This is a genomic window from Micromonospora sp. NPDC000121, from assembly GCF_042899165.1.
Classification (GTDB): Bacteria; Actinomycetota; Actinomycetes; order Mycobacteriales; family Micromonosporaceae; genus Micromonospora.
In genome coordinates this window covers 286,757-400,712 of sequence record NZ_JBIAZP010000005.1, presented here as the reverse complement: position 1 = coordinate 400,712, position 113,956 = coordinate 286,757, and the positions used below count along the sequence as shown (strand labels likewise).

The window sequence follows — 113,956 nt, the reverse complement described above, 5'->3', positions numbered from 1 at the left end:
TGCGGGGCGGCTGCCCGCGCCGGTCGGGTGCAGGTCCTCCCACGGTGGCTGCTGCCGTGCGGGATCCCTGGGCAGGCGGCCGGTGGCCTCGCCGGCTACCTGCGGCCGCCGCCGGTGCCGGTTTCCCGTGCGGTTGCCGGTGCCGGGCCCCTGCGAGCGGTTGCCGGTGCCGTCTTCCTGGGCGGCCCCCGCCGGGCCGTCGGCCGCCTGACACCTGGTCTCACGGTGGTCCGCGCGCCCGCCCGACCCGGTGCCGGCCCCCTCGGGGGACGCCGCTAGACTACAGCGGCACCGCTCGTAAGGGCGGTGGAAGCAGGAAAGTCTTGGCCCCGTCGTCTAGCGGCCCAGGACGCCGCCCTCTCAAGGCGGTAGCGCCGGTTCGAATCCGGTCGGGGCTACCACACGAATGGCCCGCCTCACTCCGTCGAGGCGGGCCATTCCGTTTTTAGTCCCACCCGCTCCCCGCCCCCCGGCCCTCCGCTCCGGACCCTCGTGCTGCCGGTGACCAAGAGGTTCTGGTCGGGTTTCGGGGTGGTTCGGGACGCAAACCTCTTGATCGTCCGGCTGAAGCCGCTGGATCGCGTGAGGCGAGGGCGTGGATAGCTCCGGGTTCGGCCAACCGCTCGGCGCCGGCCCCTGGCCGGCGGCCCGACTGCCGGCGGCCCGACTGCCGGCGGCCCGAGAGCCTGGCCGGCGGCCCGAGACTGCCGGGCAGCCTGGCCGGCGCCCCCAAAGCCTGGCCGGCTCCCGGCTGCCCGATGGGCTCCCGGCAGTTCGCTTGGGTCAGGGCGCCCTGAGGCTCTCGGCGCCCTGCCCTGTGCGGCTCTCGGTGCCCTCGATGGCTCCTTGGCTGGCCGCTGGGCTCCCGGCAGCCCGCTGGCTCTCGGGCAGTCCGCTGCGGTCTGAGCGGCCCGCTCGGTCTGAGCGGCCCGCTCGGTCTGGGCGGTCTGGGCGCGTCCAGGCGGCCCGGGGAGTCCGATGGAGAGCAGAACGCCCGCAGGGGATGCCCGCTCGCCGAGCTTCCCGGACCCGGGCCGGAAGGCCGTCGACGGGGTGGTCGGTCAGAGGCCGGAGAGGCGTTGGCCGGCCCGGACGACGGCCATGGCGTGGCGTTCGCCGGGGCGGCGGCCGAGGCGCTCGATCGGGCCGGAGACGCTGATCGCGGCGATGACCCGGCCGGTGCGGTCGCGGATCGGCGCTGAGATGCTGGCCACACCGGCCTCCCGCTCGGCGACGCTCTGCGCCCAGCCGCGGCGGCGTACCTCGGCGAGGGTGCGGCCGGTGAACTTCGATCGGGGCAGCAGCGGCATCACCGCCTCCGGCGGCTCCCACGCGAGCAGGATCTGGGCCGCCGAGCCGGCCGTCATCGGCAGCACCGAGCCGACCGGCACGGTGTCCCGCAGGCCGCTGGCCCGCTCGGCGGCGGCCACGCAGATCCGCTCGTCGGCGCGGCGCAGGTAGAGCTGCGCGCTCTCGCCGGTGGCGTCGCGCAGGGCGGCCAGCAGCGGCTCCGCCGCCGTCAGGAGCACGTCCGGCGCGGCGTTGGCGAGCTCACCCAGGCGCGGGCCGGGGCGCCAGCGGCCCTGGGTGTCCCGGACGAGCATCCGGTGGATCTCCAGCGCCTGCGCCAGCCGGTGCGCGGTCGCCCGGGGCAGCTTGGTGCGTTCAACGAGTTCGGCCAGGCTGGCGCCGTCGACGCAGGCGGCCAGAATGACCACCGCCTTGTCGAGAACGCCGACACCGCTCATACTGTGTCCCACAAGCCGAAATTTACCTCCCAGAATTTAGGATGTCCAGATGGTGGGAGTCACTACTAACGAGCCGAGGACCCTGGCCGAGAAGGTCTGGGACGCGCACGTCGTACGGTCCGCCGAGGGCGAGCCCGACCTGCTCTTCATCGACCTGCACCTGCTGCACGAGGTGACCAGTCCGCAGGCCTTCGACGGGCTGCGCCTCGCCGGCCGCCGGGTGCGCCGCACCGACCTCACGCTCGCGACAGAGGACCACAACACCCCGACCGGGTACGCCGACCCGTCGTTCCGGGAACGGCGTGGCGACCTGCTCACCATCGCCGACCCCACCTCGCGTACGCAGATCGAGACGCTGCGCCGCAACTGCGCGGAGTTCGGCGTCCGGCTGCACGCGCTCGGCGACGCCAACCAGGGCATCGTGCACGTCATCGGCCCGCAGCTCGGCGTCACCCAGCCCGGCATGACCATCGTCTGTGGCGATTCGCACACCTCCACCCACGGCGCGTTCGGGGCGCTCGCGTTCGGCATCGGCACGAGTGAGGTCGAACACGTGCTGGCCACCCAGACGTTGCCGCAGATCCGGCCGAAGACGATGGCGGTGAACGTGACGGGGCAGCTCGCCCCCGGGGTCACCGCCAAGGACCTGGTGCTCGCCCTGATCGCCCAGGTCGGCACCGGCGGCGGTCGCGGCCACATCGTCGAGTACCGCGGCGAGGCGATCCGGTCGCTGTCCATGGAGGGACGGATGACCATCGCCAACATGTCGATCGAGTGGGGCGCCAAGGCCGGCATGATCGCGCCCGACGAGACCACGTTCGCGTACCTGAAGGGGCGGCCGAACGCCCCGCGGGGTGCCGACTGGGACGCGGCGGTCGCCTACTGGCGGACCCTGCCCACCGACGAGGGCGCGACCTTCGACGCCGAGGTGACCCTGGACGCCAGCGTGGTCACCCCGTTCGTCACCTGGGGCACCAACCCGGGTCAGGGCGCGCCGCTGGGCGCGGCGGTGCCGGACCCGGAGGAGTTCGTCACGGACGCCGAGCGCACCGCCGCCCGCAGGGCGCTGGAGTACATGGACCTGCGGCCCGGCACCCCGCTGCGCGACCTCGCGGTCGACGTGGTCTTCGTCGGCTCCTGCACCAACGGTCGGCTGGAGGACCTGCGCGCCGCCGCCGACGTGCTGCGCGGGCACCGGGTCGCCGACGGGGTGCGGATGCTCGTCGTGCCCGGTTCCGCCACCGTCCGCGAGGCGGCCGAGGCGGAGGGGCTGGACAAGGTCTTCACCGACGCCGGGGCCGAGTGGCGTTTCGCCGGCTGCTCGATGTGCCTGGGCATGAACCCGGACACGCTCTCCCCGGGCCAGCGCTCCGCGTCCACCTCCAACCGCAACTTCGAGGGCCGCCAGGGCCGGGGTGGACGCACCCACCTGGTGTCCCCGCCGGTCGCCGCCGCCACCGCCGTGGCGGGCCGGCTGGCCGCTCCCGCCGACCTGTAGAAGGGCACACCGCTGATGGAGAGGTTCACCACCCACACCGGCACCGCTTTGCCGCTGCGCCGTTCCAATGTGGACACCGACCAGATCATCCCCGCCGTGTACCTCAAGCGGGTGACCCGGACCGGTTTCGCGGACGGCTTGTTCAGCGCCTGGCGCGAGGACCCCGAATTCGTGCTCAACGATGCGGCGTATTCCGGTTCGTCGATTCTCGTGACCGGTCCGGAGTTCGGCACCGGCTCCTCCCGGGAGCACGCCGTCTGGGCGCTGCGCGACTGGGGCTTCCGTGCCGTGATCTCCCCCCGGTTCGGCGACATCTTCCGGGGCAACGCGCTCAAGGAGGGGTTGCTCCCGGTCGAGTTGGAATTGAAAGCGGTCGAGGAGATCTGGTCTCTCGTCGAGGCCGACCCGACCACCCCGGTCACCGTCGACCTGACCGCCCGGCAGGTCCGGGTCGGTGAGGCCGCCTGGTCGTTCCCGCTCGACGACTTCAGCCGCTGGCGGCTGATGGAGGGCTTGGACGACATTGGACTCACCCTCCGGCACGAGGCCGAGATCAGTGCCTTCGAGGCCACCCGGCCGCCGTTCCTGCCCTCGGTCGCATAGCCGTACGCCCGATCCCGCAGCGGTTTCCGCCCCCACCGGTCTGACCGGTGGGGGCGAATCCGTTACGACACAAGGGCTTTTTTCCACCGAATGTTTGTGTCCCGGCAGCACAGGGCATACCGTGCGCGCAGAATGGCTCGCGTCGAGTCAGTTGCACAATCGGGAGGAAGTCGTGAACAAGGCCGAGCTCATCGAGGCGCTCGCCGTTCGCCTGGGGGACCGGAAGACGGCGACGGCCGCGCTCGACGCGGTCCTCGCTGAGGTCCAGGCGGCGGTCACCAAGGGCGAGAAGGTGGCGATCACCGGATTCGGAGCGTTCGAAAAGCGCGTCCGGGGCGCCCGAACAGCGCGCAACCCACGGACCGGCGAGGCGGTGAAGGTCAAGAAGACATCCGTCCCGACCTTCCGGCCGGGCGCCGGATTCAAGGAGATGGTGGCCAGCGGCAAGGTGCCGAAGGCCACGGCGGCGGCGAAGAAGACCGCCACGGCCGCCGCCAAGACCACCGCCGCCAAGGCCACGGGCGCCAAGGCCACGGGTGCCAAGGCCACGGGTGCCAAGGCGGCCGGCGCCAAGGCCACCACGGCGGCGGCGAAGAAGACCGCCGCGGCGAAGACCACGGCGGCCAAGAAGACCGCCGCGGCCAAGAAGACCACGGCGGCCAAGGCGGCCAAGACCACCGCGGCGAAGAAGACCACGACCGCCAAGGCCGCCCCGGCGAAGAAGACCACCGCGGCCAAGAAGACCACGGCGGCGAAGAAGACCGCGGCGGCGAAGAAGACGACCGCGGCCAAGAAGGCCCCGGCGAAGAAGGCTCCGGCCAGAAAGGCCGCGGCCACGCGCTGATGCTTAGCGGTACGAGGGCGTCCACCGGCACGGTGGGCGCCCTCGCCGCGTCCACGCGCTGGTCGTCGGGGCGTTGACCGGGCGGTGTGCCACACGCGGAACCGCTTCCGGTCGGCGAAAGGCAGCCCCGTGCGCTCCCGCCACCTCACCACCCGCACCCTCGCCCCGGGCGTCGTCCTGCTGGTCGGGGTCGGCCGGTCAGAGGCGGTCGGCGGCGAGCAGTCGGTCCCCGGTGAAGGCGAGCAGCCAGCCGCCGCCCTTCGGGGTGGTGAAGTCGCCCGCCCGCCCGCTGAGCCGCTCCAGGGCGGCCGGGATCACCTTGCCCTGGCTGCACACCCCCACCTGCTCGCCCGAGGCCGCCAGCTCGGTCAGGCGGGCGGCGACGGCCAGCGCGCACTCGTCGGGCTGCTGACCGGGCCGTGGCTCGTCCAGGTCGCCGCTCACCTCGATCGGCAGGTCGAGCAGCGCCGCCGCCGGGTCGAGGGTCTGCACGCACCGGCGGGCCGAGGCCGACAGCAGCCGCGCCGGGCGGACCAGCGCCACCAGCGGGGCCAGCGCCTGCGCCTGCGCCCAGCCCCGGGCGTCGAGCGGCCGGCCGGTGTCCGGGCCGGACCAGGTGCCCCGCTTGCCGGCGTGCCCGTGCCGGACGAGCGCGAGCGTCCCGGTCACCGCCGGCAGGGCCGCGAACGCGGCCAGCACCTCCGCGTCGTGCGGGTAGCTGACCAGCCGGACGGCCTCGTCGACGTCGAGCCAGCGCACCTCGTCGACCTCCGTGCCCGGCTGGAAACCGCCGTCGGCCACCGCCCGCATCGACCAGTAGTCGACCACCTTCGGCCGGCCCTCGCTCCGGTAGCGCACGCTGGGCAGCCGCACCTGCGGCACCGCCCAGACGTCGGCCTCCTCGGCCACCTCGCGTACGGCGGCGAGCAGGGGGTGCTCGTCCGGCTCCAGCTTGCCCTTCGGCAGCGACCAGTCGCCGTAGCGGGGCCGGTGCACCAGGCACACCAGCACCCCGACGCCCCGGCCGCCCGGGCCCACGGCGGTCGGGTCGGGGGCGTCGGCGGGGCGCCACACGACGCCGCCGGCCGCCCGGACCGGTGTCGTCCCGTCGGGGAGGTCGGCCGCCCAGCTCCGGCCCGGGCCGGCCGCGTCCCGCTCATCCAGCATCTGGTCAGCCTATGCGCGCGCGGGTCAGCCCGCCGTGCCACCGACCCGACGCAGCAGCAGATCCTGCAGGTGCACCAGCGGCTCCTCGGCGGTGCCGGTACGCCGGCTCCAGGTGCCGTCCGCCGCCAGCTCGAACGCCTCCACGTCGGGGCTCATCGCGGCGGCCATGACGTGGTCCAGCTCGGCCCGGGCGACCGGGTCGCTGACCCGCACCAGCGCCTCGACGCGGCGGTCCAGGTTGCGGTGCATCAGGTCGGCCGAGCCCATCCAGAACTCGGCGTCGCCGTTGTTGCCGAACCGGAAGATCCGGGAGTGCTCCAGGAACCGGCCCAGGATGGAGCGGACCCGGATGTTCTCCGACAGGCCCGGCACCCCCGGCCGCAGCGTGCACATGCCTCGGATCAGCAGGTCGACGTGCACGCCGGCCCGGGAGGCCCGGTAGAGGGCGTCGGTGACCTCCTCGTCGACCAGCGAGTTCACCTTGATCTGCACGAGCCCGGGCATGCCGAGCCGCACGTGCGAGATCTCCCGCTCGATGCGTTCGATCAGCCCACTGCGGATGCCCTGCGGGGCGACCAGCAGCCGCCGGTACGCGGTCTGCCGGCTGTAGCCGGTGAGCACGTTGAACAGGTCGGTCAGGTCGGCGCCGATCTCCGGGTCGGCGGTGAGCATGCCGAAGTCCTCGTAGAGCCGCGCGGTCTTCGGGTGGTAGTTGCCCGTGCCGATGTGGCAGTAGCGGCGGATCTGGTTGCCCTCCTGGCGTACCACCAGGGCGGTCTTGCAGTGCGTCTTCAGGCCCACCAGGCCGTAGACGACGTGGCAGCCGGCGCGCTCCAGGGTGCGCGCCCAGCCGATGTTGGCCACCTCGTCGAACCGCGCCTTCAGCTCGACCAGCACCACCACCTGCTTGCCGGCGGCCGCCGCCTCGACCAGCGCGTCGACGATCGGCGAGTCGCCGCTGGTGCGGTAGAGGGTCTGCTTGATGGCGAGCACGTCGGGGTCGGCGGCGGCCTGCTCGATGAAGCGCTGCACGCTGGTGGCGAACGAGTGGTACGGGTGGTGCACCAGGATGTCGCCGTCGCGCAGGGTGGCGAAGACGCTGCGCGGCACCTCGCCCTCGGTGAGCCGGGGATGGGTGGCCGGCACGAACGGGGGGTCCTTCAGGTCCGGCCGGTCGGCCTCGTTGTAGAGCTGCCACAGCGCGGAGAGGTCCAGCAGGCCGGGCACCCGCAGCACCTCCTGGTCGTGCATGTCCAGCTCGCGGACGAGCAGCTCCAGCATGTGGTCGGAGATCGCGGCGTCCACCTCCAGCCGGACGGGCGGGCCGAACCGGCGCCGGGCCAGCTCCCGTTCCAGGGCCTGGAGCAGGTCCTCGTCGCGGTCCTCGTCGACCTCCACCTCGGCGTTGCGGGTGACCCGGAACAGGTGGCACTCGACCACCTGCATGCCGGAGAAGAGCTGCCCCAGGTGCACCGAGATCAGGTCCTCCACCGGCAGCATCCGCACGCCCGGCAGGTCCCGGTGCACCCGGACGAACCGGGGCACGTTGTTCGGCACCTTCACGCGGGCGAACAGCTCGGAGCCGCCGTCCGGGTCGCGGACCGCGACGGCCAGGTTGAGCGACCGTCCCGAGATGTACGGGAACGGGTGCGCCGGGTCGACCGCCAGCGGCGTCAGCACCGGGAAGATCTGCTCCCGGAAGTACGCGCGCAGCCGCTCCCGCTCGGGGTCGTCCAGGTCCGCCCAGCGCAGGATGCGGATGTCCTCGGCGGCCAGCTTCGGCAGGACGTCGTCGGTGAAGCAGGCCGAGTGCCGGGTGACCAGCGTGGCGGCCTTCTCGGCGACCAGTTCCAACTGGGTACGCAGCGGCAGCCGGTCGCCGCCGCGCACCGGGAGACCGGCCTGCAGCCGCCGCTTCAGGCCGGCCACCCGCACCATGTAGAACTCGTCCAGGTTGCTGGCGAAGATGGCCAGGAACTTGGCCCGTTCCAGCAGCGGCGTGCGCGGGTCCTCGGCGAGCGCCAGCACCCGGGCGTTGAAGTCGAGCCAGGAGAGCTCCCGGTTGAGGAAGCGGTCCTCGGGCAGCGGCGCCACGGCGGGCGGCTCGTCGTCGGCGCCGGGCGCCGCCGGGGCCGCCGACGGGTCCGGGGCCGGGGCCGACGGGGCGGCGGGGGACGGCCCGGTGACCGGGTCCAGCACCTCCTCCAGGCCGGCGGAGGCGGCCGCCGCGTCGGGGCCGGCGTCGTCCGTCCGGGCGGTCTCGGCCGACCCGGCGGGGCGGAATCGGCCGTCGACGCCCCGAGCACGGGTGCCGTTGCGGGCGGCGGCCGGGTCGGCGGCGCGTGGCGGTCGGTTGGTGGGCTCGCGAGGGGTGCTCACCTGCCCATAATCACCCGAGCCGGGTTAACGCAAAATGAACATCGACCAGTCGTTCAGGCCATCGTCGGCAAGGTCACCCGGACGACCTCGCCGGCGGCGTCGGTCTCGACGCGCAGCCGCTGGCCGAGACGGAGCAGCCGCAGGCCGGAGGCGTCGAACGCCCGCGCCGGGAAGGCCAGCTCGGTGCCGTCGTCGAGGAGCAGCATCCCGCTGCGGGTCGCCGCGTCGTAGGTGGCCACCGTGCCCTGCATGTCCCGCACGCTACACCGCCCGCAGCCCGGCACGCCGCCCGCACGCGCCGCACCCACCCGCCGCACCCACGCGGCCGGCGCGCGTCAGGCGGGGCAGCCGGCGGCGGCGAGCGCGGCGGTCTCCGGCCCCAGCCCGAGCCGGGCCGCCGCGGCCAGGTCGTCGGCGGTGTCCACGTCGCGGCGCAGGCTCGGCCAGTCCCCGCTCAGGGCCAGCGCCCCGCTCGCCGCGTGCGCGGCGGCCGAGCCGACCCCGAACCGGGGATCCAGCGGAACGCCCGGCGGCGCGGCCAGCAGCACGGTGCCGTCGCCGGGGGCGTCGGGCACGTACCGGCGTACGCCCGCCGGGCCGGCCTGCGCCGCGTGCAGCGCCGCCGCCAGCTCGGCCGGGCGCAGCGCGGGCAGGTCGGCGGTGAGCCCGGCCACCCAGCCGCCGCCGGCGGCCGACGCGCCGTGCCGGAAGGCGGCGTTCAGGCCGGCGTCCGGAGCGTCCGGCAGGGCCCGCGCGCCCGCCCGGCGGGCCGCCGCGGCCACCCGGGCGTCGTCGGTGACCACCAGCACCCCGGCCACCGCCGGGCAGGCCCGCACCGCGGCGACCGTGTCGGCCGCCAGGGCCAGCGCCAGCGCCTCGTGCGGTACGGCCGGCAGCGCCCCCCGCAGCCGGCTCTTCGCGGCGGCGAGGCGCTTCACCGGCACCACGACGGTCCACCTCGGCTGACTCACACCCGCCATCCTGCCAGCCGGGCGGCGGTACCCTCTCTGGCCGGACCCGGGGCGAGCAGGCATGATTTCCGCTGCGGGCGTGACCGGGTGCGGATCCGGTGCGGGTCGGGGCGGCACGAGGAGGCGCAGTGACACGGCGGAGGCTGGGATTCTGGCAATGGTTCGCCGTGGTGCTGGTCAAGCCGGTCATGACGGTCTGGACGCGGCGCACCTGGCGCGGCATGGAGCACCTCCGCCGCGACGGCGGCGTGATCATCGTGCCGAACCACATCTCGCACGCCGACCCCCTCGTCGCCGCGCACTTCGTCTACGACTCCGGCCGCTGGCCGCGGTTTCTCGGCAAGGCCAGCGTGTTCCGGGTCCCGGTGGTCGGCTGGATCCTGCACCGGTGCCGGCAGATCCCGGTCGAGCGGGGCACCGTGGACGCGGTGAAGTCGCTGGACGCCCTGGTCGCCGCGCTCGACGAGGGCGGCGCGGTGGTGATCTACCCGGAGGGCACCACCACCCGCGAACCGGACCTGTGGCCGATGCGGGGCAAGACCGGGGCGGCCCGGCTCGCGCTCGCCACCGGCGCGCCGGTGATCCCGGTCGCCATGTGGGGCCCGGAGCGGATCTTCGACCCCCGCCGGGCCCGGCTGAACCCCCGCCCCCGGCTCCCGGTGACCGTGGTCGCCGGCCCGCCCGTCGACCTGAGCCGGTGGACCGGGGCCACCCCGACGAAGGCCGTCCTCGAGGAGATGACCGACACCATCATGCTGCGGCTGCGTGACATGCTCGCGGAGATCCGGGGCGGCACGCCGCCGCCCCTGTGGGAACGACCGGGCCGCACCGGCGGCGAGCGCCGGCCGGGGGCGGCGGCGTGAGCGAGCGGTGCGAGCGAACCATCAGGCACAGCAGCGTGGCGCCTCGCGCCGCCGCCGAGCGGAGCGAGGTGGCGGCGTGAGCGGGCACGTCGCGGTGCTGGGGGCCGGCTCGTGGGGGACGGCGTTCGCCAAGATCCTCGCCGACGCCGGCCGGGACGTCACCATCTGGGCACGCCGCCCGGCGGTCGCCGACACGATCCGCGCGCGGCGGCGCAACCCGGAGTACCTGCCGGACGTGCTGCTGCCGTCCCGCGTCACGGCGACCGGGGACGCCGCCGAGGCGATCACCGGAGCCGAGCTGGTGGTGCTGGCCGTGCCGTCGCAGACGCTGCGCGGCAACCTCGCCGAGTGGACCGGGCACCTGCACCCGGACGCCACCCTGGTCTCGTTGATGAAGGGCATCGAGCTCGGCACCACCAGGCGGATGAGCGAGGTGATCGTGGAGACCGCCGGGGTGGCGGCGGACCGGGTGGTGGTGGTCTCCGGGCCCAACCTGGCCCCCGAGATCGCCGCCGAGCAGCCGGCCGCCACCGTGGTCGCCTGCACCGACCCGGACCGGGCCACGCTGGTGCAGCGGTCGATCACCACGCCCTACTTCCGCCCGTACACCAACGACGACGTGATCGGCTGCGAGCTGGGCGGCGCGGTGAAGAACGTGATCGCGCTGGCGTACGGGATCGCCGTCGCGATGGGCTTCGGCGACAACACCCGGGCCATGCTGGTCACCCGGGGGCTCGCCGAGACCGCCCGGCTCGGGGTGGCCCTCGGCGCCGACCCGCTCACCTTCGCCGGCCTGGCCGGAATGGGCGACCTGGTCGCCTCCTGCTCCTCCCCGATGGCCCGCAACCGCACCTTCGGCGAGCACCTGGGCCGGGGCGCGACCCTGGAGGAGGCCCGCGTCGCCACGCGGCAGACCGCCGAGGGGGTCAAGAGCGCGCTCGCCATCCGCGACCTGGCCCGGGCGCACGCGGTGGAGATGCCGATCACCGAGCAGGTCGAGCTGGTCTGCCACGAGGGTGTCGACCCGCGCCTCGCCGTCGACGCCCTGATGAGCCGGACGACGAAGCCGGAGTGAACGAGTGACCGAACCACACGACGGCACCCGTTGCGTCCGCGCCGGCCTGCCCGAGCCGGCGCCCGGTCAGCCGTTCCTGCCGGGGCCGGTCTTCGCCGCGCCGTACCACCTGGACCCGTGGGCGGGCCCGGCGGCGGCGCCGAACGGCTACGGCCGGCCGGACAACCCCACCCGCCGGCTGCTGGAGGCGGCCGTCGGGGAGCTGGAGGGGGGCGAGTGCCGGGTCTTCGCCAGCGGGCAGGCCGCGATCACCGGGCTGCTGCTGACGGTGCTGAGGCCGGGGGACACCGTGGTGCTCCCGTCGGACGGCTACTTCGCCGTCCGGGCCTTCGCCCGGGACACCCTGGAGGGGAACGGGGTGCGGGTGCTCCTCGCCCCGACCGCCGGCCCGTATCCGGCCTTCGACGGCGTACGCCTGGTGCTGCTGGAGACCCCGGCGAACCCCGGCCTGGACGTCGCCGACGTGCCGGCGCTGGCCGCGCGCGCGCACGCCGCCGGCGCCCTGGTCGCGGTCGACAACACCACCGCCACGCCGCTCGGGCAGCGCCCGCTGGACCTCGGGGCCGACCTCGTGGTGGCCTCCGGCACCAAGGCGCTCACCGGGCACTCGGACCTGCTGCTCGGCTACGTCGCCACCCGCTCCACCGAACTGCTGGACGCGGTGACCGCCTGGCGGAACGTCACCGGTGCGGTGCCCGGCGCGTTCGACGCCTGGCTCGCGCACCGGTCGCTGGCCACCCTCGACCTGCGGCTGGCCCGGCAGACCGCGAACGCCGAGGCGCTCGCCGGGCTGCTCGCGGGGCGGTCCGACGTGACCGGGCTGCGCTGGCCGGGGCTGCCCGGCGACCCGGCCCACCCGGTGGCGTCGGTCCAGATGCGACGGATCCCCGGCGTGCTCTCCTTCGACCTCGGCGACGCCGCGCGGGTGGCGCGTTTCCTCGACGCGGCCCGGCTGGTCGCCGCGGCCACCTCCTTCGGTGGGCTGCACACCACCGCCGACCGGCGGGCCCAGTGGGGCGACGACACTCCGCCCGGCTTCGTCCGGCTCTCCTGCGGCATCGAGGACGCCGTCGACCTGGTCGCCGACGTGGCCGCCGCGCTCGACGCCAGCCGCTGAGCTATCGTGACCGTGGCCCGTACGGGCCGTCCGTGGCCCGCGCCGGGCCCGACCGGAGGAGGTGAGTCCGATCCACCCGACAGGCAGGACCGACGCTCCCCTCCGACGCCACGCCGGCTGACCCGGCGGCCGGGAGCGTCGACGAGCGCTCCCGGAGGTTCACCATGACCGTTTCCTTCCACCCCGACCGGCCCGCCCTCGTGCACCGGCTGCGCGCCGCCGGCTGCGTCTACGCCGAGGACGAGGCGGACCTGCTGATCGCCGCCGCCGACTCGCCGCGGGCGCTCTCCGACCTGGCCGACCGCCGGGTCGCCGGGCTCCCGCTCGAGCACCTGCTCGGCTGGGCCGAGTTCTGCGGCGAGCGGATAGCCGTCGACCCCGGCGTGTTCGTGCCGCGCGCGCGTACCGCCCTGCTGGTCGACGCCGCCGTCGCGGTGACCGGTCCGGCGGCGGCCGTGGTGGACCTGTGCTGCGGCTCCGGCGCCACCACCGTCGCGCTGGCCCGCCGGCTCGCGCCGCGCTGGCTGGCCGCCGCCGACGTCGACCCGGCCGCCGTGGCCTGCGCCCGGCGCAACCTGGCGCCGCTGGGCGTGCCGGTCTTCCACGGCGACCTGTACGAGCCGCTGCCGGCGCGCTGGCGGGGGAGCCTGGACCTGGTGGTGGCCAACGCCCCGTACGTGCCGACGGCGGCGGTGGCGCTGATGCCGCCGGAGGCCCGGCTGCACGAGGCGCCGGTGGCCCTGGACGGCGGGTCGGACGGGCTGGCGGTGCTGCGCCGGGTGGCCGCGGGCGCGGCGCGCTGGCTGGCCCCGGGCGGGCACCTGGTGGTGGAGACGAGCGAGGCGCAGGCGGACGCGCTCTGCGCGGCGCTGACCGCCGCCGGCCTGGATCCCGCGGTGACCCGCGACGACGACCGGGACGCCACCGCCGTCACCGCCCGCCGCCCCGCCTGACCGGGGCTCCGCGTCTCGGCGCGGGCCGCCCGCTCCCGACGCGCGGCAGGTGCGCGAGGTCTCCCGCCGGCCGCCGGGCCGCCAGTTCGGGTGGGTCCACCGTCGCCCGGCGGCGCGCGGGCGCCGCGCGGGAGGCCCGCCGTGGCCCGCCCGTCGACGGCCCCACCGGCTCCCAACGGCGGGACCGTCGACGGCGCGGGGGTGCCGGCGTCGCGTGCGGGCAGGCGGCGCCGGCGCCGAGGGTGGGGTCAGCGGCGGGGCGGCGCCGTGGCGAAGGCGGCCCAGGCGGCGGGCGGGAAGAGCAGCGCGGGACCGGACGGGTCCTTGGAGTCGCGGACGGCGACGGTCTCCGGGAGCACCGCCATCTCCACGCACGCCCCCTCGTCGCCGCTGTGGCTGCTCTTGCGCCACCGGGCCGCGGCGAGCGTGGCGCTGGTCGTCGGTGTCATGGTCCTACCGTCCCTTCAGGAGTTGGAGAAGCTGGTCGCGGCTGGCCGCCGGGCTGAGCGCGACGGTCCGCAGGTGCTCCATGATCTTGGTGCAGGTACGCAGGTCGCCCGGCCGGTCCAGGACCATCTGCCCGGCCACGGTCTCCACCGAGGCGATGATCGGGTCCTCCGGGTCGGCGAACTCCAGGATGTGCAGCGAGCCCCGGGTGCCCCGGTGATAGCCGGCGGCGAGGGGGATCACCTGCACCGTGATGTTGGGTAGTTCGCCCATCTTCAGCAGGTGGTGGAGCTGGCTCTCCATCACCGACCGGTCACCGACCGGCCGCAGCAGCGCGCCCTCGTCGATGATGGCGTCCAGGATCGGCGGCTTGTCGCCGGTGAGCCGCTGCTGCCGGTCGAGCCGGACCTGGACCCGCTGCTCCACCTCGTCGTCGCCGAGGGTGTGCGGGCCGCCCCGCATGACGCCTCGGATGTAGTCGGCGGTCTGCAGCAGGCCCGGCACCACGGACGGCTCGAAGTTGGCGATCCCGGTCGCCTCGGCCTCCAGGGCGATGAAGTCGATGGTGCGCCGGTCCAGCAGGTACGAGTACGACACCCACCAGCCGGGCTTGCGCGCGTCCTTGGCGAGCTGGACGGCTGCCGCCACCTCGTCCGCGCCGACCCCGTAGAGGGTGAGCAGGGCGCGCACGGTGGCCGGGCTGACCAGCGTCTGCGCGTTCTCGTAGCGGGACAGGGTGCTGCGGGTGCTGCTGATCTCGTCCGCCGCCGCCTCCAGCGTGAGGCCGGCGGCTTCCCGGTGGGTGCGCAGCGCGATGCCCAGGCGGCGGGCCCGGGCGGTCTTGGGAGCCATGCATCGATCGTCGCACATCTTTCCGGGAAGGTGTAGATGAGAGAACGTCGATGAGAGTTGCATTCACGGCTGTATACGTGTCAATCTGTGGTCGCGTCCTCACCGCCGGTTGTCGTGGCGACGGTGGTGGTGAGTGACCGGAGGGGATGGGGCGCGCGGCGATCGGGTTTCCCCCCGAGCCCGATCGCCGCGTGCCACGCCCCTGGCCCGTCAGCCGGAAGGGATTCGACGTGCGTACTCGTCAGCAGGCCCGCGCCGACCGCCCCGGCGGCCTCCGATGACGCGGTTCCTCGTGGTGCTGACCGACGTCCGCCCCGTCGACGGCGCCGGCCGCGACGAGCGGACCTGCCCCGAGCGGCGCCGCCAGGTGGTCGGCGCGACCAGCCGCGAGGCGGCCGACCGGATCGCCGGCGCGTTCATGGCGCTGGGCATGGTGCGGGCCGGCCGGCAGCGGGTCAAGGTGATCGCCATCGGCCGGCGGCACGTGCGCGGCTGACGCCGCCCCGGGCGGCGCTGGTCGGGAGGCGGCCCGGGCGGCCGCGGTCGGTCGACGCCGCCCTGGCGGCGCGGTCGGGAGGCGGCCCCGCCGGGCGGAGAGCCCGCCCGGCAGGAGGCCCGGCCCGGCGGAGAGGCGCGGCCCGGCGCCCCGCCGGGCCGTCCGGCGTCACAGCATCCGGCGCCGCTTCAGGTACGCCACCAGGTCGTCGTAGACGCCCCCCTCGTTGGCGAACATCGCCACGTTGCGGGCCGTGGCCATCCACGGCTTCGTCGAGGGCCGGACCTCCTTCGCCGCCCGCTCCAGGTCCCGCTGCTCGATCATCCGCACCTCGCCGGTGCGTACGGAGTCGGCCATCGCGTACTCGGCGGCGGTCTCGCAGAGGTGGGCCAGGTCGGCGCCGGAGTAGTCCTCGGTGGCCGCCACGATCTTCCGCAGGTCGATGCCGGCGATCGGCCGCTCGCGCAGGTGGTACTCCAGGATGGACGCGCGCGCCTCCGCGTCGGGCGGCAGCACCAGCACCATCCGGTCGAGGCGGCCCGGGCGGCGCAGCGCCGGGTCGACGTCCCACGGCGTGTTGGTGGCGGCCAGCACGAAGACGCCCTCGTTGCTGCCCTCCATCCCGTCCAGCTCGGCCAGCAACTGGTTGCCCAGCGTCCGCATCGAGCTGGAGCCGACCTGCGAGCGCTTGTGCCCCAGCGCGTCGACCTCGTCGAGGAAGAGCACGCAGGGGGCGTTGCGGCGGGCCGCCTGGAACAGCTCGTGCAGGTTGCGCTCCGAGTTGCCCATCCACATGTCGAGCACGTCCACGATCGACAGCGAGATGAACTTGGCGCCCATCTCCCCGGCGACCGCGCGGGCCAGGAAGGTCTTGCCGCAGCCGGGCGGGCCGTAGAGCATCAGGCCGCCGCGCAGGCTCTTGCCGTACATCTTGCGCAGTTGCGGGTTGCGCAGCGGGCCGAGGAAGGCCAGCTCCAGCCGCTCCTTGACCGCCGCCATGCCGCCCACGTCGGCCAGCCGGATGCCGGAGGTCTCCACGTCGTACACCCGGTCGGAGTCGCCGGCCACCGGCTCCGGCTCGTCGCCGGCGCGGGCGAAGCGCGGCGGCACGACGTCGGCCAGCTCCTGCTCGTAGGCCGCCAGCGGGTCGTGGCCGGCGGTCGCGGCGGGACCGCCGGGCCCGGCCGGCGCCGGGCGCTGCGCCGGCGGCTGCGGGCCCGCCGGGGCCGGCGCCGGCGGCGGGGGTACGGAGCCGCCCAGCGCCCGCTGCATGAGGGCCTGCGCCTGGTCGTTGCCCGGATCCCGGGCGAGCGCCTGTCCGACCTGCGCGATCGCCTCCCCGGCCCGGCCGGCGTCCAGCAGCAGCGAGGCGAGGTGGAGTCGCAGCGGCAGGTCGTCGGGGCGGGCGTCCAGGGCCGCCGTCAGGGACTCGATGAGGGGATCAGCGCTCATAGGACGAGCAGCGTAGTGGGCGCCCGGTGCCGTCACCTCCCCGGATCTCCGCGCGGGCGGTTACGCAACGTACATCCTTTGTTGACCGATTGCGGCGTCGGGTCGGCCGTCCCCGGGTATCGGCAGCCGGGGCCCGCAACGCACAGTAAGGTCAACCGGGTGAGCGCCACCACCGGCGCAGCAGTCGCGTACGAAGAGGTGACCGGAGTGACCACCCCAGGCAGGACCCGCGTGGCGATCGTCTTCGGCGGCCGCAGCCCGGAGCACGGCATCTCCTGCGTCAGCGCCGGCAGCGTGCTCGGCGCCCTCGACCCGGACGAGTTCGAGGTGGTGCCGGTGGGCATCACCCGGGCCGGGCAGTGGGTGCTGACCAGCGGTGACCCGGCCCAGTTGGCGATCAACGCGCGCCGACTGCCGGAGATCACCGCCGAGTCCGGCGCCGACATCGTGCTGCGCGCCGACCCCACCGGCAACGGGCTGATGGTGCTCGACCCGACCGAGGGTCCCCGGGCGCTCGCCGACGTCGACGTGGTCTTCCCGGTGCTGCACGGCGCGTACGGGGAGGACGGCACCATCCAGGGCATGCTGGAGATGGCCGGCATCCCGTACGTCGGGGCGAACGTGTTCGCCTCCGCCGCCGCGATGGACAAGGAGTTCACCAAGAAGCTCTGCGCCGCCGAGGGCATCCCGGTGGGCCCGTACGCGGTGCTGCGCAGCGGGATGACGCTGAGCGAGGCGGACAAGGAGCGGCTCGGCCTGCCCGTGTTCGTCAAGCCGTCGCGGGCCGGTTCGTCGTTCGGCATCACCAAGGTCACCGACTGGGCGGACCTGGACGCCGCCGTCGCCACCGCCCGCCAGATCGACCCGAAGGTGCTGGTCGAGGGCGCGGTCGTCGGCCGCGAGATCGAGTGCGGCGTGCTGGAGGGCGAGGCCGGCGGCGCGCCGGAGGCGTCGGTGCTCGCCGAGGTGCGGGTGGTCGGCGAGTACGACTTCTACGACTTCGAGGCGAAGTACATCGACTCCGAGGAAGCCTGCGAGTACGACATCCCCGCCGGCCTGCCCGATCAGGTGACCCGGCAGGTCCGGGAGTACGCCGTCCGCGCCTTCACCGCGCTGGACTGCGCCGGGCTGGCCCGGGTCGACTTCTTCGTCACCCCGGAACTGGACGTCTACCTGAACGAGATCAACACGATGCCGGGCTTCACCCCGACGTCGATGTTCCCTCGGATGTGGGCGGCGTCCGGGCTGGAGTACCCGAAGCTGGTCAACCGCCTCATCCGCACCGCCCTGCACCGGGGCGTCGGCCTGCACTGACCTGCAAGGAAGGGCGCCTTCCTGACGCCAGATGCATAGGAAGGGTCCCTTCCTGACGACTGACGTCGGGGAGGGACCCTTCCTGGCGGGCGGACGGGCGGGCGTCAGCCCTGGCAGCCCCGCGGGGCGTCGCCGCCGGAGGGCACGGAGGCCACGATCGTCTCCGAGATCGGAGAGACCCACTGCAACGCCTGCCCGTACGACCGCGGCACGCGGACGGTGACGGCGGTCTCCCGGTCCAGCGTGGTGAGGACGGTGGCGTCGGTCTCCTCCTGGGCGTACCAGCAGACCTGGTTGACCGTCCACACGTCGTCCGTCTCGCCGACGGTCGGCTCCGCGCCGCCGCAGGCCAGGGTGAGCGCCGGGTCGCCGTACGCGGCGTTCTGCTCCGACCCGGCGGTGACCGGGCGCTGGGCGAGGTCGTTGACCGTGGGCGGCAACTGGGAGAGCAGCGCCCGGCAGACCGTGGCGGGCCGTTCGGCCAGCGCCGGGGCGGCCATCTCGACCGGGGCGGTGGACTGGGCGCGGGGAGCGCTGGCCGTGGCGCTCGGCGCGGCGGCCGGCTCGGCCGAGTCGTCCGGCGAGAGCTGGACGAAGGCGAGCGCGCCCACCAGCGCGGTGACGGGCAGCGCGACCAGCGTGGCGATCAGCGCGGCGCTCCGGGTCGTCCGGTCCCGGGCCGGGCGGTCGGGGGCGGCCTCGTCCGCCTGGGCGGAATCGGTCACGGGAGAGTCAGTGATCTTGTCCACTTACAGGCGCACCACCGAACACGTGAGGGTGCGGGTGATGCCGGGCACCATCTGCACCTTGCTGACGATGAGTTTGCCGAGCTCGTCGACGGTGTTCGCCTCGGTGAGCACGACCACGTCGTACGGCCCGGTGACGGCGTCGACCCGCACCACGCCGGCAAGGTCCCCGATGTGACCGGCCACGTCACGCGCGCGGCCGACCTCGGTCTGGATGAGGATGTACGCCTGTACCACGACTCGACCTCCGTCCGTCGCCGCCCGCGAGCGGCCCGAGAGGAGAAAGTACCTTACGGACCAGGTCTGATCCCTATCGGTGGTCGAGGAGAAGCGGTGAGCGAGCACGGCGGAGGGCCGGCATGAGTGTCGCGGGGGTCGGCGAGTTCGGCCTGATCGACCGGGTGACCGCCCGGTTGTCGTACGGATCGGGCGTTCTGCTCGGTCCCGGGGACGACGCGGCGGTGGTGGCCGCCCCGGACGCCCGGGTCGCGGCCTCGACGGACGTGCTGGTGGAGGGGCGGCACTTCCGGCGGGACTGGTCCGCCGCGCGTGACGTCGGCCACCGGGCGGCGGCGGCCAACCTGGCCGACATCGCCGCGATGGGGGCGGAGCCGACGGCGCTGCTGGTCGCGCTCTGCATGCCGCCGGAGCTGGAGACCGGGTGGGCCGAGGAACTCGCCGACGGGCTCGGCGCTGAGGCGGCGAAGGTCGGCGCGAGCGTGGTGGGCGGGGACATGTCCGCCAGCCCCACGCTGACGATCGCGGTCACCGCTCTCGGCGACCTCGGCGGCCGGCCGCCGGTGACGCGCTCCGGGGCGCGGCCCGGGGACGTACTGGCCCTGGCCGGCCGGACCGGGTACGCGGCGGCCGGACTGACCGTGCTCTCCCGGGGCTTCCGGACGCCGCGGCTGCTGGTGGAGGCGTACCGGCGGCCGGAGGTGCCGTACCGGGCCGGACCGCACGCGGCCCGGCTCGGCGCCACCTCGATGATCGACGTGTCGGACGGGCTGCTCGCCGACCTCGGGCACGTGGCGAGGGCCAGCGGCGTGGCCCTCGACGTGCGCCGGGACGCCTTCGAGGTGCCCCGGCAGATGCGCGACGCCGCCCAGGCCCTCGGCGTCGACCCGTACTCCTGGCTCCTCACCGGCGGCGACGACCATGCGCTGGCCGCGACCTTCCCGCCGGCGGTGGCGCTGCCGCCCGACTGGCGGCCGATCGGGCGGGTGACGGAGGGTTCCGGCGTCACGGTCGACGGCGGCCCGTACGACGGACCCGCCGGCTGGGACCACTTCCGGTAAGGGCCGGCGCTGGTCGTACCCTTTACTCCGTGAGTGAGATCGAGATCCGCGTCGAGCGCTTCGACTCGCCGGTCGCGCAGCGGCTGATCCGCGCCGCGCTGGCCGACCTCGGCGCCCGGTACGGCGGCAGCGGCGACGACACCCCGGTCGACCCGGGCGAGTTCGTGCCGCCGGCCGGCGCCTTCCTCGTCGCCCACCTCGGCGGCGAGCCGGTCGGCTGCGGCGGCTGGCGCAGCCACGGCGACGACGGCGACACGGCCGAGCTGAAGCGGATGTACACCGCACCGGCGGCCCGGGGCCGGGGCGTGGCCCGGGCGGTCCTGGCCGCCGTGGAGCGCTCGGCCCGCGAGCACGGGCGCAAGCGGATCGTCCTGGAGTGCGGCGACAAGCAGCCCGAGGCCATCGCCATGTACACCGCGGCCGGCTACGAGCGGATCCCGAACTTCGGCTTCTACAAGGACGCCCCGGGCTGCCTCTCGTTCGGCCGCACCCTCTGAGCCGCGGCCCGAGGGGCTCCCGGCCCGGCCGGGCAAGTCGCCGGGCCGGGCGCGGCGCGCTCAGGCGGTGGTGAACAGGATCTGCTCGGCACCCTTGCCGGCCGCGCCGGTCGCCTCGGCCGGGTCGGCGCCCCAGGCCAGCAGGTGACCGCTGCGCCTCAGCGAGGACGTCACCTCCGTCACGGTGTCGCCGACCGCCACGTCGAGCTGCACCTCCAGCACCCCGGGCACCCGGCGGGCCGCGCGCAGTCCGTCGACGGCGGTGACGGTGCCGGGCGCGGCCAGCAGGAACTCGACCGCCGCCGCGCCGGTCGGCCGCGCGGGCAGGGCGGGCCGCTCCCCGCGCAGCGTCCGCAGGTACGCCTCGACGAACCCGCACTCGTACGCGATCGACACCAGCGCGGTGATCATGTCGCCGGGCAGCCGGGCGGCGCACTCGACCAGCGTCGGCACCCCGTCGGCGACGATCCACTCGCTGTGCAGCGTGCCGGTGCGGAAGCCGGCGGCGGCGGCCAGCCGGGTCGCCACCCCGACCAGCTCCCGACGGGTGGCGTCGGGCAGCGCGGTCGGCACCGTGTGGCCGGTCTCCACCGGGGAGCGCCCCGGGAGCACCCGCTTGTCCGTGACGTTGGCGAAGATCACCTCGCCGTCGGCGACGAGCAGCTCGACGCTGTGCTCGTGCCCGTCGACGACCTGCTCGACGAGGACGCCGGTGGGCAGCCCCCGGCCGGTCGCCTCCGGCGGGTCCTCGGGCGAGGCGGTGCCCGCCCACGCCCCGGCGACCTCCGCCGGGTCGGCGATGATCTGCACGCCCAGGCTGCCCGAGCGGCGGGTGGGCTTCAGCACGCACCGGCCGCCGTGCCGCCGGGCGAACCCGGTCGCCGCGGCGGGGGAGTCGACCAGCGCGAAGGCCGGGTTGGCCAGGTCGACCTCGGCGGCGAGCAGCCGCATCCGGTGCTTGTCGGAGAAGACGTCGGCCGCCGCCGGACCGGCGCCGGGCAGGCCGAGCGCCTCGGCGAGCCGGGCGGCGGCCCCGACGGCGTACTCGAGGCCGGGCATGACCAGCCGGGCGGCGGCCAGCCCGGGTTCCCGGGCGACCAGCGCGGCGGCGTCGAAGCCGAGCTGGTACTCGGCGGGCACCACGCGGGAGATGAAGGGCATCTCGCGGGCGAACCGATCCAGCCCCCGGCGCTCGATGACGTCCGGTTCCTCGACGAGGACGACGCTGTCGGCGGGCAGCTCCTCGCTGAACCAGCGCAGCATCCCGAGGGAGGCGCCGACGATGACCATCTCGTCCCGGCCTAGGTCAAGCTGCACCAGTCGTCCTCCGCGCTCGGTTGCTCCTCGCGCCGGCCCGATCCGGACTCGCGGCGCAGGCAGACCCTAACCAGGCCCGCGACGTGCGGCGGAGGGGCGGTCGCGTACCCGTCAGCCGACCCGCCCGGACCCGACACGAGCCGGCCCGGGCGACGCGGGGCCGGCCTGTCGGGACGGGCGCGCGGCCGGGGCGCCGGAACCCCGGCACGAGGCCGGCGACCCGGACACGACAGAGCCGGCGGGCCCTCGTGGGGCCCGCCGGCACTGACGAGTGTGTAGCTGGTGCCTACCGCGTCAGGCGCGGGTGACCTTGCCAGCCTTGATGCACGAGGTGCAGACCTGCATCTTCTTGGTGTTCCCGCCACCGGCCGGGGTACGCACCGACTGGATGTTCGGGTTCCAGCGGCGGTTGGTCCGCCGGTGCGAGTGGGACACGTTGTGGCCGAAGCCCGGTCCCTTGCCACAGACGTCGCACACGCTAGCCACGGGATACTCCTGGGTTTGAAACGTTCATGAGGTCGCCGCCAGGCGCTGCCCGGGCAACCTGGCCAGGTTACCCGATGACCCGCGCACCCGACCAACCGGCCCCGGGCGGCGCCTCGGGGTGGGTCGGCACGACGCGGTCGCGGTGGTCCGGTCTCGCAGTCCCCTCCGGCGGCACCGTAGGAAGGGACGCGACCACGAGGGTAGTCCGGCCGCGGCCACGGGAACCGGCGGCCCCCGACCACCGGACCGGGTGGCGCGGGCTCGTCGGGGCGCCGACCTGACGGGCGGCCGGCGGCGCCGGGCCGGACACGCCGCCGGACGGCCGGCGGACCCCGGCGCGCGTCGGTGCCCGCCAGTAGGCTTCTCGCCGTGCTGGACACCCTCGACGCCGCCGCGATCCGCCGCTGGTGCGCGGGTGGGCTGGCCGCGCTCAGGCGGCACCAGGGCGAGATCGACGACCTGAACGTCTACCCGGTGCCCGACGGCGACACCGGCACCAACCTGGTGCTCACCCTCACCTCCGCGCAGCAGGCGCTGGCGATGGACCTCGGCACCCTCCCGGAGGACGGGCACACCCCGCACGGGCACGCGCTGCGGCTGATGGCCCGGGGCGCGCTGCTCGGCGCCCGGGGCAACTCCGGGGTGATCCTGTCGCAGATCCTGCGCGGCTTCGCCGACGCGGTCTCCGCCGTGCCCGCGGTGCGCGGGCGGGAGCTGGCCGCCGCGCTGCGCGACGCGACCACGGCCGCCTACGCCGCCGTCGCCCGCCCCGTCGAGGGCACGCTGCTCACCGTCGTCGCCGCCGCGGCCCGCGCCGCCGAGCGGGCGGACAGCGACGACCTGCGGGCGGTCGCCCGGGCGGCGGCGGGCGAGGCGGCGCGGGCGCTGGCCCGCACCCCGGAGCAGCTCCCCGCGCTGGCCCGGGCCGGCGTGGTCGACGCCGGCGGTCGGGGCCTCTGCCTGCTGCTCGACGCCCTGGTCGAGGTCGTCACCGGGGAGAGCCCCGGGCATCCCGCGCCCGCGTCGCGCGCGGCCCGCCCGCCGGCCACCGCCGTCCGCGAGACCGGTTCCGAGGAGTACGCCTACGAGGTGCAGTTCCTGCTCGACGCCGCGCCCGAGGCGGTGGCCCGGCTGCGGGCCGAGCTGGCCGCCCTGGGCGACTCGCTCGTGGTCGTCGGCGACGGCAGCGCCGGTGCGGGCACCTGGAACGTGCACGTGCACGTCAACGACGTCGGCGCGGCGATCGAGGCGGGCGTGGTCGCCGGCCGGCCGCACCGCATCTCGGTCACCCGCTTCGCCGACCAGGAGGCCCCCGCCCCGCCGATGGCGCGCGACGGCCGCGCGGCGGTGGTCGTGGCCGCCGGCGCGGGCATCGCCGAGCTCGTCGCCGGCGAGGGCGCCACGGTGGTGCCCGGCAACCCGTCCACCGGCGAGCTGCTGGACGCGATCCGCGCGACCGGCGCCGCCCGGGTGGTGGTGCTGCCCAACGACCCCAACACGCAGGCGGTGGCGAGCGCCGCCGCCAAGGAGGCGCACCGGCTGGGGATCAAGGTCAGCGTGGTGCCCACCCGGTCCCCGGTGCAGGCGCTGGCCGCCCTCGCGGTGCGCGACCCGGCCCGCCGCTTCGAGGACGACGTGATCGCGATGGCGGAGGCGGCCGGCGCCTGCCGCTACGCCGAGGTCTGCTACGCCAGCCGCGAGGCGCTGACCGTCGCCGGCCCCTGCCGCCCTGGCGACGTGCTGGCGCTGGTCGAGGGCGAGGTGCACCTGATCGGGTCGGACCTGGCCGACACCTGCGCCGCCGTGGTCGACCGGATGCTCGGCGGCGGCGGCGAGCTGGTCACCCTGCTCTCCGGGGCGGACGCCCCGGCCGGGCTGGCCGAGGCGGTCCGCGAGCACGTCGGCCGGCGCTGGCCGTTCGTCGAGGTGCAGGCGTACCCGGGCGGGCAGCCGCACTATCCGCTCCTGGTGGGGGTCGAATGACGTCCGAGCCGTGCACGGTGGACACGCCGCTGAAGAAGCTGGTCGGGGAGAAGACCGCGAAGGCCCTCGCGGGCCACCTCGACCTGCACACCGCGGGTGACCTGGTCTACCACTTCCCGCGCCGCTACGACGAGCGCGGCGAGCACACCGACATCCGCTCGCTCGACGTCGGCGAGCAGGTCACCGTGCTGGCCCAGGTGCAGCGCACCGCCGTACGCCCGATGCGCCAGCGCCGGGGCAACCTGCTGGAGGTGACGGTCGGCGACGGCTCGGGCGGCACCCTGACCCTCACCTTCTTCGGCAACCAGGCGTGGCGGGAGCGGGAGCTGCGCCCCGGTCGGTGGGGGCTGTTCGCCGGCAAGGTCACCGAGTTCCGGGGCAAGCGGCAGCTCAACGGCCCGGAGTACGTCCTGCTCGGCGAGGGCGGCGACGGCGAGGCGGCGGCCAACGAGGAGATCGAGGAGTTCGCCGGCGCGCTGATCCCGGTCTACCCGGCCGCCGCGGCGGTGCCCACCTGGGTGATCGCCCGCTGCGTCCGGGTGGTGCTGGACACCTTCACCCCGCCGGAGGACCCGCTGCCCGCCGCCGTGCGAGCGAGTCGCAACCTGGTCGGCATCGACGTGGCGCTGCGCGAGATCCACCGGCCGTCCAGCAAGGAGGCGCTCTACCGGGCCCGGCGGCGGCTCAAGTGGGACGAGGCGTTCGCCGTGCAGCTCACCCTGGTGCAGCGCAAGCACCGGGCCGCCGCGTGGCCGGCCCGGCCCCGTCCGGCGAAGCCCGGCGGCCTGCTCGCCGCGTTCGACGCCCGGCTGCCGTACGAGCTGACCCCCGGCCAGCGGGACGTGGGGGTGGAGATCGCGGCGGACCTGGCCACCGCCCACCCGATGCACCGGCTGCTCCAGGGCGAGGTCGGCTCCGGCAAGACGGTGGTCGCGCTGCGCGCGATGCTCCAGGTGGTCGACGCCGGCGGGCAGGCCGCGCTGCTGGCCCCGACCGAGGTGCTCGCCGCGCAGCACCACCGGGGCATCCTCGACCTGCTCGGGCCGCTCGGCCGGGCCGGCGAGCTGGGCGCGGCCGACGACGCCACCAGGGTCGAGCTGGTCACCGGCTCCCTGGGCGCGGCGGCCCGCCGGCGCGCCCTGGCCGAGGTGGCCAGCGGGGCGGCGGGCATCGTGCTCGGCACCCACGCCCTGCTCTACGAGGGCGTCGACTTCGCCGACCTGGGCCTGGTGGTGGTGGACGAGCAGCACCGGTTCGGCGTCGAGCAGCGCGACGCCCTGCGGGCCAAGGCCGACCAGCCGCCGCACGTGCTGGTGATGACGGCCACCCCGATCCCGCGCACGGTGGCGATGACGGTCTACGGCGACCTGGAGACCTCGACCCTCTCCCAGTTGCCGCAGGGCCGCTCGCCGATCGCCTCGCACGTGGTCCCGGCCGCCGAGAAGCCGGCCTTCCTCGACCGGGCCTGGCGGCGGCTGCGCGAGGAGGTGGCCGCCGGCCACCAGGCGTACGTGGTCTGCCCCCGCATCGGGGAGGGCCCGGCCAGCGAGGAGGAGCCGCCGGTCGACGACAACGGGCGGCGGCCGCCCATGGCGGTCACCGAGGTGGCGCCGCTGCTCGCCGAGGGGCCGCTGCACGGCCTGCGGATCGGCGTGCTGCACGGCCGGCTGCCCGCCGACGAGAAGGACGCGGTGATGCGCTCCTTCGCCGCCGGCGACGTCGACGTGCTGGTCGCCACCACGGTGGTCGAGGTGGGCGTCAACGTGCCGAACGCCACCGTGATGATCGTGCTCGACGCCGACCGGTTCGGCGTGTCCCAGCTGCACCAGCTCCGCGGCCGGGTCGGCCGGGGCTCGGCACCCGGCCTCTGCCTGCTGGTCACCGAGGCGCTGGAGGGCGCGTCCGCGCGGGAGCGGCTCGACGCGGTCGCCTCCACGACGGACGGGTTCAAGCTCGCCGAGCTGGATCTGGAGCAGCGACGCGAGGGCGACGTGCTGGGGGCCACCCAGTCGGGGCGGCGCTCGCACCTGCGGCTGCTGTCGCTGCTGCGCGACGCCGACCTGATCCGGGACGCCCGGGCCGAGGCGATCGCCCTGGTCGAGGAGGATCCGGAGCTGGCGCGGCACCCGGCGCTGGCGGCCTCGGTGGCGGCCCTGGTCGACGAGGAGCGCGCCGAATACCTGGAAAAGGGCTGACCGCCGGCCGGGCAGACGCGTCTACGATCGGTCGATGTCGACTCTTCCCCTCACGCGCGGCGTGCTTCTGCTGGCTCAGGGTGACAAGCTCGTCGTCGAGCGGGTCACCGGCTCGGCGGACGACGTCGCCGGGACGCCGTGTTCCCGAGCGACCCGGTTCCAGATCGCGTCGATCAGCAAGCAGATGACCGCGGCGGCCGTGCTGCTTCTCGCCGAACGTGGGACGCTCGACGTCGACGATCCCGTCGACCGCTGGGTGCCGCGCTGCCCGCCGGAGTGGCGCCCGGTCACGCTGCACCACCTGTTGACCCACACGTCCGGCCTGGGCCACTGGTCGGATCACCCGATGATCGATCTGGGCCGGCCCACCGACCCCGACGACCTGCTGGCACAGTTCCGGAGCGTCCCGCCGCTGTTCACCCCCGGATCGCGCTGGCACTACAGCAGCCCGGGCTACGTGCTGCTGGCCCATGCCGTCGAGCGGGCCGCCGGCCGGCCGTACGCCGAATTCCTCGCCAAGGAGATCTTCACGCCGCTCGGTATGACCGGCAGCTTCGCCGGCGCCCCACGGGACCGGGACGGCGTGGCCGTCGGGTACTCCGCCGGGGCGCCGGTTCCGTCCTGGGACCTGGACACCGTGAACATCGGCGCCGGGGACGTGTGGTGCTCCGCCGACGACCTGCTCACCTGGCTCGACGTGCCGCGGCGCGGACGGCTCCTGAAGCCCGCCTCGGTCGCCCGGATGACCACCTCGGTCGCGCCGACCGGGATCGCCGCCAGCGGCTACGGCTACGGCTGTTTCGTGGGGCCGTTGGCGGGGGAACGGGCGGTCTACCACTCTGGGGACAACGCCGGCTTCAAGGCCTTCGCCGCCTGGTTGCCGGAGTCCGACCGGCGGCTGGTGGTGTTGACCAACCAGGACGAGTTCGAGCATGCCCTGGTCGACACGGTGCTCGCCGCCGGCTGACCCGCCGCGGTGGCCGTCGCGTAGCGTCGTGCGCATGAGCAGGAGGAATCGGTGACCCGGATCGTGGCCGGGACGCTCGGCGGCCGCCGGATCGCCGCCCCGCCCGGGGCGGGCACCCGGCCCACCTCGGACCGGGTCCGCGAGGCGCTGTTCAGCGCGGTGCAGGCCGAGGTGGACCTGGCGGGCGCCCGCTTCGCCGACCTCTACGCGGGATCCGGCGCGGTCGGCCTGGAGGCCCTCTCCCGGGGCGCCGCGCACGTGCTGCTGGTGGAGTCCGACCCGCGCGCGGCCCGGGTGATCCGGGAGAACGTCGCGGCGCTGCGCGCCGCCCCGGCCGCCCGGCTGGTCACCGGCAAGGTCGCCACGGTGCTGGCGGCCGGCCCGGAAGGCGATCCGTACGACGTGGTCTTCGCCGACCCGCCCTACGCGGTGTCGGACGCGGAGGTCACCGCGATGCTCGCCGCGCTGGTCGGCGGCGGGTGGCTGGCCGCCGACGCCCTGGTCGTGGTGGAGCGGTCCAGCCGCACCGGGCCGGTCGGGTGGGTGGACGGTGTCACCGGCGAGCGCAGCCGCCGGTACGGCGAAACCACCCTTTGGTACGGTCGCCGATCATGAGACGTGCGGTGTGTCCCGGCTCGTTCGATCCGGTCACCAACGGACACCTCGACATCATCGGCCGGGCGAGCCGCCTGTTCGACGAGGTGATCGTCGGCGTGCTGGTGAACCAGTCGAAGAGCGGCCTGTTCACCGTCGAGGAGCGCATCGACATGCTCCGCGAGGTGACCGCCTCCTACGACAACGTCCGGGTCGAGTCGTTCCGTGGCCTGCTGGTCGACTTCTGCCGCGCGCAGCAGGCGAGCGTGCTGATCAAGGGCCTGCGGGCGGTCAGCGACTTCGACTACGAGCTGCAGATGGCGCAGATGAACATCGGCCTGGCCGGCGTCGAGACGCTGTTCATGCCGACCAACCCGCTCTACTCGTTCCTCTCCTCCAGCCTGGTCAAGGACGTGGCGAAGTGGGGCGGCGACATCTCCGCCCACGTGCCCGACCGGGTCCGGGAGGAGTTGCGGGCCCGCCTCGCGCCGCCGCCCCGCGACTGATCTCCGCCCGCCACCGGGGGGTCGGGCGCGCCGACCCCGACCGCCCGCCGGCCCCCGCCCGCCGCCTGCCCGTACGGAGCCGGCGGGACGGGCGGCGCGACGCGCCGGGCCGGGGTGAGAGGCGCGGTGTGGTCGTGGCGCGACATGATGTGTGGAGCGGGAACCCGGCCGTAGCCCGCATCATGTAGGTCGGCCCGACGAACGACAGGAGTGAGGTACCGGTGGACTCGCTCGATCGCATCGACGAACTGATCGCCATGGTGGAGCAGGCGCGTTCCGTCCCGATGTCGCGCAACAACTGCATGGTCGACCGGGGCGAGTTCATCGCGGCCCTCGACGAGCTGCGCGCCGAGCTCCCCGTGGAGGTGCGCAAGGCCGTCGCGCTGCTCGAGGAGCGGGACAAGATCATGGAGGCCGGCAAGCGGGAGGCCGACCGGATCATCAGCGAGGGTGAGGCGGAACACGCCCGCCTGGTCTCGGTGAACGAGATCACCGTCTCCGCCGAGCACGAGGGCGCCCGGATCATCGCCGAGGCGCGGGCCGAGGCGCAGCGCCTGCGCGAGGAGGTCGACGACTACGTCGACACCGCGCTGGCCAACTTCGAGCAGTTCCTCACCCGGGCGCTCGCCTCGATAGAGCGCGGCCGGGACAAGATGCACGCGCTGCGGGAGATCGGCACCTTCGCTGGGGATGAGGCGGAACGCCCGCTACCCTTCTGAGCGGCACCTCACCAGCCGACAGACGGGGCGGGCGTCGCCCCCGGTTCGACGGTCCGGCGGTCGCCCAGGTAACCTTTTTTGTCGGCCTCTCACCGGCCGGAGTCTGACTATGCCCAAACATTCGCCATCGACACTCGACCCCAGGTCGCCGCTGGTCCTCGACACGAGGGAGCTGCCGCGCCGGCCTGGTGCGTTGCGTACGGTCAAGCGGGTGGCACCGGCACCGGCGGACCTCGGCGTGGAGTTGATCGGCGTGCCGGAGGGCGCGGACCTCGACCTCGACCTGAGGTTGGAGTCGGTGTCCGAGGGCGTGCTCGTCTCGGGGACCGTCACCGGTCCCGTGCGTGGCGAGTGCGGCCGCTGCCTGCGCGAGATCAACGACTCGGTGGCCGTGCGGATCCAGGAGCTGTACGCGTACGAGAACAGCACCACGGACTCCACGACCGACGAGGACGAGGTGGGCCGGATGCAGGGAGACCTGATCGACCTGGAGCCGGCGCTGCGGGACGCGGTGGTGCTCGCGCTGCCGACCAACCCGCTCTGCCGGGAGGACTGCCCAGGCTTGTGCCCCGACTGCGGGGTGCACTGGGACGATCTGCCGGCCGACCACAGTCACCAGCAGATCGACCCGCGATGGGCGGGCCTGTCGCAACTGACCCGTAAAGAGGAGTAGGAACCGTGGCCGTCCCCAAGCGCAAGATGTCGCGCAGCAACACCCGCGCCCGCCGGGCGAACTGGAAGGCTGCCGTGGTCGCGACCGTGGCCTGCCCGCAGTGCAAGTCCGCCAAGCTGCCGCACGCCGCCTGCTCCGTCTGCGGCACCTACAACGGCCGCCAGGTCCTCGAGGTCTGACCTGGACGCCGAGTGACGCCCCCGACCGCAGGTCGGGCGGCGCGCGCACCCTGGCGAACGCCCGGTGCCCCGGCTCCCACCGACGCCGGCCGGACTCACCCGGCCGGCGTCGCGGCGGAGCCGGGCACCGCGCGGATCGCCGTTGACCTCCTCGGCGGGGACGACGCTCCCGACGTCGTGGTTGACGGCGCTCTGCGGGCCGTGCGCGCCGATCCCGACCTACATCTGCTTCTCGTCGGCCCGACCGAGACCGCCGGAAAGGTGGTCCACGCCCTCGACCCGGCGCAGCGCGCCCGGGTCGCCGTCCGGCCGGTCCGCACCGCCGTGAGCATGGCCGACCACCCCGTGGCCGCCCGCTCCGACAGCACCGTCCGCGCCGCCGTGCACGCCGTCCGCGACGGGGCCGCGGACGCTCTCGTCTCCGCCGGCTCGACCGGCGCCACCGTCACCGCCGTCGCCCTCGGCCTCGGCCGCTGGCCGGACGTACGCCGTCCCGCGCTGGTCGCCACCCTGCCGGCCGTCGCCGGCCCGGTGGTCCTGCTCGACGTCGGCGGCTCACTGGAGCCGCGCCCGGCCACCCTCGCCCGGCACGCCGTCCTCGGCGCGGCCTACGCCGCGGTGGCGCACGCCGTCGCGACCCCGCGCGTCGGGCTGCTCTCGGTCGGCACGGAGGCCGGCAAGGGCGACCGTGCCCGCCGGCTCGCCGATCCCGTCCTCGCCGCCGCGTCGCTGCCCTGCGGGGGTCGCTACGTCGGCCTCGTCGAGGGGTACGACGTCTCCCTCGGCGCGCGCGCGGATGTGGTGGTGACCGACGGCTTCACCGGTAACGTGCTGCTCAAGGCGATCGAGGGCGCGTACGCGATGGCCGGCGGGCTCCCGCCCGGCGGTGGCGCCCCCCGGGCGGCCGCCCTGCTCGGGGTGGCCGGCACGGTGGTCGTCTGCCACGGCGCGGCCCGGGCCGAGGACGTCGCCTCCGGCATCGCCCTGGCCGCCCATCTCTGGCGGCGGCGCGCCGCCGACCAGGTCCGCGCGCTGCTCGACGGCGCCGAGGCGGGCCACCGCGAGGAAAGCACCGACCGCACCACCGACACCGAGGTACCCACATCATGAGCAACGACAAGCGGCGGCGGGCGTCCGTCGGTCACCTGGAAGCCGCGTTCGGCGTCAGCCTGGATCCGGAGCTGCTGGAGCGCGCGCTGACCCACCGCTCGTACGCGTACGAGAACGGCGGCCTGCCCACCAACGAGCGGCTGGAGTTCCTCGGCGACTCGGTGCTCGGCGTGGTGATCACCACTGCGCTGTTCCACAACCACCCCGACCTGCCCGAGGGGCAGCTCGCCAAACTGCGGGCCAGCGTGGTCAACATGCGCGCCCTCGCCGACGTGGCGCGCGGCCTCGGCCCGGACGGGCTCGGCGCCTACCTGCTGCTCGGCAAGGGGGAGGAGACCACCGGCGGCCGGGACAAGGCCAGCATCCTCGCCGACACCCTGGAGGCGCTGCTCGGCGCGATCTACCTCCAGTACGGGCTGGACACCGCGGCGGTCGTCATCCACCGGCTGTTCGACCCGCTGATGGCCGAGTCGGCCGGGCGGGGCGCCGCCCTGGACTGGAAGACCAGCCTCCAGGAGTTGACCGCCGCGCTGGGGCTCGGCGTGCCTGAGTACCGCATCGAGGGCACCGGGCCCGACCACCTCAAGACCTTCACCGCCTGGGTGGTCGTCGCCGGCAACCGCTACGGCGGGGCCGACGGGCGGAGCAAGAAGGAGGCCGAGCAGCGGGCCGCCGAGGCGGCCTGGCGCACCCTCACCGAGCAGGCCGAGAAGGAGCGGGCCGAGCGGGAGCGGGCCGAGGCGGCCGGCGAGGCGGCGGGGGCCGAGGTCGAGGCGGGCCTGGGCCGTGCCTGAGCTGCCGGAGGTCGAGACGGTCCGGCAGGGGCTGGCCCGGTGGGTCACCGGCCGGCGGATCGCGTCCGTCGAGGTGCACCACCCCCGCGCGGTGCGCCGGCACGCGCCCGGCGGCGGGCACTTCGCCGACGTGCTGGCCGGCCGGACGGTGCGCGACGTGCGCCGGCGGGGCAAGTACCTCTGGCTGCCGCTGGACAGCGGGGACGCCGTCGTCGGGCACCTGGGCATGTCGGGCCAGCTGCTGGTGCAGCCGGCCGACACGCCCGACGAGACGCACCTGCGGGTCCGGTTCCGGTTCGCCGACGACGGGCCCGAGCTGCGCTTCGTCGACCAGCGCACGTTCGGCGGGCTGGCGGTCTCCGCAGGCGGCGCGGAGCTGCCGGCGGAGATCGCGCACATCGCCCGCGACCCGATGGACCCGGAGTTCTCCGACGCGGCGTTCGTCGCCGCGCTGCGCCGACGGCGTACGGAGGTCAAGCGTGCCCTGCTGGACCAGACGCTGATCTCCGGGGTGGGCAACATCTACGCCGACGAGGCGCTGTGGCGGGCGAGGCTGCACGGCGCCCGCCCCACCGACGCGCTGACCGGCCCGGCCGCGCTGCGGCTGCTGGGCCACGTCCGGGACGTCCTGGCCGAGGCGATCAAGTCCGGCGGCACCAGCTTCGACGCCCTCTACGTCAACGTCAACGGGGAGAGCGGCTACTTCGACCGGTCGCTGAACGTCTACGGCCGGGAGGGCCTGCCGTGCCACCGCTGCGGCGCGCCCGTACGTCGGGAGGCGTTCATGAACCGTTCGTCCTACAGTTGCCCGCGCTGCCAGCCCCGCCCCCGGGGGGCCGTTCGGGGATGACCCCGAGGCGTTTCCGGGTCGCGGTCGGCGCGTCGGCCCCGGCCGGTCGGGGATCGCCCTTCCCCCGCGCCCGTTTCGGCACGGCTCGCCCGGCCGGAGCGCCGTTCAGGCCACGTACAGGTGCCGGGGAAGGGCCGGGGCCGTTCCCTGATGTCCCGGGCCGGTTCCGTCCATAGCGTCAACCCCGTTGACAGGGGGTTGACGTGACAGGGGGACCCGGAATGGGGGCAAGACCGGTGACGGTGCGGCTCGCGCGGTGGAGCGCGGAGCATCCGTGGCGGGCCATCGCGCTGTGGGTGGTGTTCGTGGCGGTGTGCTTCGTCGGGGGGAGCGCCGCGGGGCTCAACGAGGCCACCCAGGGCGACCAGGCCGTCGGCGAGTCGGGCCGGGCGGGGCTGATCGTGGACGCCGGCGACTTCGCCGACCCGGCGGTGGAGAACGTCCTGATCACGGCGCGCGGCGGCACGCTGGACCTCGGGGCGGCGAAGGCCGCCGCCGCCGACGCGGCGGCCGAACTGCGCTCGGTGACCGGGGTCGCCTCGGTCGGGGAGCCGGTGCCGGCTCAGGACGGCTCCGCGCTGCTGGTGCCGATCACGATGTCGGGTGACGCGGAGAGCGCGTCGGACCGGGTGCAGCCGCTGCGGGACGCCACCGCCCGGGTGCAGGAGGAGCACCCGCAGCTGCGCGTCGAGCAGGTCGGCGGCCCGTCGATCAGCAAGGCGCTGGACGACACGCTCGGCGAGGACTTCAAGCGGGCCGAGCTGCTCAGCCTGCCGGTGACGCTGGCCATCCTGATCATCGCGTTCGGGGCGCTGATCGCCGCCGGCGTGCCGGTGCTGCTGGCGCTCTCCTCGGTAGCCGCGGCGTTGGGGCTCTCCACCCTCGCCTCGCATCTGGTGCCGGCGACCGACACGACGGCCAGCGTCATCCTGCTGATCGGCATGGCGGTCGGGGTCGACTACTCGCTGTTCTACGTGCGGCGCGAGCGCGAGGAACGGGCCAAGGGACGCTCCGGCCTCGACGCGGTGGAGATCGCCGCGGAGACCTCCGGTCACGCCGTCGTGGTCTCCGGCTTCGCCGTGATGATCTCGATGGGCGGGCTGCTGCTCGCCAACGACGCCACCTTCTCCTCCCTCGCGGTGGGCTCGATCCTGGTCGTCGCGGTCGCGGTGATCGGCTCGCTGACCGTGCTGCCGGCCCTGCTGGCCAAGCTCGGCCGCTGGGTCGACCGGCCCCGGGTGCCGCTGCTGTGGCGGCTGACCGCCCCGCGTACCGGGCGGCACGGCGAGGCGAAGCCGCGCTTCTGGCCGGCCGTGCTGAAGCCCGCGCTGCGGGCGCCGGTGGTCACCCTGGTGATCTCGGTCGGGCTGCTGCTCGCCCTGGCCACGCCCGCGCTGGGCATGAAGCTCAAGTTCCCCGGCATGGAGGACCTGCCGCGCAGCACGTCCGCCATGCAGGCGTACGACCGGCTGACCACGGCGTTCCCGAGCAACGGCACCAGCCACACCGTCGCTGTCCGGGCGCCGGCCGCCGAGGCGGACCGGGTGAAGGCGGCGCTGACCGGCCTGGCCGACCACGCCGCGGCCGACCCGCTCTTCGCCCCGACCGAGGCCGGCGGCCCGAAGATCAAGGTGTCGGCCGACCAGCGGGTGGCGGTGCTGGAGGTCGCGACGCCGTACGCCAGCCGCACCGACGAGGCCGTCCGCTCACTGGACCGGCTGCGGGACGACCTCGTCCCGGCCGCGCTCGGTGGCGTGCCCGGTGTGGAGTACGCGGTCGGCGGGGGCGTGGCCGCCAGCGAGGACTACGCGGAGCACGTCCGGTCGAAGCTGCCCTTGGTCATCGGCTTCGTGCTGGTGCTGACGTTCCTCGTGATGATGCTGACGTTCCGCTCGGTGGTGATCGCGCTCAGCTCGATCCTGCTCAACCTGCTCTCCGCCGGCGCCGCGTACGGGCTGCTGGTGCTGGTCTTCCAGGGCGACTGGGCCGAGGGCCTGCTCGGCTTCACCTCGATGGGCGCGATCGTCACCTGGCTGCCGCTCTTCCTCTTCGTGGTGCTGTTCGGGCTCTCGATGGACTACCACGTCTTCGTGGTCAGCCGGATCCGCGAGGGCATCCGGGCCGGCATGTCGAACCGGGACGCGGTGGCGTACGGCATCACCTCCTCGGCCGGCGTGGTGACCAGCGCGGCGATCGTGATGGTCGGGGTCTTCTCGATCTTCGCCACGCTGAGCACGATCGACATGAAGCAGCTCGGCATCGGCCTGGCGGCGGCGATCCTGCTGGACGCCACGATCATCCGCGCGGTGGTGCTGCCGGCGCTGATGACCATGCTCGGCGACGCGAACTGGTGGGCCCCGAAGTTCCTGCGGGAGCGCCCCGCGAAGGTCCCCACGGACCCGCCGGCCCCGGCCCCGGAGCTGGTCGGCGCCCGCTGACCCACGCGACGGTGGGGGCCGGACCGCACACCGCGGTCCGGCCCCCACCGCGTCAGAACACCGGGCAGGAGGCCCGCCAGGCGTCCAGCTCCCGGTCCTTGCGGATCGAGGAGAAGCCGTAGCCCACCGTGGTGACGCAGAAGTCCGCGGTCGAGCCGGTGTACTCGGCGTGGAACACCGGCTTGCCGGCCTCGACGAACGGCAGCAGCTTGGCGCACAGGGCCAGCCGCACGCACTCCTCGTTGACGGCGAAGTCGAAGTCCGGCGCCAGGGCGGCCACCTGCGGCACGTCGTTGACCAGCCCGGGGGAGAGGTCCAGGGATCGGGCCAGCTCGGCCAGCCGGCGGTTGAACAGCAACTGGTCGTCGAAGTCGAGCGGGAAGCCGGAGCGGTGGGCGTACCCGTCGGCGTCGGCCAGCGCGACCGCGCCGAAGCCCTTGCCCCGGCAGAGCCGGAACCGGTCCGCCAGCACCGGCCGCAGCGCGTCCCACTGCCGCACGTCGAGCCAGCGGCTCTGGGGACGGCGGGCTGCGGCACCCCGCGCGGTGGCCGGGAAGCGGGTCGCGTCCGGGTCGCTGGGCAGGACCGACCCGACGTGCACCTGGCAGACCAGCCGGCGGTCCCGGGAGCGCAGCTCGGCGGTCTGCGCGGTGGTGGTGGCGACCGGGTCGAGCAGGAAGACGTCGGCGTCGACGGTCGGGTCGAGCACCCCGCTGAGCTGCCACTGCCACCGCCACCGGCCGGCCGACTCCGCGGGCCAGGTGGTCGGGGCGCCGGGCGGGGTGAGCGCCACCCGGCAGCCGCCGACCGTGCTCAGCAGCGCGAGGACGAGGCAGGCGGCCAGGACCCGGCGCGGGCCCCGCCCGACGCCGCGCGTACGCGGCCGGATCCGCATCGGCAAGCTCCCGGGTGCCGGGGCGGCGGAGTGCCGCCCGGAGCGGGTACGCCGATCCGGCGCACCTCACCCGGTCAAACGAGCGCGGACCCGGCCACGACTCGCGTTCAGCGCGGCGCGGCGAAGACCTGCGTCCAGTACGGCCCGTTGCTGTTCGCCACGCCGACGCCGATCTCGGTGAAGGCGCAGTTCAGGATGTTGGCCCGGTGACCGGAGCTGTTCATCCAGGCGTCCATCACCGCGGCCGGCGTCTTCTGGTTCCAGGCGACGTTCTCGCCGTACGTGCGCCAGGCGTAGCCGACCCGGTCCAGCCGGTCGCCGGCGTCGCTGCCGTCGCTGCCGGTGTGCGACATGTTCCGGTGGTCCGCCTGGTCCTGGCTGTGCCGCTGGGCGGCGGTCATCAGCTTGTCGTCGATGCTCAGCGCCCCGCAGCCGGCCTTGGCGCGCTCGGCGTTGACCAGGTTCACCACCTCGCGGGCCTGGGCGCTGACCCCGCTGCTGACGGGCGCCTTCGTGCCGCCGCCGGACGGCGCGGTGCTCCGCTCGGCGGTGCGCCGCGAGGGCGCGGTGGTGCGCGAGGGTGCCGGCGTGGGCCTGGTGGCCTTCGTGGGCGACGGGGTGGCCGTGGCGGTGGTCGGTGCGGCGCTCGGGGTGGGGGTGGTCAGCGCGTCGCCGGGCGTCTCCTCGGTGCCCGGCAGCGCCGGGGCGGCGGCGATGGTGTCGTCGACGGCGGTCGGGTCGGTCTTCGGGCCGTCGCCGCCCAGCGCGACCGCGCCGACGCCGAGGCTCACCACCAGTGTGGCGGCCGCGGCGGCGCCTCCGATCAGCACCGGGCGAGGGAAGCCGCGGCGGCGGCGGTGCCGGCCCTCGCCGGGCGTCGTCCCGGCGGTGCCGTCCTCGTTCGCGGCGAGGTCGATCGGGGCGGTCGGGGCGTCGACCGGCCAGCCGCCGGCCGCCCGCCCGTCGGCCGGAAACACCTCGGCCCCGTACGGCCCGCCGTCCCGCAGATCGGCGTCGGCGTGCCCGCGAACGCCCGGCTCGGCCTGCCAGGTGGCGGTCGGCTCGGCGGGACCGGCCGGCCAGGTCCCGGTCGGCTCGTCCTGCCAGCGCTCGGTGGGCTCGGCCCGCCAGTGCGCGGCGGGCTCGGCGTCTCCGGTCTGCCGGTGCGCGGCGGGCTCCGCGGGCCAGGGTGCGGCGGGCTCGGCGGGCTCCGCCTGCCAGCGCGCGGTCGGCTGGTCGCGGTGCCACTCGTCGGCGGGTCGGTCCGGGTCGTCCCCGAACAGGTAGGCCGACCTCGGCTCCGGACGGTCGGTCAGCCAGGCCGGCTCCTCGCTGTGCGGCTGCTCGGGGCGCCGGCCGGCGCCGTCCGGGTCGTTCGGGTCGGTCCAGCGGTACACGCCTCTGCCTCCAGGGGGTCGGTTGCGGGCGGAGTGACGCTACGTGGCGGCTCTGAGCTGCGGCAACGTGGCTAAGAAAGAGTTAAGGGGAAGCCGGACGGCCGGGTAGGGACTTCCCGGGAACCGGGGCGTAGAGTAAAGGTGTCCGGACAGAGAGTGTCCGCGCCTTGTGGCAGCCCCCCGACAAGTGGACAGGTCGACGTGGAAATGATCTACGGCCTGCGGGAACTTGACGAAGGAGGGGGTATCGGCTCAATATATAGGTGTCGCCAGTCGCGCCCGGTCATGCCCAGAATCGCCTGGAATGACAGCCGCGTACACATTGGGCGCGCGTTGGCCGGCCTTTCCGGCAGCGCATATCAAGGAGTCATCATGGCGAAGGCCCTGTACGGCCACGTAGGTGCAGCGCCCGACCGGCGTCTGCTCGACGAGGTCACCCGACTGCGTGCCACGGTTCGGGCACTGGAGTTCGAGATCACGCGGTTGCGTGCCGAGAACGATCGGCTCGCGGCGGCTGCGACGGAGGCGGACGATCTGCTCCGTCTGGCCGAGCCCGCGCTGACCTGAACTCCGGGGTCGAAAAACTGAATCGCATCACGCAAAAAAGCGCGCCGACACTTCTGTGCCGGCGCGCAGCTCTGTCCGCACCCCTTTTCGCCGGCGCCAATTCGTGATCTTGTGCGGACCGGTTCGGGAACGGCCGGAAAATGGTCACCTCGACGTCGCCGGGCGTACCCCGGCCGGCCCCGCCGGGCGCCCGTCAGGCGGGTCGCGTGCCGGGCTGCCGTCGGCCGCGGGTTAGTCTGCGGGTTAACCCAGGTCCGCGCAGCCGGCGACGGTACGGCGGCCACCGGACGAGGATCGAGAAGGTGCATCTCAAGAGCCTGACGGTGAAGGGCTTCAAGTCCTTCGCCTCCGCGACGACGCTGAAGCTGGAGCCCGGGATCACCTGCGTGGTCGGCCCGAACGGCTCCGGCAAGTCCAACGTCGTCGACGCCATCGCCTGGGTGCTCGGCGAGCAGGGCGCCAAGGCGCTGCGCGGCGGCAAGATGGAGGACGTCATCTTCGCCGGCACCGCCGGTCGCGCCCCGCTGGGCCGGGCCGAGGTGACCCTGACGATCGACAACACCGACGGCGCGCTGCCGATCGAGTACACCGAGGTCTCCATCACCCGTCGGATGTTCCGCTCCGGCGAGAGCGAGTACGAGATCAACGGCGACTCCTGCCGGCTGCTCGACATCCAGGAGCTGCTGTCGGACTCCGGCATCGGCCGGGAGATGCACATCATCGTCGGGCAGGGACGGCTCGACGGCATGCTGCACGCCAAGCCGGAGGACCGGCGGGCGTTCATCGAGGAGGCGGCCGGCGTCCTCAAGCACCGCAAGCGCAAGGAGAAGGCGCTGCGGAAGCTCGACGCGATGCAGACCAACCTCAACCGGCTCACCGACCTCACCGCCGAGCTGCGCCGCCAGCTCAAGCCGCTGGGCCGGCAGGCCGAGGTGGCCCGCCGCGCCGCCGCCATCCAGGCGAACCTGCGCGACGCCCGGCTGCGGTTGCTCGCCGACGACCTGGCCACCCTGCGTGCCACCCTGGACCGGGAGATCGCCGACGAGACCGCGGTGCGCGAGCGGCGCGAGCAGGTCGAGGCCGAGCACACCGAGGTGCAGGCCCGGCTCGCCGAGCTGGAGGCGGTCCTCGCCGAGGACGCGCCGCTGCTCGCCGCCGCGCAGGACACCTGGTACAAGCTCTCCGCCCTCTCCGAGCGGTTCCGCTCCATCGAGCAGCTCGCCCGGGAGCGGCTGCGGCACCTCAGCGCCACCCCCGACGACGAGCGCCCCGGCCGCGACCCGAACCAGTTGGAGGCCGAGGCCGAGCGGGTCCGCGAGCAGGAGGAGGAGCTGCGCGCCGCGCTCACCGACGACCAGATCCGGCTCGCCGAGGCGGTGGAGCACCGCCAGGAGCTGGAACGGCAGCTCGCCGCCGCCGAACGCGAGCTGGTCGCCGCCGCCAAGGCGATCGCCGACCGGCGGGAGGGGCTGGCCCGGCTGACCGGCCAGGTCAACTCCGCCCGGGCGCGGACCACCAGCGCGGGCGAGGAGATCGAACGGCTCGCCGCCGCGCACGCCGACGCCCTGGCCCGGGCCGAGCAGGCGCAGGCCGAACTCGACGCGGTGGCCGAGCAGTCCACCGAGGCGGACCGGGACAACGCCGACCTCGACGCCCGGCACGCCGAGGCCGCCGCCGCCCTGGAGCGGGCGCAGGCCACCGTGCGGTCGCTGACCGACGCCGAGCGATCGGCGGAGAAGGACGCCGCCACCTGGAAGGCCCGGGAGGAGGCGCTCGCCCTGGGCCTGCGCCGCAAGGACGGGGCGGGCGCGCTGCTGGCCCGCGCCGACGAGGTCCCGGGCCTGCTGGGCAGCCTGGCCGGGCTGCTCACCGTCGCCCCCGGGCAGGAGGCCGCGCTCGCCGCCGCGCTCGGCGGGCTCGCCGACGCGGTCGCGGTCAGCGGCGTCGACGAGGCCGTCGAGGCGATGCGGCTGCTGAAGATCTCCGACGCCGGCCGGGCGGGCCTGCTGGTGGGCAGCCCCGCCGGCCCGGGCATGGACGCCCACCCCGACGCGCTGCGGCCGAAGCTGCCCGACGGCGCCCGCTGGGCGCCCGACCTGGTGGAGTGCTCCCCGCAGCTCCGGCCGGCGGTGCACCGGGCGCTGCGCGACGTGGTGCTGGTCGACGACCTCGCCGCCGCGACCGAGGTGGTCGCCGGCAATCCCGAGCTGCGCGCCGTCACCCCGGACGGCGACGTGGTGGGCGCGTACGCGGCGGCCGGCGGGTCGGCCAAGGCGCCCAGCTTCATCGAGGTGCAGGCGGCGGTCGAGGAGGCCCGGTCGAACCGGCTCGCGGCCGAGCGGACCGGCGCGGAGCTGCGCGAACAGCTCGTCGACGCCCGCGCCGAGGTGGCCGCCGCCAAGGAGACGGTGCAGCACGCCGCCGCCGCCAAGCGGGAGGCGGAGAGCCACCGCAACGCCGCCGCCCGGCGGCTGGCCGAGCTGGGCGCGGCCGCCCGCTCCGCGAAGGCCGAGACCGACCGGCTCGGCGAGTCCCGGGCGCGCGCCGAGGCGGCCCGGGAGCGTGACCTGCTCACGCTGGCCGAGCTGGAGGAACGGCTGCGGCTGGCCGAGGAGACCCCGGTCGACGCGGAACCCTCCACCGAGGAACGCGACCAGCTCGCCGCGATGGTGCCGCAGGCGCGGCAGAACGAGATGGAGGTCCGGCTGGCGGTGCGTACCGCCGAGGAGCGGGTCTCCTCGATCGCCGGCCGCGCCGACTCGCTGCGCCGGCAGGCCACCGCCGAGCGGGCGGCGCGGGAACGCGCCGCGGCGCGGCGGGCGGCGCGGACCCGCGGCGCGGGGATCGCCCGGGCGGTGGCGGGCGGCGCCCGCGAGGCCCTCAGCCGGCTGACCACCTCCATCGCCGCCGCCGAGGAGCACCGCGACGCCGTGGCGCGCGAGCGCGCCTCCCGCGAGGCCGAGCTGCAGGAGGTACGCGGCGCGGCCAAGCGGCTCGGCGCGGAGCTGGAGCGGCTGACCAGCCAGGTGCACCGGGACGAGGTGGCCCGCGCCGAGCAGCGGCTGCGCATCGAGCAGTTGGAGGCGAAGGCCGCGGAGGACTTCGGGCTGGACGTGGAGACCCTGGTCGCCGAGTACGGCCCGCAGCAGCCCGTCCCGCCCACCCAGGCGGACGTGGCGGCGGCCGAGCGGGACGGCCTGCCGGTGCCCGAGCCGGTGCGCTACGAGCGGCCGGTGCAGGAGAAGCGGGCCGCCAAGGCGGAACGGGAACTGAGCCTGCTCGGCAAGGTCAACCCGCTCGCGCTGGAGGAGTTCGCCGCGCTGGAGGAGCGCTACAAGTTCCTCTCCGAGCAGTTGGAGGACCTCAAGGCCACCCGCCGCGACCTGCTCACCGTGGTCAAGGACGTCGACGACCGGATCCTGGAGGTCTTCGCCAGCGCGTTCGAGGACACGGCCCGGGAGTTCCAGCAGGTCTTCACCGTGCTCTTCCCCGGCGGCGAGGGCCGGCTCGTGCTCACCGACCCGGAGGACCTGCTCACCACCGGCGTCGAGGTGGAGGCCCGCCCGCCGGGCAAGAAGATCAAGCGGCTGTCGCTGCTCTCCGGCGGCGAGCGGTCGCTCACCGCGGTGGCGATGCTGGTGGCGATCTTCCGCGCCCGGCCCAGCCCGTTCTACATCATGGACGAGGTGGAGGCGGCGCTCGACGACGTCAACCTGGGCCGGCTGATCACGCTGCTGGCCCAGTTGCGGGAGAAGAGCCAACTCATCGTCATCACGCACCAGAAGCGGACGATGGAGGTCGCCGACGCCCTGTACGGCGTGACCATGCGCAACGGGGTGACCCAGGTGATCAGCCAACGGCTCAACCGGGCCGACGGGGACGACGAGCGGCGCGGCCGCGGCGAGGAGAACGAGTAGTGGGTCGGGAACGCGCCACGGCGCTCCTGGTGGACTTCGACGGCGTCCTGCGACGCTGGGACCCGGCGGTGGCCGCCGGCGTGGAGCGGGAGTACGGCCTGTCCGAGGGCGTGCTCACCGAGATCGCCATGCAGTGGGGGCGGCTCCAGCCGGTGCTCACCGGCCAGGTCAGCCACGCCGACTGGATGGCCAGCGTGGCCGACGCGCTGGCCGGGCCGGCCGGTGGGCCGGAGCGCGCCCGGGCCGCGGTCGAGCAGTGGCAGCGCTACCGGGGCGAGGTGGACACCGAGGTGCTCGACTTCGTCCGCGAGGTACGCGCCGGCGGCCTCCCGGTCGGCCTCGCCACCAACGCCACCGACCTGCTCGACGAGGACCTGGCCGCGCTCGGCCTGGTCGGCGAGGTCGACGTGGTGGTCAGCTCGTACCGGCTCGGGGTGAACAAGCCGGCCAAGGAGTACTTCCAGGCCGCCTGCCAGGCGGTGGCCACCCCGCCGGACCGGGTGCTCTTCGTCGACGACGAGGACTGGTCGGTGCGCGGCGCCCGGGCCGCCGGGCTGTCGGCGTTCCGCTGGACCGGCCGCTCCGAGGACCTGCGCTACCTGCGGGCGGCGCTGGCGTACTGAGGCGCTGCCCCGGCTGGTCCGCTCGGCCGTGGCGCGGGGCCGCCGGGCCGACGGCGCGGGGCTCCCGGTGCCGTCGAGCGGCACCGGGGAGCCTTGGCGCGGCGCGCCCCCGGGTGGTCAGTCGCCGGTGACGCCGTCGATGCGTTCGCGGATCAGGTCGGCGTGGCCGTTGTGCCGGGCGTACTCCTCGATCATGTGCACGTAGACCCAGCGCAGGTTGAACGTCCGGCGCTTCGGGCCGACCTCGGTGAAGGTGTCGTCGAGCGAGCGGCCCGCCGCGGCGGCCCGGGCCAGCTCCACCTCCCGGTGGAAGGTGGCGAAGTCGGCCTCGGCGTCGGCGGCGCTGACGTCGTGGTCGGCGTCCGGGTTGTCGGGGGTGTAGTAGGGGTAGTCGACGCGCTCGCCGGCGAAGTTCTCCCGGAACCACCAGGCCTCCACCTCGGCCAGGTGCCGGACCAGCCCGAGCAGGGTCAGCCCGGAGGGCTCGACGCTCGGCGTCCGCAACTGCTCGGCGGTCAGCCCGGCGCACTTGAGCAGCAGCGTCTGCCGGTGGTAGTCCAGCCAGCCTTCCAGGATGGTGCGTTCGTCGCCGACGTACGGCTCGGGGGTCCGGGCGATCTCCGGTGCTCTCCAGGTCATGCCGGCCATCCTCGCCGGCACGGCCGACAAGCCGCGACCGCATATCCGCCGCACCGCGACCTCAGGGCGCCGCGACGTGTCAGGGCACCACGACGACCGGCCAGCGGCCGGCCCGGACCAGGCGGGTGGCGACCGAGCCGACCAGCCGGTGTCCGGCCCGCTCGGAGGAGCCGACGACCACCAGATCCGCCCGGAACTCGTCGGCCGCCGCGCGCAGTTCGGCGTACGCGTCCCCGCGCCGGCGCAGGAAGGTGACCGGCAGGCCGAGCTCCTCGGCGCCGCGCCGGCACTCCCGGCGCAGCTCCGCGGTCAGCTCGTCGTGGCAGCGCTGCACCTCCCCGGCGTCCAGGCCCGGCACGAGCGTGGTCAGCCCGGGCACGGGGCTGACGTGGACCACCACCAGGGCGGAGCCCTGCCGGCGGGCGAGCCCGGCCGCGTACCAGCCGGCACGCTCCGAGGTGCGGGTGCCGTCCACGCCGACCAGCACCACCTTCGGCCCGTCCGTGCCGCGCTCGTAGGGCCCCGGCCGGGTGCGGGGGCCGTACTCCTCCCGTTCCGGGGCGTCCGTGCTCATGCCAGCTCCGTCCTCTCCGGTTGCCCTAGGCAACAACCTGGCCGGCCGACGCCCTATTCCGGCGGCCTAGAAGTACTCCTCGTTGAAGCGGCGCAGCAGCCGGGCGAAGTCCCCGACGTCCGCCGCCGACCAGGTGCCCAGGGTCTGCCGGAAGCGTTCGAGCCGGCCGCCCTGCGCGGCGTCGAACCGGCGCTGCCCCTCCTCGGTCAGGCTGAGCCGGGCGGCGCGCCGGTCGGTCGGGTCCGGGTCGCGCCGGACCAGGCCCAGGCCCTCCAGCCCGTGGATCTGCCGGCTCAGCGTCCCCTTGCCGACGCCGAGGCGGGCGGCCAGGTCGGTGAGCCGGACCGAGCCGCACCGGCGCAGCCACAGCAGCAGCCCGTACGCGTTGGGCTCCAGGCTGGGGTGCACCTCCCGGGCGATCTCCCAGGAGACCGCGCGCCCCCGGCGCAGCAGGGCCGTCAGTTCGTGCTCGACCGCCCGCATCGCCTCCGGCAGGTGCTCGTCCACGGTGGTCAGGGTACGGCGGGCGGTTCAGGCGCCCCGGGCCAGGCGCTGCCGCATCACCTCGCGCAGGTGGCCGTCACTGGTGGTGCCCTCGATCGTCACCTCGGCCGTCCGCCCGGTGTGCACCAGCGTGGCGACCGCGTTGCCGAAGTACGGGCCGGCCAGCCGCTTCCAGCGCAACGGCGGGCGGCGCACCCCGGCCGAGCGGGCGAGCGCCCGGGTGGCCCCGGCCGGCCCGGGCGACCAGCCCAGCCGCATCAGCGGGCGCATCCCCGCGGGCACCTGGTTGTGGATGGGTGAGCAGGTGAGCTGGTGCACGGGGGTGACCACGCTCCGGTCGTCGAACCGGGCCCGCGCCACGTACGAGTGGTGCACGTCGCCGGAGAGCACGCTGATCGACGCCGGTGGCGCGTACGCGGGCCCGGCCCCGACCCGGTCGCCGGGCTCGCCGGGGGTGCCGCTGCCGATCCGGGCGAACAGCGCGCCGAGCGCCTCGAACGAGCGGCGGAACGCGGCCCAGTGCTCCAGGTCCAGCCCTCGGCGCAGCTTCTCCGACAGCCGCCCGACCCAGCGCCGCCGCGAGTCGGCGAGCTTCTCGTTCCACGCCTCCACGTGGTGGATGCCCGGCGGCAGCAGCCAGGGCAGCGAGGCGCCCACCACGAGGTGGTCGTAGACGCCGTGGGCCCGGTCGAGGAACCACGACCACTCGCCCGGGGGCAGCATCGCCCGCTGGCCGGGCTCCAGCACCCGGCTGCACCGGTTGTCCAGCATCACCAGCCGGGTCCGGCCCAGGTCCAGCGCGTAGCTCCACTGGTACTGCACGGCCCGCCACCGCTCGGTGTCGTGGGCGAGGTCGGCCTCGGTGTCGACCCGCTGGCCGAACTCGCGCAGCACGCCGGTGGCGTCCTCCGCCGCGCTGACCTTCGCGAAGACCGGGTCGGCGGCGATCTCGTCGGGGGAGAGGTTGCCCAGGTGCTGGTAGACCCAGTAGGAGGCGAGGCCGCTGGCGATCCGCTCCGCCCACCAGGGCTGCTCGCGCATGTCCGCCCGCCAGGCGGCCGAGGTGTTCCAGTCGTCGATGATCTCGTGGTCGTCGAAGATCATCACGCTCGGCACGGTGGAGAGCAGCCAGCGGATCTCCGGGTCGCGCCAGGACTCCAGGTAGAGCTTGGTGTACTCGTCGAAGCTGACCACCTGGTCGCGGGGTGCGCCCCTCGGCCGCCGGCGGCGCCGCTTCAGCAGCCGCCGCACGGTGGGGGAGGTCACGTCCGCGTAGACCTGGTCGCCGAGGAGCACCAGCAGGTCGGGCAGGCCGGCCGGGTCGGGGTCGGCCATCAGCCGCCGGGCGTACGCGTCGAGCGCGTCCGGGGGCAGCCGGCGGGTGGTGGCGTGCTGGGTGGTCTCCCGGCACGAGCCGAAGATCAACCGGACCGGCTGGTCGAGGTCGTCGGCCGCCCGGGTGCGGATGACGCTGGGCGGAAACCCGCTCTTCGGCACCGGCCAGGCCACCTCGTCGTCGATCAGCACCTCGTAGCTGGTGGCGCTGTCGGGCGTGAGCCCCTCCACCACCACGAGCGCGTAGTGGTGGTCGTACGCGGAGAAGGTGGGCGCGGTGCCGCGGGCGCCGTCGGCGGTGCGGACGGTGACCACGGCGGGCGCGCTGGTCTCGACCCAGACGGTGGCCCGCGTGTCGACCACCCGCCGCAGCAACGGGCCGATCAGCAGGTGTGCCGCGGGCATGGTCGACCTCCAGACGAGCGGACTTCATCTTTACTACCCGGCCGGCGGTCGCACCACTGCTGGCTGTGACGCAGCCTACCGCCGGCCCCCGGACGGGCCCGTCGGGAGCGGTGGCTGGGACAGCTTCGCCGGCATCTGACAGGATTCCGGCATGACCGAATACCTCCTCATCGCACTCGCCCTGCTCGGCGTGCTGATCCTTGGCGGCATCGGGCTGGTCGTGCCGCGGCTGCGCCGGCGCCCGGAGCCGCCGCTGCCCGAGACGGAGGTCGAGACCCGGGCCGAGGAGGACCTCGCCGGGCCGCCGGTGCAGGCGCCGGAGGCCGAACTGTCCACCGGGATCCTGGTGGAGCCGCCGGTCGTGGAGGCCCCGGCCCCGGTGCTGGAGGTCCCCGAGCCGACCGCCGGGCGGCTGGTCCGCCTGCGCTCCCGGCTGTCCCGCTCGCAGAACGTCTTCGGCAGGAGCCTGCTCGGCCTGCTCAGCCGCGACCACCTGGACGAGGACACCTGGGAGGAGATCGAGGACAGCCTGATCACCGCCGACGTCGGCATCGACGCGACCCGGGAGATCGTCGACCGGCTGCGCGAGCGCACCCGGGTGCTCGGCACCCGGTCCGGCACCGAGCTGCGCGCCCTGCTCGCCGCGGAGCTGGTCAACGCCCTCGACCCGACCCTGGACCGCTCGCTGCACACCGCGCCCAAGGACGGCGTGCCGGCGGTGCTGCTGGTGGTCGGCGTCAACGGCGCCGGCAAGACCACCACCTGCGGCAAGGTCGCCCGGGTGCTGGTCGCCGACGGCCGGAGCGTGATCCTCGGCGCGGCCGACACCTTCCGGGCCGCCGCCGCCGACCAGCTGGAGACCTGGGCCAGTCGCGTCGGGGCCGAGACCGTGCGCGGTCCGGAGGGGGCCGACCCGGCCAGCGTCGCCTTCGACGCGGTCAAGCGCGGCATCGACACCGGCGTGGACACGGTGCTCATCGACACGGCCGGCCGGCTGCAGAACAAGGTCGGCCTGATGGACGAGCTGGGCAAGGTCAAGCGGGTGGTGGAGAAGCACGGCCCGATCGACGAGACGATCCTGATCCTGGACGCCACCACCGGGCAGAACGGGCTGGAGCAGGCCCGCGTCTTCACCGAGGTGGTCAACGTGACCGGCGTGGTGCTCACCAAGCTCGACGGCACCGCCAAGGGCGGCATCGTGATCGCCGTGCAGCGCAAGCTGGGCATCCCGGTGAAGCTGGTCGGGCTCGGCGAGGGCAAGGACGACCTCGCGCCGTTCGACCCCGCGCAGTTCGTCGACGCGCTGCTCGGTACCGAGCCGCTCGCCCGGGAGGCGTAACCTCGCAGTGACGACCGACGATCGCGCCTACGCCGGGTGGCGCGACCCCAGCCACCCGTCGCAGCGCCTCGGGAGACCGTACGTGACTTCGCAGGAGATCCCGCTGCACGGCGGGAACGTCAGCACCGTGGTGCGGGTCGGCGACACGGTCCGGCGCAACGCCGGGCCGTGGACGCCGTCGGTGCACGCCCTGCTGCGCCACCTGGAGTACGTCGGGTTCACCGGCGCCCCCCGCGCGCTCGGCATGGACGAGCGCAACCGGGAGGTCCTGTCGTACCTGGAGGGGGAGTGCGGGGAATACCCGCTGGCCCCGCACTGGGTCACCGACGAGGCCCTGGTCACCGTCGCCACCATGCTGCGGATGTTCCACGACGCCCAGTACGGCTTCGTGCCGCCGCCGGGGGCGGTGTGGCGCTCGTTCGGCCCGCCGCCGCCGGACACCGAGGTGATCTGCCACCACGACGCCGCCCCGCACAACGTCATCTGGCGGCCCGACGGCACGCTCGGGCTGATCGACTTCGACCTCGCCTCGCCCGGCGCCCGCATCTACGACGTGGCGTACGCGGCCTGGACGTGGGTGCCGATCTTCTCCGACCGGGACTCGATCACGCTCGGCTGGAAGCACCCCGACCGGCCGCGCCGGCTGCGCCTCTTCGCCGACGCGTACGGGCTGATCCCGCGGGACCGGCACCGGCTGATCCGGACCATCCGCAAGCGGATCGTGGACCACGTCGAGGGCATCCGCCGGATGGCCGCCGCCGGCGAGCCGGCCTTCGTCCGGATCGTGCACAAGGGGCACCTGCGCCGGCCGATGCGGGACCTGCGGCTGCTGGACTACGAGCGCAACGCCCTGGAGTACGCGCTGCGCTGACCGGTCCGTGCCGCCCGGGCGCCGGGCCGAGCGGTCCGTGCCGCCCGGCCCCCGGCCAGGGCGAACCCGCCGCCCGGCCCGCCCGGGCGGTGAGGGTGTCTTCACACGTCCGAAACAAGCCGTCACCGTCCGGAAATCGACGGGTGACGTTCGGGGAAACAGGGAGCGAGCAGGCTTCCGCGCATCCGGCGTACGGGCGACGCTGCCCCGGAAGCCGGAAAGGAGGGACTTCACCTTTAGGAGGCCGGCGTGCCTGACGCACCCACGATCGATTCCGGCAACACCGTCTGGTTGCTGGTGTCGACGGCGCTCGTGCTGCTCATGACGCCCGGACTGGCGCTGTTCTACGGCGGCCTGAACCGGGCCAAGGGTGTTCTGAACATGATGATGATGAGCTTCTCCGCGATCGGGCTCATCTCTGTTTTGTGGTGGTTCTACGGTTTCAGCATCGCGTTCGGCAGCGATGTCAACGGCTTCTGGGGCGACCCGGGCGCCTACCTCGGCACCAAGACCTTCCTCGCCGAGACCGACCTCTGGGGCGCGACGGCGGAGAACCCGAGCGGCATCGGCGTCCCGCTCTACGTGTTCATGGCCTTCCAGATGGTCTTCGCCGTGATCACCGTCGCGCTGATCAGCGGCGCGATCTCCGACCGGGCGAAGTTCGCCGGCTGGCTGCTGTTCGCGTTCGGCTGGGCGACGCTGGTCTACTTCCCGGTCGCGCACTGGGTGTGGGGCGGCGGCATCATCGGCGGCGACATCCACGCGCTCGACTTCGCCGGCGGCACCGCCGTGCACATCAACGCCGGCGCGGCGGCCCTGGCCCTGGTGCTGGTGCTCGGCAAGCGGCTCGGCTGGCCCCGGGAGGGCATGAAGCCGCACAACATCCCGCTCGTCGCGCTCGGCGCCGGGCTGCTCTGGTTCGGCTGGTTCGGCTTCAACGCCGGTTCCGAGCTCACCGTCGACTCGGTCGCCGGCCTGGCCTTCATCAACACCCAGCTCGCCACCGCCGCCGCGGTGCTCGGCTGGATCGCCGTCGAGTGGATCAAGGACCGGAAGCCGACGATGGTGGGCGCCTCGTCCGGCGCCGTCGCCGGCCTGGTCGCCATCACCCCGGCCTGCGGCTTCATCGCGCCCTGGGCGGCGGTGCTGCTCGGCGTCGTCGCCGGGGCGGTCTGCGCGCTGGCGATCAGCCTCAAGTACAAGCTCGGCTACGACGACTCGCTCGACGTGGTCGGCGTGCACTTCGTCGGCGGCTGGATCGGCTCGCTCTGGCTCGGCCTGTTCGCCACCAACTCGGTCAACGGCGCGATCACCGACGTCATCGGCGCCTCGGACGGCCTGTTCTACGGTGGTGGGGCGACCCAGCTCGGCCGGCAGGCCCTGGCCGGCCTGATCGTCACCGCCTGGTCCTTCGCGGTGGCCTGGGTGCTCGCCCTCGCGATCGAGAAGACCATCGGCTTCCGGCTCCGCGCCGAGGACGAGATCGGCGGCATCGACATCGCCGAGCACGCCGAGAGCGGCTACGACCTGTCGCCGGCCGCGGGCAGCGGGGGCGGCAGCGCCTTCGCCATGGCCGGGCTGACCGGTGCCAAGCAGACGGCGGCACCGGCCGCGCCCGCCGCGTCGCCCGCCGAGCCGGCCGCCGAGCCGGCCGACGAGAAGGTCGCCGGTTAACGTTCCTGTGATGGAGGGGTTGGACATGAAGCTGGTGACCGCGGTCATCAAGCCGTACCAGCTGGACGCGGTGAAGGAGGCCCTGCACGCCCTCGGCGTGGCCGGCCTGACCGTCAGCGAGGTCCAGGGCTACGGCCGGCAGAAGGGGCACACCGAGGTCTACCGGGGTGCCGAGTACACGGTCGAGTTCCTGCCCAAGATCCGGGTGGAGGTGCTCACCGACGAGATCGACGTGGAGAAGATCGTCGACGCCGTCGTCACCGCCGCCCGGACCGGCAAGATCGGCGACGGGAAGGTCTGGGTGACCTCGGTCGACGAGGTCGTCCGGGTCCGCACCGGCGAGCGCGGCCTCGACGCGCTCTGACCGGGCCACGACCGACATGACCTCGACGACCGGGAGGACCGCGTCGGGCCACGCCGGCAACGGCGGCCCGGCCCTTTCGGTCGGCGGGGTCGTCGGCGTGGACGGGGGTGTCGGGGAGGCGGCCCGGGCCGCGCGCGCCGACGCCCACGACCGGTGGCTGCGCGCTCTGCTGCCGGACCGGCCCGGCGTGGCGCTCGTCGCCGTCGGCGGGCTGGGACGGCGGCAGTGCGCCCCGCACGGCGACCTCGACCTCGTGCTGCTGCACGCCGGGGTGCCCGGCGTGGACGAGCTCGCCGCGGCGCTCTGGTATCCCGTCTGGGACGCCGGGCTGCGGCTGGACCACTCCGTCCGCACCGTCGCCGAGGCGCTGTCGGTCGCCCAGGACGACGTGAAGGTCGCCCTGGGGCTGCTCGACGCGCGGCTGGTCGCCGGGGACGCCGCGCTCGCCGACACGCTCGTCCGGTCCGCCGCCGACCACTGGCGGCGCACCGCCGTACGGCAGCTCCCCGGGCTGCGCGAGATCACCGCCGCCCGCTGGGAGGCCCACGGCGAGCTGGCCTTCCTGCTCGAGGGCGACCTGAAGGAGGCCGCCGGCGGGCTGCGCGACGTGGGCATCCTGCGGGCGATCGCCACCGCCGGGATCACCGACGCCCTGCGCCCCGCCGTCCGCGCCGCGCACCGGCGACTGCTGGACACCCGGGACGCGCTGCACGTGCAGGTCGGCCGCCGGGTCGACCGGCTGCTCGCCCAGGAACGCGACGGCGTCGCCGCGCTGCTCGGGCTGCGCCAGCCCGCGCCCGACGCGGGGCCGCGCCGATCCTCGTCCGGCGCGACCGACGCCGGCCCGCGGGCCGGGGCCGTCGCCGAGGACGGCGACGCGCTGCTGCGCCGGGTGGCGGGAGACGCGCGGACCGTCAGTCACGCCCTCGACGACGCCTTCCGCGCCGCCGACCGGCTCCGCTTGGGCCGCCGGCGGGGGGCCGACGGGCGTCCGGTGCGCCGGCCGGTGGCCCGGGACGTCGTGGAGCACGACGGCGAGCTGGTGCTGGCCCGTACCGCGATCGGCGCGCGACCGGACCCGAGCCTGTCGCTGCGGGTCGCCGCCGCCGCGGCCACCACCCGACTGCCGATCGCCCGGGCCACCTGCGAGTGGCTGGCCGCGTACTGCCCGCCGCTGCCGGCGCCGTGGCCGGCCGAGGCCCGGGCCGCGCTCGTCACCCTGCTCGGCGCCGGTCCCGGCCTGGTGCCGGCCTGGGAGACCTGCGACCGGTACGGGCTGGTCGAGGGCTGGCTGCCCGAGTGGACCCGGCTGCGCAGCCTCCCGCAGCACAACCCGGTGCACCGGTTCACCCTCGACCGGCACCTCGTGCAGACCGCGTCCGAGGCCGGCCGGCACACCCGCGAGGTGGACCGCCCCGACCTGCTGCTGCTCGGCGCCCTGCTGCACGACATCGGCAAGGGGCTGCCGGGGGACCACAGCACCATCGGCGCGCCGCTGGCCGAGGCGGTGGCCGCCCGGATCGGCCTGCCCGCGCCGGAGGCGGCGCTGATCGGCACGCTGGTCCGGCTGCACCTGCTCCTGCCCGACGTGGCCACCCGGCGGGACCTCGCCGACGCGGTCACCATCTCCGGGGTGGCCGAGCGAGTCGGCGACACCACCACCCTGGACCTGCTGCACGCCCTGGTCCGCGCCGACGCCGCGGCCACCGGGCCGGCCGCCTGGTCGGACTGGAAGGGCCGGCTGGTCGCTGAGCTGGTCGCCAGGGTCCGCACCGCGCTGGACACCGGCGCGCTGCCCGCCCCGCCCGCCCCGGACCCGGCGCTGTTGGCGGAGCCCCTGCCGGTCGTACACCTGACGGGGGACCGGGTGGCGGTGGCCGCGGCGGACCGGCGCGGCCTGCTCGCGACGGTGGCCGGGTGCCTGGCCCTGCACCGGCTGGAGGTGATCTCCGCCGACGCCTCCACGGTCGACGGCCGGGCCCTGGTCGAGTGCCGGGTGCAGCCCCGCTACGGCCTGGCGCCCGACCCGATCGCCCTCGGCGCCGACCTGCGCCGCGCGGTCAACGGCGACGTCTCGGTCACCCAGCGGCTGCGCGGCCGGGCCCTGGCGGCGCGGGCCGGGGGCGCCGCGCCGAGGGTCGTCTGGCACCGGGAGGCGGCCACCGACGCCGTGCTGCTGGAGCTGCGCGCCGCCGACGCGGCGGGCCTGCTCTACCGGGTCACCTGCGCCCTCGACGAGGCCGGCGCCCAGGTGCGCGCGGCGCGCATCTCCACCCTCGGCGGGGACGTGGTGGACGCGTTCTACCTCGTCGGCGGGTGGCCGGACGACGCCGCCCGGGCCCGGCTGGAGGCCGCGGTGCTGGCCGCGGTCTGAGGAGGGCCCGGTCGACGTCCGCGACAGAGGGAGCTGCCAACACGGTGCCCGCGAGGACCGGGCCGGCGGCCTGGACGGGGCGGCTCGTGGCCCGGGCCCGCCGCCCCGCCTGCGCCCGGCCAGGAGCGGTCATGCGGGCGGCCGGATACCCTAGCGGTGGCCGGGCGCCTCGCCCGGTCGCCGTCGTGCCTACCGGAACACTGACAAACGGGATGTTCGCGTGTTTGACACCTTGAGTGACCGCCTGTCCGGGATCTTCACCAAGCTCCGCGGCAAGGGTCGGCTCACCGACGCCGACATCGACGCCACCGCGCGCGAGATCCGCCTCGCACTGCTGGAGGCGGACGTCGCGCTGCCGGTGGTCAAGGGCTTCATCGCGAACGTCAAGGAGCGGGCGCGCGGCGCCGAGGTCTCGCAGGCGCTCAATCCCGCCCAGCAGATCATCAAGATCGTCAACGACGAGCTGGTCAACGTGCTCGGTGGCGAGGGGCGGCGGCTCCAGTTCGCCAAGCAGCCGCCGACCGTGATCATGCTGGCCGGTCTCCAGGGTTCCGGCAAGACCACCCTCGCGGGCAAGCTGGCCCGCTGGCTCAAGGCCCAGGGCCACCAGCCGCTGCTGGTCGCCGCCGACCTCCAGCGGCCCAACGCCGTCGGGCAGCTCCAGGTGCTCGGTGGCCGCGCCGGCGTCGAGGTGTACGCCCCCGAGCCCGGCAACGGTGTCGGCGACCCGGTGCAGGTCGCCCGCGCCTCGATCGAGCACGCGAAGCGGGCGGCCCGGGACATCGTCATCGTCGACACCGCCGGCCGGCTCGGCATCGACGCGGAGATGATGCAGCAGGCCGCCGACATCCGCGACGCGGTCGACCCCGAAGAGGTCATCTTCGTCATCGACGCGATGGTCGGCCAGGACGCGGTACGCACCGCCGAGGCGTTCCGCGACGGCGTCGGCATCACCGGCGTGGTCCTCTCCAAGCTCGACGGCGACGCCCGCGGTGGCGCCGCGCTGTCGGTCCGGGAGGTCACCGGCCAGCCGATCCTGTTCGCCTCCACCGGCGAGAAGCTGGAGGACTTCGACGTCTTCCACCCGGACCGGATGGCCAGCCGGATCCTGGGCATGGGCGACGTCCTCACTCTGATCGAGCAGGCCGAGCAGGCCTTCGACGCCGATCAGAAGGAGAAGATGACCGCCAAGCTGATGGGCGGCGAGCAGTTCACCCTGGAGGACTTCCTCGACCAGCTCATCGCGGTCCGCCGGATGGGCCCGATCGCCAACGTGCTGGCCATGATGCCGGGCATGGGGCAGATGAAGGACCAGCTCGCCGAGCTGGACGACAAGCACTTCGACCGGGTCACCGCGATCATCCGGTCGATGACCCCGGCCGAGCGCACCAACCCGAAGATCATCAACGGCTCCCGCCGGGCCCGCATCGCCAACGGCTCAGGCGTCACGGTGATGGACGTCAACCAGCTGCTCAACCGCTTCGCCGACGCGCAGAAGATGATGAAGCAGATGGGCGGCATGATGGGGCTGCCCGGTGGCCGGCGCAAGGCGACCAAGTCGCCGAAGAACAAGCGCAAGGGCACCAAGGGCGGCGGGCGGCCGCGCGCCGGCGCGGGGATGCCGGGCGGCTTCCCGGGCGGCATGCCGCAGCTCCCGCCGGGCATGGACCCGAACGACCTGGCCGCCGGCCAGGGCCTGCCCCCGGGCTTCAAGCTGCCGAAGATCGACTTCAACAAGCTGGGCAAGGGCGACGGCAAGCGCTGACCCCCGGCCGGCACCGCCGGCGAGTGCCGCCGCCTCCCCGGCCGCCCCGAGGCGGCGACGCGGCTACCGGCCGCCCCGGGCCGGGCGGCGGCCGGCCGCCACCCGGTCGCGGGTCACCGTCCCGGTGCCGGCTTCGGCGGGCGTCGACCCGTCACGCTGTCCAGCCGCGCCTGCTTGTGCGCGACGCGACGCCGCTGCCGCGGCGTCAACTCCGGCCGGCCGCTCTGCCGCAGGTAGTTCGGCACCCGTCGGTCGTTCGGAATCGGCGTGCTCATCTGGAGACCTCCTCTTCGGCGTGGACGGCGAGCGACCGCCCTCGCGGTACCAACCACCGTTCACCGGGGCCGGGTGAGCCGGCCCCACCCGGTCCGGGTGAACCGCCGGTGCTCGGTCCGGGTGGACGACAGCAGCAGGCCGCAGACGACCCGGTGGCGCGCGGGGCGGCCTGCCGAGGCACGACCGGGCGTGATCCGGTAGGACTGTGCACATGGCTCTGCATGTGCGTGGTGTGCTGCTACCCGACGACGAGGTCCGGGATCTCTGGCTGGTCGGTGACCGGGTCACCTTCGAACCGGTGCCCGGCGCGGAGACGATCGCCGACGGCGGCTTCGTGCTGCCCGGCCTGGTCGACGCGCACTGCCACATCGGCATCGCCCGGGGCGGCGCGCCGATCACCTCCCTCGACCAGGCCCGCGAGCTGGCCCGCACCGACGTCGGCGCCGGGGTGCTCGCCATCCGCGACGCCGGCTCGCCGTACCCGTACCCGGAACTCGACGACGAGCCGGGGCTGCCGCGCCTGGCGCGCGCCGGCCGGCACGTCGCGCCGCCGAAGCGCTACCTGCGCGACATCGGTGTGGAGGTCGGCGCGGCGGAGGTCGCCGACACGGTCGCCGCGCAGGCGGCCGCCGGCAACGGCTGGGTCAAGCTGGTCGGTGACTGGATCGACCGGGGCGTGGGGGACCTGGAGCCGTCCTGGGACGCCGACACGATGACCGCGGCCGTCGCGGCCGCGCACGCCGCGGGGGTACGCGCCGCGGTGCACACCTTCAGCGAGTCGGCCGTGGAGATCATGGTGCGTGCCGGGGTGGACTCGGTCGAGCACGGCACGGGCCTGAGCCTCGACCTGGTCGACCTGATGGCCCGGCAGGGCACCGCCCTGGTCCCCACGATGATCAACATCCGCACGTTCGGCGGGATCGCCGAGCAGGCCCGGCCCAAGTTCCCCGGGTACGCCGACCACATGCTCGCCCTGCGCGACCGCTTCCCCGAGGTGGTGCGGGCCGCGTACGAGGCGGGGGTGCCGATCTACGTGGGCACGGACGCCGGCGGCGGCATCGACCACGGCCTGGCCGCCGAGGAGATGCTGCTGCTGCACGAGCAGGCCGGCATGCCGGCGGTGGACGTCCTCGCCGCCGCGTCCTGGCGGGGGCGCGAGTGGCTGGGCTTCCCCGGCCTGGTCGAGGGCGGCCTGGCGGACCTCGTCGTCTATCCCGAGGACCCGCGCGCCGACCTGCGCGCCGTGCGCAGCCCCGCCCGCATCGTGCTGCGCGGTCGCGTCGTCCGCTGACCCGCCGTGCCCGCCGGCGAGCCGGCGCATGGCCGATCCCGCTCCGGTGCCGCGCCGGTCAGTCGGTGTGGGCGCCCCGGGCAGGAGCGGGTGCACCGCCGGGTCGGCGAGGCGGGCGGCGGTCAGTCGGTGTGGGCGCCCTGGGTGACCGCGTGCAGGAGCAGGTACACCGCCAGGTCGGCGAGGCGGGCGGCGGTCTGTGCGACCGGGGCGCCGGGCAGGATGATGTGGCTGATCACCAACCGGACGACCGAGTCCGTGGCGTAGGCGACCGCGGCCCGGTCGGCGCCCGGCAGCACCTCGTCGGCCCACTCCAGCAGCGCCTCGGTGGCCTCGGTCAGGACCAGCTCCGACCGGGTGGTCAGGTAGGGCAGCAGCTCGTCGGAACCGCCCCCGGTGCTGGTCAGCACTGCCTTGATCAACGGGTCGCCGGCCGCCTGCGTGAGGGTGTGCGAGATGGTGGCGTGCGCGGCCGCCCGGACGTCGTCGCCGTGGGCGCGTAGGAGGGCGCGCACGTCGCCGACGAACCGGTCGACCTCCCGCCGGGCGAGCGCCTCGGCCAGCCCCGCCTTGCTGCCGAACTCGTTGTAGACCGTCTGCCGGCTGACCCCGGCCGCCCGGGCGACGGCACCCATCCGGACGCCGTCCCAGCCGCTCGCGACCGTCAGGGACCGGGCGGCATCGACGATCGCGTCCCTGGACCGGCTGCCGTTGTTCACGCTGCCATGGTGGCGTACGCCCCCGGCCCGCCGCACCCGGCCGTCCCGGTAGCTGACGACGACACCGTGCCCGATCGCGCCGTCCGGACGGCCGACGCATAGGATGTGCGGTCATGGCACGCGTGCTCACTCCCCGTGCGGAGGACTTTCCCCGCTGGTACCAGGACCTGATCGCCAAGGCGAAGCTGGCCGACAACGGCCCGGTCCGGGGGACCATGGTCATCCGACCGGCCGGTTACGCCATCTGGGAGCGGATGCAGGCCGAGATGGACGCCCGGATCAAGGCGGCGGGCGCGGAGAACGCGTACTTCCCGCTCTTCATCCCCGAGAGCTACCTCAAGCGCGAGGCCGAGCACGTCGAGGGCTTCTCGCCGGAGCTCGCGGTGGTCACCCACGGCGGCGGCAAGCAGCTCGCCGAGCCGGTCGTGGTGCGCCCCACCAGCGAGACCGTCATCGGCGAGTTCATGGCCAAGTGGATCGACTCCTACCGGGACCTGCCGCTGCTGCTCAACCAGTGGGCCAACGTGGTCCGCTGGGAGCTGCGCCCCCGGGTCTTCCTGCGCACCAGCGAGTTCCTGTGGCAGGAGGGGCACACCGCGCACGCCACCCGCTCCGACGCGCGGGCCTACGCCCGCCGGATCCTGCACGAGGCGTACGAGGACCTGATGGTCAACGTGCTGGGCATCCCGGTGGTCGTCGGCCTGAAGACGGCCCGTGAGCGCTTCGCCGGCGCGACCGCCACCTACACCTGCGAAGGCATGATGGGCGACGGCAAGGCCCTCCAGCTCGGCACCAGCCACGAGCTGGGGCAGAACTTCGCCAAGGCGTTCGACATCAGCTACTCCTCGGCCGAGGGCGGCCGGGAGCACGCCTGGACGACCTCCTGGGGCACCTCGACCCGGATGCTCGGCGGCCTGATCATGTGCCACGGCGACGACAACGGCCTGCGGGTGCCGCCGAAGCTGGCGCCGGTGCAGGCGTACGTCATGGTGGTCAAGGACGGCGAGGGGGTCGGCGAGGCGGCGGCCAAGCTGCGTGACGCGCTGCGCGACGCCGGCGTCCGGGTCGCGCTCGACGACCGCACCGACACCCCGTTCGGCCGCCGGGCCGTCGACGCCGAGCTGCGCGGCTATCCGGTACGCGTCGAGGTCGGTCCCCGCGACCTGGCCGCCGGCAACGCGGTCGTGGTCCGGCGCACCGACGGCTCGAAGTCCCCGACGGCCGTGGCCGACGTGGTCACCACCGTGCTGGCCGCCCTCGACGCCGACCAGCAGGCGCTGCATGACCAGGCCCTGGCGCACCGCCAGTCCCGCACGGTCGAGGTGTCGACCCTGGCCGAGGCGATCGAGGCGGCCGCCACCGGCTGGGCCCGGGTGCCGTGGTCGGCGGTCGGCGTCCAGGGCGAGGCGGAGGCCAACGGGCAGGGCGTCACCGTGCGCTGCCTGCTTCGCGCCGACGGTTCCGTGCCCGACTCCGAGGACGAGCCGGACCTCGTCGCCATCCTGGCCCGCGCCTACTGAGCGCCGTGTGAGGAAGGGGCCCTTCCTGACGCCTGAGGTAGAGGAAGGGGCCCTTCCTGACACCCGGAGCGGGTGGGCGGGCTCGCGGGGCGGGCAGCGGTAGGGTCGGGGTGTGAGATTCGAACCGGGGCGGCTGATCGTGCACCGCAACGTGCGCCGGGGCCGGATCGGCTGGGTGCGCGCCGCCCGGGTGGTCAGCGACGACGACCGGGGCCTGCTGCTCTGGGTGGCCCGGAACTCGCCCGTGGCGAGCGAGGTGACCGAGGCCGGGCTGGGCATGCGGGCGGTGCCGTTCGCCGAGTGGGTCTCCTCGTCCTACCGCCTGGCCGCCGGCCGGTGGAACGGCCCGCCCGTGCTGAAGTTCCTGCCGGCCGGGGCGGCCCATTCGGTCTGGTGGTTCCGCGACGCGCACGACCGCTTCGCCGCCTGGTACGTCAACCTGGAGGAGCCCGGGGTGCGCTGGGACGACGGGGCGCTCGCCGGGGTCGACATGGTGGACCAGGATCTCGACGTGGTCGTCCGGCCGGACCTGGGCTGGGAGTGGAAGGACGAGGACGAGTTCGTCGAGCGGCTCGCCTTCCCCGAGCACTACTGGGTCGCCGATCCCGACGCCGTCCGGGCCGAGGGCAAGCGGGTTATCGCGCTGGCCGAGGCGGGGGAGTTTCCCTTCGACGGCACCTGGTGCGACTTCGCCCCGCCGCCGGAGTGGACCACCCCCGACGAGCTTCCGCCCGGCTGGGACCGCCCGCCGGCGCGCTGAGCTGTCAGGTGTGCTTTCGGTCACTTCCGTCGGTCCACGGGTGACCCCGGGCGGTCCGGTGTGAGAGATCCGGGCCGGATCTGGCAGAATGGCTGGCTGGTATCCGGCGTGTGTCCGGCGCCCTCTAACCCGGGCACCGCGCCAGTCCACCGAGCAGTCTCCGGCCCAAACCCCACTGTGCCGGTCGGCGCTCACCCGTGCACCGCCCTCGTCGGGCTGGTGAGATCGCAACAGGAGCGAAACAACTGTGGCCGTAAAGATCCGGCTCCTGCGGATGGGCAAGATCCGCAACCCGCAGTACCGCATCGTCGTCGCCGACTCGCGCACCAAGCGCGACGGCCGGGCGATCGAGTTCGTCGGGGTCTACCAGCCGAAGGAAGACCCTTCGGTGATCGAGGTCAAGTCGGAGCGGGTCCAGTACTGGCTGTCCGTCGGCGCCCAGCCGAGCGAGGCGGTGCAGCGGCTGCTGGAGCTGACCGGTGACTGGCAGAAGTTCAAGGGCCTGCCGGCCCCGCCGCCGCTGAAGGTCGCCGCGGAGCGGGTCGACCGCACCGCGGCGTACGAGGCCGAGGCGAAGGCCGCCGCCGGGCTGGCCGAGGCCCCGGCCAAGCCCGCCAAGAAGGCCGCCAAGGCCGAGGCTCCGGCCGCCGAGGAGGCGCCGAAGACCGAGGAGCAGGCCGGTGCGGACTCCGGCGAGCAGGCCTGACATGGCACTGCGTCCGGCGTTGGAGCACCTGGTCAAGGGCATCGTCGACCACCCCGATGACGTGCGCGTCCGGCTGGTCGACTCCCGCCGGGGCAAGCGGCTCGAAGTCCGCGTGCACCCGGAGGACCTCGGCACGGTGATCGGGCGGTCCGGCCGGACCGCCAAGGCGCTGCGCCAGGTGATCGGCTCCATCGGCGGGCGCGGCGTGCGCGTCGACATCGTCGACTCGTACTGATGCTGCTCATCGTCGGCAGGATCGGCAAGCCGCACGGGATCCGCGGTGAGGTCACCGTGGAGGTGCGGACCGACGAACCCGAAGCGCGCTTCGCTCCCGGCTCGGTACTGCGTACCGAGCCGGGAGCGGCGCCGCCGCAGCAGGCCGCGCCCGAGCACGGCGAGCCCTTCCGGGTTCCCGCCGAGCTGACCGTGGAGTCCGCCCGCTGGCACCAGGGGCGGCTGCTGGTGGCGTTCGAGGGCGTGCTGGACCGGGACGTCGCCGAGGCGCTGCGCGGCACGCTCGTCGCGGTCGACAGCGCCGACGTCGCCCCGCCGGAGGACCCGGAGGAGTTCCACGACCACCAGCTCGTCGGGCTGGCCGTGGTGACCCCGGGCGGCGAGCGGCTGGGCGAGGTGGCCCGGATCGACCACGCCCCCGCCTCCGACCTGCTGGTGCTGCGCCGTCCCGAGGGCCGCACCGCGCTCATTCCGTTCGTCAAGGCGATCGTCCCCGAGGTTGACCTCGCCGGCGGTCGCGTCGTCGTCGACCCGCCGGCCGGTCTGCTCGATCTGTAGAACCGCTGGAGCATCCCCGCATGCGCGTCGACATCGTGTCGATCTTTCCGGAGTACTTCGCCCCGCTGGACCTGTCGCTGATCGGCAGGGCGCGGGCGAACGGCACGCTGCGGCTGGCCGTACACGACCTGCGGAGCTGGACCCACGACGTGCACCGCACGGTCGACGACACCCCGTACGGCGGCGGGCCCGGCATGGTGATGCGGCCGGAGCCGTGGGGCGAGGCGCTCGACGCCCTCGCCCCGGCGGAGGCGCCCCCGCCCCGGCTGGTGGTGCCCGCGCCGACGGGTGCCCGCTTCACCCAGGCGATGGCCCACGAGCTGGCCGCCGAGCCGCACCTGCTCTTCGCCTGCGGCCGGTACGAGGGCATCGACCAGCGGGTGCTCGACCACGCCGCCACCCGGATGCCGGTGACCGAGGTCTCCCTCGGCGACTACGTCCTCTTCGGCGGGGAGGTGGCCGTCCTGGTGATCCTGGAGGCGGTCACCCGGCTGCTGCCCGGCGTGCTCGGCAACGCCGGCTCGCTGGACGAGGAGTCGCACGCCCACGGGCTGCTGGAGGCCCCCATGTACACCAAGCCGGCGACCTGGCGCGGGCTGGAGGTGCCGGAGGTGCTCCGCTCCGGCGACCACGGGCGGATCGCCCGCTGGCGGCGGGACCAGGCGCTGATCCGCACCGCCCGGCGCCGCCCGGACATGCTCGCCGCGCTCGACCCGGAGCGCCTGGACAAGCGGGACGTCGCCGCGCTGGACGGGGCCGGATTTCAGTTGCCTCCGGGGGATGTGGCAAAGTAGAGGGGTTGCCGCAACCGGCCGCGCCGCGGACGGCTGCGAGGATCCTCGACCGAGGTCGGGCCACCGACCACACCCGGGGATCAGAATCACCCATCCGCGCATCGACTGACGGTGCGCCGTGAGCCTCACGAGGACGCAGCGATGAACATCCTGGACGCCCTTGACGCCCAGTCGAAGCGGACCGACCTCCCCGATTTCCGTGCCGGTGACACCGTCAAGGTGCACGCCCGGGTCGTCGAGGGCAACCGGTCCCGTGTCCAGATCTTCCAGGGCGTCGTCATCCGCCGCCAGGGTGACGGTCTGCGCGAGACCTTCTCGGTCCGCAAGATCAGCTTCGGTGTCGGTGTCGAGCGCACCTACCCGATCAACAGCCCGGCCATCGACCGGATCGAGGTCGTGACCCGCGGTGACGTGCGTCGCGCCAAGCTCTACTACCTGCGCGAGCTGCGGGGCAAGAAGGCCAAGATCAAGGAGAAGCGCGAGAAGCAGCCCAGCTGACCTCACGCTCGCCACGCCGCCTGAGCTGCGCGTGTGTCGTACCGACCGGACCGCACTACCCTGGTCGTACGGGCGCAGCCGGGCGGCGTCCCGCCACGAGGGCGGGGAGACGTCCACTACCGCCCGGGGGGCCTCGACGAGGCGCCCGGGCGGTAGTTGTCATATCTGCTGACCGGAGAGTGGCGTGGTGCAGACGCTGGACGAGGACGGCGCCGTCGACCCGTGGCGCCGCCGGGCGCGACGTCCCCGCCGCCAGATGCCGCTCTGGCAGGAGCTGCCACTGCTGCTGGTCGTCGCGTTCTGCCTCGCGGTGCTGATCCGCACCTTCCTGCTCCAGGCGTTCTTCATCCCGTCCGGTTCGATGGAGGACACGCTCCTCGTCGGCGACCGGGTCCTGGTCAACAAGGTCGTCTACGACGTACGCGACCCGGTGCGGGGCGAGGTGGTCGTCTTCCGGGGCACCGACCGCTGGGCCCCACAGGTCGACGAGCAGCAGCCGGAACCCGGGTTCGTGGGCAAGCTCGGCCGGACGGTCGGCGACCTGGTCGGCGTCAGCCGCCCCGGCGAGAAGGACTTCATCAAGCGGGTCATCGCGCTGCCCGGCGACCGCGTCAAGTGCTGCGACGCCCAGGGCCGCGTGCTGGTCAACGGCACGCCGCTCGACGAGTCGTCGTACGTCATCCGGGACTCGCCGCTCGACATCCCGCCGAACCCCCGCGAGTGCCGGTCCCGGCGCTTCGAGGAGGTCGTGGTCCCGCCCGGGCAGATCTTCGTGATGGGCGACCACCGACTGGTCTCCCAGGACGCCCGCTGCCAGGGGACGGTGCCGATCGACAACGTGGTGGGCCGCGCCTTCACGGTGGTCTGGCCGTCGTCGCGGTGGAGCGCGCTGTCGGTGCCGGCCACCTTCGACGACGTCGCCGACCCGCCCGCCGCCTCCACCGGGGCCCCGCCCCCGGTGCGTCCCACGCCGGGCGGCGGGGTGGTGCTGCTCGTCCCGTTCGTGGCCGCGCTGGCCGTTCTCGCGCGTTCCGGACGGTGGCGTCCAGCCGGGCAACGTAGGCTCCATCCGTGATTGACGAGCAGACCGACAAGCCCCGCAGTTCCTTCTGGAAGGAGCTGCCCATCCTCCTGGGCGTGGCGATCCTGGTCGCGGTGCTGGTGCGAGCCTTCGTGCTGCAGACCTTCTTCATCCCCTCTCCGTCCATGGAGAACACGCTCCAGATCGACGATCGGGTGCTGGTCAACAAGCTGGTCTACGACTTCCGGTCCCCGCACCGCGGCGAGGTGATCGTCTTCAAGGCGCCCCTGGAGTGGAGCAGCAACCCCGACGGCGAGGACTTCATCAAGCGGGTCATCGGCGTCGGCGGCGACCACGTGGTCTGCTGCGACCCGCAGGAGCGGCTGGTGATCAACGGCAAGCCGCTGGACGAGCCGTACATCTACCCGGGGGACAAGACCGCCGAGGAGTTCGACATCACCGTCCCGGAGGGACGGCTCTGGGTGATGGGCGACCACCGCGAGGCGTCGGGCGACTCCCTGCAGCACTGGCAGCAGTCCGAGCAGGACATCACCAAGGCGACCATCCCCGAGGACGAGGTCGTCGGGCGGGCCTTCACCGTCTTCTGGCCGGTCAACCGGGCCACCTGGCTGAGCGTCCCGAAGGAGTTCGAGGGCATCCCCGAGCCGTAGGGGCCGCCGGGCGTGGGCGTTGTCGGCGGCGTCTGGCAGGCTGGTGCGGTGACCGACTACACCCCGCGGCGCGCGGCCCGCGTCCTGCTCGTCGACGCGGCGGGCCGGGTGCTGCTCTTCAGCGGCTCCGACCCGGCCCGTCCCGAGCACGGCCGCTGGTGGTTCACCCCCGGTGGCGGCCTGGACCCGGGCGAGACGTACGCCGAGGGCGCCGCGCGGGAACTGGCCGAGGAGACCGGGCTGCGGCTGCCGGTCCCGGCGTTCGGCGCGCCGGTGCACCGCGACGTCACGGAGTTTCCGTTCGACGGTGTCTGGTACCGGCAGGAGCAGGAGTTCTTCCTGGTGCGGGTGACGGATCACGAGGTCGACACCGCAGGCTTCAGCGAGGTCGAGCGGGCCAGCGTCGCCGCGCACCGGTGGTGGCCGCTGGACGAGCTGGCCGCCACCGACGAGCGCTACTACCCGCCGGACCTGCCGGCGGTGCTGACCCGGGCGCTGGCCGAGTCGCCGACGGCCGACGGAGGTGTGCCGTGCTGACGCCGCCGCGCACGGTGGTGCGCCGCGAGGGCGGGCTCTACGCGCTGGAGCGCGCGTTGCAGCGGCGCGGCTTCCGGCACGTCGCCGGCGCCGACGAGGCGGGCCGCGGCGCCTGCGCCGGCCCGTTGGTCGCCGCCGCCGCGATCCTGCCCGAGGGGCGCCGGGGCGAGATCGACGGGCTGGCCGACTCGAAGCTGCTCACCCCGGCCAGCCGGGAGCGGGTCTACGAGGAGGTCGTCGCCCGCGCCCTGGCGTACTCCGTGGTGGTCATCCCGGCCGAGGAGGTCGACGAGCGGGGCCTCCACGTGTGCAACCTGGCCGCCATGCGTCGCGCCCTCGCCTCGCTGGCCACCCGCCCGGAGTACGTGCTCACCGACGGCTTCGGCGTCGACGGCCTCGACGTGCCGGGGCTGGCGGTCTGGAAGGGCGACCGGGTGGCCGCCTGCGTGGCGGCGGCGAGCGTGCTCGCCAAGGTGACCCGGGACCGGATCATGGTCGAGCTGGACGGGACGTTCCCCGGCTACGGGTTCGCCGAGCACAAGGGTTACATCACGCCGGAGCACAGCGCGGCGCTGCGGGAGCGGGGGCCGTGCCGGGAGCACCGGTTCTCGTACGTCAACGTGGCGGCGGTGTCCGGCCGGGACGGCGCCCCGCCCCGGGCGCGCCGACCGGTGGACGCAAGGCCGGACGAGCCGATGGAGCGCTCTTGCGCGCCAGGGGGTACCGTCGGCGTGGCGTTGGGCGAGCAGCCTCGGCCTCCGGCGTCGGTGGGGGAAGATGTGGTCATGGAAGGCGGAGTGCGATGAGCGCGGAAGATCTCGAGAAGTACGAGACCGAGATGGAGCTGCAGCTCTACCGGGAGTACCGCGACATTGTCCGCCAGTTCTCCTACGTGGTGGAGACCGAGCGCCGGTTCTACCTGGCCAACCAGGTGGACCTGCACGTGCGCAACTCCGACGGCGAGGTCTACTTCGAGGTCGAGATGCACGACGCCTGGGTGTGGGACATGTACCGCCCCGCCCGGTTCGTGAAGAACGTCCGGGTGATGACCTTCAAGGACGTCAACGTCGAGGAGTTGGAGAAGCCCGACATCTCCCTCCCCGCCGACTCCGGCTTTGGCGGCTGACCCACCACTCACGTCCCGCCCGGTGGCCCGACCGCCGGGCCCGGCCCCCGTCGGTAACCCCCACCGCCACGCGGCCTCGCTCGTCCGGTTCCCTGCTGCGGCGCCTGCCGGCCCCGTGTCCGCTCGCGGCGCCTGCGGCCCTGTGCCCGCTCGCGGCGCCTGCGGCCCTGTGCCCGCTCGCGGCGCCCGTCGTCGCGTGCCGTGGCGTGACGGGCCCCGCCGAGCAGGCGTCGCCACCGGCGCCAGGCGAACACACCACCGACCTGCTCGTCCAGTGTGGCCGGCCTCAGTCGACGAACTCGAACATCGTCACCCCGGCCGGGAGGGGACGGGGCTCGCCCAGGAACCGGTGCACACCCACGCCCACGCCGTCCGCCGGGCTGCTCACCGCCACCGGCGCGAAGCCCTCCGCCGCGAACCACTCGCAGATGGTCGGCACGAGATCGGGGCTGCGCCGGTGCCGGGTCCAGAACACCGTGCCGCCGGTCGCGCAGAGCGCCGCGCAGTGCCGCACGGTGGCGCGGACGTCCGCCTCGCTGACGTTGCCGAACACCCCGCAGACCAGCACCAGGTCGGCCGGGGCGAGATCCGCGTACGCGTCGGTGCGCGCGGCTTCGCCGACCACCACCTCCACCGCCGACAGACCCGCCGCGCGGGCGGCCGACCGGGCCATCTCCGCGTTGCGGGGATCCATCTCCACCAACCGGGCCGTCACGTCGTCGCGGCGGGGGTGGGCCGCCAGCACGGGGATCAGGTCACGTCCCTGCCCGGCGCAGAGGCTGACCGCCCGCAGCGGGCCGGGCGGGGCCGCGTCGAGCGCCTGCGCGACCCGCAACCGCACCTCGGCGAGCCGGCGGGACAGCGCCGACCCCGGGTCCTCGTAGTCGTCGTGCCAGGCGTACCAGTCCCGCGTCACCGGCCCAGCCTAGGCTTCGGCCCCGCCGGTCGGGGGGACGCCTCGGGGCGGTGGTGACGGGGTGGGAGCGTGCCGGTCGAGCCGGCACATAGCAGATCACGCCAGGTTCCGGTGGCTGTCCACAGGGGACCCGCTGTCCACAGGGGCGGGTGGCCGGGGTGGCGGGGCGGGAGGCTCGCCGAGCAGGCTGCGCCCATGCGACCAGCAACCCGCACCGGCGTCGCCGCGCTCTGCGCCGCCCTGCTGTCCCTCGGGCCGGCCGCCGTGCCGGCCACGGGGCCGGGCCCGGCGCCGGTCGGGGCGGCGGCGGCCGTGGCACCCGACCTCCCGTCGTCGCCCGAGGCCCCCGCACCCGTGGCTTCGTCGCCCGAGGCCCCCGCACCCGTGGCTTCGGCACCCGAGGCCCTGGTGTCCGAAGCCCTGTCGGCCGAGGCTTCGGCACCCGGGGCGGCGCGGTTCCGGTGGCCGCTCGACGGCGTGCCCCGCCCGGTCCGCCGCTTCGACCCGCCGCCGCAGCCGTGGCTGCCCGGTCACCGGGGCGTCGACCTGGCCGCCGCGCCGGGCGCCACCGTGCGGGCGGCCGGTGCCGGCACGGTCCTCTTCGCCGGCCTGGTCGCCGGTCGCCCGGTCGTCAGCGTCGGGCACGCCGACGGGCTACGGACCACCTACGAGCCGGTGTCACCGGCGGTCCGCCCCGGCGACCGGCTCGCCGCCGGCGCGCCGCTGGGCGCGCTGCTCGCCGGCCACCCCGGCTGCCCCGCCCCGGCCTGCCTGCACTGGGGATTGCGGCGCGGCACGGAGTACCTCGACCCGCTGGCGCTGCTCGGCCTCGGGCCGGTGCGGCTGCTGCCACTCGACGGCGCCGGCACCGACCCGTCGTCCACAGCCGGCGGGCCGGGACAGCGGGTGGCGGCGTAGCGCGGAGGTGGCTCAGCGCTGGGCGAGTAGCGGGGGTAGGCGCACCGAGAGGCGCTCGTACTCGTCGGCGGTGTTGTAGACCTGCGCGCACAGCCGCAGCCAGCCCTGCCCGTTCCAGGTCATGACCGCCACCTCCGTGGCGAGCCGCTCGGCGATGCGTTGCCGCAGCGCCCGCGCCGCGTCGAACGTGGCGCCCATGCCTGCCGGCAGCGGGATGATCCGCATGGCGACCCCGGTCCCGCCGGGGTCCGGCAGGTCGGCGGGGGCCACCCCCAGCGCGTCCCCGACCACCCGCTGGCCGTACGCCACCAGCGCGGCGTTGTGTGCCCGTACCCGGTCGACGCCGAGGCTGCGCAGCGTGAACAGCCCCACCGGCGCGGCCAGCCAGCCGGTGTAGTCCTGCGTCGCCGCCCACTCGACCCGGCCGGGGAACCCCGACTCCTGCTCCCACGAGACGACCAGTGGCTCGATGCGCTCCCGCCACGGCGGCGCGACCACCAGCACGGCGCTGCCGCGCGGCGCGTACGCCCACTTGTGCAGGTTGCCCACCCAGAAGTCGGCGCCGATGCCACCGACCGGGGTCGGCAGCATGCCCGGGGCGTGCGCGGCGTCGACCAGGACCGGTATCCCGTTCTCCCGGGCGACCCCGACGATGGCGGCGACGGGGAAGAGCCGGGCGGTGGCCGAGGTGAGCTGGTCCACCACGAGCAGCCGGGTCCGGCCGGGGCGCAGCCCCGCGCGGACGATCTCGACGACCTCCTCGTCGGTGGCGGCCAGCGGCACCCGCAGCGCCCGGGTGACCGCCCCCGTACGGCGGCACTCGCGGGCGATGGAAAGGCCGACCGCGCCGTAGCCGTGATCGGTGGTGAGCACCTCGTCGCCCGGGCGCAGGCCGAGCGACTGGAGCACCACCGCCACGCCGGTGGTGGCGTTCGGCACCAGGGCGGCGCCGTCCGGGTCGGCGCCCAGGAAGCCGGCCAGATGGCGGCGGGTGTGCGTGATCCGGTCGACCAGGCCCTGGGTGAAGAAGCGCAGCGGGTTGGCCTCCATCTCGTCGCGCAGCCGCTGCTGGGCCCGCTGCACCGGGATCGGGACCGCGCCGAACGAGCCGTGGTTGAGATGGCTGACCGCCGGGTCCAGCGAGAAGAGCAGGCGGGCTGCCGCGATCGGCTCTGGCGGCTGCGGGACGCTCACCCGGTGATCGTAGCGGCCGGTGGATCTCCGGCCGGCGTTCCGCCGGGTGCCCGTGCCGGTCGACCCCGCTCGATCCCGCAGAATCGCGGGCCATGGACACCCCTGTGGAACTGCGCTGGCCGACCGCCGCCGACGGGCAACTCCGCGCCGACGTGCACCGGGTGCTGCACGCGGTGGCCGAGCGCGGCGGCGCGATCGGGTACGCGGTCCCGCCCGGCCGTGCCGAGACCGACGCCTGGCTGGACGCGGTGCTGAGCCTGGTCGAGGCCGGCGACGCCGCGCTGGTCCTCGCCGTGCTCGACTCCCGGGTCGTAGGCACCGGGCTGTGGCGGCGCGGCCCGAAGCCGATCTTCGCCCACTACGCCGACCTGGAGAAGATCACCGCGCACCCGGCCGCCCGTGGCCGGGGCATCGGCAGGCTGGTCACCGGGGCGCTCATCGAGGACGCCCGCAAGGCCGGCATCGAGACCCTCGCGCTGGGCGTACGCGGCAACAACCACGGCGCCATCGAGCTCTACGAGCGGCTCGGGTTCCGCGAGTGGGGCCGGCTGCCGAACGTCATCGAGGTGGGCGACGAGCGCTACGACGACGTGCGGATGTGTCTGGACCTGGGCCGGCCGCCGCACGTGCTGCTCCGCGGGTCGGCCCCGGACGGGCCGGGCTCGTCGCCGCGTCGCTCCTGAAGCTCGGGCGCCGGCCACCGCAGCAGCCCCGGCGCCCGGGCGATCACCGCGACGGCCGGAGCCCGGCCGTCCGGCTCCCTTTCGCCGGTCAGGGGCCGGGCCATCACCGCGGCGGCCGGGCCCGGCCGTCCGGCTCCCTGTCGTTGGTCAAGCTCGGGGGTGGGCCTGGCGGTAGGCCGCGCGGAGCCGCTCCACCGACACGTGGGTGTAGATCTGGGTGCTCGCGAGGGACGAGTGCCCCAGCAGCTCCTGCACCGCCCGCAGGTCGGCGCCGCCCTCCAGCAGGTGGGTCGCCGCCGAGTGCCGCAGCCCGTGCGGGCTGACCGGGGGCAGCCCGGCGGCCTCGGCGTACCCGCTGACGATCCGTCGGGCCGTCGTCGGGTTGAGCCGCCCGCCGCGGGCGCCGAGCAGCAGCGCCTCCGGGGAGCGCGGCCCGGCCAGCGCGGGCCGGCCGTACCGCAGCCACTCGTCGAGCGCCCGCTGCGCCGGCACCCCGTACGGGACGGTGCGTTCCCGGCCGCCCTTGCCGAACACCCGCACGACCCGCCGCGCGTGGTCGACGTCGGCGACGTCGAGGCCGCACGCCTCGCTGATCCGTACGCCCGTGCCGTAGAGCAGCTCCAGCAGCGCCCTGTCCCGCAGCACCAGGGCCTCGGCGGTGCCGTCCGCGGAGGCCCGATCCGCCGTGGCCCCGCTCGCGGTGCCGGCCCCGGCGGTGCCGTCCGCCGTGTGGGTCGCCGTTCTTCCGTCCGTCGTGTCAGGCTCCGTCGGCCCGGACGCACTGCCCGAAGCGGTCGGGCGCCCGCCCGGCACCAGGCCGAGGGGCGGTGAGCCGGCTGTGGTGTCCGGCGCCGTCGGCGCACCCGGCGTGGACCGGCCCGGCGCCTCGACCAGCGCGGCGGCCTGGTCGGCGCGGAGCACGGACGGCAGGTCCCGGTGGGCGCGGGGGCTGGCCAGCGCACCTGCCACGTCGGTGGGGAGCAGCCCGCAGCGGTGCGCCCAGGCACTGAACGTCCGCGCTGTGGCCGCCCGGCGGGCGAGCGACGTCCGCGCGGCGCCCATCGTCCGCTGCTTCGCCAGCCAGCTGCGCAGCACCGTCAGGTCCAGGTCCGCCAGTTCGGCGCAGCCCATCCGGTGCGCGTGGTCCAGCAGCGACACCACGTCGCCGACGTACGCCCGGACCGTGTGCGCGGACCGGTTGCGCACCCCGGCCAGGTGCCCGGCGAAGTCGTCCACCGCCTCGCGCATCGCCGACGGGAGCGCCTCGTGCATCGCCCGGGTGCCGGCCGGCTCGCGGCTCACCGCGACACCCCGCTTCGCCGCCGCCGCCGCCGCCGGCACCCCCGGCGAACGGTCCCGCTCCCCGTGGCCGGCCGCCGGCATCGTGGGCGGTGCGGTCGGCAGGGCGTGACCCTCGTGGAGGCCGGCGGTGGCGGATCCTCTGGCACAGCGCCAGCCTACGGTCGACGGGACCCGACGACCACGTTGCCTGGACCGCCCGCCCCCGGCCGGGCATCGAGCTGCGGGCGAGGGCGACCGACCGGCTCCGACGCCGGGGGCGGGTGCCGGCTCCGACGCCGGGGCGGGCACCGGCGCGGCCCCGACGGAGCCGCTGCGCTCCCACCCTGTCCGGCGGGGATGGATTACCGCGGCCGGAGCGCGCAGACTTGTCGTACCAACGGGTGAGCCAGGTCGTCGTCGCCGCGCGACGGACGGTGCTCGACGAAGGGGGACCGGGCATGGGGGTCGATGTCGTCCTCTACCGGGTGGTCGAGGCGGGCCCGGGCCGGCGCCGCCTCGTGCCGGCCGAGGTGCTGCCCGATCCCGACGACGTGCTGCTGGATCTCGTCGAGCGGGTCCGTGGCACCGGGCGTACCCCGCTGCTGGACCGGGTGGACCCCGTCGGTCAGTTGGTGGTCCCCGCCGGACGGGCCCCGCAGCTCCTCGCCGAGCTGGCTTGCCTCGCCGAGGTGGCCCGGACGACGCCCGAGGTGACGCACGTGCGCCGCCTGGATCTGCTGGCGCGGCACTGCCGACCGGAGCGCGACATGGAGATCCGCTTCGAGGGGGACTGACCGGGCTGGCCGTCCGCTCAGTGTCGGCCCGCCTCGCCGGTCCGCCCGCCGGCGTGCGGCGACTGGTCGTGACCGCGCTGACCCCGCCCGGCCCGAACCGCGCCGGCGGGCGGCGCGAGGGCGTAGCCGTCCTCGCGGTGGACCACCAGGGCCAGCTCCTCCAGCATGGACAGTTTCCGCAGGGCGGTGCGGACGGCGACGCCGGCCCGGGCGGCGAGGACGTCCACCCCCACGGCACCCCGGCGGGGCAGCGCCTCGACGATCGACCGGGCGTCGTCGTCGAGCTGGTCAACCGGCCGCTGGGGGCCGCGCGGCACCGGCGCCAGCTCGCCGATCCGCCCGACCTCCTCCAGCACCTGGGCCACCCCGGTGACCAGCCGGGCCTTCGGGTGCTCGCGCAGCAGCTCGTGCGTGCCCACCGACATCGCCGACGTGACCGGGCCCGGCACCACCATCCCGGGTTTCGTCAGGGCGAGTGCCCGGTGCGTGGTCTGGGTGGCGCCGCTGCGCGCCGCCGCCTCCACCAGCACGGTGCCGAGGGTCCCCGCCGCGATCACCCGGTTGCGGATGAGGAACCGGGGACGCAGCGGGTCGGCCCCCGGGATCCACTCACTGACCAGCAGCCCCGTGTCGGCGATCCGGTCGAAGAGCGCCGCGTTGCCCATCGGGTAGGGGCGGTCCACGCCGCAGGCGAGCACGGCCACGGTGATGCCCCCGGCGTTGAGCGCGCCCCGGTGGGCCGCCGCGTCGATGCCGAAGGCGCCACCGGAGACGACGGTCCAGTCCCGGTCGGCGAGCCCGTAGCCGAGTTCGGTGGCGACGTGCGTGCCGTACCCGGTGGCGGCCCGGGCGCCGACGACCGCGACGGAGCGGTCGAGCGCCTCCGCGAGCGGCCACGAGCCACGCACCCAGAAGCAGAGCGGCGGCGCGGTCTCGGTGTCCACCCGCCGGTACGCCCCGGGCAGCCGCAGCTCACGCAACTGGTCGACCCGGTCGGGCCACTCGTCGTCGCCGGGGACCACGATCCGCGCCCCGAGCCTTTCCCCGCGGGCCAACGCCTCCGCCGCGACCGCCCGGGCGTCGCCGGCGGCGGTGCGCGCCGCCACCGCCGTCCGCAACGTCTCGTCCGGCGCGCCCCCGTCGAGCAGCAGGTCGAGGGTGGCCGCCGGGCCGAGCCGGTCGACCAGCCGGTGCACCGACCGGGTGCCCGGCTCGGCAAGCCAGGTCAGCGCCACCCGGGCCAGCGTCTCCTCGTCGGTGCTCACGTGCCGTCCCCCGTTCGCAGTTGAATGGCCTCCCGGACGTCCTCCCGGTCGGGCCGGTCCCGGCCGTCGAGGTCCGCGATCGTCCAGGCCAGGCGGATGATCCGGTCGAAGCCCCGGGCGGATAGGGACCCCGAGTCCAGTCGCGCCCGCAGCTCGGCGGTGTCCGGCCCGGGCAGTCGCCAGGGCGGTCGACGCAGGTACGGCCCGGGTATCTCGGCGTTGAGCCGGCGGTCGAGGACCGCCCAACGCGCGGCCGCGGCCTCCCGGGCGGCCGCCACCCGCCGGGCGACGGTGGCCGACGACTCGCTGTCCACGGTGGCCTCCATCAATTCCGCCGCCCGGACGGGTGGCAGCCTCACCTGCACGTCGATCCGGTCCAGCAGGGGACCGGAGAGCCGGCTGAGATAGCGCCGGCGGGCCTGCGGCGGGCACTCGCAGTACGCGTCGCCCGCCGGCTTGGCGCACGGGCACGGGTTGGCCGCAAGCACGAGTTGCGTACGGGCCGGGTATTCGGCGCCGCCGCGGCTGCGGGCCAGCCGGACCCGGCCGTTCTCCAGCGGCTGGCGCAGCGCCTCCAGCGCGCCCCGGCTGAACTCGGGCGCCTCGTCGAGGAAGAGCACCCCCCGATGGGCGAGCGAGATCGCGCCGGGACGCGCCAGCCCCGAACCGCCGCCGACCAGGGACGGCACCGTGGCCGTGTGGTGCGGCGCCTGGAACGGCGGGCGGCGCAGCAGCCGGCCGCCCGGCGGGAGCAGCCCGGCGATCGAGTGCAGGGCGGTGACCTCCAGCGCGGCCTCGTCGTCCAGCTCGGGCAGGATCGACGGGAGGCGCTCGGCGAGCATGGTCTTGCCGGCGCCCGGCGGCCCGAGCAGCGCCAGGTGGTGCCCGCCCGCCGCGGCCACCTCCAGCGCCCGCCGGCCCAGCCCCTGCCCGGCGACCTCGGCCAGGTCGGGCCCGCCGCCGGCCGGTGCCGGGCCGCCCGCCTCCGGCTCGATCAGGGGCATGCCGTCGCGGACGAAGCCGACCAGCCGGTGCAGCGTGTCGACCGCCCGGACCCGGACCCCCGGGACGACCGCCGCCTCGGCGGCGTTGCCGGCCGGGACGATCACCCGCTCCACGCCGGCCCGGGCGGCCGCGGCGACCATCGGCAGGACGCCGCGCACCGGCCGGACGGTGCCGTCGAGGCCCAGCTCGCCGAGGATCGCCACGCGCTCCAGCGGCAGCAGCGGCAGCTCGCCCGAGCCGCCCAGCAGGGCCACCGCGATCGCCAGGTCGAACGCCGAACCGAACTTGGGCAGGTCGGCCGGCAGCAGGTTGAGCGTGATCCGGCGGTTGGGCCATCGCTGGCCGGAGTTCACCACCGCCGCGCGGACCCGGTCCCGGGCCTCGTGCAGGGCCGTGTCCGGCAGCCCCGAGATGACGACGGCCGGCAGACCGGCCGCCAGGTCGGCCTCGACCTCCACCAGGTGCCCGGTGACGCCGACCAGGCCCACGCAGAGCACCTTCGCGTAGCTCACGCCGCCACCCGCCCTGGGCCATCGGAGATCCGGCCGCTGCCCCCGGCCATCTCAGAACGCGCCCTTGAGGTGCTCGACCCGGGCGGCGCCGGCGCCGGTGAGGCGTACCGAGATCACGTCGAAGCGCACCTCGTCGGCGGTGGTGCCGGTGTCGGCCAGCCACCGGGCGGCGAGCCCGCGCAGCCGGCGGGCCTTGGCCGGTACGACGGCCTCGGCCGGCAGGCCGAACTCGTCCGAGCTGCGGGTCTTCACCTCGCAGAAGGCGAGCACCGGCCCGTCCCAGGCGATGATGTCGATCTCCCCGGCCGGACAGCGCCAGTTCCGGGCGACGGGACGCAGCCCCGCCCCGATCAGGTGCCGGACGGCGCACCGCTCGCCGTACGCGCCGACCGCCTGGTTCCGTTTCGTCATGCCCGGCACCGTGCCCGGCCCGGGCGGGGCTCCGCCGCCCCGCGTCGCCGACCTGTGGACAGACGGACGGGTTGTGGACGAGCGGACGATCATGCCTGGCCTGTGCTATGTGGACCGCCGGCGTCGGCCGCTCCGAGGAGTTTTGTGCTGCGCTGACCACGTAGACGACCGTCGAGCCGGCCGGGACCCTGCGGCGGTACCGAGGCGGACGGCGGGGGATCCTGGGACACCCGGCGCTCCGTTAGCGTGCGACGGATGAGCGTCGACTGGCGGAGCGATCGGGTCCGCGCGGCCTTGCGCGGCGAGAATCCCACCGTGCTGTGCCGGCTCTCCGCCGGGTTCGCGGTGATCGGCGACAGCCAGCACCTCCCGGGGTACTGCGTGCTGATCACGGACGACCCATCGGTCGACCGGCTGACCGACCTGCCGCGGAACCGGCGACTGGCGTTCCTGGCGGACATGGACCTGCTCGGCGAGGCGGTGGCCCGGGTCTGCGCCCGGCGGGACCGGGGCTTCCGGCGGATCAACTACGAGATCCTCGGCAACCTCGACGCCTTCCTGCACGCGCACGTACGCCCGCGGTACGACTGGAAGCCGGCCGAGCTGCGACGGGGCCCGGTCTACCACTACCCGGCGCGGGTGTGGCGCGATCCGGCGTACGCCCTCGGGGCCGCGCACGACGAGCTGCGGGCGCAGCTCGCGGCGGAGTTGGACAGGCTGGCGGGTCCCCGCCCCTGACCGCGGCGCTGCCGCCGCCCGCCGTCCCGGTGTGCCCCGGCTGCTCGGCCGAGGCGGGTGCCCGAGCGGCGAATGGCGTCCATGGTGCCCGTCGCATACGGTGCCGGACGTGGACGGACGACGGAGCTTTGCCGAAGATCAGGAGTCGCGCTGGTATCCGGCGGACCCCGACCGTGGCTACGGGGAGCCGGACTGGCGCGGACCGGCCGAGACCCGGCACCGGGACGACGACCTGAGCGCCCCCGAGCAGCGCCGCGCCGCGGAGGACGGCCACTACGGCGAGGCCGCGACCGGCCGGCGCGGTGAGCCGGGTCGCTTCGGCGCGACGACCGAGCCCGCCTCCGGCCGCTTCGGCGCCGTCGACGCCGACCGGGCCCGCTCCGGCGGCCCGGACGACTCGGGCCGCTTCGCAGCGGCCGGCCCGGATTCCGGTCGGTTCGCGGCGGTGGAGCCGGACTCGGGTCGGTTCGCGGCGGTGGAGCCGGACTCGGGTCGGTTCGCGGTGACGGAGCCGACATCCGGGCGGTTCGCCGGCACTGGGGGCGACTCGGGTCGGTTCGCCGCGGTGCCGTCGCTCGGGGACGACCGGGCGGAGACCGAGGGATACCGGGCGAGCCGCGCCCGGCGCGCCGAGTCGGACCCGGAGATCTCCGGTGAGCTGCCGGCCGATCGGCCGGGCCGGCGCGCGGCGCGGGAGGCGAGGGAGTCGCGGGACGCGGTCTCGACGTCGGGCGTCGACGCGCTCGCCGGTGCGGGCCCGGTCGAGCGGGCCGGCGAGCCGACCCGTCCCGCCCCGTTGGGCGGCTACCCGGTCATCGAGCCTCATCGGGGGGTCGAGGCCGGGACCCCGCCGGAGCCGCCGGTTGTCGCGCCCCAGCCGGTTGTCGCGCCCCAGCCGGTGGTCGTGGCGCCGAACCCACTGGAGATGCCGACCGGGCCGATGCCGCCGATCGGCCCCCGTGGCGACATGCCGCCCGGGGAGGTGCCGGTCTATCCGCCGGTGGTGGCCCCGCACCCGACCCCGCCGGCGGGCGACGGGGTCTACCGGACCCGTCGGCCCGCGTTGGCCGCGCTCTTCACCCTGTTGGTCGCGGTGTTCGAGGTCCCCGCGCTGCGGGTGCTGTTCAGCGGCGTGACCGGCGACCCGGTCTCGGCCGCCGACGTCCTGGCGGGCACCTTCCTGGTCTGCGGCCTGCCGATCTTCGCGATCGGGCTGTACGGCCTGCGTACCGGCGGGTTGTCGCTGGCAGAGGGGAGCCGGGGCTGGCTGCGCCCGCCGACGGCCTACCTGACCGTGGGCCTGGTGCTGTTCGTCGCCGCCGCCCTCGCGGTCGGCTGACACCGGCCCGGGCCGCGGGCCGTGCGGCGGGCCGCCCCACGGTCTGACGCCGGCCCGGGCCGCGGACCGTGCGGCGGGCCGCCGCCCCACCAGATGGACGTGGGTCCGGCCGTGGACCGGCCAACGGGCCGTCACTCTCACGGTCGGACGCCGCCCCCCCGGCGGTCGCTGGGCGGGCCTGGCGACAAGGGTGCGGAAGTTGCCGGAAATAGGCGTTCTGACCCCTTCCCGCCACCCGCAGCGTCGGCGGCGGGGAAGGGGCGTACACTGGTCGACTGGCGACCGCCTCGTGCGGTCGACCTCGCGCGCCCTCTCCACGAATCGTCGTGGGGCGACGGCCTCCCTGGTCCCGATCTTGGTCGGGCCCGCCATGGCCGGCGACCGGGCGCCAGGACGCCCGGCCGCCGGCCGGGCGGGACAACCAGGGACACAAGGAGTACCCCACCATGGCCGTCGTGACCATGCGCCAGCTGCTGGAGAGCGGTGTCCACTTCGGGCACCAGACCCGGCGCTGGAACCCGAAGATGAAGCGCTTCATCTTCACCGAGCGCAACGGTATCTACATCATCGACCTGCGCCAGACCCTCGACTACATCGAGAAGGCCTACGACTTCGTGCGCGGGACCGTCGCCGAGGGTGGCAGCATCCTCTTCGTCGGCACCAAGAAGCAGGCTCAGGAGGCCATCGCCGAGCAGGCGACCCGGGTCGGCCAGCCGTACGTCAACCACCGCTGGCTCGGCGGCATGCTGACCAACTTCCAGACGGTGTACAAGCGGCTGCAGCGGATGAAGGAGCTGGAGGCCCTGGGTGACCTGAGCGGCACGGCCGCCGGGTACACCAAGAAGGAGACCCTGCAGCTCTCCCGCGAGAAGGAGAAGCTGACCCGCACCCTCGGTGGTCTGCGGGACATGCAGAAGCTCCCGGCCGCGATCTGGGTGGTCGACACCAAGAAGGAGCACATCGCCGTCGACGAGGCCCGCAAGCTGGGCATCCCGGTGATCGCGGTGCTCGACACCAACTGCGACCCGGACGAGGTCGACTTCCCGATCCCGGGCAACGACGACGCGATCCGCTCGGCGGAGCTGCTGACCAAGGTCGTGGCCGCCGCCGTCGCCGACGGCCTGATCGCCCGTTCCGGCCGTCGTCGGGGCACCGACGAGAAGCCGGAGCCCGGTGTGGCCTCCGACGAGCCGCTGGCCGAGTGGGAGCGCGAGCTGCTCGAGGAGCCGAAGAAGGCCGACGAGCAGCAGGGGCAGCCGGCCGAGCAGCCGGCGACCGCCGCCGCGGAGTGACCGCGCCGCCGCTTCCCCGCCGTCCGTTTTTTCGGACGGCGGGGAGCGGCCGGTACGCCGGGCACATCGCGCCCGGATCCGGGTAACCGGCACCAGGACCAACCCACCCGCAGTCTCAACACCGAAGAGAGAGCCATGTCCAACTTCACCGCCGCGGACGTCAAGAAGCTCCGCGACCTCACCGGCGCCGGCATGATGGACTGCAAGAAGGCGCTGACCGAGGCCGAGGGCGACTTCGACAAGGCCGTCGAGATCCTGCGCGTCAAGGGCGCCAAGGACGTCGGCAAGCGGGCCGGCCGTACGGCCGCCAACGGTCTGATCGCCCACTCCGGCCAGGCGCTGCTCGAGCTCAACTGCGAGACCGACTTCGTCGCCAAGAACGACGCCTTCATCGAGCTGGCCCAGCGGCTGGTCGAGCACGGCGAGCGCAGCGGCGTCGGCACCGCCGAGGAGTTGCTCGCCACCGAGATCGACGGCAAGACCGTCGCCGACCTGGTCCAGGAGCAGTCCGCCAAGATCGGCGAGAAGCTGGTCCTCAACCGGTTCGCCAAGCTCGACGGCACCACCGCCGTCTACCTGCACCGCAAGAGCCAGGACCTGCCCCCGGCGGTCGGCGTGCTCGTGCAGTACGCGGGCAAGACCGACGAGGCGGGCGACGCCGACGCGCGCGCCGTCGCCATGCAGATCGCCGCGATGCGGCCGAAGTACCTCACCCGTGACGAGGTGCCGGCCGACGTCGTCGAGTCCGAGCGGCGCATCGCCGAGCAGACCGCCCGCGAGGAGAACAAGCCCGAGGCGGCCCTGCCGAAGATCGTCGAGGGCCGGGTGAACGCCTTCTTCAAGGACTACGTCCTGGTCGAGCAGGCGTCGGTCGCCGACAACAAGAAGACGGTGAAGCAGATGCTGGCCGAGGCCGGCATCGAGGTCACCCGCTTCGTGCGGTTCGAGGTCGGCCAGGCCTGAGCCGCCCCGGGGCGCGTCGCGCGCCCGCGGGAAGGGTAAAACGTCGACGAGGAGGCCGCCGGTGTACGTGACAGGCACCGCGGCCTCCTTGTCACATAGGGTCGGCTACGGCAGTTTCGCGGTACGCGGCGTACAGGACGTGCGCATGGGGAAGGGCGGGGCGGATGACGCAGGTTGTGAGTGACCGGAGTCTGGCGGCGGACGATCCGACGGCACCACCCCCCGGCCGGGCCCGGCGGGTGGTGCTGAAGCTCTCCGGCGAGGTGTTCGGCGGGGGCGCTGTCGGCGTGGACCCGGACGTGGTGCAGGCCGTCGCCCGGCAGATCGCCACCGTGGTGCGCCGCGGTGTGCAGGTCTCGGTGGTGGTCGGCGGTGGCAACTTCTTCCGGGGCGCCGAGCTGCAGAAGCGCGGCATGGACCGGGCCCGGGCCGACTACATGGGCATGCTCGGCACCGTGATGAACTGCCTCGCGCTGCAGGACTTCCTGGAAAAGGAGGGCGTCGAGACGCGCGTGCAGAGCGCGATCACGATGGCCCAGGTCGCCGAGCCCTACATCCCGCTGCGCGCCATCCGGCACCTGGAGAAGGGACGCGTGGTGATCTTCGGCGCGGGCGCCGGCATGCCGTACTTCTCCACCGACACGGTGGCCGCCCAGCGTGCCCTGGAGATCCGCGCCGACGTGGTGCTGATGAGCAAGAACGGCGTGGACGGCGTCTACACCGCCGACCCGCGGGTCGACCCGACCGCCAGCAAGTTCGACTCGATCACCTTCTCCGAGGTGCTGCGCCGCAACCTGCGGGTCGCGGACGCCGCCGCGTTCAGCCTGTGCATGGAGAACGGCCTGCCGATGCTGGTCTTCGGCGCGCAGGGCGACGACACCATCATCCGGGCCGTGGGTGGCGAAAAGATCGGCACCCTGATCACCGCCTGAGCGGTCGCGCGACCGACCGCCCTCAGCGGTTCCTCCGACACGACAAGCCACGACGAGCACAGAAGGAGGCGAGGAGACCGGTGATCGACGACACCCTCCTCGAGGCCGAGGAGAAGATGGAGCGTGCCATCGAGCACGCCAAGGAGGAGTTCGGCGCGATCCGCACCGGTCGCGCCAACGCCGCCATGTTCTCCAAGATCATCATCGACTACTACGGCAGCCCGACGCCGCTGCCCCAGATGGCGTCCATCGGCGTGCCCGAGCCGCGCATGGTGATCATCAAGCCGTACGACAACTCGCAGATCAACGCCATGGAGAAGGCGATCCGCGACTCCGACCTCGGCGCGAACCCGAACAACGAGGGCAACCAGCTCCGCATCCTGCTCCCGCAGATGACCGAGGAGCGCCGCCGCGACATGATCAAGGTCGCCCGGCACAAGGGTGAGGAGGCCAAGGTGGCCATCCGCAACATCCGCCGCAAGGGCAAGGAGGAGCTCGACCGGCTCGTCAAGGACGGCGAGGTCGGCGAGGACGACGGCCGGCGCGCGGAGAAGGAGCTCGACGACCTGACCCAGCGCTACGTCGCCGCCGTCGACGAGCTGGTGAAGCACAAGGAGAACGAGCTCCTCGAGGTCTGAGGCCGTACGTCGGCCACCACCGCGACGACGACACCGTGGCACCGGCACCGCCGCCCGCATCCGGGTGACGGGGTCCGGTGCCACCGTCGTTGCGCCCGCCGCCCGGGAACGGGAGCGGGGCACGGTCCGGCGTGGGGAGGCGGTGGGTGCAGTAGGCTCGGCACGATTCCCGGCCACCCTGCGGTGAACGGTGGGGATCGGCCGGCCGTCGGGCGGCCAATCGGACGGAACAGTCGCGCGGGTAGGGGAATGGTTGTGGTTGTGCGTCATGCGGTGGATCTCGTGCCGGGCCCGTTCGGTGCGTGATGTCCCACCTCGACCCCTACGGCAGCGCCGAGCCCCGCGGCTGGGACCGCCCCGACCGCCCCGCCCCCGCCCTGCCGTGGCCGGAGCCCGAGATGGAGCCCGGCCAGTGGCACGGCCGGCCCGGCGTCGCCCCTGACATGTACGCCGAGCCGCACACCCACCCCCGCCCGCAGGTCGACGCCCACTCCGAGCCGCGGAGTCCGGACGGCGCCCCGTACGACCGCCCGGCCGGGATGAACGGTCGCCACCCGGACGACGCCGACTACCCGACGGCCCAACTGGAACCGGTGCGGGACGCCGAGCCGGAGCCGGAGTCGGAGCCCGCGCGGGCCCCGGGCCGGCGGCAGCGCGGCCGACGCCGGGCCAGCGCGGACCGGCCCCCGACCCAGCAGCCCGCGGCGAGCCGGGCCGGGCGTAACCTGCCGGCCGCCATCGCGGTCGGCGTGGCCCTCGGCGCCCTGATCGTGGTCCCGCTGTTCTTCTACCCGCCCGCCTTCCTGCTGGTGGTGGCCGGCGCGGTCGCGGTCGGCAGTTGGGAGATGGCCCGGGCGGTGCGCCGCAGCGGCGCCCATCCGCCGCTGGTGCCGCTCATCGCGGGCGGGGTGCTCACCGTCGGGCTTGCCTGGTTCGCCGGTCCCGACGCGCTCAGCCTCGGCCTGCTGGTCACCGTGCTGGGAACGATGGTGTGGCGGCTCGGCGACGGGCCGCGCGGCTTCCAGCGCGACCTGACCGCCGCCACCCTGATCGCCGTGTACGTGCCGTTCCTCGGCGGGTTCGCCGCGCTGCTGGCGGCGGCGCCGGACGACGGCCCCCTGCGGGTGCTGGTGACCCTGGTCGCGGTGGTGCTCTCCGACACCGGCGGGTACGCCGCCGGCGTCAGCTTCGGCAAGCACCCGATGGCCCCCTCGGTGAGCCCGAAGAAGTCCTGGGAGGGCTTCGCCGGCTCGGTCACCGCCGCGGCGGCCGGCAGCGCCCTGCTGATCTGGCTGCTCTTCGACGTGGCTCCGTGGTGGGGCGCGCTCTTCGGGCTGGCGGTCTCCGGCGCGGCCGTCCTCGGCGACCTCGCCGAATCCATGATCAAGCGGGACCTCGGGGTCAAGGACATGAGCAACCTGCTCCCCGGGCACGGCGGCCTGATGGACCGGCTCGACTCGATCCTCTTCGCGCTGCCGACCGCGTACCTGTTGCTGGCGGTCTTCGTCCCGGTGCTGGAGTGAGGCGTGAATCACCCGGCGTCGCCGGCCCCGGCCGGGCGGTGGGGGCCGATTCGGCACCTCCGGACAGGTGCGTCGGCCGTCCGGCGTGACAGACTGGACCCGCCATGACGAGCCTGCCCCTGATCCCCGCAGACCCCGACGCCCCCGGGCGCCGGCCCTCGATGCCTCCCCGTCACCTCGCGGACCTCGACCTCGCCGGCCGCCGCGCGCTGGTCGCCGAGCTGGGGGAGCCGGCGTTCCGCGCCAAGCAGGTCTCCACCCACTACTTCGGTCGCCTGGTGCGCGACCCGGAGCGGATGACCGACCTGCCGGCCGCCACCCGGGAGAAGCTCGCCGACCAGCTCCTGCCGCGCCTGCTCACCCCGGTCCGTGAGCTCGCCTGCGACGACGGCGCGACCCGCAAGGCCCTCTGGCGGCTGCACGACGGCTCGCTGGTGGAGAGCGTGCTGATGGGCTACCCGGACCGGGTCACCGTCTGCATCTCCAGCCAGGCCGGCTGCGGCATGGCCTGCCCGTTCTGCGCCACCGGCCAGGCCGGGCTGACCCGCAACCTGTCCACCGCCGAGATCGTCGACCAGGCGGTCTACCTGGCCGGCGTGGCCGCCTCCGGCGCGGTTGCGGGCTCGCCGCCCCGGCTGTCGCACGTCGTCTTCATGGGCATGGGCGAGCCGCTGGCCAACTACTCGCGGGTGATCGCGGCGATCCGCCGCTTGATCGCCCCGGCGCCGGAGGGGCTGGGGCTGTCGCAGCGCCACATCACCGTCTCCACCGTCGGTCTGGTGCCGGCCATCCGCCGGCTGGCCAGCGAAGACCTCTCGGTGACCCTTGCGCTGTCGCTGCACGCCCCCGATGATGAGCTGCGCGACGAACTCGTCCCGGTCAACCAGCGCTGGAAGGTGTCCGAGGTGCTGGACGCAGCGTGGGACTACGCGGCGACGACGGGGCGCCGCGTGTCGATCGAGTACGCCATGATCAAGGACGTGAACGACCAGCCGTGGAGAGCCGATCTGCTCGGGCGGTTGCTGGCCGGGAAGCTGGCCCACGTGAACCTCATCCCGCTCAATCCGACTCCGGGCAGCCGGTGGGACGCCAGCCCGAAGCCGGTCGAGCGGGAGTTCGTCCGGCGGTTGCGCGAGGCCGGGGTGTCGACGACGGTGCGGGACACCCGGGGTCGCGAGATCGACGGAGCGTGTGGGCAGCTCGCCGCCGCCGTCGACAACAGGGAGACCGACCGGACGGGGAAGACTGCGTGACCGGGCGTAGCGAACGAGACCAGGAGACATAGTGGCGAGTCAGGGTCAGCGTTTCCGGCGTAAGGCGCTCCGCCGGGGATACAAGGTCGACGAGGTCGACGCCTTCCTGGACCGGGTCGAGGCGACGCTCGCCGGTCAGCCGGTCGGCGCCCCCGTGGCCTCCCAGGAGGTCCACGACGTCGTCTTCCGGGTCCGCTTCAACGGCTACGACGAGTGGCAGGTCGACCTGCACCTGGACCGGGTCGAGCGGCAGCTGGCCGAGTTGGAGGAGCGCGGCGGCGTCGGTGGCCGCGGCGGCGACCCCCGGGCTGCCGACCGCCTGGGCCCGCCGGACCGCCTGGGCCCCCCGGATCGGATGGGTCCGCCGGATCGCCTCGGCCCGCCGGATCGGATGGGTCCGCCGGATCGGATGGGTCCGCCGGATCGGATGGGTCCGCCGGATCGGATGGGTCCGCCGGATCGGATGGGTCCGCCGGATCGGATGGGTCCCCCGGATCCGATGGGCCCGCCGGACCGGATGGGCCCTCCGATGCGCGACGACCGCGGCATGTCTCCCGGCCCGCAGCCGATGCCGCCCCGGCCGATGCCCGCCCAGGCCGGCCCGCCCGACGACCGCTACGGCCGCTACGACGAGCCGACCGGCGCCTTCGCCGGTGGCTACGACGGCCCCCGGGGTGGCTACGAGCCGCCCCGCGGCCCGGGCGGCCCCGGCCCGATGGGTCCGGGCGCGCCGAGGGGCCACGGCGGCCCGCCACCGCGCGGCCTGCCCGCCGGTCCCGGCGGCTATGGCGACGGCCCTGGTGGTTACGGCGACGGCCCTGGTTACGGCGACAGCCCTAGTTACGGCGACGGGCCGGGTGGCTACGGCGACGGGCCGGGTGGCTACGGCGACGGGCCGGGTGGCTACGGCGACGGGCCGGGTGGCTACGGCGACGGCCCCGGCGGCTACGGGGACGAGCCGCGCTTCGACGGCTTCGAGGCCGGCCGGCGCGGGCGCGCCGACATGACGGCCGAGATCCGGATGCCCGAGCGGGAGTTGCGCGAGCTGCGGGGCCGGGGCCCGGCCGGGCCGCCCCCGCAGCAGGGCTTCGGTGGCCCGCCGGTGGGTGGCCCGCCGGTGGGTGGCCCTCCGGTCGGCGGCCCGCCGCCGATGGCCGGTCCGCCCATGGCCGGCCCGCCCGGCAGCGACCTCCACCGCGTCGACGAGATCCGCCGCAGCTTCCAGGTGCGCCGGTTCGGCAGCGGGTACGACCCGGACCAGGTCGACCGGTTCTTCGAGACCCTGCTCGGCGGCATGCAGGGGCGCAACCCGATGCCGGTGAACCCGAAGGAACTGGACACGCTGCGCTTCGGGCTGGTGCCCGGCGGCTACTTCGAGGCCGAGGTCGACGCCGCGCTCAAGGACGTGCAGGACATCCTGTTCCGCCGCTGACCCGCGTACGACGAGGGCCCGCTCCCCGGTCGGGGGCGGGCCCTCGTGCGTGTCGTCTCCGGCGCGCGGACCGGCTCGACGCCGGCTGACGGGGGTGCGGTCAGGACCGCAGGCCGTTGCGCCGCAGCACGGTGTCGCCGATGACGATGACCAGCAGCAGCACGGCCAGGCCGATCAGCCAGATGTCCTCGACCCTGCCCTCGTGGTTGCCGCAGAGCATCGCCAGCAGCGCCAGCGCGGAGAGCACCGCGCCGATCCGCCCGGACTTGCGGTGCCCCGGCTTGTGCTGGTCTGGCGACGTTACCGGCTCGCTTCCTGCCACTGTCGGTCCTTCCTCGCGATCGGATCTCCGGTTAGTCTGGCACGCCCCGTGCCAGGCTCGGCGCTGGGTCCGACCGGATGGGGCGGACCGCACGATCCGCGCCGCCAGCCGGGCGCCGGCCGAAACGGCGCACGCGTACGGCCGGGTGGGTCCAAGGTCCCGGCGGGGCCGGGCGCAACGGCACTACCGGCGTCGCGGGTCGGTCGCCAGACTCCCTCCGGTAGCGTTTCGGACGTACACCTTTGTTTGTCTTCGAGGGGGAACTGCGGTGCGAGTGACCGGTACGGGACACGCCAGCATGCGGATCGACACGGCCGCGGGCAGCATCCTGTGCGACCCGTGGGTCAACCCGGCCTATTTCGCGTCGTGGTTCCCGTTTCCGGACAATTCCCTGCTCGACTGGGAGACCCTCGGCGACGTCGACTACCTCTACGTCTCCCACCTGCACCGGGACCACTTCGACGCGGCGCACCTGAAGCGTTTCGTGTCGAAGTCGGCCACCGTGCTGCTGCCCGCGTTCCCCACCTCCGAGATGGAGGACGAGCTGCGGGAGCTGGGCTTCACGAAGTTCCTGAAGGCGCCGAACGAGCAGGTCGTCGAGCTGGACGGCGGCCTGAAGATCATGATCCAGGCGCTGACCAGCCCGACCGACGGCCCGATCGGCGACTCGTCGCTGTGGGTGGAGTACGACGGGGTGCGGCTGCTCAACCAGAACGACGCCCGCCCCACCGACCTGAGCGTCTTCGCCGAGCTGGGCCACGTGCACGCGCACATGCTTCAGTTCTCCGGCGCGATCTGGTACCCGATGGTCTACGAGCTGCCGCAGGCGGCCAAGACCGCGTTCGGCAAGCAGAAGCGTGACCGGCAGTTCGACCGGACGTGGCGTTACATCGACGACCTGAAGGCCGACCACGTCTTCCCGATCGCCGGCCCGCCGTGCTTCCTCGACGACGAGCTGTGGCAGTTCAACGACATCCACGGCGACGAGGGCAACATCTTCCCCGACCAGTCGGTCTTCCTCAGCGAGTACGCGAAGGTCGGCGGCACCAACGGCGTGGTGCTGCTGCCGGGCAGCGTCGCCGAGATCACCACGGAGACCTGCGAGACCAGCCACCCGGTGCCGGTGGAGGAGTTCTTCGCGAACAAGGTCGCGCACCTGGAGGAGATGCGGGAGCGCAAGCGGCCGGTCATCGAGGCGGAGAAGGCGTCCTGGCGGCACCCCGAGGTGGACGTGCTCAAGGAGATGCAGCGCCGGATCGAGCCGCTGCTGGAGGAGTCGATCTACCTGGCCAAGGGCGTCGGCGGCCCGGTCCGCTTCGACCTCGTGGGCACCGACGACTCAGGCGGCGAGACGATTGAGTCGATCGTGGTGGACTTCCCGGGCAAGCAGGTCCGGCCGTACGCCGACGAGAAGGTCCGCTACCGGTTCCGCACCGAGCGGGCGCTGCTCGAGCACCTGCTGCACATCGGCGAGGTGGACTGGGTCAACTCGCTCTTCCTCTCCTGCCGCTTCTCGGCGGCCCGCATCGGCCAGTACAACGAGTTCGTCTACGCGTTCTTCAAGTGCCTCTCCACCGAGCGGCTCCAGTACGCCGAGGGCTGGTACGACGAGCACGAGCGGACCAGCGACGCCGAGGACATCACCCTCGGCGACTGGGTGGTGCAGCGGCGCTGCCCCCACCTCAAGGCGGACCTGACCCGGTTCGGCATCGTCGACGGGGACCAGCTCACCTGCCAGCTGCACGGCTGGAGGTTCGACCTGGCCAGCGGCCGGTGCCTGACCAGCGTCGGGCACAAGATCCGCGCCCACCGCGTCGACGAGCAGACTCCCGCCCCGGCGGGTGAGGCGGCCAGCTAACGGCCGTTTCCCCGCGCCCGCCGCCCCCGCCGGGTGACCATCAGGTCGGAGAGGGGGCGGCGTGGCCGAGGGGGCGGGGAAGAGCGGGTACCGGTACCGGCGCGACCGGGAGATGGCCCGGGACGCCTCCCGGGTGGAGACGTTCAGCGACGGCATCTTCGCGGTCGTGCTGACGGTGATGGCCGTCGAGCTGCTTCAGAACGGCCCGGCGAGGGCCGGCGGGAGGGAGCTTCCCGACGCCCTCGCCAACGCCTGGCCGTCCTACCTGGCGTACGTGATCACCTTCGGCATCGCCGGCCAGATCTGGCTCGGCCACCACAACATGTGGCGGTACGTGGTCCGGGTCGACCAGCTGCTGCTGGTCTTCAACCTGCTCGTGCTGCTCTTCGTGGCCGCGATCCCGTTCACCGCCGACCTGCTGTCGGACAACCTGCGCGGCAGGCCGGCCGAGCAGCGGCTGACCGCCGCCCTCTACTTCGGCACCGTGCTCGGCGAGTCGATCTTCTTCAACCTGAGCTGGTGGTGGGCGCGGCGGCGCGGGCTGCTCCACCCCGACCTGGACCCCGGGCTGGCCCGGGCGGTCTCGCGGCGACTGCTGCTGCGCCCACTGCTCTATTTGATCGCCTTCGCCTTCGTCTTCGTCGACCCGATTCTCAGCCTCGTTCTCTACCTGCTGCTTCTCGGTCTCTCCCTCATCCGCCGCCCCGGCGACCTGCCCCCCGCCGAGGCCGGCGGTGCGGTCAGCGGCCGAGGTCGGTGAGGATGCGGCGGGCGGCGTTGTGGCCGGCGGCACCGATGACGCTGCCGGCGGGGTGGCAGCCGGCGCTGCCGGCGTAGACGCCGTCGACGCCGGTGGCGTACGGCATCCGGTCGGTGAACGAGACGGTGTTGTCGACGTGGTGGATGTGCCCGCCGGTGATGCCGAAGTGCGCCTCGATCCCGGGCGGGGGCAGCGGCACCGCGTCGGCGATCAGGTCGGCCGTGCCGGGGGCGTACCGCTCGCAGATTTCGACCAGCCGCTCGACGTACCCGGGCAGCGCCTCGTCCCAGGTGATGCCGGCAAGCTCGTAGGGCACCGACTGGACGAAGAGCGCCGAGGAGTGGTGCCCCCGCCCGTCCGACAGCGACGGGTCGACGGTGGTGTGCAGGTACCACTCGATCGTCGGTTCCTCGGGCAGCCGGCCCGCCTGGACGTCCGCCCACATCGCGCGCAGCGCCGCCATCGGCGACTCGCCGCCACCGCCGATCAGCGACGTCGAGCCGGGCAGCAGATGGATTGTCGACCCGAACGGGCTGGGCGCGTCCGCCGGCAGGCAGGAGAAACGGGGCAGGCCGGTCAGCGCCAGGTTGAGCTTGAGGGTGGTGCCGGGGCGGCGGACCGCCGCCATCCGGTCGGCCAGCGGCGCCGGGAGCGCGCCGTCGGGCAGCAGGTCCATCAGCCGGTACGGGTCACACGCGCCGAGCACCACCCGGGCGCCCACCTCCCGCCCGTCGGCCAGGACCACCCCGCTGGCCGCACCACCGGCCAGGGTGATCGCGCTGACCGGCGTGCCCGTCAGGATCGTCGCGCCCGCGGCCCGGGCGGCGTCGGCGAAGGTGCGGGACACCGTGCCCATGCCGCCCTCGGCGATCATCCAGGTGCCGTCCGAGCCGGGCAGCCGGCACATGTTGTGCACGAGGAAGTTGTGGCCGGTGCCGGGGTCGTCGGGGCCGGCGTTCAGCCCGGACAGGCCGTCGGTTACCGCGTACATGCTGATCAGCAGCTCGGAGCGGAAGTCGAAGCGGGCGAGATGGTCGGCGACCGAGCCGCGGACCAGGTCGACGAAGACCTGCCGCAGCGCCGGGCGGACGTACCGCTCGGCGGTCTCCTCGACCGGCAGCGGGTCGGCCAGCCAGACCGGCGCGAGGTCGGCGCGCAGGGCGGCCAGCTCGGCCTGGAGGGCGTCGTCGGCGGCCATGTCGGCGGGGGAGAAGAACTCCGCGAGCTGCGCCCGGGTGGCCGCGGTGTCGCTGCCGAACAGCAGGTACGGGGACCCCTTCGGGCCCGGGGTGGGCAGGAAGTAGTGCGGGTCGCGGCGCAGCACCGGGATGCGCACGCCCAGCGTGGCGAGCAGCTCCGGCGGCATCAGCCCGAGCAGGTAGGAGCCGGTGGAGTGGCGCAGCCCGGGCACCTTCGGGAACGGGTTCTCCGTCCGGGTGGCCCCGCCGATCACGTCGGCCGCCTCCAGCACCAGCACGTCGAGCCCGGCGCGGGCGAGCAGGATCGCGGACACCAGACCGTTGTGCCCGGACCCGACGATCACCACGTCGGCCCGGGTCGGCAGCTCGTCCCTCATGCCGGGGGAGCCTAGTGCCCGCCGGCCCCGCCGGTCAGCCCTTCGCCGGGGGCTGGGCGGATGCGTCGCCGGGTCGTCCGCCGCCCAGTTGGGCGATGATCGTGGCCAGCTCCAGCTCGAACAGCGCCTCGGCCTCGGTGACGGCCCAGGCGAGCTGGCCGAAGACCTCCATGGCGACCAGCCCGTAGAGCCGGGTCCAGCCGGAGAGGAAGGCGTACGCGACCTCGATCGGCACCTCGCCGTGGCTGAGCCGCAGCGGCTCCAACCGCCCGCCCAGGCGCTGCCGGAGCAGCTCGGCGGGCGGGGTGGGGAAGGGGGCCCGGCGCCAGAGGTCGGTGATCGGCTGCACGAAGAGCGCGCCGAACTGGGCGCCCGGATGGTCGGGGTCGGCGCAGTCGCCGACGAAGGCGTCCAGCCCGGGGACCGGGGCGCCGAACATCAGCCCGAACTCGGCGGGGTGCGCCACCGACCAGGAGCGGAACTCGCGGCCCATGGCCAGCAGTTGGTCGAGGGGCTCGGCCCCGGCGTCGTCCCGGGCCGCCTCCAGCCGCAGCCGCAGCTCGTCGTAGATGTCGCCGGCGAGGGCCGCGACCAGCGCCTCCAGGCTGGGGAAGTAGCGGTAGATGGCCGGCGCCGTCATGCCCATCTCCCGGGCGATGGCCCGCAGCGAGATCGCCTCGACCCCGCCGGTCACCAACAGCCGCCGTGCCCCGTCCTTGATCTCGGTGAGGGTCGCCGTGCGCAGGCGTTCGCGTCGGGACGGTGCGGTCATCCGGCTAACCCCCTTGACCAAAGAGAACGCCGTTGTCATAGTTAACGGCGTTCACTTCAATGAGCGATGGTTACAGCTTAGCCGTCGACGGAGGGGGAGGCGAATGTTCGCCTGGTGGGGACATGCGGTGGTGCGGCTGCGCTGGGCGGTGCTGGCCGCCGCCCTGGGCGTGGTCGTGCTCGGGGCGACCTGGGGGGCCGGGGTCTTCGGGCAGTTGACCGGCGGCGGCTACGACGACCCGGCGAGCGAGTCGAGCCGCGCCGCCGAGCGGATCACCGCCGAGCTGGGGCCGCAGGGCGCGGACCTGGTCGTGCTCTGGACCAGCGACGGGGCGACCGTCGAGCAGCCGGCCTTCCGCGACCCGGTCACGGCCACGGTCACCGGCCTGCGCCAGCGCCCCGAGGTCACCAGCGTCGTCACCTGGTACGACACCCAGGCCCCCACGCTGCTGTCGAACGACCGCCGCGCCACCTACGCGCTGGTCCAGCTCCGGGCCGCCGACGAGGACGCCAAGACCGCCGCGTACGAGGACCTGCGGCCGGCCCTGACGGCGCCCGGCGTACGGACCGAGGTCGGCGGCGCGGTGGCGTTCCAGCACGAGGCGAACCGACAGACCACCGAGGACATCACCCGTGCGGAGATCTTCTCCATGCCGGTGCTGCTGGTGCTGCTCGTGCTCATCTTCGGCGGCCTGGTGGCCGCGTCCACCCCGCTGCTGATCGGCGGGCTGTCCATCCTCGGCGCGTTCGTCGCCGTCCGGCTGGTCAACATGGTCACCGACGTGTCGATCTTCGCCATCAACGTCATCACCCTGATCGGCCTGGGAATGGCGGTCGACTACGCGCTCTTCGTGGTCAGCCGGTTCCGCGAGGAACTGGCCGCCGGCCACGACACGCCCGCCGCGATCCGCCGCACCATGACCACCGCCGGCCGCACCGTGCTGGTCTCCGGCCTCACCGTCGCGCTCGCCATGGCCAGTCTGCTGATCTTCCCGCAGGCGTTCCTGCGCTCGATGGGGCTCGGCGGGATGGCCGCCGTGCTGGTCGCCATGCTGGCGGCGCTGACCGTGCTGCCGGCCCTGCTCGCGGTGCTCGGCCACCGGATCGACGCGCTGCGCGTACCGCTGCCGTGGCGGCGGGGGGCGCGGGCCGGGCGGCCGGCGTCGGGGGAGACGGGCGGCGCCTGGGCCCGGATCGCGCGGAGCGTGATGCGCCGCCCGGTGCGGTACCTGGTCGGGGTGACCCTGCTGCTCCTGGTGCTCGCCGCGCCGTTCCTGCGGATCACCTTCGGCGGCTTCGACGAGCGGGTGCTGCCGGCGGACGCCGCGTCCCGGGTCGTCTCCGAGCGGATCGCCGCGGAGTTCCCCGGCGGCACGGTCGCGCCGATCGACGTGCTGGTGTCCGGGGCGTCCCCGGCGCAGGTGCGGCCCTTCGCCGACCGGGTGGCCGCCGTGCCCGGCGTGACCGGCGTGCAGGTGGCGGCCAGCCGGGGCACGTCGACGCTGCTGACGGTGACCTACCCCGGCGAGCCGACCGGCGACGTCGCCCAGGACGTGGTCCGGGCGCTGCGCGACCTCCCCGCCCCGGCCGGCGCGGAGGTGCTCGTCGGCGGCCGGCCCGGAGCCGACCGGGACCTGCTGGACAGCCTGGGCGACCGGCTGCCCTGGATGGCCCTGCTGATGGCCGCCGCGACCCTGGTCCTGCTCTTCTTCGCCTTCGGCTCGGTGGTGCTGCCGGTCAAGGCGGTGCTGATGAACCTGGTGTCGATCGGCGCCTCGTTCGGCGTGGTGGTCTGGATCTTCCAGGACGGTCACTTCGCCGACCTGCTCGGCTTCACCCCGACCGGGTTCATCGAGCCCAGCAACCCGATCCTCATGCTCGCCGTCCTCTTCGGGCTGGCGACCGACTACGAGGTGTTCCTGCTCTCCCGGGTACGCGAGGAGTGGGACCGCAGCGGGGACAACGCCGCCTCGGTCGCCGCCGGGCTCCAGCACACCGGCCGGATCATCACCGCCGCCGCGCTGCTGCTGATCATCGTGGTCGCCGGCTTCGCCAGCGGTGCGATGGCGTACATCAAGCTCATCGGGATCGGCATGATCGTGGCGATCGTGGTGGACGCGACGCTGGTCCGGGCGCTGCTGGTGCCGGCCGCCATGCGGCTGCTGGGCCGCTGGAACTGGTGGGCCCCCGGCCCGCTCGGCCGGGTCTACCGCCGCTACGGCATCCGCGAGACGGCCGACCCGGAGCCGGCGCCCCGAGAACCCGCCCTCACCCACTGACCGGCCCCGCCGGCCACAGCCGACCAGGAGGTCCGCGTCCGACGCGGACCTTTTGGTCGCTCCCGGCGGTCGGCCGCTTCGTCGCTTCCGACAGCTCGGGCGAACACCTCCTGGTCGCTCATGCCGCGGGCCGGGCGTGGGTCGCCCGCCAGCGGGAGAGGGCGAGCGTGGCGGAGTAGCCCGCGAGCACGATCACGTGGAAGAGGTAGAGCCAGAGCAGGACGGCCACCCCCGCCCCGATCTCGTCGAAGCCGCCGAACGGCACGCCCAGGTCGATCGGGAGCGAGGCGAAGAGCACGAAGCCGTGCAGGAACCCGGACAGGTTCGCCGCGGTGAACGAGCCGACGCCCAGCGCGGAGAGCCAGTCCGGCGACGCCGGGCCGACCACCCGGAACACCCAGAGCAGCACCGGGGTGAGCACCAGCCAGACCGCCAGGAACGACAGCACCACGCCCAGCGCGCCGGCCAACCCACCCTGACGGACCAGCCGGGTCGTCGTCGGCAACGCGACCAGGATCGACAGCAGCAGGGCCGGGGCCGGGGCGAGCAGGGGGAGCAGCAGCAGCCGACCGCGCCAGCCCACCAGGGACTCGTCGCCGCGCCCGCCGGCCACCGAGACGAAGGCCCGGCGCAGCCCCTCGCCGTACAGGGACGCCGGCAGCAGCGAGGCCAACGCCAGCAGCGGGGTCAACCCCACCCCGGCCTCGACCAGCGCGGCCACCGCGTGGGGCGCGCCGATCGCGTCCGGCAGCGCCGCCACGGCGTACGACGTGAGCCGGCGGACCCGGCCGGCCCCCGCCACCAGCGAGGTCAGCCAGATCGCCAGCAGCGCCACCGGCACCACGGCGATCGCACCGTAGAAGGTGATGGCGGCGGCGTGCAGCGACAGGTCCCGGCCGCGCAGCGGGCGGAACGCGGCACGGGTGATCCGCCTCGCCCGCCGCCAGCCTCCACCCATCGCGCTCTCGTTCCCCGCCGCGCCCCGCGTCAGTCATTACGATCACTCGCCATGACCGTGCTCACCACCGAGCGCCTGGTCGTGCGGGAGTGGACCGCCGACCCGGCCGACCTGGCCCGGATCTTCGACCTCTACTCCCGACCGGAGGTCACCCGCTGGCTGAACGCCCCCGGCCTGCCGCTGACCGACCCGGCGCAGGCGGCCGACCGGCTCGCGCTGTGGCGCAAGCGGCACGCGGGGCACGGCGGCCGGTACGGCACCTGGGCGATCGAGGTCCGCGACACCGGCGTGGTGGCCGGCACCGTGCTGCTCAAGCCGCTGCCGGGGCGCGACGAGGACGTGCCGACCGAGGACATCGAGGTGGGCTGGCACCTGCACCCCGACTCCCAGGGCCACGGCTACGCGACCGAGGCGGCCCGGGCCGTGGTGGCGCGGGAGTTCGCCGCCGGCACCCGGGAGATCTACGCGGTCGTGGCGCCCGGCAACGACGCGTCGATGGCGGTGGCCCGCCGGCTCGGCATGACCCACGTCGGCCGCCGCACCGACTGGTACGGCGGCGAGGAGGTGGAGACCTTCGTGCGCCACGTCGACGCCTGACGGGGTAGGCGGCGGGTCCGGGGGACCCGCCGTATCGTCTTTCGCCGTGATGATCACTTTCGAGACGCAGCCGGACCGCCGCCGCCTCACCGCCGGCCTGCGCCGGGCCTACCGCCGGACACTGCTGCCGTTCCGGCTCTGCCCGCTCATCGCCCTGCTGCCGGCGCTGGTGGGGCTGCTCTCCGGGGATTTGATCAAGGCGGGCGTCTGGGCGCTGGCCGCGGTCGCCCTGGTGCTGGTCGCGCCGCTGACGCTGCGCGCCCTGGTCCGCGCCAACTGGAAGATGCACGGCCTTCCGATCACCTGGACCTTCACCGACGAGGGCGTCCGGAGCGTCAACGCCGTCAGCGATGGCACGCTGAGCTGGGCGGCAATCGAGCGGGTCGAGGCCATCCCCGGTCAGTTGCTGTTCTGGATCGGCCGGGCCCAGGTGTTCCCGGTGCCGGTCGACGGGCTGGCTGCGGCGGACCGGGAGCGGCTGCTCGCCTTCCTGCGCGAGCGAGGGCTGCTCACCGGCGACCCGGCGGCGCTGGCCGGGCCCGCCGACCCGAGGTGACGGAGGCTCCCAGCGGACGCTCAGGACGCCGGGGCAAGGGGCAGACGGGCTCGGTGACTCCGCCCGGATGTTCCGGCGGGTCCCGTGCCCGACGATCGCGAAGCAGACGACGGGCCTGAACATCGTTCAGGCCCGTCGTGCTCGGCGGATGCCGGCGTCAGCCGAAGGACTTGACGCCTCTCCAGTCGTCGCCCAGGACGACCTTCACCGGATTTCCGACGTTGGTCTTCAAGGGGTGGTAGACCCGCATCATCCCGTCCGTCCCGGACCGGGCCCAGAGATCGGGCACCCCGTCCCCGCTCACATCCGGAATGCTGACGACCGCGCTCATGTTCGCCTCCGTCCAGGCCGTCCCGTAGGAGACGTCTCCGTTTCGGGAGTTGACGGCCTGCTTGAGTGAATTCAGGTCCACGCTGCCCGGGGTCGAGCCCGGCAGCCCGTGACGGACGTACATGTTGCCGTTGTCCAGGTTGCGCCAGAGCAGGTCCGGCGTGCCGTCCAGGTCCACGTCCGCCACGTTGAGGACCTCCCGGCGGGCCCATGCGGTGCCCTCCATCAACGTCGCCTGCTGGAAGCTCGCCCCTGTGTAACCGCTCAGGGTCCAGAAGGCGGGCCCGGCCCGCAGGACCAGGTCCGGGAGCTTGTCGCCGGTGATGTCGCCGACGGCCTTGATCTGCGTCCAGGTCGCCGGGTTCGGCGCGTCGGACGGCAGCAGGACCCGCAGCCGGTTCTCCACGTTGAAGCTGCCGTATCCGTCACCCGGGTAGAGCCAGAAGCCGCCGTCCGGGGTGCGGGCGAACAGATCGGTTACGCCGTCACCCGGGTAGGCGTCGGAGTGCTTGGTGATCAGGGCGGCCTTGCCGGTGGCCAGGTCGAACCAGTGCCCCGTCGGGTTCAGCTTCTGGTCACCGCTGTACGAGGCGGATAGCCAGCCGTACAGCTCGCCGCCCACGTCGCCGGCGTAGTTGCGCAGGTTGCCCGAGGAGTCGACGAGGATCAGGTCGGCGATCCCGTCGCCGCTCGTGTCGCCGGGCGCGTCGCCCACCTCGCTCGGCGGCACGTAGAAGGAGTAGTCGGTGCGGGCGCTCCGGTTGCCGACCGCGTCGTAGGCGTACACGTGCAGGGTGGTGGGGCCGGCGTGCCGCGGCTTCAGGTCGGGCACGGTGGCGGTGCCGGCGGTGGCCGACACCGGCACGGTGCCGACACTCTCGAAGGAGTAGGTGAAGCTGACTGCGCCGGCGGCGGTGAACGTGATGGGGCCGGTCTCGCCGAAATTCACCGTCGACCAGGTAGCACCGTCGGGGGTGGCCTGCTTGAACACCTCGCTGGTGACGTCCGGCGCCGGTGGTGCAGAGGCGTCGATGGTGATGCGGCAGGGCTCGGTGCCGGGCGGGTAGTAGGAGGACGAGGCACCCGCAGAGTCCTCGGCGCGCACATCCCAGGAGTAGGTGGCCTTGTCCTCCAGACTGGTGGAGGGAATCGTCAGGCTGCCCTTGCCGCTGCTCAGACTGGTGACCAGGGTGCCCGCAGGAGCGGTCGTGCCGTTCTTCCAGAAGCGGAAACGCAGACCCGACAGGTTGCCGTCGGGATCGGTCGCGCTCGCCGAGAGGACGATGTTCGTCTTGGCCACCGTGGCGCCGCCACCGGGGCCGGGCACGCAGGCGCCACCCGGCGACGTGGTGCCGTTCGTCGGCTCGTTCGGCGTCCGGTTGTAGACCACGTTCAGCTCCGCCGAGGAGACCTTGAACTTGCGCCAGGTCAGCGTGTCGGACTCGCTGGTGGCCTGCATGCCGAGCGTGATGCTCGACCAGCCGCCGGTGGCACCCTGCTGGGCCGCGTTCTTCACGTCGAAGCTCACGTAGTCGTCGCTGCAACTGCTGCCGTAGCCGAAGGCGAAGGACCGCTTCTGCTGCAACGTCCTCCAGACCGGCTGCTTGTTCCAGGTGGTGCCCGAGGAGATGGCGTCGGTGAGCCAGAGTTGCATCTCACGGGCCGTGCAGTTCCACGAGTGGTTGTTCAGCACCTTGAAGCTGGCCGAGGTGACCGTCGCGCCCTTGAGGCTGCTGCTGTAGCCCATGCGCCAGAAGGAGCGCGCCCGCAGCGGCGTCTGCTCCTCGTAGCCCACCCGGGCGTCCGTGGTGCCGGAGTTGAAGTTGGTGCCGTTCCAGGTGTTGGTGTTGGGATGCTGCGAATAGACGGTCGCCCAGGCCTGCTTGCCGGTGATGAGGGTCGGGTCGAGGAAGACGGGGAAGCGCACGTCCTTGCCGGTGAGCAGGCCGGTGGCAGCGGCGTCCAGGCGCAGGCGGGCGTCGCCGGTGCCGTCGCCGCCGAGACGGGTGGGAATCCGGGCCTGGCGGGCGCCTGGCTCGGCGCCGCTGAGGCCGGAGAGCGACAGCACGTCGGCGGCGGTGGCCACCGCGGTGCGGGGAGCGGCGTCCGGCGCTCCAGGATCCCGACCGGCGGAGTCCCAGGCGAACGGGGTGGGGATCGAGCTGATCTCCTCACCGCTGACCCGGTCGAGGGCCCGGACACCGCCGGTGCTCACGTCGTGGCGGAAGACGAGGGTCGCGGAGCGCAGGCCGTAGGTCACGGCGCTGACGGCCCTGATCGTGTCGGCCGCCCGGTTCTTGACGATCAGCAGCTGGCCGAAGCCGCCCTCCTGCCGGGCGACGACGAGCAGGTCCGCTCCGGGAAGAACGTCGGGGTAGAGGGCGCGCGGCCCGTCGAGCACCGGCTCCGGCAGCGGACCCGGCCACGTGTACGCGATGGTGTGGCCGTCAACGTCCACCTCCGCCAGGACGGTTCCGGTGCCGTCGGCACTCCCGGCTGCGGTGGCGCCGCCGGAGAAGCGCACAGGGTAGGGGGTGTTCACCGGGCGTACGTCGAGGTCACCAGCGGTGTCCCGAGCGCGCGTCAGCGTGTTGTCGAAACCGACCCACCGGCCCGTGGCGTCCTTCGCCCGCTGGGGCGTCGCGTGGATCGTGGTGCGCAGTTGCCCGCTCGGGAGCGCCCAGGTGAGGGAGGTTGCGCTCGTGGCTGTCTCCACGAGCACGTCGTTGCCCGTGCGGCGGGCGTCGGCCACGGCGGTTGCCTCGTCCCGAGGGACGGGTGCCGGCACGGCGGCGATGGCCGTCCGGGGCTTGTCGGTCCCCGGCCACCATGGCAGCAGACCAGCGACGAGTGCGGCCAGCAGGAGGCCCAGGGTGAGGGCAAGCCTCGTGCGGGTGCGCACGAACGGGCTGAGCAGGCGAGACGCAGTCACAGCGGGTCTACTCCCGTGAGGCCAGGCGGACAGGGGAAGGCACGGAAAAGCAGCCCCGTCCGGCGGGCCGTGGGGCAGAACGCGGGCACACGATCGCACGGCGCAGGGGCCTTTCGTCCATCCCAGGAAAGTTATGAATCCGTGATGTCCGGCCCGGGCTAACTGTGCGCTACGTCTGAAATCGATGTTGTGGGGCGGTTTTGGCCGTGTGGAGTGACGGGAGCGAGCCGCCTCACCCGCATCCGCCCGAATCCTTGCCATCGGTGGCCTCTCGTCCTGATAAAACCGTGGCGGAGATCACTCTGCGCTCGCTTCCGTCACTTTCCGCGATCTTGAGCAGGGGCTCCTCGTGGCGCAGAGTGCTCACGCACGTACCGCACCTGGGGCGTGCCCCTTCTCGCGGTGTTTCCGCGCCTTCTCTTTCGTCTTCGCGCCTGGTGGGGGTCGACGCGCATGCGTGGTACCGGTTTGCTGTCCCGGCGGTGGCATGGCCGACGGACCCCGACGGAGCCAGGTCAGCCCCGGTGGCGTCGTGCCCGTACGGCGATGGTGCTGTCCCTGTCCACGATCCTGGTGGGCACCATGTTGCCCGCCGAGGCGTGGGCGGTGCCCGGCCCCGGCATGAGCCGCGAGGCGAACCGGCTCGACCTGCCGGACGTTCCGCAGAGCGAGCGGGTCGGGCAGGACGAGACCGCCGAGACGAACCTGACCACCGCCGACCCGATCCCGGTGGTCCCGTACGAGCCCAAGGCCGTCATCCCGTGGCAGCAGGACAGCGGAGCCGTGGACCTGACCGGCCTCGCACCCGGCGCCACCAAACCGGTCGACGACCTGCCGGTGGCCCTCGGCGTGCCGGAGGGCGGTGACGCGGCCGCCCTCGCCGGCACCTGGACCGTCGACCTCGCCGCCCCCGAGGCGTCCCAGGTCGCTGGCGTGTCGGGCCTGATCATGAAGATCACGCCGCCGGTCACCGCCGACCCGGCCGCCCAGGTCGCCCTCAGCGTGGACTACACGGACTTCGCCGACCTGTACGGCCCACAGGCGGCAGACCGCTTCGGCGTCATGCTGCTGCCCGACTGCGTCTACGACGCCCCCGACACCGGCGACTGCGCTGCCGACGGCGGCACGGGGACCATGTTCGCCGCCCCCGGCGCGGACTCCGCGCGGGCGGTGTCCAGCGAGGTGGAGCTGGTGCCCGCCAAGAAGGCGCCCACCCGGGCCAGGGCCGCCGGCGACGCGCCGACGCGTCGGGTCGTCACCGGCAGCGTGCCGGTCGGCCCGCTGCTCGGCACCGAGGGCGCAGTCTCCTCGGCCACCGGGTCCTCCAGCCGCGCGGCCCAGACCTCGACGGACTCGAGTGTGGTCGGCGTGCTCGACACCGGAGCCTCGGCGGCCGGCGACTACACCGCCACCCCCCTGCTGTCCTCGGGTTCCTGGGCCGCGGGCGCCTCCTCCGGCGCGTTCACCTACTCGTACCAGGTGCAGGTGCCCGAGACGGCTGGCGGCCTGATGCCGAAGGTGGCCCTGTCCTACTCGTCGCAGTCGGTGGACGGTCGCACCTCCGCCACCAACAACCAGGCCTCCTGGATCGGCGACGGCTGGGACTACAACGCGGGGGCGATCACCCGCAGCTACGCGAACTGCCGGCAGGACTCGAAGAAGCCGGGCGCCAACAACGCCACCCACCGGACCGCCGACCTGTGCTGGGGCTCCGACAACGCCACCCTGTCCCTTGCCGGCATGACCACGGAGCTGGTCTGGGACAAGTCCAAGGATGCCTGGTTCACCGCCAACGGCGACGGCTCCAAGGTCCAACTGGTGAAGGACGCCAGCCTGGCCAACGGCGACGCCGACGGCGAGTACTGGATCGTCACGACCCGGGACGGCACCCGCTACCACTTCGGCCGCCACCGCCTGCCCGGCTGGTCCGACAACGGCACCGCGGCCGACGACCCGGTCACCAATTCCGTCCTCACCGTGCCGGTGTACGGCAATCACCTGAACGAGGACTGCTACCTGGAGGGCAACTGGGCCGGCTCGGTCTGCACCCAGGCCTGGCGGTGGTCCCTCGACTACGTCGAGGACATCCACGGCAACGCCATGTCCCTGTGGTGGGCCCGCGAGACGAACCACTACGCCCGGAACTTCAACTTCAAGGACCCGGTCGGGTACGACCGGGGCGGCTACCTCACCCGCATCGACTACGGGCAGCGCCGGGACACCCTCTTCTCGGCCGCGCCCCTGGCGCAGGTCTCCTTCGCCGTCGAGGAGCGCTGCTTCGCCGAGGGCTCGCTGACCTGCTCCGAGGCCAACTTCGCCAGCACGGACCCGAACAAGTACCGCATCTGGTACGACACCCCGGCCGACCTGCGGTGCGCCGACGACCAGAAGTGCTGGAACGCCTCGCCGTCGTTCTTCACCCGTAAGCGCCTGGACAAGATCACCACCTCGGCGCAGCGGCGTCCCGAGACGACCGCCCTTCAGGTCGTGGACGAGTACCAGCTCAAGCAGTCCTTTCCGGTCCTGAGGACCGGCCCCAACACCGCCCTCTGGCTGGAGTCGATTGCCCGCACCGGCCATGGCCGCAGCGGCGCGGCCGACGACAGGAGGACCCTCAACGCGGTGCGCTTCGAGCCCAACGCCGAGGACATGCCGAACCGCGTCAAGCGGGACCACCGCCCCGGCTTCTCCCGGCTCCGCATCGCACGGGTGATCAACGAGTACGGCGGCGAGACGGTAGTCACCTACAAGCAGCCCGTCGACAGCTGCGTCAACGGCAGCGGCCTGCCCGGCAAGGACGACACCGCTGCCTTGAAGGCCAACGAACGGCTGTGCTACCCGGCCTTCTGGCACCCGGACCCGGCGGTCGAGGAGATCGACTGGTTCCACAAGTACGTCGTGGACAGCGTCGAGGAACTCCCCGCCGTGGACGGCGCGTACGGCACCATCACCCGGTACGCGTACGAGAAGCCGGGATGGCGGCTCGCCGAGCAGGAGTTCACCAAGAAGTCGACCCGCACCTACTCGCAGTTCGCCGGCTTCCAGCAGACCACAGTTCTCACCGGGTCGGACGACCCGGAGATCGGCAGCAAGCGGACCAAGGCTGTCACCCGCTACTTCCGCGGCATGGGCGACACCGTGTCCATGACAGACATCACCGGCGCCGAGATCGCCAAGGACGAGGAGCCCTTCGCGGGCCGTGTCGCCGAGGAACTCACCTACGCCAGCGCCGACGACGCCGACACCGCGTGGCTCACCCGCATCGTGACCTTCCCCGAGGCGCAGGAACTCGCCATCCGCACGCGCGACGACGGGCTCAGCCCGCTGCGCTCCTACCGGGTCACCGAGCCCCGGCAGGTCTCGTACACCAGGTCCTCGGGCACCGGCGACGACGACCGCACGCTCCGCACCGTCGAGACCCGGACCACCTACGAGGACGGGCTGCCGACGCACATCGAGTCCCTCGGCGACACCGGCAGGGACGGCGACGAGTCCTGCACCTTCGTCGAGTACCTCCAACACCTCGACAAGAACCTCATCGGCCTGACCAAGCAGACCCGCAGCAGCCCCACGACCTGCGCCGCCGCCACCTTCGACGACCTGAGGACGCTGAGCGCCGCAGGCCGCGTCGGCTACGACGGCCAGGCCTACGGCGTGGCCCTCGGCAGCGCCACCCGTGGCCTCGCCACCCAGACCTGGTCCCTCAAGGCCGACGGCTCCGGCTTCCAGAACGACGGCACCACCACCTTCGACGGCATCGGCCGCGTCCTCACGCGCACCGATCCCGACGGCAAGACGTCGAAAATCACCTACGCTCCTGCGGTCGGCCAGGCGTACTCGGTCACCGAGGAGAACTCGCTGGGGCACAGGCAGGTCCGGGAGTTGGACCCGGGCCGCGCCGTCACCCTCAAGACCACCGACCTCAACGGCCGCGTCAGCGAGGCAAAGTACGACGCGCTGGGCCGCCTCGTCGAGGCCTGGGGCCCCGGCCGCACCCCGTCCACCACGGCCGTCCCGGACTTCCGGGCCGAGTACGCGACCCCCGTCGGCAAGCCGCCGTACATCACCACGTTCAGCCGAGGGCACGAGAACCGGATCCAGACCTCCGTCACCCTCTACGACGGTCTGGGCCGTGAGCGGCAGACCCAGGAGGAGGCCACCGGCGGCGGCCGGCTGATCACCGACACGCTGTACAACAGCTCCGGCGAGGTGTGGCAGACCAACAACGCCTACTTCGCCGAGGGATCACCCATCGGCCAGCTGTTCACGCCACTCGCGGACACGGCCGTGCCCAACGTCACCCGCTACACCTACGACGGCCTGGGCCGCGTGACCAAGGAGATGCCCGTCCTGGGCGGCGTCGACGCGCCGTCGCGCGCCACCAGCTACACGTACGGCGCCGACCACTCCACGGTGATAAGCCCGGTGGGCGCGGTCTCCTACCGGCTCTACACGGACGCCCTGGGCCGCACCACCCGCGTGGACACCTTCACCAACAACGCCCACACCACCTTCACCTCCATGCGGTACGAGTACGACCAGCGCGGCCAGATGGTGAAGGCCACCCACTCCGCCGACCCGACCCGCCCGTGGACCTGGACCTTCGACCAGCGCGGCCGGATGGCGACGGCCACCGACCCGGACACCGGCACCACCCGGATGACGTACGACCACCGGGACCGGCAACTGACCGTCACCAACGCCCGCGACGTCACGGTCTGGAACGGCTACGACGAGCTGTCCCGCCCGACGCAGCAGCGGCTCGGCGACAGCGGCGGGTCGCTGTTGGCCGAATACACCTACGACTCGGTCGCCGGCGGCAAGGGCTTGCCCGCCAGCGCGACCCGCTACACCGACGGCCTGCCGTACACACAGACCATCGGTGGCTACACCAACGACTACCAGCCCACGTCCACCACCCTCACGCTGCCGCAGTCCATCGCCGACATATGGGGACTGCGGGCCACCTACCAGTACGACTACACCTACACCGACACCGGCCTGCAGGAGTCGGCCACGCTGCCCGCGGTCGGCAACTTCCCGGCTGAGAAGATCCTGGTCCGCTACACCAAGGACGGCCTGCCGCTGTCGGTGTCCGGCAACGGCTGGTACGGCTCCGAGACCGTCTACTCGCCGTACGGGCAGGTGCTGCGCTCCACCCTCGGCGCGCAGCCGTACCGGGTGTGGACCATGGCGTCCTACGACGACGCCAGCGGCGCCCTCACCGACCAGCAGGTCTACCGGGAGCAGAAGGGTGACTCGTCCGTCGGCGGCGCCAACCTCGTCTCGCACCGCTCCTACTGGTACGACGGCGCGGGCAACGTCCTCGCGATCCAGGAACGTGCCACCGCCATCGCCGAACGGCAGTGCTTCCAGCACTCGCTCGGTCGGCTGAAGACGGCCTGGACGGCCAAGAACCAGGCGTCGTGCGCCCCGGGCCCGGTCAACACGGACGGCACCCTCAACGTGGCGGCCGGCACCGACGAGTCGGGCTACTGGCAGGAGTACGAGTACGACCTGCTCGGCAACCGCACGCAGTTGGTGGAGAAGAGTCTCGATGGCGTCGCCACCAAGGACGCGACCACCACCTACGCCTACGGCCAGGCCGACGGCAGCCAGCCCCGCACCCTCACCAAGGTGACCAAGCGCTACAAGACCCCGGCGAACGCCGAGGTCGTCACCGAGGCGAAGCGGCTGTACGAGCTGACCGGCGAGACGAAGTCCGTCACGTCCAACACCGGCAGCCAGCAGGAACTGTCCTGGACCCACGACGGCCAGATCGACCGGATCACCGGCCAGGGCGGCAATGGCCGGACCGCGTACGTCGGCCACGCGAACAAGTGCCTGGACGTCCACGGCGACCTGGCGAAGGCCAACCAGCCGATCCATCTCTACACGTGCAACGGCACGAACGCGCAGAGATTCAACTTCACCCCGACCGAGATCACTAACGACGACCCGAACCTGGGCACCCTCTCCCCGTACGACAAGTGGTGCGTCCAGCCGACGGCCAACACGGCCGGGTCGCCGCTGCAACTTCAGGCGTGTGACGGTTCGGCCGGACAGCGCCTGGAGCGCACCTTCACGAACCAACTCAAGCACACCGCCTCCGGCCTGTGCCTCGCCGTCAAGGACGCGGCCACGGCCGACGGCACTCCGATCGTGCTGGCCGCCTGTGAGGCGGCCCCGACGCAGCAGTGGGACGCGCAGGACGAGACCCGCCACATCTACGGCCCCGGCGGCAGCCGGCTCCTGACCATCCAGGGACGGCAGGCCACCCTCAACCTGGGCGAGTCCCAGGTCACCGTCCAGAAGGGCGGCATACGAGCGCTGGTCAACACCCAACGCTCGTACGCCGCCCCCGGCGGCACGGTGGTGCGCTACGCGCACAGCACCTCGTCCCCCAGCCTCGTCGCCCTCGCCGGCGACCACCAGGGCAGCCCGTACCTCGAGGTCGCCCTCCACGGCACGATGCCGACCCGGATCCGCAAGCAGGATCCGTTCGGCAACCAGCGCGGCGCCGCGTCCCTGGCCGCCGGCATGCAGACCAACACCGGGTTCCTCGGCGCGGTGCGGGACGATGCCTCCGGCTACACCCCGCTCGGGGCGCGCCTCTACGACCCGGAGGTCGGGCGCTTCCTCTCCGCCGATCCGGTCCTGGACCTGGCGGACCCGGCACAGTCCAACGGGTACACGTACGCGCACAACAACCCGGTGACGCACTCGGACCCCAGCGGTCTTTCGATCTCGCTGACCGCCTCGGAGACGGCGGCGGCCCTGGCGGGCGCGGGTCTGTCGCCGGCCATGGTGGCCCAGGCTCAGGCCAACATGGGGCGCTCACTCCTGTCGGTCATCCTCGACTCGGCCTGGTACGTACTCAAGGAGTTCATCGGCATCAACGACGCCATGAACTGCTTCGGCGGCGACATGTGGGCGTGCGGCAGCCTCATCATCGGGGCGATCCCGTGGGCCAAGCTCGGCAAGATTCCGGCCGTGATCAGGGCCATCGACCGGACGATCGCCGCGATCCAGGCATGGCAGGCGGCGAAGAAGGCCGCCGAGGCCGTGCTGGCTGCCGCCCGCGCGGCGGAGGCGGCGGCGCTTAACGCCAAGAAGTTGGCCATCGAGCGGGCGAAGAAGGCCGCGCAGGCGGCGAAGAAGAAGGCCGCCGAAAAGGTCAACACGACCAGCAACCGTGCGACCAACTCCACGAAGAAGACTGGCAACCCGGTCCAGAAACAGGCCCAGTCCAAGTCCAACCCGAAGGGCTCCTCCGCCAGCGGCGGGAAGTCCGGCGGTGGCGGCAAGGGGAGTTCCAAGCCTGGCGGTTCCTCGGGCAGCTCCGCACGCGGCAACGGTGGCTCCAGCGGTGGTGGCGGCGCCGGCAAGGCGGACGATTCCTGTCTCATCAACAGTTTTGTCCCGGGCACCAAGGTGCTCATGGCGGACGGCTCCACCAAGCCGATCGAGGACGTCAAGCCGGGCGACAAGGTGCGAGCCACCGACCCCGAGACGGGCCGGACCCAGGTGGAGACGGTCACCGCGACCATCAAGGGTGACGGTGTCAAGCACCTGGTGAAGGTCACCATCGACACCGATGGCGAGCGCGGCTCGGATACGGCCGAGGTCACCGCAACCGATGGTCACCCGTTCTGGGTACCGGAGTTGGACGAGTGGATCGACGCCACCGACCTGCGGTCCGGCCAGTGGCTGCGGACCAGCGCCGGTACGCACGTCCAGATCGCCGCGATCGAGCGCTGGAGCGTCCTGCGCGCCACCGTCCACAACCTGACCGTCGCCAACATCCACACGTACTATGTGCTGGCAAGGGCCACGCCGGTCCTGGTGCACAACTGTGGCTCTGAGGCCAGAGCCGCAGCGCAATCAGCACCCGCAGACGCCACGATGAGCGCGGCAGCCCGGTTCCGAGGTACCGATATGGTTTCGACTGGTCACTCTGGTCATTCGTCTCGCCCGGCCTATTTCGAGCCCGAGATCGATTCCGCTCTCGCGGATGGCGGGCAGATCGCCGGCCGAGGCGCCGACAACTGTGCTGAGATTCGAGCCTGCAATGCTCTGATCGCAGAACATGGAGCCGAATTCGAAGATCAAGTCGGACGCTCGCTGCGGTTGAGTGACATTGAATTCTTGACTGTTCGCAGCGCAACCGGCGCCCCGGAAGCCGCGTGCCTATCCTGCCAAAGTGTTCTCGTGCGGCGTGGAGCGACGGATCTGTCAAGATGAAAAGGATGCGTGATTCGGAGCTGGCGGATTTCCTCAGATCGTTCGGCTGGGAGGTGGCTGGGGTGTCGCCCGAAGCGGATGCCATCACCACAGGTCTGGGGCGAGTCGGCTTCGACTGTCATGAGGAGGGCAGAAGCTTTTTAGGTGAGTATTTCGGCCTGAAAATCAACCATCTTCCGTCACTCGTCATAGCCGGAAAGAGGATCACAAGCTGGACGCTTTTCGATCCATCTGCTGTGTGTACTGCCCGGGACGCGGGCATCGCTCATCGGTGTGCGGAGGTGGCTGGCACCGCTCTCCTTCCAGTTGGAGTCGACAGCTTTCATCTGACCGTATATTCGGGAAGTGATGGAGAGTTTTATGCGGGGTTTGATTCGTCGGTCTATTGGTATGGGGAAGATTGCAATGCGCTGTTCTCGATGATGAAGGACGGAGCCCGTCCGATTCCTTTGGGTGAGTGGACGGTCCAGTGAGAACGGGGTGCGGCTTCCCTGTCGATAAGAAGGTTGTGCTGGCAGGCAACATGGAGTGGCTGAGAGATCAGCCGCCGTCCAGCGAGGTGCCCAAGCCTCTGAGTGCCCCGACGGAATCGCCTGCCTCAACCTCGGTGTGCAGATGATCGGCAGTAACGTTGTTGGTAGCCACGTGGTCGAGCTCGCCGCGCAATACATGGTCGAACATGCGGCTCGAACTGTGGACATGAGCCACCCCTGGGCTTTCGGCAACAGTTTGAGCGAGGCCGGGATTCTTCTGAGGGACTGCTTGTGGACTACGAGGCGTGGATAGCGTTCGAAACCGCCTACCAGGCGTCCGACAGGCGGGTCGACCAGGTGCGAGACGAGAGGGAGAAACTGAAGGCTGCCCTACGTGGGGCCACTGACGCTCTCATACGTTCCTGGATTGAATAGCTGAGTAGCTCGGTGGGAGGCGCCGGAGGAAGGCGCGGAAGGCCCGAAGGAGCAGGTCGGCGCTGAGGGCTGAGGCTCCCAGCGGGCGCTCAGCGGCGCTGGGGAAGAATGGCCGCGTGACCTCCCCACGCGATCTTGTTCTGCTCGGCTCCACCGGTTCGATCGGCACACAGGCCGTCGACATCGTGCGGCGCAACCCGGACCGGTTCCGGGTGGTCGCGCTCGGCGCCGGCGGCGGCAACGTCGAACTGCTCGCCGCCCAGGCCCTCGAACTCGGCGTCGAGGCGGTCGGCGTGGCGAAGGCGTCCGCCGCGCAGGACCTCCAGCTCGCCTTCTACGCCGAGGCGAGCCGGCGCGGCTGGGCCACCGGCGACTTCAAGCTTCCCAAGATCGTGGCCGGGCCGGACGCGATGACCGAGCTGGCGCAGTGGCCCTGCGACGTCGTGCTCAACGGCGTGGTCGGCTCGCTCGGGCTCGCGCCGACCCTGGCCGCGCTGCGCGCCGGGCGTACGCTCGCGCTGGCCAACAAGGAGTCCCTCGTCGCCGGCGGCTCCCTCGTCAGGGCCGCGGTGACGCGGCCGGAGCAGATCGTCCCCGTCGACTCGGAGCACTCGGCGCTGGCCCAGTGCCTGCGCGGCGGCGCCCGGGGCGAGGTGCGCCGGCTGGTCGTCACCGCCAGCGGCGGCCCGTTCCGGGGCAGGCGGCGCGACGAGTTGACCACGGTCACGCCGGAGCAGGCGCTGGCGCACCCGACCTGGAACATGGGGCCGGTCGTCACGATCAACTCCGCCACGATGGTCAACAAGGCGCTGGAGGTGATCGAGGCGCACGAGCTGTTCGACGTGCCGTACGCCGACATCACCGTGATGGTGCACCCGCAGTCGGTGATCCACTCCATGGTCGAGTTCGTCGACGGGTCCACCCTCGCCCAGGCCAGCCCGCCCGACATGCGGCTGCCGATCGCGCTCGGCATCGGCTGGCCGGACCGGGTGCCCGACGCCGCCGCCGCGGTCGACTGGACGACGGCGCACACCTGGGAGTTCGCGCCGCTGGACGACGAGGCGTTCCCGGCGGTCGCGCTGGCCAAGGCCGCCGGCGAGGCGGGGCGCTGCCGCCCGGCGATCTACAACGCGGCCAACGAGGAGTGCGTGGCCGCGTTCGTGGCCGGCCGGCTGCCCTTCCTCGGCATCGTCGACACCCTCCAGCGGGTGTTGGAGGACGCTCCCGACTTCGACGAACCAGGTACCGTCGAGGACGTGCTCGCGGCGGAGTCGTGGGCGCGCGCGCACGCGCAGGAGATCATCATCGCGGGTTCGGTGGAAGGAGCTTGATGGCGTACCTGCTCGGGGTGGTGCTCTTCGCCCTCGCGATCCTCATCTCGGTGAGCCTGCACGAGGCGGGGCACATGCTCACCGCCAAGGCCTTCGGCATGAAGGTCACCCGCTACTTCGTCGGCTTCGGCCCGACCCTCTGGTCGTTCAAGCGGGGCGAGACGGAGTACGGCATCAAGGGCATCCCGCTCGGCGGCTTCTGCAAGATCGTCGGTATGACCCCGCAGGACGACGACGTCGATCCGGCGGACGAGCCGCGCGCGATGTGGCGCTACCCGGTGTGGAAGCGGACGATCGTGATGTCCGCGGGGTCGATCACCCACTTCGCCCTCGCCCTGGTCACCCTGTGGGTGATCGCCGTCACCGCCGGCCTGCCCAACCCGAACTTCCCGAGCACCGAGGCCGAGATCCGCAAGGAGCCGGCGATCATCCAGCTGTCGGACTGCGTGGTGCCGGAGAACACCCTCCGGGCGTGCACCACCGCCGACCCCGCCAGCCCCGCCGCCCAGGCGCAGCTGCGCGACGGCGACCGGATCACCGCGATCAACGGCGCGCCGATCAACGACTACGGGCAGCTGCTGACCACCCTGCGCGCCCTCAAGCCGGGCGACACGGCGCAGATCGCGTACGTCCGGGACGGCCAGCCCGGCACGGCCAGCGCGGTGCTCGCGCAGACCCAGCGGCCCCCGCTGGACGATCCCGAGGGCCAGGTCGCCACGGTCGCCGCGCTCGGCGTCGGCCTCGTCCCCAGCACCCCGACCAGGGTGACGTACGGGCCGGTCGGCGCGTTCGGGGCGACCGCCGACTTCACCGGCGACATGGCGGTCAACACCTTCGAGGCGATGAAGCGCATCCCGCAGAAGGTCCCGGCCCTGTGGACGGCGATCACCGGCGGCGAGCGGGACATGGACACCCCGATCAGCGTGGTCGGCGCCAGCCGGCTCGGCGGCGAGGCGGTGGAGAACAACGCCTGGCTGCTGTTCTTCATGCTGTTCGTCTCGCTGAACTTCTTCATCGGCGTGTTCAACCTGCTGCCCCTGCTGCCGCTCGACGGCGGGCACATCGCCATCGCCTGGTTCGAGCGGGCCCGCTCCTGGGTCTACGCGCGGTTCGGCCGCCCCGATCCCGGCCGAGTCGACTACCTCAAGCTCATGCCCCTCACGTACGCGATGATCCTGATCGGTGGCGCGTTCACGCTGCTGACCATCACCGCGGACGTCGTCAACCCGATCACGCTCTTCTCAAGGTGAGTGCCTGAAGTGACCGCTGTCAGTCTCGGCATCCCGGCCGTACCGCCCCCGCCGCTCGCCCCGCGCCGGGCCAGCCGCCAGATCATGGTCGGTTCCGTGCCGGTCGGTGGGGGCGCGCCGGTATCCGTGCAGTCGATGACCACCACCCTCACGTCCGACGTCAACGCCACCCTCCAGCAGATCGCCGAGCTGACCGCGTCCGGCTGCCAGATCGTCCGGGTCGCGGTGCCCAGCCAGGACGACGTGGAGGCGCTGCCGGCGATCGCGAAGAAGTCGCAGATCCCGGTCATCGCCGACATCCACTTCCAGCCGAAGTACGTCTTCGCCGCCATCGACGCGGGCTGCGCGGCGGTCCGGGTGAACCCGGGCAACATCCGGCAGTTCGACGACAAGGTCAAGGAGATCGCCAAGGCGGCCGGCGACGCGGGCGTGCCGATCCGGATCGGCGTCAACGCGGGCTCGCTGGACAAGCGGCTGCTGGCCAAGTACGGCAAGGCGACCGCCGAGGCGCTGGTCGAGTCGGCGCTGTGGGAGTGCTCGCTGTTCGAGGAGCACGGCTTCCGCGACATCAAGATCTCGGTCAAGCACAACGACCCGGTGGTGATGATCCGGGCCTACCGCCAGCTCGCCGAGCAGTGCGACTACCCGCTGCACCTGGGCGTGACCGAGGCCGGCCCGGCGTTCCAGGGCACCATCAAGTCGGCGGTGGCGTTCGGCGCGCTGCTGGCCGAGGGGATCGGCGACACGATCCGGGTCTCGCTGTCGGCCCCGCCGGTGGAGGAGATCAAGGTCGGCGCCCAGATCCTGGAGTCACTCGGGCTGCGCGAGCGCGGCCTGGAGATCGTCTCCTGTCCGTCCTGCGGGCGGGCCCAGGTCGACGTCTACAAGCTCGCCGAGGAGGTCACCGCCGGCCTGGAGGGGCTGCCGGTACCGCTGCGGGTCGCCGTGATGGGCTGCGTCGTGAACGGTCCGGGCGAGGCCCGCGAGGCCGATCTGGGCGTGGCCTCCGGCAACGGAAAGGGCCAGATCTTCGTCAAGGGCAAGGTCGTCAAGACCGTGCCGGAGGCGCAGATCGTGGAGACGCTGATCGAGGAGGCGCTGCGCATCGCCGACGAGATGGGCGCCGAGCTGCCGGAGGAGCTGCGCGGCCTGCTGCCGGGTGCCACCGTCACCGTGCACTGACCCACCGCGCCGTCGCGCACCGGCCCCACCGCCACCCGGCGGTCGGGGCCGGTGCGCTTTTCCAGGCGGTACGCCGACGCCGCTCACCAAACCGTACGTACGTCTTGCTATGGTGGCGGGTGTGCGGCTACTTCCTGAACCGGGTCCGGCCCGGACCCTCACCCTCGGCACCCTGGTCCGGACCGTCGGGCGCGGCCTGTGGCTGGTGGCCAGCGCGCTCTTCCTGACCCGCTCGGTCGGCCTCACCGCCACCGAGGTGGGCGTGGGGCTGACCGTCTCGGCCCTGGTCGGCCTGCTGGCCAGCGCGCCGACCGGCTACCTGGCCGACCGGCTCGGCCCCCGGGGCACGCAGGTCGCCGCGCTGGTCGCCGGCGGCGCGCTGACCGCCACCCTGGTGGCCGTCGAGTCGTTCGCCGCGTTCCTCGCCGTCGGCGCGGCCACCGCCCTCGCCGACGCCGCCGACCGGGGTGCACGGGGCGCGCTCATCGCCGGCTCCGTCCCCGCCGACCAGCGCGTCCGCACCCGCGCCTACCTGCGGGCCACCACCAACGTCGGGATCTCGGTGGGCGCCGTGCTCGCCGGCTTCGCGCTCGCCGCCGACACCCGGGCGGCGTACGTGGCACTGATCCTCACCGCCGCGACGACGTACCTGCTCGCCGCCGCCGTCTTCACCCGGCTGCCCGCCATCGCCCCCGCGCCCGCCCCCACGCAGGGCCCCCGGCTGATCGCGCTGCGGGACCGTCCGTTCCTGGCGTTCACCGTGCTCGACGGCCTGATGTCGATGCACTTCGGGCTGCTCAACATCGCCCTGCCGCTGTGGATCGTCGGGCACACCCGGGCGCCGGCCTGGGTGATCTCCGGGCTGATGCTGGTCAACACCCTGGTGGTGGTGCTCTTCCAGGTCCGCGCCGCGCGGGGCACCGAGAGCCTCGCCGGGGCGGCCCGGGCGTCGCGGCGGGCCGGACTCGCCATCGCCGCCGCCTGCGTCCTCTTCGCCGCCAGCGGCGGGCTGCCGACGGTCGCCGCCGTCGCGCTGCTGGTCGCCGGCGCGCTCGCGCACGTCGTCGGCGAGCTGTGGCACTCGGCCGCCGGCTGGGGCATCTCCTTCGGGCTGGCGCCGGAGCACGCCCACGGGCAGTACCAGGGGGCGTACAGCATGGGTTTCGAGCTGGGCCGGATGATCGCGCCGGTGGTGGTGACCACGTTGGCCGTCGGGTGGGGCGTGCCGGGCTGGTTGCTGCTCGGTGGGCTGTTCCTGCTGCTCGGCGCCCTGGTGCCCGGAGTGGTCGGCTGGGCCGCGCGCAACCGGGACGCCGCGCCTGCGCCGCGACCGGTCCCGGTGCAGTAGTCCCTCTCGTCACTCGACCGGCGCGGCGGGGGGCGGATCTGGCAGGCTGGTACCCGTGCTGACGGTGCCGGTACGGCAACTCGGGGAGTCGGAGCGCCGCGCTGTCGAGCGGCTGCTCGACCTCGACCCGTTCGCGGGCGCGCAGGTCGCGGAGCGGGTCGCCGCGCGCGGCCTGGCCTGGTGGCGTGCCGAGGGTCGGGTGCTGGGCTACGGCACCCGCCGCCACCTGGAGTCCGTCTGCTGGCTCGGCGGCAACCTCACCCCCGTGCTCGCCACCGAGCCGGCCGTCGCCGCCTACGCCGACCTCCTCGCCGGCGAGGAGCGGCTCTGCTCGTCGATCGTGGGCCGGGCCGACGCCGTGCTCGGCCTCTGGGACCGGCTCTCCGACGTCTGGGGGCCGGCCCGGGACGTACGCCCCAACCAGCCGTTGCTGGCCACCGACGCGCTGCCGACGCTGCGGGCGGACCCGGAGGTGCGGCTGGTGCGCGGTGGGGAGATCGACCGGCTCTTCCCGGCGGCGGTGGCGATGTACACCGAGGAGGTGGGCGTCTCGCCGCTCGCCGACGACGGCGGGCGCGGCTACCGGCGGCGGGTCACCGAACTGGTCCGGGCCGGGCGGGCGTACGCGCGGTTCGTCGACGGTCAGGTGGTGTTCAAGGCCGAGTTGGCCGTGGTGACCCGCCGGACCGCCCAGGTGCAGGGGGTCTGGGTTGCCCCCGAGTGGCGGGGCCGGGGCATCGCGACGGCGGCGATGGCGGCCGTGGTGCGCGACGCGCTGCTGCGGGTCGCCCCGACCGTGAGCCTCTACGTCAACGACTTCAACCTGCCGGCCCGCCGGGTCTACGAGCGCTGCGGCTTCCGCCCGGTCGGCACGCTCGCCACCGTGCTCTTCTGACCCGCCGGTCTCCCGCGGCGTGCCACGTCGGCCGTCCGCATCGCGTGACGGCCCGGCCGGCGTCGTCGGGCGTCGCCCGCCGGGGGATGGCCCGGATCACCCCGACGGCGGGGCGCCGAACCAGACGACCGGGGCTAGGCTGGGGCATGTTTTTGCACTGACCAGTCAGTTTAAGAAGGTGGGTCGGGTCGGATGGTGGTCGTCGAAGCGCGCGGGCTCGGGCTGCGTACCCGGCGGGGGTGGGTGTTCCGGGACGTCGACCTGACCGCCGCCGCGGGCGAACTGCACGCCGTGACCGGGCCGCCCGGCAGCGGGCGCACCTCGCTGCTGCTCGCCCTGGCGGGGCGCTTCCCGACCACCGAGGGGCGGCTGGTCCGGCACGGCCCCGCCGCGCTGGGGCAGGTCGCCGGGGTGCACGAGCCCGACCCCGCGCTGACCGTCGCCGAGCACGTCCAGGAGCGGCTGCTGCTGCTCGGGCCGGTGCCCCGCCGTCGGCGGCAGCGGGTGCCGGTCGCCGCGCTGCGGGCCCGGCGGGCGTACCGGCGGGCGTACCGGCGGGACGCCGTCGCCGCCGCGATCGCCGGGGCCGGGCTCACCGGGGACGCGCCCCTCGACCCGGACACCCGGGGCCGCGACCTCACCCCGCTGCAACGGCAGGTGCTCGGCCTGGTGCTGGCCACCCTGGGCGGGCCCCGGCTGATCGTCGCCGACGACGTGGACGCCGGATGCGACGCCCCGGAACGCGCCCGGCTCTGGGCGACGCTCGCCCGCCTGGCCGACCAGGGCTACGCGGTGGTCGCCAGCGCCCGCGCGGTCGAGCCGCACAGCCCGGCGATCGTGCACCGCCTCGGTGACCCGCCTGCCGTGCCGTCGCCCCCCGGCGCGGCCGAGACCGGGCCACCCGAGGCGGAGGCCGGGCCACCCGAGGCGGAGGCCGAGATGACGGAGGCGGAGGCCGGGCGGCCCGCCGAGAGCGGCCCAACGGAGGCGGAGGCCGGGCGGCCCGCCGAGAGCGGCCCAACGGAGTCGGGGGCCGGGCGGCCCGCCGAGAGCGGCCCGGGGGGCGAGACCGATCCGACCGGGACCGTCGAGGTGGCCCGATGAGCGTCTTCCGACTCGCCCGGTTCGAGCTGCGCCGGCTGACCCGGGGCCGGCTGCCCCGCGCTGCGCTCGCCGTGCTCACCGTCGTTCCGCTGCTCTACGGGGCGCTCTACCTCTACGCCTTCTGGGACCCGTACGCCAAGCTGGACCGCATCCCGGTGGCGCTGGTCAACGCCGACCGCCCCGCCACCGCGAGCGACGGCACCGTCGTGCACGCCGGGCGGGACCTCGCCGACGAACTGCTCGACCGGCGGGTCTTCGGCTGGCACGTCACCGACGCCGGGGACGCCGCCGCCGGCCTGCGCAGCGGCCGCTACCACCTGATCTTCGCGATCCCGGAGGACTTCTCCGCCAGCCTGGCGGCCAGCCCGGAACCGGACCGGCCCGCCCGGCGCGGGGAGCTGCGGGTGGTCAACGACGACGCCACCAACTACCTGTCCGGGCTGCTGGCCCGCACGGCGTTCAGCGAGATCCGGGCCGCCGCCGCGCAGAGCGCCGCGGGGAACTACTTCGAGAAGATGCTCGTGGGCTTCACCGACGCCAAGGCCGAGACCGGCCGGGCGGCCGACGGGGCCGCGAAGCTC

Annotated in this window: 102 protein-coding genes, 1 tRNA gene and 1 pseudogene (1 of these 104 only partly in view); 72 read left to right on the top strand and 32 right to left on the bottom strand. The window is 73.9% G+C overall.

The genetic code is table 11. The annotated features are described in order from the left end of the window. The first annotated feature begins 325 nt into the window (after positions 1–325). Positions 326–401 (top strand) — tRNA-Glu (locus ACFY23_RS17795). Between the two features lie 660 nt (positions 402–1,061). Here ACFY23_RS17795 and ACFY23_RS17790 read toward each other — a convergent pair. Next, a complete protein-coding gene (locus ACFY23_RS17790) occupies positions 1,062–1,748 on the bottom strand; it encodes an IclR family transcriptional regulator (protein ID WP_350684716.1) in 687 nt (228 codons plus the stop codon). 49 nt (positions 1,749–1,797) lie between these two features. Between ACFY23_RS17790 and leuC the strand changes: the two genes are divergently transcribed. The 3 genes from leuC (at position 1,798) to ACFY23_RS17775 (ending at position 4,693) form a co-directional block, all read left to right on the top strand. Continuing rightward, on the top strand, positions 1,798–3,246 hold the full coding sequence (leuC, locus tag ACFY23_RS17785) for a 3-isopropylmalate dehydratase large subunit (protein ID WP_350684717.1): 1,449 nt from the start codon (positions 1,798–1,800) through the stop codon (positions 3,244–3,246). A 15-nt stretch (positions 3,247–3,261) separates the two neighbouring features. Continuing rightward, positions 3,262–3,849 (top strand): 3-isopropylmalate dehydratase small subunit, encoded by a 588-nt coding sequence (leuD, locus tag ACFY23_RS17780; protein ID WP_350684718.1) that lies wholly within the window; start codon positions 3,262–3,264, stop codon positions 3,847–3,849. Positions 3,850–4,021: 172 nt separating this feature from the next. Then, positions 4,022–4,693: an HU family DNA-binding protein gene (locus tag ACFY23_RS17775; RefSeq protein ID WP_350684719.1), complete on the top strand. Its 672-nt coding sequence runs from the start codon at positions 4,022–4,024 to the stop codon at positions 4,691–4,693. A gap of 198 nt (positions 4,694–4,891) precedes the next feature. Here the strand turns inward: ACFY23_RS17775 and ACFY23_RS17770 are convergent, their stop codons facing one another. The 4 genes from ACFY23_RS17770 to cofC all read right to left on the bottom strand — a co-directional run bounded on the left by ACFY23_RS17770 (position 4,892) and on the right by cofC (position 9,210). Next, positions 4,892–5,860: an NUDIX hydrolase gene (locus ACFY23_RS17770; protein ID WP_350684720.1), complete on the bottom strand. Its 969-nt coding sequence runs from the start codon at positions 5,858–5,860 to the stop codon at positions 4,892–4,894. 24 nt (positions 5,861–5,884) lie between these two features. Beyond that, entirely contained in the window at positions 5,885–8,239 is a 2,355-nt protein-coding gene (locus ACFY23_RS17765; protein WP_350684721.1) for an RNA degradosome polyphosphate kinase, read from the bottom strand. A gap of 53 nt (positions 8,240–8,292) precedes the next feature. Continuing rightward, on the bottom strand, positions 8,293–8,490 hold the full coding sequence (locus ACFY23_RS17760) for a cold-shock protein (protein ID WP_350684722.1): 198 nt from the start codon (positions 8,488–8,490) through the stop codon (positions 8,293–8,295). A gap of 84 nt (positions 8,491–8,574) precedes the next feature. Beyond that, complete coding sequence (gene cofC / locus ACFY23_RS17755; protein ID WP_350819133.1) at positions 8,575–9,210, bottom strand: 2-phospho-L-lactate guanylyltransferase; 636 nt, start codon at positions 9,208–9,210, stop codon at positions 8,575–8,577. A 128-nt stretch (positions 9,211–9,338) separates the two neighbouring features. Between cofC and ACFY23_RS17750 the strand changes: the two genes are divergently transcribed. The 4 genes from ACFY23_RS17750 to ACFY23_RS17735 all read left to right on the top strand — a co-directional run bounded on the left by ACFY23_RS17750 (position 9,339) and on the right by ACFY23_RS17735 (position 13,218). Continuing rightward, positions 9,339–10,073: a lysophospholipid acyltransferase family protein gene (locus ACFY23_RS17750; protein ID WP_350819131.1), complete on the top strand. Its 735-nt coding sequence runs from the start codon at positions 9,339–9,341 to the stop codon at positions 10,071–10,073. Positions 10,074–10,149: 76 nt separating this feature from the next. Continuing rightward, positions 10,150–11,148, top strand: a complete 999-nt coding sequence (locus ACFY23_RS17745; RefSeq protein WP_350819129.1) for an NAD(P)H-dependent glycerol-3-phosphate dehydrogenase — start codon at positions 10,150–10,152, stop codon at positions 11,146–11,148. Positions 11,149–11,152: 4 nt separating this feature from the next. Then, complete coding sequence (locus ACFY23_RS17740; protein ID WP_350687364.1) at positions 11,153–12,265, top strand: cystathionine gamma-lyase; 1,113 nt, start codon at positions 11,153–11,155, stop codon at positions 12,263–12,265. Positions 12,266–12,429: 164 nt separating this feature from the next. Continuing rightward, the gene (locus ACFY23_RS17735) at positions 12,430–13,218 is read left to right on the top strand and encodes a putative protein N(5)-glutamine methyltransferase (RefSeq protein WP_350819127.1); all 789 of its coding nucleotides are present in this window, start codon (positions 12,430–12,432) and stop codon (positions 13,216–13,218) included. A 248-nt stretch (positions 13,219–13,466) separates the two neighbouring features. Here ACFY23_RS17735 and ACFY23_RS17730 read toward each other — a convergent pair whose 3' ends face one another. Then, on the bottom strand, positions 13,467–13,667 hold the full coding sequence (locus ACFY23_RS17730; RefSeq protein ID WP_350686156.1) for a DUF397 domain-containing protein: 201 nt from the start codon (positions 13,665–13,667) through the stop codon (positions 13,467–13,469). 4 nt (positions 13,668–13,671) lie between these two features. After that, on the bottom strand, positions 13,672–14,517 hold the full coding sequence (locus ACFY23_RS17725; protein WP_350686154.1) for a helix-turn-helix transcriptional regulator: 846 nt from the start codon (positions 14,515–14,517) through the stop codon (positions 13,672–13,674). A gap of 277 nt (positions 14,518–14,794) precedes the next feature. Between ACFY23_RS17725 and ACFY23_RS17720 the strand changes: the two genes are divergently transcribed. Then, on the top strand, positions 14,795–15,013 hold the full coding sequence (locus ACFY23_RS17720) for a hypothetical protein (protein ID WP_350686153.1): 219 nt from the start codon (positions 14,795–14,797) through the stop codon (positions 15,011–15,013). A 168-nt stretch (positions 15,014–15,181) separates the two neighbouring features. Here the strand turns inward: ACFY23_RS17720 and ACFY23_RS17715 are convergent, their stop codons facing one another. Continuing rightward, positions 15,182–16,465 (bottom strand): ATP-binding protein, encoded by a 1,284-nt coding sequence (locus ACFY23_RS17715; RefSeq protein ID WP_350686151.1) that lies wholly within the window; start codon positions 16,463–16,465, stop codon positions 15,182–15,184. A gap of 207 nt (positions 16,466–16,672) precedes the next feature. Here ACFY23_RS17715 and ACFY23_RS17710 point away from each other — a divergent pair, with 207 nt between their 5' ends. Next, positions 16,673–17,779 carry a D-alanine--D-alanine ligase family protein gene (locus ACFY23_RS17710; protein ID WP_350686158.1) on the top strand — a complete coding sequence of 369 codons (1,107 nt, stop codon included), beginning with the start codon at positions 16,673–16,675 and terminating at the stop codon, positions 17,777–17,779. A 104-nt stretch (positions 17,780–17,883) separates the two neighbouring features. Here the strand turns inward: ACFY23_RS17710 and ACFY23_RS17705 are convergent, their stop codons facing one another. Together ACFY23_RS17705 and ACFY23_RS17700 are read right to left on the bottom strand one after the other, a co-directional pair. Beyond that, positions 17,884–18,528, bottom strand: a complete 645-nt coding sequence (locus ACFY23_RS17705; protein ID WP_350686150.1) for a DUF3515 family protein — start codon at positions 18,526–18,528, stop codon at positions 17,884–17,886. Then, positions 18,529–18,762 carry an Lrp/AsnC ligand binding domain-containing protein gene (locus ACFY23_RS17700; RefSeq protein ID WP_350686149.1) on the bottom strand — a complete coding sequence of 78 codons (234 nt, stop codon included), beginning with the start codon at positions 18,760–18,762 and terminating at the stop codon, positions 18,529–18,531. It lies immediately after the preceding gene. A 122-nt stretch (positions 18,763–18,884) separates the two neighbouring features. On the opposite strand from ACFY23_RS17700, the gene ACFY23_RS17695 reads away from it, so the two are divergent. Both ACFY23_RS17695 and ACFY23_RS17690 read left to right on the top strand, forming a co-directional pair. Continuing rightward, entirely contained in the window at positions 18,885–19,823 is a 939-nt protein-coding gene (locus ACFY23_RS17695) for a thiamine-phosphate kinase (RefSeq protein ID WP_350686148.1), read from the top strand. A 29-nt stretch (positions 19,824–19,852) separates the two neighbouring features. After that, entirely contained in the window at positions 19,853–20,320 is a 468-nt protein-coding gene (locus tag ACFY23_RS17690) for a GNAT family N-acetyltransferase (RefSeq protein WP_350686146.1), read from the top strand. 60 nt (positions 20,321–20,380) lie between these two features. Here ACFY23_RS17690 and ACFY23_RS17685 read toward each other — a convergent pair whose 3' ends face one another. Together ACFY23_RS17685 and rpmB are read right to left on the bottom strand one after the other, a co-directional pair. Further along, positions 20,381–21,637 (bottom strand): ATP-grasp domain-containing protein, encoded by a 1,257-nt coding sequence (locus ACFY23_RS17685; RefSeq protein ID WP_350686145.1) that lies wholly within the window; start codon positions 21,635–21,637, stop codon positions 20,381–20,383. A 294-nt stretch (positions 21,638–21,931) separates the two neighbouring features. Further along, positions 21,932–22,123: a 50S ribosomal protein L28 gene (gene rpmB, locus ACFY23_RS17680; protein WP_088963534.1), complete on the bottom strand. Its 192-nt coding sequence runs from the start codon at positions 22,121–22,123 to the stop codon at positions 21,932–21,934. A 369-nt stretch (positions 22,124–22,492) separates the two neighbouring features. On the opposite strand from rpmB, the gene ACFY23_RS17675 reads away from it, so the two are divergent. The 12 genes from ACFY23_RS17675 (at position 22,493) to ACFY23_RS17620 (ending at position 35,131) form a co-directional block, all read left to right on the top strand. Further along, the gene (locus tag ACFY23_RS17675; protein WP_350819126.1) at positions 22,493–24,106 is read left to right on the top strand and encodes a DAK2 domain-containing protein; all 1,614 of its coding nucleotides are present in this window, start codon (positions 22,493–22,495) and stop codon (positions 24,104–24,106) included. Beyond that, the gene (recG, locus tag ACFY23_RS17670; protein ID WP_350819124.1) at positions 24,103–26,301 is read left to right on the top strand and encodes an ATP-dependent DNA helicase RecG; all 2,199 of its coding nucleotides are present in this window, start codon (positions 24,103–24,105) and stop codon (positions 26,299–26,301) included. The genes ACFY23_RS17675 and recG overlap by 4 nt, the downstream gene beginning before the upstream one ends. 34 nt (positions 26,302–26,335) lie before the next feature. Continuing rightward, the gene (locus ACFY23_RS17665) at positions 26,336–27,268 is read left to right on the top strand and encodes a serine hydrolase domain-containing protein (protein WP_350680453.1); all 933 of its coding nucleotides are present in this window, start codon (positions 26,336–26,338) and stop codon (positions 27,266–27,268) included. A 51-nt stretch (positions 27,269–27,319) separates the two neighbouring features. Beyond that, the gene (gene rsmD / locus ACFY23_RS17660) at positions 27,320–27,883 is read left to right on the top strand and encodes a 16S rRNA (guanine(966)-N(2))-methyltransferase RsmD (protein WP_350680451.1); all 564 of its coding nucleotides are present in this window, start codon (positions 27,320–27,322) and stop codon (positions 27,881–27,883) included. After that, entirely contained in the window at positions 27,880–28,368 is a 489-nt protein-coding gene (gene coaD / locus ACFY23_RS17655) for a pantetheine-phosphate adenylyltransferase (RefSeq protein WP_350680449.1), read from the top strand. The genes rsmD and coaD overlap by 4 nt, the downstream gene beginning before the upstream one ends. A 221-nt stretch (positions 28,369–28,589) precedes the next feature. Next, complete coding sequence (locus tag ACFY23_RS17650) at positions 28,590–29,087, top strand: hypothetical protein (RefSeq protein ID WP_350680447.1); 498 nt, start codon at positions 28,590–28,592, stop codon at positions 29,085–29,087. A gap of 109 nt (positions 29,088–29,196) precedes the next feature. Continuing rightward, positions 29,197–29,760, top strand: coding sequence for a YceD family protein (locus tag ACFY23_RS17645; protein WP_350680445.1), 564 nt, complete (start codon positions 29,197–29,199; stop codon positions 29,758–29,760). Between the two features lie 5 nt (positions 29,761–29,765). Further along, the gene (gene rpmF / locus ACFY23_RS17640; RefSeq protein WP_091096818.1) at positions 29,766–29,939 is read left to right on the top strand and encodes a 50S ribosomal protein L32; all 174 of its coding nucleotides are present in this window, start codon (positions 29,766–29,768) and stop codon (positions 29,937–29,939) included. 135 nt (positions 29,940–30,074) lie between these two features. Beyond that, positions 30,075–31,049 (top strand): phosphate acyltransferase PlsX, encoded by a 975-nt coding sequence (locus tag ACFY23_RS17635; protein WP_350680461.1) that lies wholly within the window; start codon positions 30,075–30,077, stop codon positions 31,047–31,049. Continuing rightward, positions 31,046–31,843 carry a ribonuclease III gene (gene rnc, locus ACFY23_RS17630; protein WP_350680443.1) on the top strand — a complete coding sequence of 266 codons (798 nt, stop codon included), beginning with the start codon at positions 31,046–31,048 and terminating at the stop codon, positions 31,841–31,843. The genes ACFY23_RS17635 and rnc overlap by 4 nt, the downstream gene beginning before the upstream one ends. Next, entirely contained in the window at positions 31,836–32,693 is an 858-nt protein-coding gene (gene mutM / locus ACFY23_RS17625; RefSeq protein ID WP_350680441.1) for a bifunctional DNA-formamidopyrimidine glycosylase/DNA-(apurinic or apyrimidinic site) lyase, read from the top strand. The genes rnc and mutM overlap by 8 nt, the downstream gene beginning before the upstream one ends. A 221-nt stretch (positions 32,694–32,914) precedes the next feature. Beyond that, positions 32,915–35,131 (top strand): MMPL family transporter, encoded by a 2,217-nt coding sequence (locus ACFY23_RS17620; protein WP_350680439.1) that lies wholly within the window; start codon positions 32,915–32,917, stop codon positions 35,129–35,131. Between the two features lie 52 nt (positions 35,132–35,183). Here ACFY23_RS17620 and ACFY23_RS17615 read toward each other — a convergent pair whose 3' ends face one another. After that, a complete protein-coding gene (locus ACFY23_RS17615) occupies positions 35,184–36,026 on the bottom strand; it encodes an endo alpha-1,4 polygalactosaminidase (RefSeq protein WP_350680437.1) in 843 nt (280 codons plus the stop codon). Between the two features lie 107 nt (positions 36,027–36,133). Further along, complete coding sequence (locus tag ACFY23_RS17610) at positions 36,134–37,423, bottom strand: CAP domain-containing protein (RefSeq protein WP_350680435.1); 1,290 nt, start codon at positions 37,421–37,423, stop codon at positions 36,134–36,136. A 372-nt stretch (positions 37,424–37,795) separates the two neighbouring features. Here ACFY23_RS17610 and ACFY23_RS17605 point away from each other — a divergent pair, with 372 nt between their 5' ends. From ACFY23_RS17605 to ACFY23_RS17595, 3 genes are all read left to right on the top strand, one after another. Beyond that, on the top strand, positions 37,796–37,990 hold the full coding sequence (locus ACFY23_RS17605) for a hypothetical protein (protein WP_350680433.1): 195 nt from the start codon (positions 37,796–37,798) through the stop codon (positions 37,988–37,990). A 302-nt stretch (positions 37,991–38,292) separates the two neighbouring features. Continuing rightward, positions 38,293–41,907 carry a chromosome segregation protein SMC gene (gene smc / locus ACFY23_RS17600; protein WP_350680431.1) on the top strand — a complete coding sequence of 1,205 codons (3,615 nt, stop codon included), beginning with the start codon at positions 38,293–38,295 and terminating at the stop codon, positions 41,905–41,907. Continuing rightward, entirely contained in the window at positions 41,907–42,530 is a 624-nt protein-coding gene (locus tag ACFY23_RS17595) for an HAD-IA family hydrolase (RefSeq protein ID WP_350680429.1), read from the top strand. The genes smc and ACFY23_RS17595 overlap by 1 nt, the downstream gene beginning before the upstream one ends. Before the next feature lie 117 nt (positions 42,531–42,647). On the opposite strand, the gene ACFY23_RS17590 is transcribed toward ACFY23_RS17595, so the two are convergent. From ACFY23_RS17590 to ACFY23_RS17575, 4 genes are all read right to left on the bottom strand, one after another. After that, positions 42,648–43,169: a DinB family protein gene (locus tag ACFY23_RS17590; protein ID WP_350680427.1), complete on the bottom strand. Its 522-nt coding sequence runs from the start codon at positions 43,167–43,169 to the stop codon at positions 42,648–42,650. Between the two features lie 79 nt (positions 43,170–43,248). Next, the gene (locus ACFY23_RS17585; RefSeq protein ID WP_350680425.1) at positions 43,249–43,743 is read right to left on the bottom strand and encodes a universal stress protein; all 495 of its coding nucleotides are present in this window, start codon (positions 43,741–43,743) and stop codon (positions 43,249–43,251) included. 66 nt (positions 43,744–43,809) lie between these two features. After that, a complete protein-coding gene (locus tag ACFY23_RS17580) occupies positions 43,810–44,250 on the bottom strand; it encodes a MarR family transcriptional regulator (RefSeq protein WP_350680423.1) in 441 nt (146 codons plus the stop codon). A 24-nt stretch (positions 44,251–44,274) separates the two neighbouring features. Further along, positions 44,275–45,987, bottom strand: coding sequence for an alkaline phosphatase D family protein (locus tag ACFY23_RS17575; RefSeq protein WP_350680421.1), 1,713 nt, complete (start codon positions 45,985–45,987; stop codon positions 44,275–44,277). Between the two features lie 151 nt (positions 45,988–46,138). On the opposite strand from ACFY23_RS17575, the gene ftsY reads away from it, so the two are divergent. The 6 genes from ftsY (at position 46,139) to ffh (ending at position 54,374) form a co-directional block, all read left to right on the top strand. Then, complete coding sequence (gene ftsY / locus ACFY23_RS17570; RefSeq protein WP_350680419.1) at positions 46,139–47,326, top strand: signal recognition particle-docking protein FtsY; 1,188 nt, start codon at positions 46,139–46,141, stop codon at positions 47,324–47,326. A gap of 7 nt (positions 47,327–47,333) precedes the next feature. After that, on the top strand, positions 47,334–48,197 hold the full coding sequence (locus ACFY23_RS17565) for an aminoglycoside phosphotransferase family protein (RefSeq protein ID WP_350680417.1): 864 nt from the start codon (positions 47,334–47,336) through the stop codon (positions 48,195–48,197). Between the two features lie 249 nt (positions 48,198–48,446). Then, the gene (locus tag ACFY23_RS17560) at positions 48,447–49,871 is read left to right on the top strand and encodes an ammonium transporter (protein ID WP_350680415.1); all 1,425 of its coding nucleotides are present in this window, start codon (positions 48,447–48,449) and stop codon (positions 49,869–49,871) included. A gap of 25 nt (positions 49,872–49,896) precedes the next feature. Further along, entirely contained in the window at positions 49,897–50,235 is a 339-nt protein-coding gene (locus ACFY23_RS17555) for a P-II family nitrogen regulator (protein WP_350680459.1), read from the top strand. Between the two features lie 16 nt (positions 50,236–50,251). After that, a complete protein-coding gene (locus ACFY23_RS17550) occupies positions 50,252–52,609 on the top strand; it encodes a [protein-PII] uridylyltransferase (RefSeq protein ID WP_350680413.1) in 2,358 nt (785 codons plus the stop codon). Positions 52,610–52,829: 220 nt separating this feature from the next. Next, positions 52,830–54,374, top strand: coding sequence for a signal recognition particle protein (gene ffh, locus ACFY23_RS17545; RefSeq protein ID WP_350680411.1), 1,545 nt, complete (start codon positions 52,830–52,832; stop codon positions 54,372–54,374). Between the two features lie 113 nt (positions 54,375–54,487). Here ffh and ACFY23_RS17540 read toward each other — a convergent pair whose 3' ends face one another. Further along, positions 54,488–54,649 carry a hypothetical protein gene (locus tag ACFY23_RS17540; protein WP_350680409.1) on the bottom strand — a complete coding sequence of 54 codons (162 nt, stop codon included), beginning with the start codon at positions 54,647–54,649 and terminating at the stop codon, positions 54,488–54,490. A 212-nt stretch (positions 54,650–54,861) separates the two neighbouring features. Here ACFY23_RS17540 and ACFY23_RS17535 point away from each other — a divergent pair, with 212 nt between their 5' ends. Next, positions 54,862–55,941: an amidohydrolase family protein gene (locus ACFY23_RS17535; RefSeq protein WP_350680407.1), complete on the top strand. Its 1,080-nt coding sequence runs from the start codon at positions 54,862–54,864 to the stop codon at positions 55,939–55,941. 122 nt (positions 55,942–56,063) lie between these two features. Here the strand turns inward: ACFY23_RS17535 and ACFY23_RS17530 are convergent, their stop codons facing one another. Further along, on the bottom strand, positions 56,064–56,660 hold the full coding sequence (locus tag ACFY23_RS17530; RefSeq protein WP_350680405.1) for a TetR family transcriptional regulator: 597 nt from the start codon (positions 56,658–56,660) through the stop codon (positions 56,064–56,066). A gap of 113 nt (positions 56,661–56,773) precedes the next feature. Between ACFY23_RS17530 and proS the strand changes: the two genes are divergently transcribed. The 12 genes and pseudogenes from proS to ACFY23_RS17470 all read left to right on the top strand — a co-directional run bounded on the left by proS (position 56,774) and on the right by ACFY23_RS17470 (position 65,085). Beyond that, positions 56,774–58,180, top strand: coding sequence for a proline--tRNA ligase (gene proS, locus ACFY23_RS17525; RefSeq protein WP_350680403.1), 1,407 nt, complete (start codon positions 56,774–56,776; stop codon positions 58,178–58,180). Between the two features lie 112 nt (positions 58,181–58,292). Then, positions 58,293–58,940 carry a DUF402 domain-containing protein gene (locus tag ACFY23_RS17520; protein ID WP_350680401.1) on the top strand — a complete coding sequence of 216 codons (648 nt, stop codon included), beginning with the start codon at positions 58,293–58,295 and terminating at the stop codon, positions 58,938–58,940. A gap of 247 nt (positions 58,941–59,187) precedes the next feature. After that, positions 59,188–59,646, top strand: coding sequence for a 30S ribosomal protein S16 (gene rpsP / locus ACFY23_RS17515; protein ID WP_350680399.1), 459 nt, complete (start codon positions 59,188–59,190; stop codon positions 59,644–59,646). Further along, entirely contained in the window at positions 59,621–59,881 is a 261-nt protein-coding gene (locus ACFY23_RS17510; RefSeq protein ID WP_350680397.1) for an RNA-binding protein, read from the top strand. The genes rpsP and ACFY23_RS17510 overlap by 26 nt, the downstream gene beginning before the upstream one ends. A 2-nt stretch (positions 59,882–59,883) precedes the next feature. Further along, complete coding sequence (gene rimM, locus ACFY23_RS17505) at positions 59,884–60,438, top strand: ribosome maturation factor RimM (RefSeq protein WP_350680457.1); 555 nt, start codon at positions 59,884–59,886, stop codon at positions 60,436–60,438. Between the two features lie 20 nt (positions 60,439–60,458). Further along, positions 60,459–61,232, top strand: coding sequence for a tRNA (guanosine(37)-N1)-methyltransferase TrmD (gene trmD / locus ACFY23_RS17500; RefSeq protein ID WP_350680395.1), 774 nt, complete (start codon positions 60,459–60,461; stop codon positions 61,230–61,232). 141 nt (positions 61,233–61,373) lie between these two features. Next, complete coding sequence (rplS, locus tag ACFY23_RS17495; protein WP_089001547.1) at positions 61,374–61,730, top strand: 50S ribosomal protein L19; 357 nt, start codon at positions 61,374–61,376, stop codon at positions 61,728–61,730. A gap of 184 nt (positions 61,731–61,914) precedes the next feature. Beyond that, positions 61,915–62,792: pseudogene (lepB, locus tag ACFY23_RS17490) on the top strand (signal peptidase I). 9 nt (positions 62,793–62,801) lie between these two features. Continuing rightward, on the top strand, positions 62,802–63,422 hold the full coding sequence (lepB, locus tag ACFY23_RS17485) for a signal peptidase I (RefSeq protein ID WP_350680393.1): 621 nt from the start codon (positions 62,802–62,804) through the stop codon (positions 63,420–63,422). Between the two features lie 48 nt (positions 63,423–63,470). Further along, the gene (locus tag ACFY23_RS17480) at positions 63,471–63,959 is read left to right on the top strand and encodes an NUDIX domain-containing protein (RefSeq protein WP_350680391.1); all 489 of its coding nucleotides are present in this window, start codon (positions 63,471–63,473) and stop codon (positions 63,957–63,959) included. Further along, positions 63,953–64,765 carry a ribonuclease HII gene (locus ACFY23_RS17475; protein ID WP_350680389.1) on the top strand — a complete coding sequence of 271 codons (813 nt, stop codon included), beginning with the start codon at positions 63,953–63,955 and terminating at the stop codon, positions 64,763–64,765. Before ACFY23_RS17480 ends, ACFY23_RS17475 begins: the two co-directional genes overlap by 7 nt. Beyond that, the gene (locus ACFY23_RS17470; RefSeq protein ID WP_007075222.1) at positions 64,762–65,085 is read left to right on the top strand and encodes a DUF2469 domain-containing protein; all 324 of its coding nucleotides are present in this window, start codon (positions 64,762–64,764) and stop codon (positions 65,083–65,085) included. The genes ACFY23_RS17475 and ACFY23_RS17470 overlap by 4 nt, the downstream gene beginning before the upstream one ends. Positions 65,086–65,371: 286 nt before the next feature. Here the strand turns inward: ACFY23_RS17470 and ACFY23_RS17465 are convergent, their stop codons facing one another. Further along, complete coding sequence (locus ACFY23_RS17465) at positions 65,372–66,001, bottom strand: class I SAM-dependent methyltransferase (protein ID WP_350680387.1); 630 nt, start codon at positions 65,999–66,001, stop codon at positions 65,372–65,374. A gap of 195 nt (positions 66,002–66,196) precedes the next feature. Between ACFY23_RS17465 and ACFY23_RS17460 the strand changes: the two genes are divergently transcribed. Continuing rightward, positions 66,197–66,919: a M23 family metallopeptidase gene (locus ACFY23_RS17460; RefSeq protein ID WP_350680385.1), complete on the top strand. Its 723-nt coding sequence runs from the start codon at positions 66,197–66,199 to the stop codon at positions 66,917–66,919. Positions 66,920–66,931: 12 nt separating this feature from the next. Here the strand turns inward: ACFY23_RS17460 and ACFY23_RS17455 are convergent, their stop codons facing one another. Continuing rightward, the gene (locus ACFY23_RS17455; RefSeq protein WP_350680383.1) at positions 66,932–68,113 is read right to left on the bottom strand and encodes an aminotransferase class V-fold PLP-dependent enzyme; all 1,182 of its coding nucleotides are present in this window, start codon (positions 68,111–68,113) and stop codon (positions 66,932–66,934) included. Positions 68,114–68,205: 92 nt separating this feature from the next. Here ACFY23_RS17455 and ACFY23_RS17450 point away from each other — a divergent pair, with 92 nt between their 5' ends. Continuing rightward, the gene (locus ACFY23_RS17450; protein WP_350680381.1) at positions 68,206–68,796 is read left to right on the top strand and encodes a GNAT family N-acetyltransferase; all 591 of its coding nucleotides are present in this window, start codon (positions 68,206–68,208) and stop codon (positions 68,794–68,796) included. A gap of 147 nt (positions 68,797–68,943) precedes the next feature. On the opposite strand, the gene ACFY23_RS17445 is transcribed toward ACFY23_RS17450, so the two are convergent. Next, complete coding sequence (locus tag ACFY23_RS17445; RefSeq protein ID WP_350819147.1) at positions 68,944–70,068, bottom strand: tyrosine recombinase XerC; 1,125 nt, start codon at positions 70,066–70,068, stop codon at positions 68,944–68,946. Positions 70,069–70,478: 410 nt separating this feature from the next. On the opposite strand from ACFY23_RS17445, the gene ACFY23_RS17440 reads away from it, so the two are divergent. Next, the gene (locus tag ACFY23_RS17440) at positions 70,479–70,871 is read left to right on the top strand and encodes a hypothetical protein (protein ID WP_350686666.1); all 393 of its coding nucleotides are present in this window, start codon (positions 70,479–70,481) and stop codon (positions 70,869–70,871) included. 17 nt (positions 70,872–70,888) lie between these two features. Here ACFY23_RS17440 and ACFY23_RS17435 read toward each other — a convergent pair whose 3' ends face one another. From ACFY23_RS17435 to ACFY23_RS17425, 3 genes are read right to left on the bottom strand one after another with little or no spacing between them, the layout of a single operon-like run. Further along, positions 70,889–72,136, bottom strand: coding sequence for a DNA-processing protein DprA (locus ACFY23_RS17435; RefSeq protein WP_350686668.1), 1,248 nt, complete (start codon positions 72,134–72,136; stop codon positions 70,889–70,891). Continuing rightward, the gene (locus tag ACFY23_RS17430) at positions 72,133–73,653 is read right to left on the bottom strand and encodes a YifB family Mg chelatase-like AAA ATPase (RefSeq protein WP_350686670.1); all 1,521 of its coding nucleotides are present in this window, start codon (positions 73,651–73,653) and stop codon (positions 72,133–72,135) included. Before ACFY23_RS17430 ends, ACFY23_RS17435 begins: the two co-directional genes overlap by 4 nt. A gap of 51 nt (positions 73,654–73,704) precedes the next feature. After that, positions 73,705–74,064: a YraN family protein gene (locus ACFY23_RS17425; protein WP_350686672.1), complete on the bottom strand. Its 360-nt coding sequence runs from the start codon at positions 74,062–74,064 to the stop codon at positions 73,705–73,707. A 255-nt stretch (positions 74,065–74,319) separates the two neighbouring features. Here ACFY23_RS17425 and ACFY23_RS17420 point away from each other — a divergent pair, with 255 nt between their 5' ends. The 9 genes from ACFY23_RS17420 to ACFY23_RS17380 all read left to right on the top strand — a co-directional run bounded on the left by ACFY23_RS17420 (position 74,320) and on the right by ACFY23_RS17380 (position 84,174). After that, the gene (locus tag ACFY23_RS17420; RefSeq protein WP_350686673.1) at positions 74,320–74,802 is read left to right on the top strand and encodes a diadenosine tetraphosphate hydrolase; all 483 of its coding nucleotides are present in this window, start codon (positions 74,320–74,322) and stop codon (positions 74,800–74,802) included. Between the two features lie 109 nt (positions 74,803–74,911). Then, complete coding sequence (locus tag ACFY23_RS17415) at positions 74,912–76,141, top strand: hypothetical protein (protein WP_387036924.1); 1,230 nt, start codon at positions 74,912–74,914, stop codon at positions 76,139–76,141. A 446-nt stretch (positions 76,142–76,587) separates the two neighbouring features. Then, positions 76,588–77,433, top strand: coding sequence for a 30S ribosomal protein S2 (rpsB, locus tag ACFY23_RS17410; protein ID WP_350819122.1), 846 nt, complete (start codon positions 76,588–76,590; stop codon positions 77,431–77,433). Between the two features lie 135 nt (positions 77,434–77,568). Next, positions 77,569–78,396 (top strand): translation elongation factor Ts, encoded by an 828-nt coding sequence (gene tsf / locus ACFY23_RS17405; RefSeq protein WP_350680129.1) that lies wholly within the window; start codon positions 77,569–77,571, stop codon positions 78,394–78,396. A gap of 164 nt (positions 78,397–78,560) precedes the next feature. Further along, complete coding sequence (gene pyrH / locus ACFY23_RS17400; RefSeq protein ID WP_350680127.1) at positions 78,561–79,328, top strand: UMP kinase; 768 nt, start codon at positions 78,561–78,563, stop codon at positions 79,326–79,328. Positions 79,329–79,408: 80 nt separating this feature from the next. Next, on the top strand, positions 79,409–79,966 hold the full coding sequence (gene frr, locus ACFY23_RS17395; protein ID WP_091096739.1) for a ribosome recycling factor: 558 nt from the start codon (positions 79,409–79,411) through the stop codon (positions 79,964–79,966). Positions 79,967–80,271: 305 nt separating this feature from the next. Further along, positions 80,272–81,489, top strand: a complete 1,218-nt coding sequence (locus ACFY23_RS17390; RefSeq protein WP_350680125.1) for a phosphatidate cytidylyltransferase — start codon at positions 80,272–80,274, stop codon at positions 81,487–81,489. A 104-nt stretch (positions 81,490–81,593) separates the two neighbouring features. Continuing rightward, on the top strand, positions 81,594–82,742 hold the full coding sequence (gene rlmN / locus ACFY23_RS17385) for a 23S rRNA (adenine(2503)-C(2))-methyltransferase RlmN (protein ID WP_350680123.1): 1,149 nt from the start codon (positions 81,594–81,596) through the stop codon (positions 82,740–82,742). 31 nt (positions 82,743–82,773) lie between these two features. Beyond that, entirely contained in the window at positions 82,774–84,174 is a 1,401-nt protein-coding gene (locus ACFY23_RS17380) for a DivIVA domain-containing protein (protein ID WP_387036930.1), read from the top strand. A gap of 100 nt (positions 84,175–84,274) precedes the next feature. Here the strand turns inward: ACFY23_RS17380 and ACFY23_RS17375 are convergent, their stop codons facing one another. Next, positions 84,275–84,496: a DUF2631 domain-containing protein gene (locus ACFY23_RS17375; protein WP_350680117.1), complete on the bottom strand. Its 222-nt coding sequence runs from the start codon at positions 84,494–84,496 to the stop codon at positions 84,275–84,277. A 268-nt stretch (positions 84,497–84,764) separates the two neighbouring features. Between ACFY23_RS17375 and ACFY23_RS17370 the strand changes: the two genes are divergently transcribed. Next, positions 84,765–86,354 carry a Rieske 2Fe-2S domain-containing protein gene (locus ACFY23_RS17370; RefSeq protein WP_350680115.1) on the top strand — a complete coding sequence of 530 codons (1,590 nt, stop codon included), beginning with the start codon at positions 84,765–84,767 and terminating at the stop codon, positions 86,352–86,354. Between the two features lie 112 nt (positions 86,355–86,466). Beyond that, a complete protein-coding gene (locus tag ACFY23_RS17365) occupies positions 86,467–87,114 on the top strand; it encodes a TMEM175 family protein (RefSeq protein WP_350680137.1) in 648 nt (215 codons plus the stop codon). On the opposite strand, the gene ACFY23_RS17360 is transcribed toward ACFY23_RS17365, so the two are convergent. Together ACFY23_RS17360 and ACFY23_RS17355 are read right to left on the bottom strand one after the other, a co-directional pair. Further along, a complete protein-coding gene (locus ACFY23_RS17360) occupies positions 87,095–88,690 on the bottom strand; it encodes an NAD(P)/FAD-dependent oxidoreductase (protein ID WP_350680113.1) in 1,596 nt (531 codons plus the stop codon). The two genes, ACFY23_RS17365 and ACFY23_RS17360, sit on opposite strands and share 20 nt — an antisense overlap. 34 nt (positions 88,691–88,724) lie before the next feature. Further along, on the bottom strand, positions 88,725–89,462 hold the full coding sequence (locus ACFY23_RS17355; protein WP_350680111.1) for a TetR/AcrR family transcriptional regulator: 738 nt from the start codon (positions 89,460–89,462) through the stop codon (positions 88,725–88,727). Between the two features lie 103 nt (positions 89,463–89,565). Between ACFY23_RS17355 and ACFY23_RS17350 the strand changes: the two genes are divergently transcribed. Then, positions 89,566–91,740 carry an MMPL family transporter gene (locus ACFY23_RS17350; protein WP_350680109.1) on the top strand — a complete coding sequence of 725 codons (2,175 nt, stop codon included), beginning with the start codon at positions 89,566–89,568 and terminating at the stop codon, positions 91,738–91,740. A gap of 118 nt (positions 91,741–91,858) precedes the next feature. Here the strand turns inward: ACFY23_RS17350 and ACFY23_RS17345 are convergent, their stop codons facing one another. After that, positions 91,859–92,698 (bottom strand): YhjD/YihY/BrkB family envelope integrity protein, encoded by an 840-nt coding sequence (locus ACFY23_RS17345; protein ID WP_350680108.1) that lies wholly within the window; start codon positions 92,696–92,698, stop codon positions 91,859–91,861. 51 nt (positions 92,699–92,749) lie between these two features. On the opposite strand from ACFY23_RS17345, the gene ACFY23_RS17340 reads away from it, so the two are divergent. Beyond that, positions 92,750–93,295 carry a GNAT family N-acetyltransferase gene (locus tag ACFY23_RS17340; protein WP_350680106.1) on the top strand — a complete coding sequence of 182 codons (546 nt, stop codon included), beginning with the start codon at positions 92,750–92,752 and terminating at the stop codon, positions 93,293–93,295. Positions 93,296–93,344: 49 nt separating this feature from the next. Further along, entirely contained in the window at positions 93,345–93,851 is a 507-nt protein-coding gene (locus ACFY23_RS17335; protein ID WP_350680135.1) for a YcxB family protein, read from the top strand. A 157-nt stretch (positions 93,852–94,008) separates the two neighbouring features. Here the strand turns inward: ACFY23_RS17335 and ACFY23_RS17330 are convergent, their stop codons facing one another. Beyond that, positions 94,009–97,113 (bottom strand): DNRLRE domain-containing protein, encoded by a 3,105-nt coding sequence (locus ACFY23_RS17330; protein WP_350680104.1) that lies wholly within the window; start codon positions 97,111–97,113, stop codon positions 94,009–94,011. Between the two features lie 453 nt (positions 97,114–97,566). On the opposite strand from ACFY23_RS17330, the gene ACFY23_RS17325 reads away from it, so the two are divergent. Together ACFY23_RS17325 and ACFY23_RS17320 are read left to right on the top strand one after the other, a co-directional pair. Continuing rightward, positions 97,567–105,357, top strand: a complete 7,791-nt coding sequence (locus tag ACFY23_RS17325; RefSeq protein ID WP_350680102.1) for a ricin-type beta-trefoil lectin domain protein — start codon at positions 97,567–97,569, stop codon at positions 105,355–105,357. A gap of 5 nt (positions 105,358–105,362) precedes the next feature. Continuing rightward, the gene (locus ACFY23_RS17320; protein ID WP_350680100.1) at positions 105,363–105,830 is read left to right on the top strand and encodes an SUKH-3 domain-containing protein; all 468 of its coding nucleotides are present in this window, start codon (positions 105,363–105,365) and stop codon (positions 105,828–105,830) included. Between the two features lie 67 nt (positions 105,831–105,897). Here ACFY23_RS17320 and ACFY23_RS17315 read toward each other — a convergent pair whose 3' ends face one another. After that, complete coding sequence (locus tag ACFY23_RS17315; protein ID WP_350680098.1) at positions 105,898–106,038, bottom strand: hypothetical protein; 141 nt, start codon at positions 106,036–106,038, stop codon at positions 105,898–105,900. Between the two features lie 343 nt (positions 106,039–106,381). On the opposite strand from ACFY23_RS17315, the gene dxr reads away from it, so the two are divergent. The 7 genes from dxr to ACFY23_RS17280 all read left to right on the top strand — a co-directional run. Continuing rightward, entirely contained in the window at positions 106,382–107,596 is a 1,215-nt protein-coding gene (gene dxr / locus ACFY23_RS17310) for a 1-deoxy-D-xylulose-5-phosphate reductoisomerase (protein ID WP_350680096.1), read from the top strand. Beyond that, positions 107,596–108,846, top strand: a complete 1,251-nt coding sequence (locus ACFY23_RS17305; protein ID WP_350680094.1) for a site-2 protease family protein — start codon at positions 107,596–107,598, stop codon at positions 108,844–108,846. Before dxr ends, ACFY23_RS17305 begins: the two co-directional genes overlap by 1 nt. 9 nt (positions 108,847–108,855) lie before the next feature. Then, the gene (gene ispG, locus ACFY23_RS17300; protein WP_350680092.1) at positions 108,856–110,028 is read left to right on the top strand and encodes a flavodoxin-dependent (E)-4-hydroxy-3-methylbut-2-enyl-diphosphate synthase; all 1,173 of its coding nucleotides are present in this window, start codon (positions 108,856–108,858) and stop codon (positions 110,026–110,028) included. Between the two features lie 121 nt (positions 110,029–110,149). Beyond that, positions 110,150–111,376 (top strand): MFS transporter, encoded by a 1,227-nt coding sequence (locus ACFY23_RS17295; protein WP_350680090.1) that lies wholly within the window; start codon positions 110,150–110,152, stop codon positions 111,374–111,376. 55 nt (positions 111,377–111,431) lie between these two features. Next, on the top strand, positions 111,432–112,271 hold the full coding sequence (locus ACFY23_RS17290; RefSeq protein WP_350680088.1) for a GNAT family N-acetyltransferase: 840 nt from the start codon (positions 111,432–111,434) through the stop codon (positions 112,269–112,271). 192 nt (positions 112,272–112,463) lie between these two features. Then, positions 112,464–113,375: an ABC transporter ATP-binding protein gene (locus tag ACFY23_RS17285; RefSeq protein WP_350680086.1), complete on the top strand. Its 912-nt coding sequence runs from the start codon at positions 112,464–112,466 to the stop codon at positions 113,373–113,375. Continuing rightward, a protein-coding gene (locus ACFY23_RS17280; protein ID WP_350680084.1) for a YhgE/Pip domain-containing protein crosses the window boundary here: on the top strand, positions 113,372–113,956 show its beginning. 1,650 nt of this gene lie beyond the right edge of the window; 585 of the gene's 2,235 nt are visible here — the first part of the coding sequence; the start codon lies at positions 113,372–113,374; its stop codon lies beyond the right edge, outside the window. The genes ACFY23_RS17285 and ACFY23_RS17280 overlap by 4 nt, the downstream gene beginning before the upstream one ends.

Bases quoted from the DNA above. Each gene is read 5' to 3' on its own strand.
- ACFY23_RS17790 (WP_350684716.1), bottom strand. From the start codon at position 1,748: ATGAGCGGTGTCGGCGTTCTCGACAAGGCGGTGGTCATTCTGGCCGCC.
- leuC (WP_350684717.1), top strand. From the start codon at position 1,798: ATGGTGGGAGTCACTACTAACGAGCCGAGGACCCTGGCCGAGAAGGTC.
- leuD (WP_350684718.1), top strand. From the start codon at position 3,262: ATGGAGAGGTTCACCACCCACACCGGCACCGCTTTGCCGCTGCGCCGT.
- ACFY23_RS17770 (WP_350684720.1), bottom strand. From the start codon at position 5,860: ATGCTGGATGAGCGGGACGCGGCCGGCCCGGGCCGGAGCTGGGCGGCC.
- ACFY23_RS17760 (WP_350684722.1), bottom strand. From the start codon at position 8,490: ATGCAGGGCACGGTGGCCACCTACGACGCGGCGACCCGCAGCGGGATG.
- ACFY23_RS17735 (WP_350819127.1), top strand. From the start codon at position 12,430: ATGACCGTTTCCTTCCACCCCGACCGGCCCGCCCTCGTGCACCGGCTG.
- ACFY23_RS17730 (WP_350686156.1), bottom strand. From the start codon at position 13,667: ATGACACCGACGACCAGCGCCACGCTCGCCGCGGCCCGGTGGCGCAAG.
- ACFY23_RS17725 (WP_350686154.1), bottom strand. From the start codon at position 14,517: ATGGCTCCCAAGACCGCCCGGGCCCGCCGCCTGGGCATCGCGCTGCGC.
- ACFY23_RS17720 (WP_350686153.1), top strand. From the start codon at position 14,795: ATGACGCGGTTCCTCGTGGTGCTGACCGACGTCCGCCCCGTCGACGGC.
- ACFY23_RS17715 (WP_350686151.1), bottom strand. From the start codon at position 16,465: ATGAGCGCTGATCCCCTCATCGAGTCCCTGACGGCGGCCCTGGACGCC.
- ACFY23_RS17695 (WP_350686148.1), top strand. From the start codon at position 18,885: ATGAGTGTCGCGGGGGTCGGCGAGTTCGGCCTGATCGACCGGGTGACC.
- recG (WP_350819124.1), top strand. From the start codon at position 24,103: ATGACGTCCGAGCCGTGCACGGTGGACACGCCGCTGAAGAAGCTGGTC.
- ACFY23_RS17665 (WP_350680453.1), top strand. From the start codon at position 26,336: ATGTCGACTCTTCCCCTCACGCGCGGCGTGCTTCTGCTGGCTCAGGGT.
- coaD (WP_350680449.1), top strand. From the start codon at position 27,880: ATGAGACGTGCGGTGTGTCCCGGCTCGTTCGATCCGGTCACCAACGGA.
- ACFY23_RS17645 (WP_350680445.1), top strand. From the start codon at position 29,197: ATGCCCAAACATTCGCCATCGACACTCGACCCCAGGTCGCCGCTGGTC.
- rnc (WP_350680443.1), top strand. From the start codon at position 31,046: ATGAGCAACGACAAGCGGCGGCGGGCGTCCGTCGGTCACCTGGAAGCC.
- ACFY23_RS17620 (WP_350680439.1), top strand. From the start codon at position 32,915: ATGGGGGCAAGACCGGTGACGGTGCGGCTCGCGCGGTGGAGCGCGGAG.
- ACFY23_RS17615 (WP_350680437.1), bottom strand. From the start codon at position 36,026: ATGCGGATCCGGCCGCGTACGCGCGGCGTCGGGCGGGGCCCGCGCCGG.
- ACFY23_RS17605 (WP_350680433.1), top strand. From the start codon at position 37,796: ATGGCGAAGGCCCTGTACGGCCACGTAGGTGCAGCGCCCGACCGGCGT.
- ACFY23_RS17590 (WP_350680427.1), bottom strand. From the start codon at position 43,169: ATGACCTGGAGAGCACCGGAGATCGCCCGGACCCCCGAGCCGTACGTC.
- ACFY23_RS17585 (WP_350680425.1), bottom strand. From the start codon at position 43,743: ATGAGCACGGACGCCCCGGAACGGGAGGAGTACGGCCCCCGCACCCGG.
- ACFY23_RS17575 (WP_350680421.1), bottom strand. From the start codon at position 45,987: ATGCCCGCGGCACACCTGCTGATCGGCCCGTTGCTGCGGCGGGTGGTC.
- ftsY (WP_350680419.1), top strand. From the start codon at position 46,139: ATGACCGAATACCTCCTCATCGCACTCGCCCTGCTCGGCGTGCTGATC.
- ACFY23_RS17555 (WP_350680459.1), top strand. From the start codon at position 49,897: ATGAAGCTGGTGACCGCGGTCATCAAGCCGTACCAGCTGGACGCGGTG.
- ACFY23_RS17550 (WP_350680413.1), top strand. From the start codon at position 50,252: ATGACCTCGACGACCGGGAGGACCGCGTCGGGCCACGCCGGCAACGGC.
- ACFY23_RS17540 (WP_350680409.1), bottom strand. From the start codon at position 54,649: ATGAGCACGCCGATTCCGAACGACCGACGGGTGCCGAACTACCTGCGG.
- ACFY23_RS17535 (WP_350680407.1), top strand. From the start codon at position 54,862: ATGGCTCTGCATGTGCGTGGTGTGCTGCTACCCGACGACGAGGTCCGG.
- proS (WP_350680403.1), top strand. From the start codon at position 56,774: ATGGCACGCGTGCTCACTCCCCGTGCGGAGGACTTTCCCCGCTGGTAC.
- trmD (WP_350680395.1), top strand. From the start codon at position 60,459: ATGCGCGTCGACATCGTGTCGATCTTTCCGGAGTACTTCGCCCCGCTG.
- rplS (WP_089001547.1), top strand. From the start codon at position 61,374: ATGAACATCCTGGACGCCCTTGACGCCCAGTCGAAGCGGACCGACCTC.
- ACFY23_RS17470 (WP_007075222.1), top strand. From the start codon at position 64,762: ATGAGCGCGGAAGATCTCGAGAAGTACGAGACCGAGATGGAGCTGCAG.
- ACFY23_RS17460 (WP_350680385.1), top strand. From the start codon at position 66,197: ATGCGACCAGCAACCCGCACCGGCGTCGCCGCGCTCTGCGCCGCCCTG.
- ACFY23_RS17450 (WP_350680381.1), top strand. From the start codon at position 68,206: ATGGACACCCCTGTGGAACTGCGCTGGCCGACCGCCGCCGACGGGCAA.
- ACFY23_RS17445 (WP_350819147.1), bottom strand. From the start codon at position 70,068: ATGCACGAGGCGCTCCCGTCGGCGATGCGCGAGGCGGTGGACGACTTC.
- ACFY23_RS17425 (WP_350686672.1), bottom strand. From the start codon at position 74,064: ATGACGAAACGGAACCAGGCGGTCGGCGCGTACGGCGAGCGGTGCGCC.
- ACFY23_RS17420 (WP_350686673.1), top strand. From the start codon at position 74,320: ATGAGCGTCGACTGGCGGAGCGATCGGGTCCGCGCGGCCTTGCGCGGC.
- rpsB (WP_350819122.1), top strand. From the start codon at position 76,588: ATGGCCGTCGTGACCATGCGCCAGCTGCTGGAGAGCGGTGTCCACTTC.
- tsf (WP_350680129.1), top strand. From the start codon at position 77,569: ATGTCCAACTTCACCGCCGCGGACGTCAAGAAGCTCCGCGACCTCACC.
- pyrH (WP_350680127.1), top strand. From the start codon at position 78,561: ATGACGCAGGTTGTGAGTGACCGGAGTCTGGCGGCGGACGATCCGACG.
- ACFY23_RS17390 (WP_350680125.1), top strand. From the start codon at position 80,272: ATGTCCCACCTCGACCCCTACGGCAGCGCCGAGCCCCGCGGCTGGGAC.
- rlmN (WP_350680123.1), top strand. From the start codon at position 81,594: ATGACGAGCCTGCCCCTGATCCCCGCAGACCCCGACGCCCCCGGGCGC.
- ACFY23_RS17365 (WP_350680137.1), top strand. From the start codon at position 86,467: ATGGCCCGGGACGCCTCCCGGGTGGAGACGTTCAGCGACGGCATCTTC.
- ACFY23_RS17360 (WP_350680113.1), bottom strand. From the start codon at position 88,690: ATGAGGGACGAGCTGCCGACCCGGGCCGACGTGGTGATCGTCGGGTCC.
- ACFY23_RS17355 (WP_350680111.1), bottom strand. From the start codon at position 89,462: ATGACCGCACCGTCCCGACGCGAACGCCTGCGCACGGCGACCCTCACC.
- ACFY23_RS17350 (WP_350680109.1), top strand. From the start codon at position 89,566: ATGTTCGCCTGGTGGGGACATGCGGTGGTGCGGCTGCGCTGGGCGGTG.
- ACFY23_RS17345 (WP_350680108.1), bottom strand. From the start codon at position 92,698: ATGGGTGGAGGCTGGCGGCGGGCGAGGCGGATCACCCGTGCCGCGTTC.
- ACFY23_RS17340 (WP_350680106.1), top strand. From the start codon at position 92,750: ATGACCGTGCTCACCACCGAGCGCCTGGTCGTGCGGGAGTGGACCGCC.
- ACFY23_RS17335 (WP_350680135.1), top strand. From the start codon at position 93,345: ATGATCACTTTCGAGACGCAGCCGGACCGCCGCCGCCTCACCGCCGGC.
- ACFY23_RS17325 (WP_350680102.1), top strand. From the start codon at position 97,567: ATGCGTGGTACCGGTTTGCTGTCCCGGCGGTGGCATGGCCGACGGACC.
- ACFY23_RS17320 (WP_350680100.1), top strand. From the start codon at position 105,363: ATGCGTGATTCGGAGCTGGCGGATTTCCTCAGATCGTTCGGCTGGGAG.
- ACFY23_RS17315 (WP_350680098.1), bottom strand. From the start codon at position 106,038: ATGTTCGACCATGTATTGCGCGGCGAGCTCGACCACGTGGCTACCAAC.
- ACFY23_RS17305 (WP_350680094.1), top strand. From the start codon at position 107,596: ATGGCGTACCTGCTCGGGGTGGTGCTCTTCGCCCTCGCGATCCTCATC.
- ACFY23_RS17285 (WP_350680086.1), top strand. From the start codon at position 112,464: ATGGTGGTCGTCGAAGCGCGCGGGCTCGGGCTGCGTACCCGGCGGGGG.